General features: G+C 59.6%; 113 protein-coding genes and 1 other annotated feature (1 of these 114 only partly in view). Of the genes, 70 read left to right on the forward strand and 43 right to left on the reverse strand.

Going from position 1 to position 107,534, the window contains the following annotated elements:
• Nucleotides 1-482 carry the start of an aromatic ring-hydroxylating dioxygenase subunit alpha gene (locus Q6L55_03710; protein ID MEN9257821.1) on the reverse strand. 673 nt of this gene lie to the left of the window's left edge, so only the first 482 of its 1,155 coding nucleotides appear in the window; it begins with the start codon at nt 480-482; its stop codon lies beyond the left edge, outside the window.
• Between the two features lie 323 nt (nt 483-805).
• Between Q6L55_03710 and Q6L55_03715 the strand changes: the two genes are divergently transcribed.
• From Q6L55_03715 to dxs, 12 genes are all read left to right on the forward strand, one after another.
• Complete coding sequence (locus Q6L55_03715; protein MEN9257822.1) at nt 806-1,723, forward strand: ABC transporter substrate-binding protein; 918 nt, start codon at nt 806-808, stop codon at nt 1,721-1,723.
• Nucleotides 1,720-2,559 (forward strand): ABC transporter permease, encoded by an 840-nt coding sequence (locus Q6L55_03720; GenBank protein ID MEN9257823.1) that lies wholly within the window; start codon nt 1,720-1,722, stop codon nt 2,557-2,559. Before Q6L55_03715 ends, Q6L55_03720 begins: the two co-directional genes overlap by 4 nt.
• Nucleotides 2,560-2,591: 32 nt before the next feature.
• On the forward strand, nt 2,592-3,389 hold the full coding sequence (locus Q6L55_03725) for an ABC transporter ATP-binding protein (protein ID MEN9257824.1): 798 nt from the start codon (nt 2,592-2,594) through the stop codon (nt 3,387-3,389).
• Nucleotide 3,390: 1 nt separating this feature from the next.
• Nucleotides 3,391-4,764: an allophanate hydrolase gene (atzF, locus tag Q6L55_03730; GenBank protein ID MEN9257825.1), complete on the forward strand. Its 1,374-nt coding sequence runs from the start codon at nt 3,391-3,393 to the stop codon at nt 4,762-4,764.
• Nucleotide 4,765: 1 nt separating this feature from the next.
• Nucleotides 4,766-4,894 (forward strand): hypothetical protein, encoded by a 129-nt coding sequence (locus tag Q6L55_03735; protein MEN9257826.1) that lies wholly within the window; start codon nt 4,766-4,768, stop codon nt 4,892-4,894.
• Nucleotides 4,895-5,016: 122 nt separating this feature from the next.
• Nucleotides 5,017-5,154: a hypothetical protein gene (locus Q6L55_03740; protein ID MEN9257827.1), complete on the forward strand. Its 138-nt coding sequence runs from the start codon at nt 5,017-5,019 to the stop codon at nt 5,152-5,154.
• A gap of 39 nt (nt 5,155-5,193) precedes the next feature.
• Nucleotides 5,194-5,697, forward strand: coding sequence for a Uma2 family endonuclease (locus Q6L55_03745; protein ID MEN9257828.1), 504 nt, complete (start codon nt 5,194-5,196; stop codon nt 5,695-5,697).
• Between the two features lie 9 nt (nt 5,698-5,706).
• Nucleotides 5,707-6,198, forward strand: a complete 492-nt coding sequence (locus tag Q6L55_03750) for a metal-binding protein (protein ID MEN9257829.1) — start codon at nt 5,707-5,709, stop codon at nt 6,196-6,198.
• An 80-nt stretch (nt 6,199-6,278) separates the two neighbouring features.
• Nucleotides 6,279-6,650, forward strand: a complete 372-nt coding sequence (locus Q6L55_03755) for a hypothetical protein (protein ID MEN9257830.1) — start codon at nt 6,279-6,281, stop codon at nt 6,648-6,650.
• A 53-nt stretch (nt 6,651-6,703) separates the two neighbouring features.
• Nucleotides 6,704-7,816 carry a glycosyltransferase family 1 protein gene (locus tag Q6L55_03760; GenBank protein MEN9257831.1) on the forward strand — a complete coding sequence of 371 codons (1,113 nt, stop codon included), beginning with the start codon at nt 6,704-6,706 and terminating at the stop codon, nt 7,814-7,816.
• Complete coding sequence (locus tag Q6L55_03765; GenBank protein ID MEN9257832.1) at nt 7,810-8,409, forward strand: hypothetical protein; 600 nt, start codon at nt 7,810-7,812, stop codon at nt 8,407-8,409. The genes Q6L55_03760 and Q6L55_03765 overlap by 7 nt, the downstream gene beginning before the upstream one ends.
• Before the next feature lie 100 nt (nt 8,410-8,509).
• Complete coding sequence (gene dxs, locus Q6L55_03770) at nt 8,510-10,411, forward strand: 1-deoxy-D-xylulose-5-phosphate synthase (protein ID MEN9257833.1); 1,902 nt, start codon at nt 8,510-8,512, stop codon at nt 10,409-10,411.
• Nucleotides 10,412-10,425: 14 nt separating this feature from the next.
• Here the strand turns inward: dxs and Q6L55_03775 are convergent, their stop codons facing one another.
• A complete protein-coding gene (locus tag Q6L55_03775; protein ID MEN9257834.1) occupies nt 10,426-11,277 on the reverse strand; it encodes an alpha/beta hydrolase in 852 nt (283 codons plus the stop codon).
• 87 nt (nt 11,278-11,364) lie between these two features.
• Nucleotides 11,365-11,667 carry a 30S ribosomal protein S14 gene (rpsN, locus tag Q6L55_03780; protein ID MEN9257835.1) on the reverse strand — a complete coding sequence of 101 codons (303 nt, stop codon included), beginning with the start codon at nt 11,665-11,667 and terminating at the stop codon, nt 11,365-11,367.
• A gap of 105 nt (nt 11,668-11,772) precedes the next feature.
• Here rpsN and Q6L55_03785 point away from each other — a divergent pair, with 105 nt between their 5' ends.
• The 5 genes from Q6L55_03785 to Q6L55_03805 all read left to right on the forward strand — a co-directional run bounded on the left by Q6L55_03785 (nt 11,773) and on the right by Q6L55_03805 (nt 16,321).
• Nucleotides 11,773-11,991, forward strand: coding sequence for a DUF3148 domain-containing protein (locus tag Q6L55_03785; protein MEN9257836.1), 219 nt, complete (start codon nt 11,773-11,775; stop codon nt 11,989-11,991).
• Nucleotides 11,988-12,272, forward strand: a complete 285-nt coding sequence (locus tag Q6L55_03790; protein ID MEN9257837.1) for a DUF3288 family protein — start codon at nt 11,988-11,990, stop codon at nt 12,270-12,272. Before Q6L55_03785 ends, Q6L55_03790 begins: the two co-directional genes overlap by 4 nt.
• Before the next feature lie 7 nt (nt 12,273-12,279).
• Nucleotides 12,280-12,870 carry a precorrin-6Y C5,15-methyltransferase subunit CbiT gene (gene cbiT, locus Q6L55_03795; protein ID MEN9257838.1) on the forward strand — a complete coding sequence of 197 codons (591 nt, stop codon included), beginning with the start codon at nt 12,280-12,282 and terminating at the stop codon, nt 12,868-12,870.
• Complete coding sequence (locus Q6L55_03800) at nt 12,867-15,917, forward strand: glycoside hydrolase family 38 C-terminal domain-containing protein (protein MEN9257839.1); 3,051 nt, start codon at nt 12,867-12,869, stop codon at nt 15,915-15,917. Before cbiT ends, Q6L55_03800 begins: the two co-directional genes overlap by 4 nt.
• Before the next feature lie 110 nt (nt 15,918-16,027).
• Nucleotides 16,028-16,321, forward strand: a complete 294-nt coding sequence (locus Q6L55_03805) for a hypothetical protein (GenBank protein MEN9257840.1) — start codon at nt 16,028-16,030, stop codon at nt 16,319-16,321.
• Between the two features lie 12 nt (nt 16,322-16,333).
• Here the strand turns inward: Q6L55_03805 and Q6L55_03810 are convergent, their stop codons facing one another.
• From Q6L55_03810 to Q6L55_03825, 4 genes are read right to left on the reverse strand one after another with little or no spacing between them, the layout of a single operon-like run.
• A complete protein-coding gene (locus Q6L55_03810) occupies nt 16,334-17,665 on the reverse strand; it encodes a DUF3370 domain-containing protein (protein ID MEN9257841.1) in 1,332 nt (443 codons plus the stop codon).
• The gene (locus Q6L55_03815) at nt 17,665-18,063 is read right to left on the reverse strand and encodes a RidA family protein (GenBank protein ID MEN9257842.1); all 399 of its coding nucleotides are present in this window, start codon (nt 18,061-18,063) and stop codon (nt 17,665-17,667) included. The genes Q6L55_03810 and Q6L55_03815 overlap by 1 nt, the downstream gene beginning before the upstream one ends.
• On the reverse strand, nt 18,060-18,491 hold the full coding sequence (locus tag Q6L55_03820) for an NUDIX hydrolase (GenBank protein ID MEN9257843.1): 432 nt from the start codon (nt 18,489-18,491) through the stop codon (nt 18,060-18,062). The genes Q6L55_03815 and Q6L55_03820 overlap by 4 nt, the downstream gene beginning before the upstream one ends.
• 2 nt (nt 18,492-18,493) lie before the next feature.
• Nucleotides 18,494-18,700 (reverse strand): hypothetical protein, encoded by a 207-nt coding sequence (locus tag Q6L55_03825; GenBank protein ID MEN9257844.1) that lies wholly within the window; start codon nt 18,698-18,700, stop codon nt 18,494-18,496.
• Nucleotides 18,701-18,736: 36 nt separating this feature from the next.
• On the opposite strand from Q6L55_03825, the gene hisIE reads away from it, so the two are divergent.
• The 3 genes from hisIE to Q6L55_03840 all read left to right on the forward strand — a co-directional run bounded on the left by hisIE (nt 18,737) and on the right by Q6L55_03840 (nt 21,168).
• The gene (hisIE, locus tag Q6L55_03830) at nt 18,737-19,387 is read left to right on the forward strand and encodes a bifunctional phosphoribosyl-AMP cyclohydrolase/phosphoribosyl-ATP diphosphatase HisIE (GenBank protein ID MEN9257845.1); all 651 of its coding nucleotides are present in this window, start codon (nt 18,737-18,739) and stop codon (nt 19,385-19,387) included.
• An 84-nt stretch (nt 19,388-19,471) separates the two neighbouring features.
• Nucleotides 19,472-20,077 carry a superoxide dismutase gene (locus Q6L55_03835; protein MEN9257846.1) on the forward strand — a complete coding sequence of 202 codons (606 nt, stop codon included), beginning with the start codon at nt 19,472-19,474 and terminating at the stop codon, nt 20,075-20,077.
• 134 nt (nt 20,078-20,211) lie between these two features.
• Nucleotides 20,212-21,168 (forward strand): RNA polymerase sigma factor, RpoD/SigA family, encoded by a 957-nt coding sequence (locus tag Q6L55_03840; GenBank protein MEN9257847.1) that lies wholly within the window; start codon nt 20,212-20,214, stop codon nt 21,166-21,168.
• Here Q6L55_03840 and Q6L55_03845 read toward each other — a convergent pair.
• A complete protein-coding gene (locus Q6L55_03845; protein ID MEN9257848.1) occupies nt 21,165-22,316 on the reverse strand; it encodes an NAD-dependent epimerase/dehydratase family protein in 1,152 nt (383 codons plus the stop codon). The two genes, Q6L55_03840 and Q6L55_03845, sit on opposite strands and share 4 nt — an antisense overlap.
• 112 nt (nt 22,317-22,428) lie before the next feature.
• On the opposite strand from Q6L55_03845, the gene Q6L55_03850 reads away from it, so the two are divergent.
• Nucleotides 22,429-23,004, forward strand: a complete 576-nt coding sequence (locus Q6L55_03850; GenBank protein MEN9257849.1) for a tetratricopeptide repeat protein — start codon at nt 22,429-22,431, stop codon at nt 23,002-23,004.
• Here the strand turns inward: Q6L55_03850 and Q6L55_03855 are convergent.
• The gene (locus tag Q6L55_03855) at nt 23,001-23,444 is read right to left on the reverse strand and encodes an HAD domain-containing protein (protein ID MEN9257850.1); all 444 of its coding nucleotides are present in this window, start codon (nt 23,442-23,444) and stop codon (nt 23,001-23,003) included. The two genes, Q6L55_03850 and Q6L55_03855, sit on opposite strands and share 4 nt — an antisense overlap.
• 276 nt (nt 23,445-23,720) lie before the next feature.
• Between Q6L55_03855 and Q6L55_03860 the strand changes: the two genes are divergently transcribed.
• Nucleotides 23,721-25,895, forward strand: a complete 2,175-nt coding sequence (locus Q6L55_03860; protein ID MEN9257851.1) for a hypothetical protein — start codon at nt 23,721-23,723, stop codon at nt 25,893-25,895.
• A 12-nt stretch (nt 25,896-25,907) separates the two neighbouring features.
• Here the strand turns inward: Q6L55_03860 and argB are convergent, their stop codons facing one another.
• A complete protein-coding gene (gene argB, locus Q6L55_03865; GenBank protein MEN9257852.1) occupies nt 25,908-26,786 on the reverse strand; it encodes an acetylglutamate kinase in 879 nt (292 codons plus the stop codon).
• Nucleotides 26,787-26,867: 81 nt separating this feature from the next.
• On the opposite strand from argB, the gene Q6L55_03870 reads away from it, so the two are divergent.
• The 5 genes from Q6L55_03870 (at nt 26,868) to Q6L55_03890 (ending at nt 32,753) form a co-directional block, all read left to right on the forward strand.
• A complete protein-coding gene (locus tag Q6L55_03870; protein MEN9257853.1) occupies nt 26,868-27,212 on the forward strand; it encodes a histidine triad nucleotide-binding protein in 345 nt (114 codons plus the stop codon).
• Between the two features lie 108 nt (nt 27,213-27,320).
• Complete coding sequence (gene psbA, locus Q6L55_03875) at nt 27,321-28,391, forward strand: photosystem II q(b) protein (protein ID MEN9257854.1); 1,071 nt, start codon at nt 27,321-27,323, stop codon at nt 28,389-28,391.
• A 172-nt stretch (nt 28,392-28,563) separates the two neighbouring features.
• Nucleotides 28,564-30,207 carry a DUF87 domain-containing protein gene (locus Q6L55_03880; protein MEN9257855.1) on the forward strand — a complete coding sequence of 548 codons (1,644 nt, stop codon included), beginning with the start codon at nt 28,564-28,566 and terminating at the stop codon, nt 30,205-30,207.
• 320 nt (nt 30,208-30,527) lie between these two features.
• Complete coding sequence (locus Q6L55_03885; protein ID MEN9257856.1) at nt 30,528-31,559, forward strand: RNA polymerase sigma factor, RpoD/SigA family; 1,032 nt, start codon at nt 30,528-30,530, stop codon at nt 31,557-31,559.
• Nucleotides 31,560-32,753: a class I SAM-dependent methyltransferase gene (locus tag Q6L55_03890; protein MEN9257857.1), complete on the forward strand. Its 1,194-nt coding sequence runs from the start codon at nt 31,560-31,562 to the stop codon at nt 32,751-32,753.
• Here the strand turns inward: Q6L55_03890 and Q6L55_03895 are convergent.
• Both Q6L55_03895 and Q6L55_03900 read right to left on the reverse strand, forming a co-directional pair.
• Entirely contained in the window at nt 32,725-33,852 is a 1,128-nt protein-coding gene (locus Q6L55_03895) for a serine hydrolase (protein ID MEN9257858.1), read from the reverse strand. The genes Q6L55_03890 and Q6L55_03895 overlap by 29 nt on opposite strands.
• Nucleotides 33,853-34,010: 158 nt before the next feature.
• The gene (locus tag Q6L55_03900; protein ID MEN9257859.1) at nt 34,011-34,193 is read right to left on the reverse strand and encodes a hypothetical protein; all 183 of its coding nucleotides are present in this window, start codon (nt 34,191-34,193) and stop codon (nt 34,011-34,013) included.
• 92 nt (nt 34,194-34,285) lie between these two features.
• On the opposite strand from Q6L55_03900, the gene Q6L55_03905 reads away from it, so the two are divergent.
• Both Q6L55_03905 and Q6L55_03910 read left to right on the forward strand, forming a co-directional pair.
• Complete coding sequence (locus tag Q6L55_03905) at nt 34,286-35,326, forward strand: glycosyltransferase family 4 protein (GenBank protein MEN9257860.1); 1,041 nt, start codon at nt 34,286-34,288, stop codon at nt 35,324-35,326.
• A gap of 56 nt (nt 35,327-35,382) precedes the next feature.
• Entirely contained in the window at nt 35,383-37,548 is a 2,166-nt protein-coding gene (locus Q6L55_03910; GenBank protein MEN9257861.1) for an amylo-alpha-1,6-glucosidase, read from the forward strand.
• A 2-nt stretch (nt 37,549-37,550) separates the two neighbouring features.
• Here the strand turns inward: Q6L55_03910 and Q6L55_03915 are convergent, their stop codons facing one another.
• The gene (locus Q6L55_03915; protein MEN9257862.1) at nt 37,551-38,369 is read right to left on the reverse strand and encodes a M48 family metallopeptidase; all 819 of its coding nucleotides are present in this window, start codon (nt 38,367-38,369) and stop codon (nt 37,551-37,553) included.
• 83 nt (nt 38,370-38,452) lie between these two features.
• Here Q6L55_03915 and Q6L55_03920 point away from each other — a divergent pair, with 83 nt between their 5' ends.
• Complete coding sequence (locus Q6L55_03920) at nt 38,453-38,773, forward strand: hypothetical protein (protein ID MEN9257863.1); 321 nt, start codon at nt 38,453-38,455, stop codon at nt 38,771-38,773.
• Between the two features lie 7 nt (nt 38,774-38,780).
• Entirely contained in the window at nt 38,781-39,218 is a 438-nt protein-coding gene (locus tag Q6L55_03925; protein ID MEN9257864.1) for a hypothetical protein, read from the forward strand.
• Here Q6L55_03925 and Q6L55_03930 read toward each other — a convergent pair.
• Nucleotides 39,215-39,598, reverse strand: a complete 384-nt coding sequence (locus Q6L55_03930) for an AbrB family transcriptional regulator (protein MEN9257865.1) — start codon at nt 39,596-39,598, stop codon at nt 39,215-39,217. The genes Q6L55_03925 and Q6L55_03930 overlap by 4 nt on opposite strands.
• A gap of 148 nt (nt 39,599-39,746) precedes the next feature.
• On the opposite strand from Q6L55_03930, the gene rpsU reads away from it, so the two are divergent.
• Nucleotides 39,747-39,926, forward strand: coding sequence for a 30S ribosomal protein S21 (rpsU, locus tag Q6L55_03935; protein ID MEN9257866.1), 180 nt, complete (start codon nt 39,747-39,749; stop codon nt 39,924-39,926).
• Here the strand turns inward: rpsU and frr are convergent.
• From frr to dnaK, 5 genes are all read right to left on the reverse strand, one after another.
• Entirely contained in the window at nt 39,923-40,444 is a 522-nt protein-coding gene (gene frr / locus Q6L55_03940; GenBank protein ID MEN9257867.1) for a ribosome recycling factor, read from the reverse strand. The two genes, rpsU and frr, sit on opposite strands and share 4 nt — an antisense overlap.
• A gap of 13 nt (nt 40,445-40,457) precedes the next feature.
• Nucleotides 40,458-41,180: a UMP kinase gene (gene pyrH, locus Q6L55_03945; protein ID MEN9257868.1), complete on the reverse strand. Its 723-nt coding sequence runs from the start codon at nt 41,178-41,180 to the stop codon at nt 40,458-40,460.
• A gap of 61 nt (nt 41,181-41,241) precedes the next feature.
• On the reverse strand, nt 41,242-43,053 hold the full coding sequence (gene lepA / locus Q6L55_03950; protein ID MEN9257869.1) for a translation elongation factor 4: 1,812 nt from the start codon (nt 43,051-43,053) through the stop codon (nt 41,242-41,244).
• A 261-nt stretch (nt 43,054-43,314) separates the two neighbouring features.
• Nucleotides 43,315-44,226, reverse strand: a complete 912-nt coding sequence (locus Q6L55_03955) for a J domain-containing protein (GenBank protein MEN9257870.1) — start codon at nt 44,224-44,226, stop codon at nt 43,315-43,317.
• Nucleotides 44,213-46,126 (reverse strand): molecular chaperone DnaK, encoded by a 1,914-nt coding sequence (gene dnaK / locus Q6L55_03960; protein MEN9257871.1) that lies wholly within the window; start codon nt 46,124-46,126, stop codon nt 44,213-44,215. Before dnaK ends, Q6L55_03955 begins: the two co-directional genes overlap by 14 nt.
• A gap of 225 nt (nt 46,127-46,351) precedes the next feature.
• Here dnaK and Q6L55_03965 point away from each other — a divergent pair, with 225 nt between their 5' ends.
• Nucleotides 46,352-46,948, forward strand: a complete 597-nt coding sequence (locus tag Q6L55_03965) for a pentapeptide repeat-containing protein (protein ID MEN9257872.1) — start codon at nt 46,352-46,354, stop codon at nt 46,946-46,948.
• Nucleotide 46,949: 1 nt separating this feature from the next.
• Here the strand turns inward: Q6L55_03965 and ndhL are convergent, their stop codons facing one another.
• The gene (gene ndhL / locus Q6L55_03970; GenBank protein MEN9257873.1) at nt 46,950-47,159 is read right to left on the reverse strand and encodes an NAD(P)H-quinone oxidoreductase subunit L; all 210 of its coding nucleotides are present in this window, start codon (nt 47,157-47,159) and stop codon (nt 46,950-46,952) included.
• Nucleotides 47,160-47,172: 13 nt separating this feature from the next.
• Here ndhL and Q6L55_03975 point away from each other — a divergent pair, with 13 nt between their 5' ends.
• From Q6L55_03975 to Q6L55_03990, 4 genes are all read left to right on the forward strand, one after another.
• Nucleotides 47,173-48,534, forward strand: a complete 1,362-nt coding sequence (locus tag Q6L55_03975; GenBank protein MEN9257874.1) for a hypothetical protein — start codon at nt 47,173-47,175, stop codon at nt 48,532-48,534.
• 277 nt (nt 48,535-48,811) lie between these two features.
• A complete protein-coding gene (locus Q6L55_03980; protein ID MEN9257875.1) occupies nt 48,812-49,009 on the forward strand; it encodes a hypothetical protein in 198 nt (65 codons plus the stop codon).
• Nucleotides 49,010-49,015: 6 nt separating this feature from the next.
• Nucleotides 49,016-49,681 (forward strand): DMT family transporter, encoded by a 666-nt coding sequence (locus Q6L55_03985; protein ID MEN9257876.1) that lies wholly within the window; start codon nt 49,016-49,018, stop codon nt 49,679-49,681.
• A gap of 95 nt (nt 49,682-49,776) precedes the next feature.
• A complete protein-coding gene (locus Q6L55_03990; GenBank protein MEN9257877.1) occupies nt 49,777-50,664 on the forward strand; it encodes an EamA family transporter in 888 nt (295 codons plus the stop codon).
• Here Q6L55_03990 and Q6L55_03995 read toward each other — a convergent pair.
• From Q6L55_03995 to Q6L55_04005, 3 genes are read right to left on the reverse strand one after another with little or no spacing between them, the layout of a single operon-like run.
• Complete coding sequence (locus Q6L55_03995) at nt 50,661-52,196, reverse strand: serine/threonine-protein kinase (GenBank protein ID MEN9257878.1); 1,536 nt, start codon at nt 52,194-52,196, stop codon at nt 50,661-50,663. The genes Q6L55_03990 and Q6L55_03995 overlap by 4 nt on opposite strands.
• A gap of 57 nt (nt 52,197-52,253) precedes the next feature.
• Entirely contained in the window at nt 52,254-53,264 is a 1,011-nt protein-coding gene (locus tag Q6L55_04000; GenBank protein ID MEN9257879.1) for an FHA domain-containing protein, read from the reverse strand.
• 29 nt (nt 53,265-53,293) lie between these two features.
• Nucleotides 53,294-54,406: a hypothetical protein gene (locus Q6L55_04005; GenBank protein MEN9257880.1), complete on the reverse strand. Its 1,113-nt coding sequence runs from the start codon at nt 54,404-54,406 to the stop codon at nt 53,294-53,296.
• A gap of 120 nt (nt 54,407-54,526) precedes the next feature.
• Between Q6L55_04005 and Q6L55_04010 the strand changes: the two genes are divergently transcribed.
• Nucleotides 54,527-54,937, forward strand: a complete 411-nt coding sequence (locus tag Q6L55_04010; protein ID MEN9257881.1) for a hypothetical protein — start codon at nt 54,527-54,529, stop codon at nt 54,935-54,937.
• Nucleotides 54,937-55,635 carry an HAD-IA family hydrolase gene (locus tag Q6L55_04015; GenBank protein MEN9257882.1) on the forward strand — a complete coding sequence of 233 codons (699 nt, stop codon included), beginning with the start codon at nt 54,937-54,939 and terminating at the stop codon, nt 55,633-55,635. The genes Q6L55_04010 and Q6L55_04015 overlap by 1 nt, the downstream gene beginning before the upstream one ends.
• Nucleotides 55,636-55,658: 23 nt before the next feature.
• On the opposite strand, the gene Q6L55_04020 is transcribed toward Q6L55_04015, so the two are convergent.
• Nucleotides 55,659-56,663, reverse strand: coding sequence for a methyltransferase domain-containing protein (locus Q6L55_04020; GenBank protein ID MEN9257883.1), 1,005 nt, complete (start codon nt 56,661-56,663; stop codon nt 55,659-55,661).
• A 125-nt stretch (nt 56,664-56,788) separates the two neighbouring features.
• On the opposite strand from Q6L55_04020, the gene Q6L55_04025 reads away from it, so the two are divergent.
• Together Q6L55_04025 and Q6L55_04030 are read left to right on the forward strand one after the other, a co-directional pair.
• Nucleotides 56,789-57,817 carry a hypothetical protein gene (locus Q6L55_04025; GenBank protein MEN9257884.1) on the forward strand — a complete coding sequence of 343 codons (1,029 nt, stop codon included), beginning with the start codon at nt 56,789-56,791 and terminating at the stop codon, nt 57,815-57,817.
• Between the two features lie 92 nt (nt 57,818-57,909).
• Nucleotides 57,910-59,193 (forward strand): efflux RND transporter periplasmic adaptor subunit, encoded by a 1,284-nt coding sequence (locus Q6L55_04030; GenBank protein ID MEN9257885.1) that lies wholly within the window; start codon nt 57,910-57,912, stop codon nt 59,191-59,193.
• Nucleotides 59,194-59,248: 55 nt separating this feature from the next.
• On the opposite strand, the gene rpsD is transcribed toward Q6L55_04030, so the two are convergent.
• On the reverse strand, nt 59,249-59,860 hold the full coding sequence (rpsD, locus tag Q6L55_04035) for a 30S ribosomal protein S4 (GenBank protein ID MEN9257886.1): 612 nt from the start codon (nt 59,858-59,860) through the stop codon (nt 59,249-59,251).
• Between the two features lie 134 nt (nt 59,861-59,994).
• Here rpsD and secE point away from each other — a divergent pair, with 134 nt between their 5' ends.
• From secE to Q6L55_04070, 7 genes are all read left to right on the forward strand, one after another.
• Entirely contained in the window at nt 59,995-60,210 is a 216-nt protein-coding gene (gene secE / locus Q6L55_04040) for a preprotein translocase subunit SecE (protein MEN9257887.1), read from the forward strand.
• Nucleotides 60,207-60,833, forward strand: coding sequence for a transcription termination/antitermination protein NusG (gene nusG, locus Q6L55_04045; protein ID MEN9257888.1), 627 nt, complete (start codon nt 60,207-60,209; stop codon nt 60,831-60,833). The genes secE and nusG overlap by 4 nt, the downstream gene beginning before the upstream one ends.
• Before the next feature lie 32 nt (nt 60,834-60,865).
• A complete protein-coding gene (gene rplK / locus Q6L55_04050) occupies nt 60,866-61,291 on the forward strand; it encodes a 50S ribosomal protein L11 (protein ID MEN9257889.1) in 426 nt (141 codons plus the stop codon).
• 87 nt (nt 61,292-61,378) lie between these two features.
• Nucleotides 61,379-62,089, forward strand: coding sequence for a 50S ribosomal protein L1 (rplA, locus tag Q6L55_04055; protein ID MEN9257890.1), 711 nt, complete (start codon nt 61,379-61,381; stop codon nt 62,087-62,089).
• Between the two features lie 57 nt (nt 62,090-62,146).
• Nucleotides 62,147-62,280 (forward strand) — a sequence feature (ribosomal protein L10 leader region).
• A 4-nt stretch (nt 62,281-62,284) separates the two neighbouring features.
• Nucleotides 62,285-62,854, forward strand: coding sequence for a 50S ribosomal protein L10 (rplJ, locus tag Q6L55_04060; protein ID MEN9257891.1), 570 nt, complete (start codon nt 62,285-62,287; stop codon nt 62,852-62,854).
• A 40-nt stretch (nt 62,855-62,894) separates the two neighbouring features.
• Nucleotides 62,895-63,311: a 50S ribosomal protein L7/L12 gene (rplL, locus tag Q6L55_04065; GenBank protein MEN9257892.1), complete on the forward strand. Its 417-nt coding sequence runs from the start codon at nt 62,895-62,897 to the stop codon at nt 63,309-63,311.
• 13 nt (nt 63,312-63,324) lie between these two features.
• A complete protein-coding gene (locus Q6L55_04070; protein MEN9257893.1) occupies nt 63,325-64,605 on the forward strand; it encodes a histidine phosphatase family protein in 1,281 nt (426 codons plus the stop codon).
• Here the strand turns inward: Q6L55_04070 and Q6L55_04075 are convergent.
• Complete coding sequence (locus Q6L55_04075) at nt 64,602-65,435, reverse strand: MBL fold metallo-hydrolase (GenBank protein ID MEN9257894.1); 834 nt, start codon at nt 65,433-65,435, stop codon at nt 64,602-64,604. The genes Q6L55_04070 and Q6L55_04075 overlap by 4 nt on opposite strands.
• Nucleotides 65,436-65,505: 70 nt before the next feature.
• Nucleotides 65,506-67,110, reverse strand: coding sequence for a citramalate synthase (gene cimA / locus Q6L55_04080; protein MEN9257895.1), 1,605 nt, complete (start codon nt 67,108-67,110; stop codon nt 65,506-65,508).
• 42 nt (nt 67,111-67,152) lie between these two features.
• Here cimA and Q6L55_04085 point away from each other — a divergent pair, with 42 nt between their 5' ends.
• The 3 genes from Q6L55_04085 to Q6L55_04095 all read left to right on the forward strand — a co-directional run bounded on the left by Q6L55_04085 (nt 67,153) and on the right by Q6L55_04095 (nt 71,705).
• Nucleotides 67,153-68,556 (forward strand): MFS transporter, encoded by a 1,404-nt coding sequence (locus Q6L55_04085; GenBank protein ID MEN9257896.1) that lies wholly within the window; start codon nt 67,153-67,155, stop codon nt 68,554-68,556.
• Nucleotides 68,557-68,764: 208 nt separating this feature from the next.
• Nucleotides 68,765-69,919 carry a sulfate adenylyltransferase gene (gene sat, locus Q6L55_04090; protein MEN9257897.1) on the forward strand — a complete coding sequence of 385 codons (1,155 nt, stop codon included), beginning with the start codon at nt 68,765-68,767 and terminating at the stop codon, nt 69,917-69,919.
• 4 nt (nt 69,920-69,923) lie between these two features.
• Complete coding sequence (locus Q6L55_04095; GenBank protein ID MEN9257898.1) at nt 69,924-71,705, forward strand: caspase family protein; 1,782 nt, start codon at nt 69,924-69,926, stop codon at nt 71,703-71,705.
• On the opposite strand, the gene Q6L55_04100 is transcribed toward Q6L55_04095, so the two are convergent.
• Nucleotides 71,686-73,356 (reverse strand): transglutaminase family protein, encoded by a 1,671-nt coding sequence (locus Q6L55_04100; GenBank protein MEN9257899.1) that lies wholly within the window; start codon nt 73,354-73,356, stop codon nt 71,686-71,688. The genes Q6L55_04095 and Q6L55_04100 overlap by 20 nt on opposite strands.
• A 109-nt stretch (nt 73,357-73,465) precedes the next feature.
• Here Q6L55_04100 and Q6L55_04105 point away from each other — a divergent pair, with 109 nt between their 5' ends.
• Entirely contained in the window at nt 73,466-75,196 is a 1,731-nt protein-coding gene (locus tag Q6L55_04105; protein ID MEN9257900.1) for a diflavin flavoprotein, read from the forward strand.
• Nucleotides 75,197-75,258: 62 nt separating this feature from the next.
• On the forward strand, nt 75,259-75,447 hold the full coding sequence (locus tag Q6L55_04110; GenBank protein ID MEN9257901.1) for a hypothetical protein: 189 nt from the start codon (nt 75,259-75,261) through the stop codon (nt 75,445-75,447).
• Here the strand turns inward: Q6L55_04110 and Q6L55_04115 are convergent.
• Nucleotides 75,434-76,867, reverse strand: coding sequence for an aminotransferase class I/II-fold pyridoxal phosphate-dependent enzyme (locus Q6L55_04115; GenBank protein ID MEN9257902.1), 1,434 nt, complete (start codon nt 76,865-76,867; stop codon nt 75,434-75,436). The genes Q6L55_04110 and Q6L55_04115 overlap by 14 nt on opposite strands.
• 45 nt (nt 76,868-76,912) lie before the next feature.
• Between Q6L55_04115 and Q6L55_04120 the strand changes: the two genes are divergently transcribed.
• Genes Q6L55_04120 through ruvC form a run of 4 tightly spaced genes read left to right on the forward strand, consistent with a single transcriptional unit; the run spans nt 76,913 to nt 79,425 of the window.
• Nucleotides 76,913-78,478: an alpha/beta hydrolase gene (locus tag Q6L55_04120; GenBank protein MEN9257903.1), complete on the forward strand. Its 1,566-nt coding sequence runs from the start codon at nt 76,913-76,915 to the stop codon at nt 78,476-78,478.
• Between the two features lie 17 nt (nt 78,479-78,495).
• Nucleotides 78,496-78,780 carry a hypothetical protein gene (locus tag Q6L55_04125; GenBank protein ID MEN9257904.1) on the forward strand — a complete coding sequence of 95 codons (285 nt, stop codon included), beginning with the start codon at nt 78,496-78,498 and terminating at the stop codon, nt 78,778-78,780.
• A complete protein-coding gene (thiS, locus tag Q6L55_04130) occupies nt 78,746-78,958 on the forward strand; it encodes a sulfur carrier protein ThiS (GenBank protein ID MEN9257905.1) in 213 nt (70 codons plus the stop codon). The genes Q6L55_04125 and thiS overlap by 35 nt, the downstream gene beginning before the upstream one ends.
• A complete protein-coding gene (gene ruvC, locus Q6L55_04135) occupies nt 78,955-79,425 on the forward strand; it encodes a crossover junction endodeoxyribonuclease RuvC (GenBank protein ID MEN9257906.1) in 471 nt (156 codons plus the stop codon). The genes thiS and ruvC overlap by 4 nt, the downstream gene beginning before the upstream one ends.
• 47 nt (nt 79,426-79,472) lie before the next feature.
• Here the strand turns inward: ruvC and Q6L55_04140 are convergent, their stop codons facing one another.
• On the reverse strand, nt 79,473-80,060 hold the full coding sequence (locus Q6L55_04140) for a hypothetical protein (protein ID MEN9257907.1): 588 nt from the start codon (nt 80,058-80,060) through the stop codon (nt 79,473-79,475).
• A 394-nt stretch (nt 80,061-80,454) separates the two neighbouring features.
• On the opposite strand from Q6L55_04140, the gene Q6L55_04145 reads away from it, so the two are divergent.
• The 7 genes from Q6L55_04145 to Q6L55_04175 all read left to right on the forward strand — a co-directional run bounded on the left by Q6L55_04145 (nt 80,455) and on the right by Q6L55_04175 (nt 88,591).
• Nucleotides 80,455-82,983, forward strand: coding sequence for a glycogen/starch/alpha-glucan phosphorylase (locus tag Q6L55_04145; GenBank protein ID MEN9257908.1), 2,529 nt, complete (start codon nt 80,455-80,457; stop codon nt 82,981-82,983).
• Between the two features lie 9 nt (nt 82,984-82,992).
• The gene (locus Q6L55_04150) at nt 82,993-83,634 is read left to right on the forward strand and encodes a histidine phosphatase family protein (protein MEN9257909.1); all 642 of its coding nucleotides are present in this window, start codon (nt 82,993-82,995) and stop codon (nt 83,632-83,634) included.
• Between the two features lie 27 nt (nt 83,635-83,661).
• On the forward strand, nt 83,662-84,687 hold the full coding sequence (gene gap / locus Q6L55_04155; protein ID MEN9257910.1) for a type I glyceraldehyde-3-phosphate dehydrogenase: 1,026 nt from the start codon (nt 83,662-83,664) through the stop codon (nt 84,685-84,687).
• Complete coding sequence (locus Q6L55_04160) at nt 84,687-85,553, forward strand: alpha/beta hydrolase (GenBank protein ID MEN9257911.1); 867 nt, start codon at nt 84,687-84,689, stop codon at nt 85,551-85,553. Before gap ends, Q6L55_04160 begins: the two co-directional genes overlap by 1 nt.
• Before the next feature lie 145 nt (nt 85,554-85,698).
• Nucleotides 85,699-85,983, forward strand: coding sequence for a TMEM165/GDT1 family protein (locus Q6L55_04165; protein ID MEN9257912.1), 285 nt, complete (start codon nt 85,699-85,701; stop codon nt 85,981-85,983).
• Between the two features lie 44 nt (nt 85,984-86,027).
• Entirely contained in the window at nt 86,028-86,558 is a 531-nt protein-coding gene (locus tag Q6L55_04170) for a hypothetical protein (GenBank protein MEN9257913.1), read from the forward strand.
• 35 nt (nt 86,559-86,593) lie between these two features.
• Nucleotides 86,594-88,591, forward strand: coding sequence for a hypothetical protein (locus tag Q6L55_04175; protein MEN9257914.1), 1,998 nt, complete (start codon nt 86,594-86,596; stop codon nt 88,589-88,591).
• On the opposite strand, the gene Q6L55_04180 is transcribed toward Q6L55_04175, so the two are convergent.
• From Q6L55_04180 to Q6L55_04195, 4 genes are all read right to left on the reverse strand, one after another.
• The gene (locus Q6L55_04180; GenBank protein ID MEN9257915.1) at nt 88,574-89,314 is read right to left on the reverse strand and encodes a type 1 glutamine amidotransferase; all 741 of its coding nucleotides are present in this window, start codon (nt 89,312-89,314) and stop codon (nt 88,574-88,576) included. The genes Q6L55_04175 and Q6L55_04180 overlap by 18 nt on opposite strands.
• A 180-nt stretch (nt 89,315-89,494) precedes the next feature.
• Nucleotides 89,495-90,847 (reverse strand): anthranilate synthase component I, encoded by a 1,353-nt coding sequence (locus Q6L55_04185; protein ID MEN9257916.1) that lies wholly within the window; start codon nt 90,845-90,847, stop codon nt 89,495-89,497.
• Nucleotides 90,834-91,703, reverse strand: coding sequence for an energy-coupling factor transporter transmembrane protein EcfT (locus tag Q6L55_04190; protein MEN9257917.1), 870 nt, complete (start codon nt 91,701-91,703; stop codon nt 90,834-90,836). The genes Q6L55_04185 and Q6L55_04190 overlap by 14 nt, the downstream gene beginning before the upstream one ends.
• Complete coding sequence (locus tag Q6L55_04195; GenBank protein MEN9257918.1) at nt 91,703-92,218, reverse strand: hypothetical protein; 516 nt, start codon at nt 92,216-92,218, stop codon at nt 91,703-91,705. Before Q6L55_04195 ends, Q6L55_04190 begins: the two co-directional genes overlap by 1 nt.
• 77 nt (nt 92,219-92,295) lie before the next feature.
• On the opposite strand from Q6L55_04195, the gene Q6L55_04200 reads away from it, so the two are divergent.
• Genes Q6L55_04200 through Q6L55_04215 form a run of 4 tightly spaced genes read left to right on the forward strand, consistent with a single transcriptional unit; the run spans nt 92,296 to nt 97,984 of the window.
• Entirely contained in the window at nt 92,296-95,823 is a 3,528-nt protein-coding gene (locus Q6L55_04200; protein MEN9257919.1) for a PAS domain S-box protein, read from the forward strand.
• A complete protein-coding gene (rimM, locus tag Q6L55_04205; protein ID MEN9257920.1) occupies nt 95,799-96,347 on the forward strand; it encodes a ribosome maturation factor RimM in 549 nt (182 codons plus the stop codon). Before Q6L55_04200 ends, rimM begins: the two co-directional genes overlap by 25 nt.
• Before the next feature lie 33 nt (nt 96,348-96,380).
• Nucleotides 96,381-96,950 (forward strand): NYN domain-containing protein, encoded by a 570-nt coding sequence (locus Q6L55_04210; protein MEN9257921.1) that lies wholly within the window; start codon nt 96,381-96,383, stop codon nt 96,948-96,950.
• Nucleotides 96,947-97,984, forward strand: a complete 1,038-nt coding sequence (locus tag Q6L55_04215) for a D-alanine--D-alanine ligase family protein (protein ID MEN9257922.1) — start codon at nt 96,947-96,949, stop codon at nt 97,982-97,984. The genes Q6L55_04210 and Q6L55_04215 overlap by 4 nt, the downstream gene beginning before the upstream one ends.
• On the opposite strand, the gene Q6L55_04220 is transcribed toward Q6L55_04215, so the two are convergent.
• Nucleotides 97,899-99,053: a TIGR00303 family protein gene (locus Q6L55_04220; protein ID MEN9257923.1), complete on the reverse strand. Its 1,155-nt coding sequence runs from the start codon at nt 99,051-99,053 to the stop codon at nt 97,899-97,901. The two genes, Q6L55_04215 and Q6L55_04220, sit on opposite strands and share 86 nt — an antisense overlap.
• Nucleotides 99,047-99,691 carry a DUF2232 domain-containing protein gene (locus tag Q6L55_04225; GenBank protein ID MEN9257924.1) on the reverse strand — a complete coding sequence of 215 codons (645 nt, stop codon included), beginning with the start codon at nt 99,689-99,691 and terminating at the stop codon, nt 99,047-99,049. Before Q6L55_04225 ends, Q6L55_04220 begins: the two co-directional genes overlap by 7 nt.
• Before the next feature lie 430 nt (nt 99,692-100,121).
• On the opposite strand from Q6L55_04225, the gene Q6L55_04230 reads away from it, so the two are divergent.
• Nucleotides 100,122-101,006 carry a glycosyltransferase family 61 protein gene (locus Q6L55_04230; GenBank protein ID MEN9257925.1) on the forward strand — a complete coding sequence of 295 codons (885 nt, stop codon included), beginning with the start codon at nt 100,122-100,124 and terminating at the stop codon, nt 101,004-101,006.
• Here the strand turns inward: Q6L55_04230 and rplT are convergent.
• The 7 genes from rplT to Q6L55_04265 all read right to left on the reverse strand — a co-directional run bounded on the left by rplT (nt 101,003) and on the right by Q6L55_04265 (nt 107,226).
• Nucleotides 101,003-101,353, reverse strand: a complete 351-nt coding sequence (gene rplT / locus Q6L55_04235; GenBank protein ID MEN9257926.1) for a 50S ribosomal protein L20 — start codon at nt 101,351-101,353, stop codon at nt 101,003-101,005. The genes Q6L55_04230 and rplT overlap by 4 nt on opposite strands.
• A 10-nt stretch (nt 101,354-101,363) precedes the next feature.
• The gene (gene rpmI, locus Q6L55_04240) at nt 101,364-101,564 is read right to left on the reverse strand and encodes a 50S ribosomal protein L35 (protein MEN9257927.1); all 201 of its coding nucleotides are present in this window, start codon (nt 101,562-101,564) and stop codon (nt 101,364-101,366) included.
• Between the two features lie 61 nt (nt 101,565-101,625).
• On the reverse strand, nt 101,626-103,017 hold the full coding sequence (locus Q6L55_04245; protein MEN9257928.1) for an NAD-dependent malic enzyme: 1,392 nt from the start codon (nt 103,015-103,017) through the stop codon (nt 101,626-101,628).
• Nucleotides 103,018-103,097: 80 nt separating this feature from the next.
• On the reverse strand, nt 103,098-103,454 hold the full coding sequence (rplS, locus tag Q6L55_04250) for a 50S ribosomal protein L19 (protein ID MEN9257929.1): 357 nt from the start codon (nt 103,452-103,454) through the stop codon (nt 103,098-103,100).
• Nucleotides 103,423-104,349 carry an RNA methyltransferase gene (locus tag Q6L55_04255; protein ID MEN9257930.1) on the reverse strand — a complete coding sequence of 309 codons (927 nt, stop codon included), beginning with the start codon at nt 104,347-104,349 and terminating at the stop codon, nt 103,423-103,425. The genes rplS and Q6L55_04255 overlap by 32 nt, the downstream gene beginning before the upstream one ends.
• A complete protein-coding gene (locus Q6L55_04260; protein ID MEN9257931.1) occupies nt 104,274-105,008 on the reverse strand; it encodes a succinate dehydrogenase/fumarate reductase iron-sulfur subunit in 735 nt (244 codons plus the stop codon). The genes Q6L55_04255 and Q6L55_04260 overlap by 76 nt, the downstream gene beginning before the upstream one ends.
• Nucleotides 104,968-107,226, reverse strand: coding sequence for a hypothetical protein (locus tag Q6L55_04265; GenBank protein MEN9257932.1), 2,259 nt, complete (start codon nt 107,224-107,226; stop codon nt 104,968-104,970). The genes Q6L55_04260 and Q6L55_04265 overlap by 41 nt, the downstream gene beginning before the upstream one ends.
• Before the next feature lie 92 nt (nt 107,227-107,318).
• Here Q6L55_04265 and Q6L55_04270 point away from each other — a divergent pair.
• Nucleotides 107,319-107,534, forward strand: a 216-nt coding sequence (locus Q6L55_04270; protein ID MEN9257933.1) for a biotin/lipoyl-containing protein, incomplete at its 3' end; no start/stop codon positions are given.

Consider the following 107,534-nt stretch of genomic DNA (forward strand, 5'->3'; position numbering starts at 1 on the left):
TGCTGCCAGACCGCTACCTGCACCGGTCGCAGGGGGTAGTCTTGGGCGCAAAAATCACTGCCCCATCCCTTCTGCTGCGCCGTCGCCCGCAATTGCCCCTGCAGGTCATAGACCCAGGCGTGGTAAGGACACACCAGCCGCTTCCTCGGGAAAACCCCCGGCTCCGGACATAGTTCCATTCCCCGGTGGGGACACAGGTTGTAAAACCCCCGCAGTTGGCCCCCTTCATCCCGGATGACCAGCAGACTCCGCCCGGCCAAGGAAGTCGCCCACACCGTCCCTGGTGTTGCCACCCGTTCGGCTGGCCCCAGGTACAACCAGGTCTGATGAAAAATGCGGGCCTGCTCCAGGGGTATCCATACCGGGTCGGTGTAATGTTCCGCCTGAAGTAAAAAAAACTCTCGCTCCATACTGCTTTTGTCAAAACAACCCAACGATTTAGACTGGACCGGCGCTTCCCCGCCTGCCCACCGTCGCCCCATCCTGTCGGCTCATCTCCCCGGAAAATGGTATTCCCAATAACTTTTTTACAAAAATTTACAATTAAAAAAATTGGGGGCCTATATTAGGTATGGGGCGATGGCGACCCGGAAAAAATGTATTTTTAGATACTGTTTTTGGCGAAATGAAATTCGCTATGGTGGGAATGAGCCTGTGGCTGGGGCTGCCAGATGGACACAGGCTTTAGGACGTGCAGGTTTGTATCGCCATGGGACGAAAGTCATCTCAGCTTGCTGGGATTTTGTTTGCCTTGACCTTGGTTTTAGCGGTTAGTTGTGGCCTTGGCAATAGGCCCTCTGATGCGGTGGTGGTGCGGCTGGGATTTAGCGCCTGGCCCGGTTGGTTTCCCTGGCAGGTGGCCCAGGAAAAAGGGATTTTTCAACAGCATGATGTGCAGGTGGAGTTGCAGTGGTTTGACAGCTACACGGATTCGCTAAACGCGCTGAAAGCTGAACAGTTGGATGCCAATTCCCAAACCTTGAATGACACCATTAGTGCCGTAGCTGGTGGTGCGGATCAGGTGGTGGTGTTGGTGAACGACAATTCCACTGGCAATGACCAGATCATTGTGCGGCAAGGGATCGATACCCTGGCGGATTTAAAGGGTAAACGCTTGGCGGCGGAAGAGGGAACCGTGAGTCACTTTTTCCTATACCTGGCCCTTGAGCGAGCGGGGTTGACGCCAGCAGATATTACGTTTGTACCCCTGGAAACCGGAAAAGCGGCGGCGGCCTTTGCGGCGGGTCAAGTGGACGGAGTGGCGGTTTTTGCCCCCTTTACCACCCAAGCCCTCAAGCGACCGGGAAGTAAAGTGCTCACCAGTTCAAAGGATTTTCCGGGGGCGATTTCAGACCATTTGGTGTTCACCCGCCGCTTTGTGGAGCAACATCCTGACCAGGTGCAGAAGGTGGTGGATGCCTGGTTTGACACGATCCGCTACATCCAGGACCACCCCGACGAGGCATTGACCATCATGGCCCAACGGGCGGGGGTTTCGGTGGCGGAGTACCAACAATATGCAGCGGGGACCCGCATTTTTACGGCCCAGGAAAACGTGGCGGCGTTTCAACCAGGCCAAGATCTAACCTCCCTGCCGTTTGCCACCCAGAAAGTCAGTGCTTTTTTGGTGCAAATGGGCTTTGTGCAAACGCAACCGGATGGGAGCCGGTTATTGGACGGGCGGTTTGTACAGGCGCATGTCGCTAGGGCACAGGGGCTATGACGACTGACCCGACTCCCCCTAAGCAAACGCCGGCCTCTTCCCTGCGGCCATCGGTGTTCTGGCGTTTGGCAGAGGACATTCCCGCACCCCTGTACCGGCGGTTGATGCTGGTGTCGGTGGTGACCCCCCTGGTGCTGTGGTGGTTGTTGACGACCTTTGGGCAAGTCGACCCCAAGTTTTTGCCGGCGCCGGGGCAGGTAGTTACCGCGGCCGGGCGGCTGGGGGCATCAGGGGAGTTGTGGCAGGACACCTGGGCCAGTTTACAACGGGTGGGGATGGGGTTTGGCTTGTCGGTGCTGGTGGCGGTGCCCCTGGGGGTATTGATGGGGTGTTTCCAGAGTCTGCGGGCGCTGGGGGAACCTCTGTTTGGCTTAATGCGTTACATGCCGGCGCCGGCGTTTATTCCCCTGTTAATTCTCTACCTAGGCATTGACGAAGCACCCAAAATTGCCCTGATTTTTATCGGCACCTTTTTCTACAACGCTTTGATGGTAATGGACACGGTGAAATTTGTCCCCAAGGAACTGATTGAGGCGACCTATATGTTGGGGGGCAATCGCTTCAATACGGTGGTGCGAGTGATTTTTCCCCATGTGTTGCCGGGGATTTTGGATGCCTGTCGGATCAATTTTGCGTCGGCCTGGCAGTTGGTGATCGTGGCGGAACTGGTGGCGGCAACCGAAGGCTTGGGACGGCGGATTAGTTTGGCGGGCAGGTTTCTGCGGACGGATGAAATTTTTGTGGGCTTGATAGTGATTGGTTTGATTGGGTTGGGGTTGGATTTATTGTTTCAGTATTTGGTGCGGGTGACCTGTCGGTGGGCCCATCCCGAATGAAGGTTTTTTGTTGTTTTTGCGGAGGTCGCGGTATGTTTCTGCAGGTGCGTCAGTTGACCAAAGTGTTCTCTACTCGGCAAGGGCCGTTGTTGGTGCTGGAGGATATTAATTTTTCCGTAGCCCAGGGGGAATTTGTTTGTGCGGTGGGGGCGTCCGGTTCGGGAAAGTCCACGCTGCTGCGGCAAATTGCCGGGTTGGACCAGCCGACGCGGGGCGGGGTGTGGATTGACGGCCAGCGGGTGACGGGTCCGGGAGCCGACCGGGGGATGGTGTTTCAGCATTACACGCTCTACCCTTGGATGACGGTGCAACAAAACGTGGAGTTCGGCCTGAAGTTACAGGGGGTGCCCCAGCGGGAACGGCGGGAACGGGCGCGCTATTACCTGCAAGTGGTGGGATTGAGCGCCTTTGCCCAGGCCCTCCCCCGGCAGTTGTCCGGTGGCATGAAACAGCGGGTGGCCATTGCCCGGGCACTGGCGGCGGAACCCCGGTTGCTCCTGTTGGATGAACCGTTCGGGGCGCTGGATTTGCACACCCGGGAGATGATGCACGAGTTCCTGATGGACCTGTGGCAGCGCACGGGCTTGACGGTGTTCATGATCACCCACGATGTGGAGGAGGCGGTGTTTTTGGCGACGCGAATTTTGGCCCTGAGTGCGCGTCCTGGTCGCATCGTGCGGGAGATGACGGTGGAGTTGCCGGACCGTCGCCAGGGGGTGATGGCCATCAAACGGCATCCCCACTTCCATGACTACCGGGACGAACTAGTGATGCTCCTGCGGCAGACGGGTCAGGCGGCCCACCAGCGGTCCATGGCCCTGGCGGCCTGACATGGGGGTCCGGTTTGACCTGGGTTCCCTGCGCCGGGCCTATCTAACGGGTGAACTCACGCCGACCCAGGTGGTGGAGGAGGTATACGCCCGCATTGCCTATTACAGCGACCCGGCGGTGTGGATTTACCTGGCCCCCCAACCGGAAACCTTGGCGCGGGCGGCCCACCTAGAAACGCAAAACCCGGCGGATTTTCCCCTGTACGGGATTCCCTTTGCCATCAAGGACAACATTGATTGGGCAGGTGTACCCACAACGGCCGGTTGTCCGGGTTTTGCCTATACCCCATCCGTATCTGCTCCGGTGGTGGCCAGTTTGCTGGCAGCCGGCGCCATCCCTATAGGCAAAACTAACCTGGACCAGTTCGCTACGGGGTTGGTGGGGACCCGGTCGCCCTACGGAATTTGCCGCAATCCCTGGCATCCCGACTACATTCCCGGTGGGTCGAGTGCGGGGTCGGCGGTGGCGGTGGCGGCGGGGCTGGTGAGCTTTAGTTTGGGGACGGATACGGCAGGTTCGGGGCGGGTGCCGGCGGCGTTGAACGGGATTGTCGGTCTCAAGCCTACGCGGGGTTATGTCAGTACGCGGGGTGTGGTGCCGGCGGTGCGCAGTTTGGATTGTGTGTCCATCTTTGCCCAGAGGGTGACAGACGCCCAGCAAGTGTTGCAGGTGATAGCCGGGTTTGACCCAGCAGACCCTTTCTCCCGGCAACCATCGCCCCCACCGGCCTTGGCCACAACAACCCTGCGTCTGGGGGTTCCCCCGCCGGATCAACTGGACTTTGGGGGGGACCCAGCGGCAGCCCAAAATTACCAGGCGGCCATCCAGCGGTTTGTGACTCTTGGCGCTCAGGCGGTGACCGTAGATATTCAGCCGTTTCTCGCAGCCGGGGAATTGCTCTACGAGGGGGCCTGGTTGGCCGAACGCACGGCAGCCGTCGGCGAGTTTCTCAAACAGGACCAAGCGGGGATCGACCCCACCGTGCGCCAGATCATCCTGGCAGGGCAGGGCATCAGCGGGATGCAGGTGTTCCGGGATACATACCGTTTGCAGGCCCTGCGGCGGGAAACAGAAACCCTGTGGCGGGAGATGGATATGTTGGTGTTGCCGACCATCGGCACAGCCTATCGGGTGCAGGAGGTGCTGGCCCAGCCCGTGGAACTGAACCGTCGTCTGGGGCGCTACACCAACTTTGTGAATTTGCTGGATCTGTGCGCATTGGCCTTGCCCAGTGGTTTTCAGACCGATGGGTTGCCTACCGGCATTACGGTGATGGCCCCGGCCTGGCGGGATGAATGGTTATGTCAGTGGGGGGCCCGTTATCAGGCGTTAGGGGAGGAGACAGACCGATGGACGATGCCTGGGTGCGGCTAGCGTGGTGGTCGCCCATTTGAGGGGACAACCCTTGAATGGGGAATTACGGGCGTGGCAGACTCGGTATGGGCGCACCTGTACCACGGCTCCCCTCTACCGGCTCTATGCCCTGCTGGGGGGGGAAACCTAGCGAAACCGGGTCTCCTGCGCCAACCCCCCGGACAACCGGGCTAGGCCATTGAAGTCGAGGTGTGGGAACTGCCGGTTGCAGGTTTTAGTCGGCTGGTGGTCGGGATCCTTGAACCTCTGGGCATGGGGACGGTGGTGCTGGCGGATGGGGGACGGGTCAAGGAATTTTTGTGCGAGTCCTTTGCGGTCGTCAATGCTCCAGATATTTCTCATTGCGGGGGTTGGCGGGCTTATTTACACGCCCACTATACTGGGTCGTAGCCGTCAGGAATTGATGGCGATGGTTTTTGGGCAGCGGTTATGGGCAAGCGCTATGAGATTGTTGATGGGGAATTGTATGTGACGCGGGCGCCCCACAGCCAGCATCAAAAAATTGATGGTCGGCTTTTTGCTGCCTTGGAGCCGTGGTCTTGTCAAACCACCCTGGGTGAGGCGGAACTAGGGGCAGGGTTGATTCTGGGTGACCAGAATGATGTGATTCTTAATGTGATGTGGATGACGAAAGCTCGACACCAGACCCTGATGGATGAAGTGGGGCATTTTCGCCGAGCACCAGAGCTGGTAGTTGACGTGTTATCTCCTGGTGCGGAAAACGAAAAACGAGACCGGCAACTCAAGCGAAAACTCTACTCAACCCATGGTGTTTGGGAGTGCTGGATTGTCGAAGGGGTGAACCGGCAAGTAGAGGTGTATCAGCAGGTCGAGGGCCAACTAAAACATGGAGCAATGCTCGATCAGGATGACCTGTTAACCTCACCGTTGTTACCCGGTTTCGCCTGTCCATCAAAGGAGATTTTGGGCTAAGGATGGGACATGGCCAGTGGCCGCACCCATGATCGTCTGATTCTCTGGACGGCACCGCTAGTGGGTTTGACAACGGGGTATGTCACTGGTGGTGGCCATTGGCCTTGGCTGGTCATGGGGAGCTATGTGTTTAGTGGGTTGATGTTCAGTGGGGATTTGGATATTCCCTCGCGGCAGTGGCGGCGCTGGGGCTGGCTGCGTTTTCTATGGATTCCCTACCAAAAAATCTGCAAACATCGCTCGTTTTGGTCCCATGGATTGCTGGTAGGAACACTCGGGCGTTTGCTGTATGTGAGTGTGATTTTGGGCATTCCTCTGATCTGCGGGTGGGCTTGGCAGGGCTGGCAGGGAAAACCTTGGCCCTGGTGGCAATGGTTGTGGGATTATGGGGGGCGATATAGGGGGGAGTTGCTGGCTATTGGGGTGGGATTGGAACTGGGGGCTTGGAATCATTCCCTGGCGGATTGGATCAGTTCTCGTTGGAAAAAATGGCGCTCCTAATGCCGGGAACCTGGGACGCCTAAATCCCATCTACAATGACAGATAGAACACTGGTTGGCTCGCAGCAGGGGGGATGCGTCATGAAGCAGAAATGGTGGCTTGGGGCCATGGCGCTGGGGGCAATGGCGATGGGCGCTCCGGCGATGGCCAATCCCGGTTATAGCTCCTACTGGTACCACCAACCCGTGGTGTTTCCCTATCGGCAGGTGACGCCTTTTGCTCCTTCCCCGGTCCTGCCGCGCGGTGGGGTGGTGTATGTGGCTCCCCTGCACAGCCCGGTGGTTCTGCCGTCGGCGGTTACGGTTTATCCCTACGTGAACTACAACTCCCGCACGGGGTTTTCCTATGGGTTTACGGCGCTGCCGGCGGTGAACTATCCGGTGGTGGGGGGATACGCCACGCCTCTGTACGGCCCTGGTTTTGTCGTTTACCCCAACGTTCCCCGTTACTAGCGGTCCCTTTTTGCGCTAGGATGCCTGGCGGGAGCGGCTGGTGATGGGAAACGATGCGCATTGCCCTGTTTACGGAAACTTTCCTGCCTAAGATTGATGGGATTGTGACCCGCTTGCGCCATACGATTCGCTGGTTGGGGCGTATGGGGGATGAGGTGTTGGTGTTTGCCCCGGCGGGAGCACCCCGGGAGTACTGCGGTGCCGAGGTGGTGGGGGTAGCGGGCACGCCCTTGCCCCTGTACCCGGAACTGAAGCTGGCATGGCCCCACTGGGGAATTGGCCAGAAGCTCAAGGCGTTTCGCCCGGATGTGGTGCATGTGGTAAACCCGGCGGTGCTGGGGGTGGGGGGACTGGTGTTTAGCAAGTGGTACCGGTTGCCCCTGGTGGCGTCCTACCATACCCATTTGCCGCGCTATTTGCCGCACTACGGGCTGGGGGCGCTGGAGGGGCTGCTGTGGACGTTGCTGCGGATGGGACACAACCAGGCGCGGCTGAATTTGTGTACGTCCACGGCCATGCTGGAGGAGTTGCGGCGCAACGGCATTGAACGGCTGGCGCTGTGGCAGCGGGGGGTGGATACGGAGTTGTTTCACCCGGGGCGCTACTGTCCCCAGATGCGGGCGCGGCTGACGGGGGGACACCCGGAGGCTCCCCTGCTGCTGTATGTGGGGCGGCTGTCGGCGGAAAAGGAAATCGAACGGTTGCGGCCTTTGTTGACGGCGCTGCCTGAGGCCCATCTGGCACTGGTGGGGGATGGTCCGCACCGGGAGGCGCTGGCGCAGTATTTCGCGGGTACCAACACCCACTTCATCGGTTACCTGGAGGGGGAAGCCCTGGCCCAGGCCTTCGCCAGCGCGGATGTGTTTGTGTTTCCGTCTTGCACCGAGACTCTGGGGCTGGTGTTACTGGAGGCGATGGCAGCGGGGTGTCCGGTGGTGGCGGCCCGACGGGGAGGGATCACAGACATCGTGCAGGATGGGGTCAACGGTTATTTGTTTGAGCCGGAGGAGGAAATGGGGCTGATTGGGGCGGTCCGGCGGGTGTTGGCTGCCCCGGAACAACGGCAGCGGTTGCAGCAAGCGGCGCGTCAGGAGGCCCAACGGTGGGGCTGGGACCAGGCCACGGCCCAGTTGCGCCGGTACTACCAACAGGTGGTCCAGTGTTGACCCTGGAGAGCCGGTTTCAGGGGTGTCTTTTGGGGGCATGGCTGGCCTGGCAACGGGTGGGGGATACCACCTGGGGCGTTTGGCTAGAGCAGGGATGTCGCTACTGGACGGGACAAAGCGCCCAAGCACCGGTGGCGACGATGGCGGGGGAGGCGTTGCTGTTGCTGTTGCCGGGGTTGTTGCTAGGCTACCCGGAACCGGCCAAAGTTGCAGAAATGGTGCTGACGGCGGGGTTGCCGGAGGTGGTGAGTGCCTGGGCGCAGGTGTTGCATGGAGCGTTGCAGGGACAACGGGGCGACCCCCTGGCCGATACGCAAACCTGGCCGGAGCTGGCCCAATCGGTGGCGGATTTCCAGAGCGACCCCGATGACCCGGTAACGACTTTGACGTTGGCTCACCGGCAGGGACGTTCTGCTTTGGCGCTGGGGCTGACGGGCTGGTTGTTGGGGGCCTATGGCGGGGCAACGGTTTTTCCGGCCCACTGGGTGGTGCGGCTGCCGGATACCCAATGGCGGGAGATGGGCACGGCCCTGTTGGCGCGGTGGGCGGGGGTGCGCTTCGGCCGAGGACCTTGGGCGGTTGGTGCGCTGTGAACCTTTTTGACAGGTGGGTGGGTTTATCCTGGAGCGCAGCTTGGCCCTGAGCTACCATAGGGGAGTGGGTTGAGGCTGTCTTCGCCAAAGGAGTCCGCGCGTGCATCTTAGCGAAATTACCCATCCGAATCAGTTGCATGGTCTGTCTATCCCCCAACTGGAGGCCATCGCCCGGCAGATTCGGGAAAAGCATCTCCAGACAGTGGCCGTTAACGGGGGACACCTGGGGCCGGGGTTGGGGGTAGTGGAACTGACCCTGGCGCTGTACCAGACGCTGGACTTGGACCGGGATAAGGTGATTTGGGATGTGGGGCACCAGGCCTATCCCCACAAGTTGATTACTGGGCGCTACCACCAGTTCCATACCCTGCGGCAAAAGGGAGGGATCGCCGGATACCTGAAGCGCTCGGAAAGCCGCTTTGACCATTTTGGGGCGGGGCATGCTTCCACGAGTATTTCGGCAGCGCTGGGGATGGCCATTGCCCGGGACCTGAAGGGGGAAGATTTCAAGGTGGTGGCGATTATTGGCGATGGGGCCTTGACGGGGGGGATGGCCCTGGAGGCGATTAACCACGCGGGCCATTTGCCCAAGACCCGGCTGCTGGTGGTGCTCAACGACAACGAGATGTCCATTTCTCCCAATGTGGGGGCGATTCCCCGTTATTTGAACAAGCTGCGCCACAGTCCGCCGGTGCAGTTTTTAACCGAGAACCTGGAGCAGCAGTTCAAGCACCTGCCCTTTGTGGACGAGGCCCTGGCCCACAACGTGAAGGAGGGGATGAAACGCCTGATGGTGCCCAAGGTGGGGGCGGTGTTTGAGGAACTGGGCTTTACCTACTTTGGGCCGGTGGATGGGCATAACATTGCGGAAATGATCGAAACGTTCAATCGCGCCCACCAAATTTGCGGCCCGGTGCTGGTGCATGTGGTGACGGTCAAGGGCAAGGGCTATGAGGTGGCGGAGCGGGACCGGGTGGGGTATCATGCCCAAAACCCCTTTGACCTGACCACCGGTAAACCCAAGCCCAGCAGTAAACCCAAACCCCCCAGCTACTCCAAGGTGTTTGGGGAGACGCTCACCCGCCTAGCCAAAGACAACCCCCGGATCATCGGCATTACGGCGGCCATGGCCACAGGGACGGGCCTGGACATCCTGCAAAAACAGTGCCCCAAGCAGTGTATTGATGTGGGGATTGCCGAGCAGCACGCGGTGACTTTGGCGGCGGGGTTGGCCTGTGAGGGGATGCGGCCGGTGGTGGCTATTTACTCCACCTTTTTGCAGCGGGCCTACGACCAAATTGTGCATGATGTGTGTATCCAGAACTTGCCGGTGTTTTTCTGCATGGACCGGGCGGGGATTGTGGGGGCGGATGGGCCGACGCACCAGGGGATGTATGACATTGCCTACCTGCGCTGCCTGCCCCACATGGTGTTGATGGCCCCTAAGGATGAGGCAGAAATGCAGCGGATGATCGTCACGGGCATCCAGTACACGGAGGGTCCGATTGCCATGCGCTATCCCCGGGGCAATGGCTACGGTGTCCCCTTGATGGAAGAAGGTTGGGAACCGTTGCCTATTGGTAAGGGGGAACTGCTGCGCCACGGCCAGGATGTGTTGATCGTCGCTTACGGTTCGATGGTGGTGCCGGCGCAACAAACGGCGGAATTGCTCCAGGAACAGGGAATTGCTGCGGCGGTGATCAACGCCCGTTTTGCCAAGCCCCTGGATACGGAACTGATCCTGCCTTTGGCGCGGGAGATAGGCCGGGTGGTGACGATAGAAGAAGGGTGTCTGATGGGGGGCTTTGGCAGTGCGGTGGCGGAGGCCTTGTTGGACGCCGGTTTGACCTTGCCGGTGCTGCGCATTGGGGTACCGGACATACTGGTGGAACACGCCCAGCCGGAGGAGTCCAAAGCCGACCTAGGATTAACGCCACCCCAGATGGCGGAGCGCATCTACCGCTTTGTCCGGCCAGAACTCCGGTTGCCGGTGACCGCCTAGGGGGTTCCCTGACGTCAGGCAGCTTGGGGGGCGACGGTGGCCTGATGCACCCATGTGCGGAGTTGCTGCGCCACCAGTTCCGGGTACTCCAGCATGGCGAAGTGGCCGCAGCGGGGCAATTCCCAGACAATATCTTCGCCAGCCTGGAAGCGGGCATGAAAACTGGCCAGGTGCCGCACATAGATCACCGGCATGATGGGGTCCTCTTGACCGGCAATCAAATAAAGGGGCTGGGACAAGCGACTCACGACCTGGGGGAGCCGGTGAACTTCCGCTTCCGTTGTAGCCGCCAAAAGGGTTTCTCGAGCCGCTTGGGGACAGGCCCGCAACCAATCCTGCAGGCGTTGTTTCCCCCACTGCACCGGCAAGGGACGCACCACCCCACTGCGGGCAAAAAACCAGCCACCCCCCGGCAACCACTGCATCCAACGGGAGCGCCAGCGTACCAACTGCACCCCCAGGCGGCGAAACCGGTCAAATTCCTGCTGGAGGTAAATACCCCCCCCCGCATTCACCCCAATCACCCCGTTGACCAGGTTTGGCAACTGGGCGGCTGCCAATAGCGCCACGCTCGCTCCTAAGGAATGCCCCACCAACCAACAGGTTTGGATACCCAAGTGGGCTAACAAATCCCCCAAATCCTGGGCATAGCTATCCAGGGAGAAGGTGCAGTGGTTATAGGTCGGTTGGGAAGCCCCAAATCCCCGCAAATCGTAGGTCACACAGGCAAAGTCATCCTTGAGTAAATCCACTAGGGGCTGCCAGTAGTGCCGACTCAACAACCAACCATGAATGAAAACCAATACCGGGCCCTTGCCCACCCATTCATAAACATGAGGGACACCCCGGATAGTGATGGTCGGCATGGGATGACATCACCGTCTATGCTGCCTGTAATCCATCCTATCAGATGACCTCTACAGGGCCAAAGCTATCAAAGCCATCTATGTAACCTACCAGCTAGACTTAACTACGCCTGGCAACAAGCCTTGCAACGCCATCTCCCGTAGGGCATTGCGACAGAGACCAAAATCCCGGAAATAGCCGCGGGGACGCCCGGTCAACCAGCAGCGATTGCGCAAACGATTGGGGGCGCTGTTGCGGGGCAAGCGTTGGAGTTGCCGGTGGATCGCCAGCTTTTCTTCCCACGTCTCCGCCATGGCAAATTGTTGCTTGAGTTGTTCCCGTTTGGCGCGGTACTTGTTCACCAGACGTTGCCGGCGCTTCTCCCGCTCCACCATGCTCTTTTTGGCCATACCCCTCCCCGGTAGCAAACGCAATTTCTTATTATCCCTACAGAAAACTTTGCTCGTCAAGGGGAGCAAGATTGTACCCTAGAAGCTAAAAAAGGAGCACCAGGTATGGCCAAGTTTCGGATTGGACAGCGGGTCCGAATTGTCCGCCTGCCGGCCTATGTGAAGACGGCGGAACCGATGCCCATGTTGCGCTCACCCCAGGTGCTTGAGCTGGGGGAAGAGGGGGTTATCCTGGCCTATAGCCCCGGCGGTGAATGGAGTGTGCGGTGCCAGCGGGGGGCCTATTTACTGGCGGAACAGTATCTGGAGGCGGTGGAGCCATGAACCGGTCGCAGGAGCAACAGCACCCCCTTTACCACGTGGACCGGCAGGTGGTGGATCAGTTGCTCGGCAGTACTCCCGATGATTACACCTTAGCAGAATGGGCGCGGCTATACATCCGCTATCAGAACTTTCCCGGCGCCCGTGACATTCAGCGGGATTTGGCGCAGGTTTTGGAGCGTTGGGGCTTGGATGTGGAGGAGGTCTTTCGGCGCACCCGAGCGATTCATCAACAGGGTAAAGTTTATGGCAGTCGCGTGATCACTCAAGAGGACTGGAACTAAACCCCCTATGGATTGGCCCTACGTGACTGCCGGGATTCCGGATGAGGCCTTTGAGCGCTTGCCCGGCATCCCCATGAGCAAACGGGAATCCCGCGTGCTCATCCTGTCACAACTGTACCTGCAAAAAAATTCCGTGGTTTGGGACATTGGCGCCGGCACGGGGACGATTGCCATTGAAAGCGCGCTGCTGTGTTCGGAGGGCCAGGTCATGGCCATCGAACGGGACGAGGACGTGGTGGGCCTGCTCCAGCGCAATCGGGAGCGGTTTGGGTTACAGAACCTGACCATCGTAGCCGGACATGCCCCCGATTGTCTCCGCGACATTCATCCCCGACCGGACCGCATTTGCTTAGAAGGGGGACGTCCCATTGAGGGGGTGCTCAGGGTGGCATGGGGCTACTTGCGCCAGGGGGGGCGGGTGGTCACGGCAACCGATAGCCTGGAGGCTTTCTACAACCTGATGCAAACCTTGAGCCAATTGCAAGCTCGCAAAATCGAGGTGATTCAATCGGCCGTCAATCGTTTGGAAACGCGGGGGATGCAGCGGGTATTGGTGGCCCTGGACCCCATTTTTATCCTGAGCGCAGAAAAACCATGAATTTTGACAAAGTCATAGCCCAGTGGTTGCACCATGTCAGACAGCTGGCCTATCCAGAAGTCCTGCCTTTAGCCGACTGGCACATCACCGTAGAGGGTCAGGACGAGGCATGGCAAAGGGTGACGCTCCCGGCAAGTTGGGGGGGCGATGACCAAACGGTTTGGTGGCACAGGTGGGTGAGTTTACCCCCGGGTTGGACCAACCGCAAAATTGCCCTGCGCATGGATATTCCCGAAGGTTTGCTGTTTTTGAACCGGCGGCCCTATCAGGGGATAGATGCCCATCACCCCCTGGTGGTTCTGCCGGCGGACATCGGGTCGGAGTTCACCCTAGATATCCAGGCCTATAGCGGTCGTCGGCCCGAACCCCAGCAGTGCCGTTTCAGTGAATTGGTGGTCATTGACCCCCAGGCGGAACAACTGTTGGTGTGGCTGGAACAGCTCCGGTCGGCCTGGCGAGACCACCCCTGGGTCGAAGCCGGTTTACGCCAATGGCTGGCTGCCATGGAGACCCATGGAGCGGATTTCGGGCAAAAACTGCTTGCGGCGTTCCCGGACACAACCCCTACACCAGCGACCCCGCAGATTTATCTCATCGGTCATTCGCACCTGGATGTGGTGTGGCTGTGGACCCATCGGGAAACCCGCCGCAAGGTGGGCCGCACCTTTAGCATTGCCTTGAATCTGATACGGGAATTTCCCGAGTTTTGTTTCTGTCAGGGCCAGGCGCAACTGTATGTCTATTGCCGGGAAGACTACCCGGAACTCTATCAGCAGATTCAGCAGCAGGTGCAGGCGGGGCGGTGGCAGGTCGAGGGGGGGGTGTGGGTCGAACCGGACGGCAATTTAATTAGCGGCGAATCCTGGGTGCGGCAACTGGTGTACGGCCAGCGCTTTTTCCGCCGGGAGTTTGGGGTGCAGTGCCGGGTGCTGTGGCTGCCGGATACCTTTGGTTACCAGGGCAATCTGCCCCAGTTGCTCAAACAGGCCGGTATTGATTACTTCTTCACGACGAAACTGAACTGGAATGACACCCAGGAATTTCCCTACGACGCGTTCTGGTGGCAAGGGATTGACGGTAGCCGGGTGCTGGCCCATCAACCGCCGGTAGGTCTGGAGGGTTTGTTGCGGATTCAGGATTTAACCCGAACGGGGCAACAGTACGCCCAGAAGGCGGTGGCGCCGGTGGTGGCCCAAACCTTTGGTTACGGCGATGGCGGAGGGGGCGTGACCCGGGAGGAGTTGCATCTGTACGCCCTGTTGCAGCGGCTGCAGTTGCCCTTCCCCCCCAAAATCACCAGTCCCCTGGCTTTCTTCCAAGCGCTTGAACGATACGGCGAGAGTCTTCCCGTGTGGCCAGGGGAACTCTATCTGGAAAAACATCGGGGCACCTACACCACCCATAGCTGGATCAAGCAATGGCATCGCCAGGCGGAACGGGAGTTTTACATCACGGAATACTTGGCGACCCATGCCTGGTTACGGGGCCATCCCTATCCCCAAACTGCCCTGGAAACCACGTGGCAACTTTTACTTTTGCAACAGTTTCACGACATCCTGCCTGGGACCTTCATTGCTGCGGCCTATCCCCAAATCCAACAGGACTTTGCGCAAATCCTAACCACCCTATCTGCGCTCCGCCGGCAGGCTGTCAACCAACTACGCCGGGCAGTCGTTTCAGAACTGACCTGGACGATTGGGAACAGCATTCACGCCCGGGATCATGTCGAGCTGTTCCTGCCGGTGCCCCGGACGGTTTGGGAGCGCTACGGTGGGCAATTTCGCCTCAGGGCCAACGGTCAGGTGATTCCCCACCAGGTCTTGCCTGCCGGCAGTCCCATTCCCAGCCTGTATCCCGAACATCACCCGCCGGATGTCGTGCATGTGCTATGCCACTTGGAACACTTACCTGCCTACAGCACGGTGGAGGTGCATCTAGAACCAGCGTCAACCCCCCTGGAGTTACCTAGCGACTGGTCTCCCCCAAGTGGTCAACAACTCGAAAACAGTTGTTTGCGCCTGACCTTTGATGACCAGGGCAACCTGACCGAACTGTGGGATCAGCGTTTGCAGAGAAATCTGCTGGCGCCGGGGCAAGTCGGTGCAGAAATCAAGCTTTTTCTCGACCGGCCTAAACAATGGGAAGCCTGGGATATAGACGCCGATTACACCCAGTACGCCGCCCCACCTTTGCCGTTGCTGGATGCCCAGGTCGTGGAACGGGGGATAGGGCGACAAGGGGTGGCTTTTCGTTACCAACTGCACCAGGATAATGGCTTGCACTGTCACGTGAAAAAGTCGTTTTATCTGTATCGTGACGCCCCCTTTGTGGAGTGTTTTGTGGAGGTGGACTTAACCCAAAACCGATATGCCCCCTTTATTTTGAAACTGCTGTTTCCTTTTGACCTGGCCAGTGAGCAAGCTACCTTTGATATTCCCTTTGGTTGGATACAGCGCCCAACGGAGCACCCAGCCCAATTTGAGGTTCCGGCGCTGAGTTGGGCTGACCTGTCCCAGGGGGATTGGGGGGTTGCTTTACTCAGTCGCGATAAGTACGGCTTTTCCGTGGACCGCCACGCAATCGGCTTAACCCTGCTGCGAGTAGCCCATTATCCCCACCCCCAGGAACCCTGGCACTTAACCGATAGCGCCATCACGGATACCGGCATTCATCAATTTTGTTGCCGCTTGTATCCCCATCAGGGTTCGGCGCAGGCGGCCGCCATTCCCCACCGGGCGCAGGAATTTTTATATCCCCCCCTGCCCATACCTGGTTGTTTGGCCCAGCCCCTGACCCCCTTATTCACCCTGAACGCCCCCAACATCATCACAGCCGCCGTCAAAAAAACCATGGATGCTGAGGCGATTGTGGTGCGCCTGTACGAGGCCTATGGTCAACCGACCCAAGTGCATATTGGCCCCCAGATTGCGGTGCGGGAAATTTGGGAGTGCGACCTGCACGAACAACCCTTGCACTATCTATCTGATGGCACTCCATTCACCCTGGATTTCTCCCCTTTTGGCGTCAAAACCCTTTTGTTGACTTGACCAGTTTGTCCAAGTATGCTACCATGCCCGCGTAATTTACCTAATGAGTTTGCGCCGATTGTTGCTATTTCTCATTAGGTATTGGTTCCCTAGGCTAGGAGGGTAAAAACATGTCGGATCGATTGACTTATCAGGGGGAGATGGAAGCCAAGTTGCAAAAACTGGGCGCTCAACTTGATCAGCTCAAGGCCAAAGCGGCACAAGCTACGGAAGAGGCCAAGGCGGATATTGAAGCCAAAATTGAGGCCCTCAAGGCTAAACGAGATGAGGTTATGCAGCAACTGACGGCCCTCAAGGAGGCAAGTGATGACGCTTGGGAATCCCTCAAAACCGGGTTTCAGAATGCCTGGGATGAATTGAGTCAAGCGGTGGAGGAAGCAGTCAAGAAATTCACTGGTGAATAGCCTGAATAGCCGTTAGTCCCTCGTCAGAAGGGTGAGCACTTGCGGCGGCGAAGCGTCGGGGGGATACAGCAAACTGACCTGTACCAAACGCTTTTGGCCAGGTGCGATATTGATTTCCACCAGGGGTTCCAGCATTTGTCCCCGCCGCAATACCAGATGACTGTCCTGCACCCGGGGGAGTCCCCTATCGTCTATGTAACGCACGCGCACGGTGCCCCGGAAAAAGATTTGGGGAGCCGGTGGTTGCCAGAAGCGCAGTCCCCCTTCATCCCGGTCGGTTTTCAGGGGGGATTCCAACCCGATGGCCACCCGGCGCGTCTGCCTTTGGCGATTGACCAGGGGCAGGACCAAGCTGTAGTGGACAGTGTAGTTGCCGTGGGTCCGGTAGGCGGTGTCGGGATAACGTACCAGCATAGGTGCCGTTTGGTCTTGACCCGTCCCCATCCGCCCGCGCGGTAACAGGCTAAGGCCGTAGGAAATGGCCCCACCTGGAGGGGGAATCGCCAGGGTTGTTTGCTGGGGGTCAGTCAACACCGCCCGCCATTGGGTTCCCAGAGCTACCCCGCTGACCCGTCCGTAGCGAAACTCCCCCGCCGGTGTATCCAAAGGGGTGGGGGCCAAATCCCGCGGACCGGCCAGATGCCCCTCCCGCAACAGCCGTCGCCAGCGCTCCCAGCTAGGGGCTTCCTCCTGACCTGTGGGTCTCACGGTGGCAAATAGCCCCAAACTGGCGGCATAGACCGGTTGGTCGCTGTGTAAACGTAAAACCACCGAACGGGCATTACGGTTGATCCCAAGACGCCGGGTCGGAATGGGCTGGTTGAGCAAAAGCCGTTCTTCGCCGGGCGGGATAACTAAGGTTGACGGTCCCAGAAAAGGTTGATGCCCCCCGCGCAGAAGGAAATCGGTCAGGCGACTGCCCGGCCCACTATAGACCCAGCCCAGGGGATTAGGCACCAAGGGCGGCAGATGGATAAATGGGGCATCCGGTTGGGTGAGAAAACTGGCCCCCTGGCGTAGCGTCACCGTGGCCGGTCGGGAACCCCGATTGCCCAGCACAAACCCCAAGTAAAACGTGCGCTTGTCCTGAGCGCCAGAGGCATCAGCCAGGTGATGCAAAAAAGCGGCAAATTCCCCCCGAAAGGCGTAGTGGAGATGGGCATGGGGATGGCGCATCCCCTGGGGCGGAAAAGTGGACAACAAAATGCCTTCAGTGAACACCAGCTCCGGACTGTTGCTGTTGAACAGGGGCACAGCATTTAACCCCCCCGGCAGCGGCCGCACCACCTGGGGTCGAAAAATCTCTTGGGGCGGCGGTGTCTGCGCCAATAACAACCATCCCATCAGCCAGCCGTCGGCATCACCGCAATGGCCTCGATTTCCACCCGCACGTCTTTAGGTAAACGGGCCACCTGTACACAGGAGCGCGCCGGGGCATAACCCGCCGGGAAGTACTCGGCATAGACCTGATTCATGGCAGCAAAATCCCCCAGGTCCACCAAATAGACGGTCGTTTTCACCACATGCTGCCAGCTACAACCCGCTGCCCGTAACACCGCCCCTAGGTTCTCCATCACCTGCCGCGTTTGCGCCGTAATGTCCTTGCCAACGACTTCCCCCTGGGTATTCAAGGGAATTTGCCCCGACAAAAACACCCAGGTTCCCTGCGCCCGTATGGCTTGCTGGTAGGGACCCACTGGCCAAGGGGCATCCGTCGTTTGAATTGGCTGGGGCGTGGTCATAGCGTTGGCCGAATCCCGTAGTAACGAAACTGCAAATAGTCCTGGAGAATTTGGCTGTGGTCAAAGCACAGGGGATGGGGGACCTCCCAGGGCAAAAAAATCCCCACCCCTTCGGCGTCATCCCCGGCGCAGGGTTCCCCCGTAGCTGTGGCAATAAAGACGGTGGCAATGGTGTGCTGGCGGGGGTCCCGCTGGGGGTCCGAGTAGGTATAGAACTGGGTGACCAGCTGCACAGTCAATCCGGTTTCCTCCAGAGCTTCCCGCCGGGCCGCCTGAGCCAGGGTTTCCCCGTAGTCCACAAATCCCCCCGGAATGGCCCAGCCCAGGGGCGCATGCCGCCGCTGCACCAGCACCAAGGGCCGATGGGGACGGTCCACCAGTTCAATGAGAATGTCCACTGTGGGCGCCGGGCTGCGGGGGGCGGCCATGCCTAAGCTTCCTGCAATTCCAGATACAGCTGGCGCAGTTGCTCCACCAATTCCTGCTCCACCTGCTCGATTAACTCCCCCGCCTGCTGTTCATCCAGGGCATAGCGCTCGCTCACGTCCGGGTCCAGGAGATAATCCCGCAGGGACTCCAACATGACCTCGGCCATTTCCTCGGCAAATTGGTCGGCGACGTCGGAACGCAGTGTCATACAGTAATAAGGCGTAAACGTCATCCATATCATTTTATGGCGACCATGAACCAGGAATTCCGTCTCTTGCCGGATGTGATTAAGTTTGATGAACAAGGGCTGGTGCCGGCTATCATCCAAGACCACCGCGACGGCATGGTGCTGATGCTGGCCTGGATGAACCGGGAATCCCTGCAAAAAACCCTAGACACCGGACGCACCTGGTTTTGGAGCCGCTCCCGGCAGGCCCTGTGGCCCAAGGGGGAGACCTCCGGCCATGTGCAATGGGTGCGCTGGATTCGCTATGACTGCGACCACGACGCCCTGCTCATTGGCGTTGAACAGGTTGGGGACACAGCTTGCCACACCGGCGCCCGCAGTTGTTTCCACCTCGTCGATGACCCGAAGACCGCCCCCCAACTGCCCCCCACCTCTCTTCTGGCTCAACTCTACGACACCATTTGCCAACGCCGCGACCATCCCCAACCCGACTCCTACACCTGTCACCTTTTGGCAGGGGGCGACAACCGCATTCTCAAGAAACTGGGGGAGGAAACCGCGGAATTGATCATGGCCTGCAAGGACCGCCAACCCGAGGCCATCGCCAGTGAATGCGCCGATTTGCTCTACCACATCCTGGTGGCGCTAGCTGCTTACCACGTCTCCTGGTTCCAGGTCCTGCAGGAACTGGCCCGTCGCCAGCGCTAAAGCCGGCAATTCAGACTCGTTACGAGTACGGCTCTTTGCGCTACAGTAGAGGGGCAAGGCAACCCATCTGAGGAAGGATTGGCTATGGCTTACCAGTTACCGGAACTGCCCTACCCCCAGGACGCCCTAGCGCCCTATATCACGGGGGAACTCATGAGCTATCACTATGGCAAGCACCACGCCGCCTACGTGACCAACTACAACAACCTGGTCAAGGACACCGAGTACGACAGCATGCCCCTGGAGGAGGTAATCAAGAAAACCTACGGCGACTCCAGCAAGGTGGCCATTTTCAACAACGGCGCCCAGGCCTGGAACCACACCTTCTACTGGAACTGCATGAAACCCGGCGGTGGGGGTGAACCGACCGGCCCCCTGGCGGAAAAAATCAAGGCCGACTTCGGCAGCTTTGAAGCCTTTAAGCAGGCCTTTAAGCAGGCAGGGGTCAGCCAATTTGGCAGCGGTTGGGCCTGGTTGGTGTTAGACAACGGCACCCTCAAGGTGACCAAGACCGCCAATGCCGACAACCCCCTGTGCTTTAACCAAGTCCCCCTGCTGACGATGGACGTGTGGGAGCACGCCTACTACCTGGTCTATCAGAACCGGCGGCCCGATTACGCCCAGGACTTCATTGACCACCTGATCAACTGGGATTTCGTCAGCGCCCAGTACGCCGCTGCCACGGCCTAACCCTGGGGGTAACCTGCACCACCGAACAGGGGACCAGCCCCTGTTTTTTTGTCCCACTTTGACAACATCACCGTTGTTAAAGTACCCTAAAAAATACTTAAAGAAAGATTTAGGTTGTTTTAGTGATGGCTCTTATGGCGACCCCTGATGCTTCCCTTGACCCGGTGCGGGTGTATTTGCGTGAGATTGGCCGGATTCCCCTGTTGAGCCATGCGGAGGAAGTGGCCTTAGGTCGGCAGGTGCAGGCCCTGACCCAGTTGCAGGAAAAGCGGGCCGAGCGGGAACGGGAATTGGGGCGACCCATTACCCAGCAGGAATGGGCCGAGTATGTGGGCTGTTCGGTCGAAGAGCTAGAGCAGCGCTGTAAAGCGGGTGAGCAAGCCAAGCGCAAGATGATCGAGGCCAATTTACGCCTGGTGGTCTCCGTGGCCAAAAAATACGTCAAACGCAATGTGGACCTGCTGGATTTGATCCAAGAGGGTACGATTGGCATGCAACGGGGGGTGGAAAAATTCGACCCCAGCAAGGGGTATCGCTTTAGCACCTATGCTTACTGGTGGATTCGCCAGGCCATCACCCGCGCCATTGCCGAAAAAAGCCGCACCATCCGCCTGCCGATCCATATCACTGAAAAAATGAACAAATTTAAGCGGGTGCAGCGGGAACTGTCCCAGAAACTGGGGCGCTCCCCGACGGTCAACGAGCTGGCCCAAGCCCTGGATTTGACCCCTGAGCAGGTGCGGGAGTATTTAGAGCGGATGCGCCAGCCCCTGTCCTTGGATGTGAAAGTGGGGGATAACTTGGATACGGAGCTGGGGGATTTACTGGAGGACCAGGGCATGGGTCCCGAGGACTACGCTACCCAGGAGTCCCTACTCAGCGACATCGCCAGCGTCATCAACGACCTGACACCCCAACAGCGGCAAGTCATCCGCCTGCGCTATGGATTAAACGGCGAAACCCCCATGACCCTCTCCCGCATCGGCGAGTTGATGAATATCAGCCGAGAACGGGTGCGGCAGATTGAGCGGGAGGCCCTCACCCGGCTTAAGCGCCGTCGCAGCGATATGCGCCACTACCTGGCCGGTTAACGCCGCCAGTTCACCCTGGGTAGGATTTGGTTCATATCCACCCGGTGTTTGTAGCGGATGGCGAAATTCAACAGCGAATCCAACAGGGAATCCGACAGGTAGTGAGGTTGCAGGCCCAGGTCCAGCAACTTGGTGTTTTTGGCGTGGTAGTAGTGCTCCTCCTGCTCCACGCGGGGGTTATCTATGTGGTTAATGGTCACCTTGAGTCCCATAGCTGCCCCCGCCTGCTGCACCTTCTGGGCCAACTCCAGCACCGTAAATTGCTCGGTGAACTGGTTAAACACCCGAAATTCGCCGGGCTGGGCCGGGTGATTAATCGCCAGTTCCACACAGCGCACCGTATCCCGGATGTCCAGGAAACCCCGGGTTTGTCCCCCCTTGCCGTAGACGGTTAAAGGATGGCCAATCGCCGCCTGAATGCAAAAGCGGTTGAGGGCCGTGCCGAAGATACCGTCGTAGTCCAAGCGGTTGATCAGGGCCTCATCCATGCCACACTCTTCCGTGAGCACCCCATAAACCACCCCCTGGTTCAGATCCGTCGCCCGCAGCCCCCACACCCGGCAAGCAAAGTGGATGTTGTGGGAGTCATGCACCTTGCTCAAGTGGTACATAGAACCCGGTTGTTTCGGGTAAGGCAGGGTATCCTTGCGCCCGTTGTGCTCGATGGTGATGTAACCCTCCTCGATGTCAATGTTGGGGGTGCCGTATTCCCCCATCGTTCCCAATTTCACCAGGTGGCAGTCGGGGAATTCCTCCTTCAGGGCGTAGAGGATATTCAGGGTCCCCACCACGTTATTCACCTGGGTCAACACCGCATGTTCCCGGTCAATCATGGAAAAGGGCGCCGACCGTTGTTCCCCGAAATGGACGATGGCTTCCGGTTCAAACTGGCGTAGGGCCTTGATGAGAAACTGGTAGTCCGTAACATCCCCCAAAAACAGCTCGATTTTCCGTCCGGTCAATTCGTACCAGCGGCGTAACCGCTCCTGGATGGACGTAATGGGAGTCAGGGTTTCGACTTGCAATTGCAGGTCCCAATAGCGACGGATGAGGCTGTCTAGGATGCCGACCCGGTGGCCGCGATTGGAGAGATAAAGGGCCGTGGCCCAACCACAGTAACCGTCCCCACCAATGACCAGAACGTTCATAACCTCTTGCCCATCTTTTGCGATATTTGTTTAATGTACCAGTTTTGGGGACGCCTCCACGGCAACTCCGGGATAAATGACGTAAAATGGGCCTGACGGTTGGGGATCAGCGATGGGCTGGCGGCGGCATTTAGCACAGGGGTTGGGTATCGGTCTGGGGGTGGTGCTGGGTGTAGCCCCGATAGCCCTGGCCCAAGATGCCTTGCAAACCTACTTTGACCACCTGGAGCGGGGCCAGGAAGCCCTCACCCTGCGGGAGTACACCCAGGCCGTCGCCGCCTTCACCCAGGCCATTAAGGTGCAACCCCAGCGCTTTGAGGTCTATTACCAGCGGGGGCAGGCCTATAGTTTTCTGGGACAAGACGCGGCTGCCCTAGCCGATGCGGAAAAGGCCATTCAACTCAACCCCACCTACGCTCCCGCCTATACCCTACGGGGTTTATTGCGGTTTCGTTATCGCAGGGACCTGGAGGCGGCCCTGGCGGATTTGAACCAATCCCTGGCATTGGACCCCCAACAGGCCGCCGTCTATGGCTTGCGGGGCAGCATCAGGCGGCAGATGCAGGACCTGGCCGGCGCTATCGCTGATTTTGAGCAAGGTATCCAGGTAGCCCGTGCCCGCAAGCAGTTTTCCCTCTACAAGGCTCTAGAGCAGGAACTGGAGCGCACCCGGCAGATGCAGCCCTAGGGAACAGCCAACTGGGGCAACTGGCCCGTGTGATACCAGGCTGTTAAAATTTCCCCCTCCCGGTCAGTAAATCCCTGGCGCGGGTCCACCCAAATTAAGTGCGGGTCCCCCGGGGCAAACAATGCCGCCATGTCATCCAGGGCCACCCAGGCGTCTGCCCGTTCCTGAGCCAGAAAGTCCTCGATCTCCCGGCGTCGTCCCCCCGGCCCCAGTCCATCCGGGTGAACGGGGGTTGTTCCGACAATCCGCGGGCGCAACGCCGGTGTAAAAAACGAGCGTAACTGGTGGAGGGAATGTTCGTAGCGCCAAGAAGAACTGATCACCATCTCCAACTCCGGCAGGGCCAGCAGGTAGCGTTCCACCAGGGGTACCCGAGTAAAGGGCAACTCCCCCTCGGCGTGCAACACTCCGTCAAAATCCAGAAACAGCAACCGCCGCATAGCAGCTCCGGGAGCCAATCCGCCCGTTATTGTACCAAGCCTCAACCCCTAGAGCCGTTAGACCAACCAGGGTTCTCGCGACCGGGGAACCAAGCCAGGAAAAAAGTTCCACCCACCATCGCCGATTCTTTACGATTCATTAACTTATTGCCGACGGCCTTGGGCAAATGGATGACTTACCAATACAATCAGCTAAACGGCTCGGTACCTGTTAGGGAATAACCCTCTAGGGCATAGCTGCTAACTATCACAGTTTCCTTTCCCAGGGAGAACAACATGGCTGGCAAACCAAGTAAAGCCCAGGTTCTATCGTTGGTTGTTGTACCATTCGTGGCTTATGCATTACCGGTATGCGCCCAAGGTATATTCGACTCCAAGCCTGTCCCTAGTACCTCTTTTTCTGTCTCGCCCGAAGTACTCAGGTCTATCGAAATCAACCCACCTGCGGACTTAAAAACGCATCAGTTGGATGGCTCTGCGATTTTATCCCATCGGACCCTAAGCGATCAGTTGCCTAGACTGGGGATTCAACGCCAGTTCAACCTGAGCAGCCTGCGTCAACAGCCCATTTTAAGCTTTGGTCTTGGCCGGTTAAATTTTCAACCTTTTTTGAATGACCCAAAAGCACCGTTCAACGTGGCCCAGAAGCTACGGGCTTTACCCAACTTGGCGACCGTACAGACGGATACGACAACTGTCTGGGAAGTAAGGGATGGCATGGTCATTCACACCCTCCTGCGTTACGAATTGAAACCGGGGGCCTGCACCAATCCGGCTAGCCGTCGTCAAGTGGAACAGGCGGGGGTTGCTTGTGCAAGTCGGCTGTCCGAAAGCGCCTTAGAAGCCCGTAATCAGCAACTATTTAGGGAGGGAACCGGCCGACCCGGACCTGTCCATGACTGGTCACTGCGGCAGCGGGAATGGCGAGCCAAACAACTGTCGGCCCTGAGGGGATACATGGCCCAGTTGCGGGCTTACTTCCAGGACCCCACCCAGCGGGCCAGGATGGTTCAAAACTGGGGTCAGGCTGAGGTCCAACGCCTAGCCGCCTTGGATGACGAAGCATTGATGACCGAGATGGCCAATTCTAGCGAAACCGTCATTGAGCAGGTTATGTTCATCCCGGTCAAAGACCAATTAGACTGGTATATTCCCGGTCTCAAACTGATTCTTAAAACACCGGATTTTCTGGTCCTGCAAAACATTAAATTACCCCAAAAGGACGGGGTTTCAGCCACGAGCACCGCCCACAAACCTACAACCCAAGCCCTACCGGAGCGTTATTTTTTAACCGGCTTTACTTTAGGTCGAGAGTACGAATGGCGCCGGCGCATCGAGAAAACCATTAAATGGTGTTGGTTAGGGTGTGCCGAAACTTACTTTGCAGAAGCCTACGCTCAATTTAGGTACGGCTTAGGACTGCGTTTCCCGATCAAAACCTGGGGGACTTACAGCTATTTGGGTCAGGACCAAGCAGAAGTGACGGTTAACTTTAGTCCCGTCAATGGCCATGAAGGTCACTATCTGGAGGCGGGATTACCCAAGGAAAAATTATTTCAGGGCAAGGAAATCGTCGCCGAAGCATCCGCTAAAGCCGGTTTAGCCGTAAAATTCCCTATTATTGGTACAACGGGTGTCCATCCATCCCTAGAAGCCGACTTCACCCAGTACCTACCGGGCATTTTTAGTGGTGGACAATTGACGCCGCCAGCCCCTGGGAATCAGACCCTCTCCCAAACGACGGTCATCGAACAAATAGATTTTTTAGGCAATTCCGCTAACTTTGGTGTCATTGGTGCCAAGGTGCATCCGGTGCTGGCTCTGGCTATGCAATCGGGTTCATTGACCCTCAAACTGGTGGACAACTTAGCTGGTGGTTCCTCAAGGCTGCTAACCGCTTCAGGCCTCAGGATACCCCTAAAAACCAGTCCTGCCGATCAAAGTAGTAGTTTTTCCCTGGGCGACCCTGTTTATGAAGTATCGTTCATCATTACGCCGGGGATTAATGCTAAGCTCTTTTTGGACCTGGCTGTTTGGTCAACCAGTTGGGATCAGACGATCCTGTTTCCCCAATTAGAGATTCGGCTACCACCTGACGGTCTGCAATTTGCCTGCCATGCACAAACCAAATGTAGTCGCATCTACACCGTTGGTCCCCAGGTGGTTAAAGTCCAGGAATTTACCCCGTCAGAAAAGGCGGTTGCCGACGTGATGGCCTACTACAAAGGTTACGGTCAGTCGTGGCTGAAAAAATGTTATGACGGTCCATGTGTAGTGGAAGTGGCCAACTTGGTTATACAGATGATGAAATGGGTCAAAACCTATGCCGAAAATAAGCCTGACGCCGATTGGAAAGCCTTTAATGCTCAAGTCGAAGCTGGTTACATGCCGTTGCTCCAGAAGGTGGTTAAGGATTCTCAAGCTCGCACCGGTGGGGTTAAGAAAATATAACGGATTGGGGTATCAATTGGGGGCATGACCTACGCCCGAGGCCACGATCATGGAGCCAATCCCCGTATCGGTAAAGATTTCCAAAAGCAACGCATGGGGCAATCGGCCGTCGAGGATGTGGGCGGCTTTCACCCCCTGGGCCAGGGACCGCACGCAGCAGTTTACTTTGGGAATCATGCCCCCCCGGATCACCCCCTGTTCGATGAGCGCCCGCGCCTGCTGAATGTTGAGAAAGTGATAGAGGGTGCTGGGGTCCTGGGGGTCGTGCAGGATGCCGGGGGTGTCTGTCAGCAGGATGAGCTTTTCGGCTCCGAGGGCAGCGGCAATTTCTCCGGCAACCGTATCGGCGTTGATGTTGTAGGCTTGGCCGGTTTCATCGGCGGCTACGCTGGAGACCACCGGAATATAGCCCGACTGGATCAAAGTTTCTAAAAGGTGGGTCTCTACGCTTTTGACTTCCCCCACAAAGCCGATGTCGTCAGAACCCTCAGGACGGGCCTGAATCAGATGGCCATCCACGCCAGCGATGCCCACCGCCTTGCCCCCCGCCTGGTTGATCAAGCGCACGATTTCTTTATTGACCCGACCCACCAGCACCATCTCCACCACCTCCATCGTGGCCGCATCGGTCACCCGCAGGCCGTTTTTGAACTGGGGGGCGATACCCAGCTTGTCCAACCAGGTATTGATCTCCGGCCCGCCGCCATGGACCAGGATGGGGCGAATCCCGACGCAGGACATGAACACCACGTCGCTGATGACCTGTTGTTTTAAGGATTCATCCTTCATGGCTGCCCCGCCGTATTTGATCACGATGGTGCGCCCGGCGAATTTCTGGATGTAAGGCAAGGCTTCGCTGAGAACCTGCACCCGGTCGCGGTTGCTGAGCATAGGGCCTTTTGGGGAAAATTTCCCCATTTAGCTTAACGGATTCTGCGAAACTGGGAGACGGTTGACGTTTTCGTTATATCCATGAGCAGCGATACCGTCTTTGGCCGCATTATCCGTAGGGAACTCCCCGCCACCATCCTCCATGAGGACGACCTGTGCCTGGTGATCCAGGACATCAACCCCCAGGCGCCGGTGCATTTGCTGGTCATTCCCAAGGAACCGCTCCCTCGCCTGTCGGCAGCCCGGCCCGAACACCAGGCTCTGCTGGGGCATTTGCTCCTGATTGCCCAACGGGTGGCCCAGGCGCAAAACCTGACCCAGGGCTATCGGCTGGTGATCAACGACGGTCCCCAGGCCGGTCAAACCGTCTATCACCTGCACATTCACATCCTGGGCGGCAGGGACCTGGGTTGGCCCCCCGGCTGACCAAAAACATAAAAACCCTGTAACAGTCCTTCACAAAACCCGACCTATGCGTTAAGATAGGCCCAGGGAGTTTTCCCTGCTGTTGTCGTTTACTGGACTGATAGAACCATGACTGTAACCCTGGAACGTCGTTCGAGCGTGAGCCTGTGGGAGCAGTTCTGCCAGTGGGTGACCAGCACCGACAACCGGCTGTATGTGGGCTGGTTTGGCGTGTTGATGATCCCCACCCTGCTGACTGCCACGGCTTGCTTCATCATTGCGTTCATTGCGGCTCCCCCGGTGGATATTGACGGGATTCGTGAGCCGGTGTCCGGTTCGCTGCTGTATGGCAACAACATCATCACGGCGGCGGTGGTGCCTTCCTCCAATGCCATTGGGATGCACCTGTACCCGATTTGGGAAGCGGCTTCCTTGGATGAGTGGCTGTACAATGGCGGCCCTTACCAGTTGATCGTGCTGCACTTCCTGATCGGTGTGTTCTGCTACATGGGTCGGGAGTGGGAGTTGTCCTACCGGCTGGGGATGCGTCCCTGGATTTGTGTGGCCTACTCGGCGCCGGTGGCGGCTGCGACTGCTGTGTTTTTGATCTATCCCATTGGCCAGGGGTCCTTCTCGGATGGGATGCCTCTGGGGATTTCCGGTACCTTCAACTTCATGCTGGTGTTCCAGGCGGAGCACAACATCCTGATGCACCCCTTCCATATGTTGGGGGTGGCGGGGGTGTTTGGCGGTGCCCTGTTCTGCGCCATGCATGGTTCCCTGGTGACCTCCTCCTTGATCCGGGAAACCTCTGAGGATGAGTCCCAGAACTACGGCTACAAGTTCGGCCAAGAGGAAGAAACCTACAACATTGTGGCAGCCCACGGCTACTTCGGCCGGCTGATCTTCCAATACGCCAGCTTTAACAACAGCCGTTCGCTGCACTTCTTCCTGGCGGCCTGGCCGGTGGTGGGCATCTGGTTCACCTCCCTGGGCATCAGCACGATGGCCTTCAACCTGAACGGCTTTAACTTCAACCAGTCCATCGTGGACAGCCAAGGTCGGGTGATTAACACCTGGGCGGATGTGATCAACCGGGCCAACCTGGGGATCGAAGTGATGCATGAGCGCAACGCCCACAACTTCCCCCTGGATCTGGCCTCCGCTGAACCGGTGGTGGCCCCGGCGATCAACGGCTAATTCCTGTAGGATTGCAGCCAAGATTTCACTCTGAGGAATGTCTACCCCCCAAACGGGGGTATTTTTTTATGGTTGATCTGCCCAGTCTGCAGGGCTAAGGGCTGGCCCGCGCCATCGGTGGGCTATTCAGATTAGGATAGAACCAAATTTAGGGTAATACGGACGGGAATTTATGACCCACACAGGCCCCCTTGGTGTTGTGATTCAAGGCTCCCTGACCCAGGGTTTGGAGGTGCGTCTGCATCCCGATGTCTCGGTGGAGGATTTGCGGGTGGGCAAATTTTTAGTGGTACAGGGGCGGCGTGCCCGGTTTTTTTGCATGTTGACGGATGTGGTCTTGGGAACGGCCAGCCCCCGCATCCTTGCCGATCCCCCCGCGCCCCACAATCAATTCCTCACCCAGGTACTGGCTGGGACGGGCACCTACTCCACGATTAATCTCAGTCCCATGCTGGTATTGGTGACGGGGGATGGCGACCAACCCATGGAGCTACTGCCGGTGAAAACGGTGCCCAGCCATTTCAGCCAGGTGTATGAGGCTTCGGAGCAGGATTTCCGGTCGGTCTTTGGTTGGGAGGATGATCCCCACCGGCGCAACTTTGCTATTGGGCGGCCTCTGGATATGGATGTCCCCATTTGCCTGGACCTGGACCGGTTTGTAGAACGGAGTAACGGCATTTTCGGCAAATCCGGCACCGGCAAATCCTTCCTGACCCGGTTGCTCCTATGCGGCATTATTCACAAACAAGCGGCGGTGAATCTGGTGTTCGACATGCACTCGGAGTACGGCTGGGAGGCGATGAAAGAGGGCAAAGAGGCCTCCACCGTCAAGGGGTTAAAGCAGCTCTTCCCCGACCAGGTGCAGATTTATACCCTAGACCCGGATTCGACCAAACGGCGGGGGGTGCCCCAGGCGCAGGAACTGCGGATTAGCCTCGACCAAATTGAGGTGGAGGATTTGGAGTTATTGCGGGAGGTGTTGAACCTTTCGGAGGCCAGTATCGAAAACGCCAACATCTTGCGGGCGGAATACGGCAACCAATGGATTGGTCAACTTCTGCAATTGTCCAACGAAGAAATCCAGGAGTTTTGCCAGACGCGGCGGGGTAGTCCGGCGGCCATCATGGCTTTGCAGCGCAAACTCCAACGCCTGGAAAATCTGTCCTACATTTGCTCCGCCTCAGCCAATAACTACGTGCAACAGATTCTGCGGGACCTGGATGCGGGCAAGCATGTGGTGATTGAATTTGGGTCCCAATCGAATCTCTTGGCCTACATGCTGGCCACCAATATCATTACCCGCCGGATTCACGGTTCCTATGTGAAGAAAGCGGAGAAGTTTTTACAATCCAAGGACCCCAAGGACCGGCCCCGGCAACTGGTTATCACCATTGAGGAGGCCCACCGGTTTCTCAATCCCGCCGTGGCCCACCAGACTATCTTTGGGACGATCGCCCGGGAGATGCGCAAGTACTTTGTGACGCTTTTGGTGGTGGACCAACGGCCCTCGGGGATTGATAACGAGGTGATGTCCCAAATTGGCACCCGGATTACGGCCCTGCTGAATGATGAAAGAGATATTGAGGCTATTTTCACGGGGGTGGCGGGTAGTCAAGGGCTGCGGTCGGTGCTGGCTAAGCTGGATTCGAAGCAACAGGCGCTGGTGCTGGGCCATGCGGTGCCGATGCCGGTGGTGATGCAAACCCGTCCCTACGACCAGGCTTTCTATCAGTCCCTTGGCTACCTAGACAGTACCCAGGACCGGGAAAAGATTCTGGCGCGGGCGCAGGCGGCACGACGGGATTTGGGGGTCTAGGGGAACCTCAACGCTACGGATGAGGTCAAAAGGGGGGGAAATCCGCTCCGGTGGGGAGCTGCGTATGAATTTACACAAGGATACATTTGGTTTATCATGTTAATAGGAAGCTTGATGGCCGTAATGTTGAGTTGTAGTATTTACCAGTGGATTGGCGAGTCAGGCGGGCGCAAGGGATAGGTGACTCAAGGTTTGACGCGGAACATGGAAGTCGTTAGGACGGCTACGGCATTTACATAATCCAGCGTTCAACCGATATTCTTACCCTTTACTGACTCCACTATAGCAGATTCTTGTCTCCCCCATTGTAGGAACGACCCATGATGAACGACTACACCGACTTCCCCACCGATGAACTAGGAAATGGTTGGACCAGCCCGGGTGAGTTGGACACCGGCCGGCGTGGTTCGGTCACCCCGGACATGGTGCGCACCTATTTGCAGGAAATTGGCCGGGTGCCCCTGCTGACCCACGAGGAGGAAATTGTTTACGGTAAACAGGTGCAGCAGATGATGCGCTTGCTGGAGTTGCGGGACCAGATGGCGGCAGAAACTGGGCAACCTCCCGACGAAGAAGCCTGGGCTAAGCGGGCGGGTCTGTCGGTGACCGAATTGCGAAACATTCTCCGGCGGGGCCAGCGGGCCAAGCAACGGATGATTGAGGCGAACCTGCGGCTGGTGGTCTCGATTGCCAAAAAGTACCAGAAGCGCAATTTGGAGCTGTTGGACCTCATCCAGGAGGGTACGCTAGGCCTGGAGCGGGGGGTAGAAAAGTTTGACCCCACCCGGGGCTATAAGTTTTCCACCTATGCCTACTGGTGGATTCGGCAGGCTATTACCCGGGCGATTGCCCAGCAGGCCCGCACCATCCGCTTGCCGATTCACATCACGGAGAAGCTGAACAAGATTAAAAAGACCCAGCGGGAGTTGTCCCAGCAATTGGGCCGTTCCCCGACGCCCTCGGAAATTGCCCAAGCTCTGGAGTTAGACCCGGCCCAGATTCGCGAGTACCTGACGATGGCGCGGCAGCCGATTTCCATGGACCTGCGCATCGGTGATAACCAGGATACGGAGCTGGGGGAACTGCTGGAGGACAAGGGCATGTCGCCGGAGGATTTCACCACCCGTGAAGCCCTGCGGGGGGACCTGGAGCGTCTGATGGCGGAACTGACGCCCCAGCAACGGGAGGTGATTAGTCTGCGTTTTGGGCTACAGGACGGCAAGGAGCTGTCCCTGTCCAAGGTGGGCAAGCGGTTGAACCTATCGCGGGAGCGGGTGCGGCAGCTGGAGCAGCAGGCTCTGGAACACCTGCGCCGCCGGCGGGTGAATATCCGCGAGTACTTGGCCAGCTAGGTGGATACCCCTAGGGTCATCCTCAAACCGGGCCGCGACAAGTCCCTCCGGCGCTACCACCCTTGGGTATTTTCGGGAGCCATTGATCGCCTGGTTGGCAGGCCTCTGCCCGGTAGTACGGTAGGGGTCTATAGCCACGACGGGGAATGGTTGGCCTGGGGGGCCTGGTCGCCCGAGTCACAAATCCGGGTGCGGGTGTGGAGTTTCCAAGCGGCGGACCGGATTGACCCCTGTTGGTGGCGTGCCCGTATAGACCAAGCTCGGCAACGGCGGCAAGTCTTTAGCGCCCGTCCTGACCTGGATAGTTATCGTTTGATTTACGGGGAAGCGGATGGGTTACCGGGGGTGATCCTGGACCGCTATGGGGATGTCCTGGTCCTACAGTCCCTGACCTGGGGGGCGGATTTTTGGTGGGAAACCCTGGTGGATATTCTGACGGAGTTCTATCCCGGCGCCACCGTTTATGAACGGTCGGATACGGATAGCCGAAGCAAGGAGGGGCTGCCTTGGCGCACGGGGTTAATCACCGGTCCCGAACCACCAGAACTGGTGCTGATTCGCGAGTACCAAAACCGCTTTTGGGTGGATATTCGACGGGGTCACAAAACGGGCTTTTACCTGGACCAGCGGGAAAATCGGCAGGTGGTGCAGGCCTATTGCCGGGGAGGAGAAGCCCTCAATTGCTTTGCCTATACGGGTGGGTTTACGGTGAGTTTGTTGCGAGCCGGTTGCGAGCACGTAACCCAAATTGACAGCTCGGCCAGTGCCTTGACCTTGGCGACCCAAAATGTGGCGCTGAATGGTTGCGACGGGCGCCGGGTGACCAGCGTGGTGGGGGATGTGTTCCAGGTGTTGCGTCAGTATCGGGATGCGGGGCGGACCTTTGACCACATCATCCTCGACCCACCCAAATTTGCCGATAGCCAAGCCCAGGTGCCCAAGGCCGCCCGTGGTTATAAAGACATCAATTTGCTGGCGATGAAACTGCTGCGACCGGGCGGTTTCTTGGTGACCTTTTCCTGTTCGGGCCTGGTGAGTGCTGATTTATTTCAAAAAATCCTGGCCGCAGCAGCTATAGATAGCGGGCGCACTGTGCATCTACTACAACCTTTGGGGCAACCTTGGGACCATGGGGTTAATCTCTGGGTGCCGGAGGGGGCCTATCTCAAGGGTTGGGTGTGTCAGGTGATTTGACGCGATTCAGGTAGCGATAAACCTGGCGGGACAGTTCCTGAACTAACTGCACGGCTTGGGGGTCGTTGTAGGCGCTTTGGACGAAGATGGCAACCAGGTAGCGTTGGCCGGTGGCCGTATCCACCAAACCCGCATCACCGATGATGAAGCCAATGTCGCCGGTTTTATGACCAATCACCGCCCCCGGCCCCAGCCCCGCCGGCAACAGGCTCCGGTTTTCCGTTCGGCGCAGAATGTGCAACACCCAATCCCGGCTGCGGCGCGATAGGACCTCTCCTCGTTCGATGAGCGCCAGGGTGTGGACCAAATCGGCGGCGCTGGTGGTGTTGGTACCCTTGAGGTCGGGCAAAAGATTGCGAATGACCGTGTTTTGCAATCCCCATTCTGCAAACTGGCGGTTGACCAGGTCTTTGCCCCCCAGCCGTTCCAGGATCATATTGGTTGCCGTATTATCGCTGATGACGATCATGCGGGTGGCGGTGTCCAGCAGGGTAAACGTCGTCCCCACCGGCTGAAACTGCATGTTACCCGAACCACCGGCCACCAGGTTTTTCGTCATGGTTAACCGTTCCTCCAGCCGCACCTTCCCCTGGTCCCAGGCTTGAAACAGGGCAAGCAACAGGGGCAACTTGATGGTGCTGGCCGCTGAGACCGCCTGGGTGCCGTTGATGTCTAGGTACTCGCCGCTATCTAAGTCCACCGCGTACAGGGTGACCGTCATCTTGGCATGGCGCTGGATCAGGGGCAAGAGTTGCTGGCGCAGGGGTTGCATCTCGCCGCGGCGGGGAATCAGTTCCTCCAGCGTTGTGGGACGAACCGGTTGGGGGATAAGGGGGGGGTGGTCGGCTGTCGGGGGCCAGAAAAACTGTTGCCAGGTGGGGGGACGGTCCTGGGGACGCAAAGGCAGCGAGCCAAGGCGGTCGTGACCCTGGCTGGACCAAATCCGCAAGCCGGTGCCGGTCAACACGCCCAAGCCCACCCCCAAAATTCCCAGGCGCACAGTCCCCAAGCACACCTGCTGCCACCAGGGGCGGAGACGGGATGGTCGGATGGGGGTGGTTGGGGAGGCAAATTCCGTGGGGCGATAGGGTTTGCTCATCGGCCTATCCCCAAGGGATTTGGTGGTCATTTTATCCCGTGGGTAGCCCATCTAGCACCTGGCGCTGGGGCCAATCAGACCCATTAGCCGGCAGGGCGGTCATAGCCCCCACCAGTCTAGTAGCGTTACATCCCTGCTTTTGTCTGAACCGGTCTGTTTTACTCCGCGTTCTCCAGCAGCGAGCCACAGATGGGGCAGCTTAAACCGCTGTAGCAATCAAAGCAAATGAGATGGCTGCGTCCATAGGGGTTCTGACAGCGCTTGGCCCATTGAAAATCGCTGTAGGACAGGTACTTGCCACAGCGGTCACAGCGCACATCTGACATCAGCAACTCCTCCACCGCCTATCTAAAGTTAACTAGCGGACTTCTCTGCCCTTGTCAAGAGCGGCCCCTTTGTGCTAAATCCAAAGCTATTCCGTCAGACAGTTGCGATGCGGATTGCCCAGATTGCCCCTTTACACGAAAGCGTTCCCCCTAAACTCTACGGCGGCACGGAACGGGTGGTCTATTGGTTAACGGAAGAACTGGTGCGCCGGGGTCATGAGGTGACATTGTTTGCCAGCGGTGATTCTCAAACTCAGGCGCGGTTGGTGCCCTTTTGCCCCCGGGCCCTACGCCTCGACCCCAACGCCATTGACGCCGTCGCTCCCCACATCCTGATGGTGGAAAAGGTTTTTCAAATGGCCCAGGAGTTCGACGTGATTCACGGCCATGTGGACTATTTCCCGTACCCATTGGCGCGGCGGCATCCCCAGGTGGCGTTTTTGAGTACGTTGCACGGGCGGTTGGACATTCCCGAGCTGCAACCCCTGTATGACGAATTCGGTGATATACCGGTGGTGTCCATTTCCCACGCCCAACGGACGCCCTTGCCCCAGGCCCGCTGGATCGGCACGGTCTATCACGGATTGCCCCTGGATTTGCACCCCTTTTACCCGGAACCGGGGGATTACCTGGCCTTTTTGGGGCGGGTGTCGCCGGAAAAGGGATTGGACACGGCCATTGAAATTGCCACCCGCTTGGGCATGCCCCTGAAGGCGTCGATTAAGATTGACCGGGTGGACCGCTTTTATTACGAATCCCAGATCGAACCCCTGGTGCGGGGCAACCCCCTGGTGGAACTCATTGGCGAAATTACGGAGAAGGATAAAAGCGAGTTTCTGGGCCGGGCCTACGCGGTGCTGTTTCCCATCCGTTGGCCGGAACCCTTTGGCCTGGTGATGATTGAAGCTATGGCCTGTGGAACGCCGGTGATTGCCATGCGTTGTGGCTCGGTGCCGGAGGTGATGGCGGATGGGGAAACGGGGTTTGTGGTAGATTCGGTGGCGGCGGCGGTGGAAGCCGTGGGCAAGGTGGGGGAACTCAGCCGCCAGCGAGTGCGACAAATCTTTGAAAAGCGCTTTAGTGTGGAACGGATGACGGATGACTACGAGGCTCTCTACCGGCAACTGCTGGCGGAACGGGCCACGTAGCCACCCCCTAACCCCGCTTGCTAACCTAGGGACGTTGTACGGTAACCGGGTACCCCATGGCGGACGACATTATCCAGTACCAGGACCAGTACTACATCCGGGCGCAAGCGTCCCTGGTGGAAAGCCGGCCCCACGTCCTCAAGCACGACAATTGCTTTGCCATTTTTGACCGGCTGGGACATATGCGTCCCCTGGGCATCGGTGACCACGGCCTGTTTCGGGATGACACGCGGTTTTTGTCCCGCTTGGTGCTGGACCTGGAGGGCAAACAGTTTTTGCTGCTCAGTTCCGAAGTGCGCGAGGACAAGGACATCCTGGCGGTGGATTTGACCAACCCGGAGTTCACCACCTCCCAGGGCCAGTTCATCGGCCAGGACACCATCCACGTGTTTCGCACCACCTTTTTGTGGCAAAACGCGGCCTACCAGCGGATCCGGGTGCATAACTACGGTTCCCAAACGTTTCGCATTCCCCTGACCTTGCGCTATGAGGCAGACTTTGCCGATATTTTTGAGCTGCGGGGCATCCGGCGCAACCGCCAGGGCAATAGTCTGCCATCCCAGGTGCAATCGGAGCGGGTGGTGCTGCGCTACTGGGGGCTGGACAATGTGGAGCGCCAAACCCATCTCTTGTTCGACCCCGCGCCTACGGTGGTGTCGGCGGATACGGCCCAGTGGTGGGTGACGTTGGCGCCCCAGCAGGAACAGGACCTGTGGCTGACGGTGGTGTGCGCCTATGGGGGGGAGACGCTGACGGTATTGACCTACGACCAGGCCCTACAGGCGGAACGGACCCATCGCCAACGGTTGCGCAGCCAGGCAGCTCACCTGGATACGGGCAACGCCCAGTTCAACGATTGGCTGAACGCCTCCCGGGATGACCTGCTGATGATGCTCACGGAAACCCCCTATGGCCTGTATCCCTACGCGGGCGTGCCCTGGTTCAGTACGGTGTTTGGGCGGGATGGGTTGATCACGGCCCTGGCAACCCTGTGGTGGTATCCCGACATTGCCCGGGGGGTGCTATTGTACCTGGCAGCCCAGCAGGCCACGGAGGAGGACCCCAGCCGGGATGCGGAACCGGGGAAAATCCTGCACGAGCAGCGCCAGGGGGAAATGGCTAAGACCCGGGAGGTGCCCTTCGGTCAGTATTACGGCAGCATTGACGCCACACCCCTATTTGTCGTGCTGGCGGGGCGTTATTTCCGGCGCACGGGGGACCGGGCATTGTTAGCCCAGTTGTGGCCCCACGTGGAGGCGGCGTTGCGCTGGATGGATACCTACGGCGACCGGGATGGGGATGGATTCGTAGAGTACGCCCGCAAGGTGCACACGGGCCTGCGCAACCAGGGTTGGAAGGACTCCGACGATGCCATTTTTTATCCCAATGGGACGATTGCGGAACCGCCTTTGGCCCTGTGCGAGGTGCAGGGATATGTCTATGAGGCGAAACTCCAGGCCGCCCAAATGGCCGAGGCCCTAGAGCAGTGGGAACGGGCAGCTACCCTACGGCAACAGGCATTAGATTTACAACGGCGGTTCTGGCGAGCCTTCTGGTGCGAAGAAATCGGCGGTTATGCCCTGGCGCTGGATGGGGATAAACAACCCTGCCGGGTGCGCAGTTCCAACATGGGACACTGTTTGTTTGCGGGGATCGCCCACCCAGAACACGCTGCCCGCATTGCCGCCCAGATCCTCGAACCCCATTTTTTCAGCGGCTGGGGGATTCGCACGGTGCCCCAGGGGGAAGGCCGCTACAACCCTATGTCCTACCACAACGGCTCGATTTGGCCCCACGATAACGCCCTGATTGCTGCTGGGCTGGCTCGGTATGGGTACAAGGAAGAGGCGGTGCGGGTGTTGACGGCCCTGTTTGACGCCAGCCAGTTTCTGGATTTAAAACGCCTACCGGAACTCTTTTGCGGGTTTGCCCGGCGCCAGCGGGAAGGTCCGACCCTGTATCCGGTGGCCTGCTTGCCCCAAGCTTGGGCGTCAGCGAGTGTGTTTTTGCTCCTCCAGGCTTGTCTGGGTCTAGAGATCGAAGGGGCGACCCAACGGGTGTACTTGCAACAACCGACCTTGCCCCTGTGGTTGCCCCATGTCACCCTGCAAAACCTCACTGTGGGGACAGGTGCTATTGACATCGGTCTGTACTTACACCACGGGGGCGTCAGCATCAATGTGCTGGGGCGGCGGGGCCGGGTAGATCTAATTGTCCAGTGACGTTATAGGCGGCTGAGCACCCGCTGGCGATAGGGGTTGGGGTCGGTTCCCTCTCCCTGACTATTGGGGGGCAAAGCCCGCTCAAGAGCAGCAATGCGGGTCGCCGGGGCCGGATGGGTACTCAAAAACGCCAACGCCGGCGGATACCCCTGTAATTTGGCCAGGAACTCCGGTAAACCCCGCCCGTCATACCCGGCCCGCAACAGGTACTGCAAAGCGCTGGCGTCGGCCTCCAACTCGTGCTGGCGACTGCGGGGCCGGCGCAGGGTCAGTTCCATCAGCACAGGGGTCAACTGGCTGCCATCGACGCCTAGCAAGGTGCTCACCCCCTGGGCAATGGCCAACTCCCGCAACTGCTGCACCAGGTGGCGGTGGACAATGTGACCAATTTCGTGGGCCAGGACGCCCGCCAATTGGGCTTCGTTATCCGCGGCCCGCAACAACCCCGTGGTCACATACACAAATCCCCCCAGGGTGGCGAAGGCGTTTACCTGGGGACTGCGCACCACCGTGAACTCGTAGGGGAGATTGGGGCGGTCGCTCACCTGCGCCAGGCGTTGGCCAACGGCGGCCACATAGCGTTGCAATTCCGGGTCGGGATGCACCTGGAACTCCCGGGTGAGCAATTGTTGGTGGATTTGCCGGCCCAACTGCACCTCCTGTCGGTCGGACAGGTTGCTCCATTGGAAAATCTGGATACCCCGTTGTAGCAACACCGGCCAAGGCAAACTCCGGCGCTGCGCCCATACCGGTCCCATGCTGGCCCAAAAGAAACAACTCACCAGCACCAGGACCCAAAACTGTCGCCACCGTCTGGTCATCACGCCCCCGCCCCTATCGGTCACCCCATGGACTACAATGAAACACAGTAAATCACTCAACCGAATTGTCGCCGGCCAGATTGATGCCTACTCCTACAGTCGTTCGTGCCCCCAGGACGGTTCCCACCCTGACCGAACTTGCCTGGGGATGGTTGCTCCAAGCCCTGATCGCCGGGGGGATGCTGGTGGCCTTAACTCGCCTGTGGCCCTATTACTGCGCCCAACGCCAGCGCCAACAGCTATTGCAAACGGAAGTGAGCCGCACGGAAACCCAGGTGCAAGCCCTCCAGCATCAATTCCAACGCATCTTTGACCCCCGCCAGCAATCCCGTTTGCGCCAAGCCGCCACCCAGCAACTCCAACCGAATCAACGCCTAGTTATTTGGGTTACGCCCCAGCGTTGAATCGCCTATGACGCCACCGTTGCCCGCCGATTTGAGTGATGCCTCCTATTTGGTCCTGGGGCTGGCCCATTGTTTCTGGAAAGAGGACACCGGTTTACGGGAGGTGCGCCTGGTGGAACCCATCCCCAGTGCCAGCCTGACCACCCTTTTGCAGGGCGTACCCACCTCCTACACCCGGCTGGTCGCCACAACCCTTGGTCAAGTCGGGACCCTGATGCCCCAAGCCTTTCCCGAGGCTCAACCCTGTGCCGATTTCTGGGAACGGGCCATCGCCGCCGCCCGCACCTATTGCCGTCACCCGCAGATAAGGCAGCAGCTACCCCCGGGAACCGAGCGTTGTGACTTGAATTTCAACCTGGAGCGCAAGCGCATTTTGAACAGTCGGCGCACCGTGCGCGATAGCGACAACATCCGCCAACATCCCCACACCCATCGACAGCTTTAACCCTGGTTGGCTGGTGTCACTTGCGTCAGACGGATTTGCTTACGGCCCAAGACGATGGCAAACTCATCCCCCGGCTTGAGGTTCATCTGCTTGGTATAGGCCGCACCGATTAGCAGATTGCCATTGGCTTGCACCCGCACCCGGTAGCTGGCCTCCCGACCGCCACGGGTTCGCTTCGGCTTACGGCCCTGACTGTCGAGGTCAATCCCGTAGGCTTCAATCAAGGCGTTGCGAAATTTTTGAACATTCACCCGTTCCACGCCTTTTTTGGTCACCGTGTAATAGCCGCAAGCTTTGGCCTTTTCTTTGTAGCTTAAATGACCTAATTCTTGCAACTTGGCTAGCAGGGCTGGGCCGGTTAATGGCTGGGGTTTGTCCATAACTACCTGACCTATATCGCTGGAGCAATGGCCTTGCTTTTATCATACGATCGGACTTGCCCTTTGGCCCGTATCCTAGCCAAGTTGTCCGGGTGCCGGGTAAAATAGTTAGGACAGTTAGGTCATTACACAGGAGGTTGCATCGTTCATGACGCAGGTGGTACTGGGCGAAAACGAAAGCATCGAATCGGCGCTGCGCCGCTTCAAACGGCAAGTCTCTAAAGCGGGGATCCTGGCCACGATCAAACACAAGCAGTACTTTGAGACGCCCCAGGAAAAGCGCAAGCGCAAGGCCAAAAACGCCCGCCGCAAGCGTCGGATGCGCTAGACCGTCATAATCTCTTTTTCCTTAGCCTGGGTCAGCTCGTCAATTTTGGCAATGTATTTATCCGTCAGCTTCTGGATGGCTTCCTGGAGGCTGAAGGATTCGTCTTTGGAGATGTCCGCCGCTTTCTCCTGCTTGCGCACCTGGTCAATGGCCTCCCGGCGGATGTTGCGCAGGGCTACCTTTCCTTCCTCGGCGAGCTTGTGCACGGTTTTCACCAGTTCTTTGCGCCGCTCCGCCGTCAAAGGGGGAATGTTCAGCCGGATTTGACTGCCGTCGTTGTTGGGGGTCAGCCCCACATCAGAGGTGCTAATCGCTTTTTCGATGGCCCCCAAGGTCGAGCGGTCATAGGGCTGGATGAGAATCGTGGTGGCATCGGGGGTGCTGATGTTGGCCAGGGAACGCAAGGGGGTAGGCACATTGTAATAGTCCACCATCACCCGATCCAAGATGGCGGCATTGGCCCGGCCGGTGCGAATGGTATTAAACGACCGCTGGGTGGCCTCCAGGGTCTGCTGCATCTTGGTTTCTATCTCACTTAAGTTCACAGTAACCTCCCACAATCGTACCAATGGGTTCCCCTGCCACCGCCCGACGGATATTGCCCGGTACGGATAGGTCAAACACCACGATGGGAATGTTGTTTTCTTGACATAGGGTAATGGCGGTGCCGTCCATCACCTGTAACCCCTGGGTCAACACGTGGCTGTAGGTCAGGCTTTGGTAACGGCGGGCGTGGGGGTTGACCTTGGGGTCGTCGTCGTACACCCCATCCACCTTGGTGGCCTTGAACACCACTTCGGCGTCAATTTCCGCCGCCCGCAGCGCCGCCGTGGTGTCGGTGGTGAAAAAGGGGTTCCCGGAACCGGCGGCAAAAATGACCACGCGCCCCTTTTCCAGATGGCGGATGGCCCGGCGACGAATGTAGGGTTCGGCCACCTCCTGCATGGAAATCGCCGTTTGCACCCGCGTTTGCACCCCAATCTGCTCCAGAGCGTCCTGCAGGGTCAGGGCATTCATCACCGTCGCCAACATGCCAATATAATCGGCGGTGGCCCGGTCCATCCCCGCTGCTGCCCCCTTGACCCCCCGGAAGATGTTGCCGCCCCCAACCACAATGGCCGTCTGGACGCCACTGTTGACCACTTCGGCAATTTCCCGGGCAATCCCCTGCACCACCTCCGGGTCAATCCCATAACTCAGTTGCCCCATCAGGGCCTCGCCGCTGAGCTTGAGGAGAATCCGTCGGTAGCGCATAGGGACGGGTGCAGTGGCAATCAGGATTAGAATAGCGGCCCGGGGACACCGGCGACAAGGGTTAATCCGTTTTTAATTTTAATACGGCCATAAAGGCTTCCTGGGGCACATCCACGCTGCCGAGAGCCTTCATGCGTTTTTTCCCCTCCTTTTGTTTCTCCAGCAACTTGCGCTTGCGGGTGACGTCTCCACCGTAACACTTGGCCAGCACGTTCTTGCGCAGGGGCGGGATGGACTCGCTGGCGATCACCCGACTGCCGATGGCCGCTTGGATGGGCACCCGGAACTGGTGGCGGGGGATGAGTTCCTTGAGTTTCTGCACCAGCGCTTTGCCCACCTGATAGGCCTTGTCCCGGTGCACGATGGTGGCCAGGGCATCCGCCGGTTCGTCGTTAATGAGGATGTCCAGCTTGACCAGGTCGCTAGGCCGGTAGCCCACCCACTGGTATTCCATGCTGGCGTAGCCCCGGGACCGGGACTTCATCTGGTCAAAAAAGTCGGTCACCACCTCCGCCAGGGGGAGGTCGTACACCAGCACCGCCCGCTCCGGCGTCAGGTAGCGCATGTCCTTGAATTCCCCCCGGCGGGACTGGGCCAGTTCCATCAGGGCGCCCACGTAGGCTTCTGGGGTGATGATCTCCACCTGTACGTAGGGTTCCTCGATCTGGCGGCGCTCGTGGGGGGCGGGCAAGTCGCCGGGATTGTCTATCTCGACCACCGTGCCGTTATTCAAGGTCACCCGATAGACCACCGAGGGAGCCGTCACCACCAGGTCCAGGTTGTACTCCCGCTCCAGCCGCTCCTGGACGATTTCCATGTGCAACAGCCCCAAAAACCCACAGCGAAAGCCCATCCCCATGGCCGAGGAATTCTCCGGCTCGTAGTGCAAGGCCGCATCGTTGAGCTTGAGTTTGGCCAGGGCGTCCCGCAAATCGGCATAGTCGTCGGCATTGACGGGAAACAACCCACAAAACACCATGGGCTTGGCCTCCTTGTAACCCGGCAGGGGTGCGCTGGCCGGTTGGGTCGCCAGGGTAATTGTATCCCCCACCCGCGCATCCTCCACCGTCTTAATAGCCGCCGTCAGATAGCCCACTTCCCCCGCCTGCAGGTCCTCTACCGGCACCTGATGGGGCGACATGACCCCCAGTTCGTCCACCTCGTATTCCTTACCGGAGGCCATCAGGCGGATGCGGTCCCCTTTGCGGCAACAGCCATCCACGACCCGCAGATACACCACCACCCCGCGATAGGGGTCGTAGTAACTGTCAAAAATCAGGGCGCGCAGGGGCTGGTCCCGCCGGTCCTGGGGGGGAGGGATGCGCTGCACCACCGCCTCCAGGATGTCCTCAATGCCGACGCCCTCTTTGGCCGACGCTAGGATCGCCTGAGAACAGTCCAGCCCAATAATCTCTTCGATTTCCCGCTTCACCCGTTCCGGGTTGGCCGCTGGTAGGTCAATTTTGTTGATCACCGGGATAATTTCCAGGTCGTGCTCCAGGGCCATGTACACGTTCGCCAGGGTTTGGGCTTCCACCCCCTGGGAGGCATCCACCACCAGCAACGCCCCCTCACAGGCCGCCAGGGACCGGGACACCTCATAGGAAAAGTCTACATGACCCGGTGTGTCGATCAAATTCAGGACATAGGTCTCCCCATTGCGGGCACGATAGTTCATCCGGGCTGCCTGCAATTTGATCGTGATGCCCCGCTCCCGCTCCAGGTCCATGTTGTCCAGGAATTGGTCCCGCATCTCCCGCTCGGCTACCGTACCCGTCACCTGCAACAGCCGGTCCGCCAGGGTTGACTTGCCGTGGTCAATGTGGGCAATGATGCAAAAATTGCGCAAGTGACTGACGGGCGTCGCGGTCATAACCAAGGCCACAGAACAATCCTGTTCTATTGTGCCATGGCCCATCCCCCTGTTTTGCCCCCTAAAGTTTAAGGGGAACCGGTTACCCAGCCCCCCTTTCCGTGTTTAACAAGCAGAACCTTTATGGCGCTGGTTCTGATTGATACCCCTATTGAAGGTAGGAACCTTTATAGCGCTGGTTCCTTTCTCAACCCTGTTTTTTAGTATGGCCTACCCAACAACCGTTCCCCGGGATTTTTAATCATCTCTTTAGGTTGGAGGTTACGGTTGGGGTTTCTGGTCCCGGCGGGGGTTAAAGCGCTCCATCTGGCGGATTTTTTCGTAGAGTTGTAGTTCTTCTGGGGACAGTTCGGTGGGGATTTGGATCACCACCTCCACAATCTGGTCGCCGCGGGTGCCGTCTTCCCGGGGATAACCGCGACCTGGCAGGCGCAGCCGCTGGTGGTTCTGGACGCGGGGGGGAATCGTCAGTTTAACCGTGCCGTCCAAGGTGGGGACGGGTATTTGGGCGCCCAGGATGGCCTCGCTGGGGGTCACGGGCACTGTGCAGTAAATGTCGTCGCCCTCTAGACGCAGGTGTTCGTCGGGGGTGACGTAAATCTTGAGGTACAGATCGCCGCCGTTTTCCCCCTGGTGGCGCAGGCGGATGCGTTGTCCGGTGACCATGCCGGGGGGCAAATTCACCTCCAGGGTACGTCCCCCAATACTCAGGCGCTGGCGCCCACCCCGATAGGCCTGGTGCAGGGACAGGTGCAAGCGAGCCTCGATGTCCGCCGGGCCGTTGTCGTCCCAGTCGGGTGGAGGGGGCGAGCCGTTGCGACGGGTAAAGCGGGTCAACAACTGGTCCAAAAAGTCCTGGAAGTCGGCAAAACGCCCGTAGTCAAAGGCGCTGCTGCCCCGGGGCGGCGGTTCCCCCTGGAAGCCCTTTTGCTGCCAGTACTGGCCATAGCGGTTGTACTCGGCCCGCTTTTCGCTGTCGGAGAGCACCTGGTAGGCCTCGCCGATGATTTTGAACATTTCCTCGGCCTGCTTGTCCCCCGGGTTCAAGTCGGGATGGTACTTCCGGGCCAGTTGCCGGTAGGCGCGCTTGATCTCGGCCAAGCTGGCGTTGCGGTCCACCCCGAGGATTTGGTAGTAGTTGCGGAAGTTGCGCATGGCACTACCAGTTCTCATCGTCCCACTCACGGCGACGGCGGTAACTGGGGCTGTCCTCTAACCGGCTCCAGGGGGGCGTAAACCAGGGCAGGTCATCCTCCTGCTGTTGTTGGCGGACGATGGCCATGAGTTCGTTGAGCTGATCCTGCAACCGGGTGGTGAGCCGGTCCACTTTGACCAAATCCTTGGCCGCCAGGCTGCGCCGCAGGGCTTGGATCAATTGCTCCATCTTCTGCCGCCGCTCCCGCAAAAACAGAAACCCATAATCTAGGGTTACCTGGCGCAGTTGCCGCTCCGCCTTTTGGATCAGGGCTTCCGCTTTTTGACAGCGCTCAATTTTTTGCTTCTGGGCCTGGTCGCTGGGGGCAGCCCGCTCCGCATCGGCCAGCATTTTTTCGATTTCGCTGGGGGTGAGGCTGGCTGCATCTTGGATGGTAATGGTGTGTTGTCGCCCGGTTTGCCGGTCCTGGGCTGAGACCTGGAGGATGCCGTTGGCGTCAATGTCAAAGGCGACTTGCACCTGGGGCAACCCCTTGGGCGCCGGGGGAATGCCCGTCAAACGAAACCGTCCAAGGGATTTGTTGCCGCTGGCCAGGGGCCGTTCCCCCTGGAGGATGTGGATTTCGACGGCACTCTGGTTGTCTTCGGCAGTGGAGAAAATGTCAGAGCGGCGCACGGGGATGGGGGTGTTGCGGGGGATCAGGGTTTTCATCATCCCGTTAGCGGTTTCCAACCCCAACGACAGGGGCGTGACATCCAACAGCAGCACATCCCGCAGGTCTCCCGCTAGGACTGCCCCTTGAATGGCCGCCCCCATGGCCACCACCTCCTCTGGGTTGAGGCCCTGGTAGGGTTCCTGGCCCAGCATGTCCCGCACCAATTGCCGCACCATGGGCATCCGGGTTGACCCCCCCACCAGCAACACCGCATCAATATCCGCCGGGTCCAACCCGCTGTCGTCTAGGGCCTGGTCCACCGGTCCCCGCAGGCGATCCAGCAAATCGGCGCACAGGGATTCCAGCGTACTGCGGCTGAGTTCGGCCTCCAGGTGTAACGGCCCCTCCTCCGTCGCCGTGATAAAGGGGAGGTTAATCAGGGTGCTGGGCACGCTGGATAGCTCAATCTTGGCCTTTTCCGCCGCCTCTAGCAGTCGTTGAAACGCTTGTCGCTCCCGGCGCAGGTCAATGCCGTGCTCCTTCTGGAACTGCTCTGCCAACCAATTGACGATGCGCTGGTCAAAATCCACGCCCCCCAATTGGGTATCGCCCGCTGTGGCCCGCACCTCGAACACCCCCTGGCTGATTTCCAGGATGGACACATCGAAGGTTCCCCCGCCCAGGTCAAACACCAGCACCGTTTGGTCCTCTTTTTTATCCAGCCCGTAGGCCAGGGCCGCTGCCGTGGGTTCGTTGAGGATCCGTTTGACCTCCAATCCCGCTATACGCCCCGCATCTCGGGTGGCCTGGCGTTGGGCGTCGTTGAAGTAGGCGGGCACAGTAATGACCACCTCCGTCACTGGATACCCCAGCACCTGCTCCGCATCGTCGGCCAGTTTGCGCAAAATCATGGCTGAGAGTTCTTCCGGGGCAAAGGTCTGGTCCAGGCGGGGACAGTAGACCTCCACCCGGTTGCGGGGTCCCCGGCGAATGGTATAGGGCACGCGACGGGCCACCGGCGGCAATTCATCATAGGTCATTCCCATTAACCGTTTCACCCCATAGAACGTGTTTTTGGGGTCGAGGACGGCCTGCCGCCGGGCCAGTTGACCCACCAATCGTTCTCCCTCCCGCGAAAAGCCCACTACGCTGGGGGTTGTGCGGCTACCTTCACTGTTGGGGAGCACCACCGGCCTCCCCCCTTCCATGACGGCGACGACTGAATTGGTTGTCCCTAGATCGATACCCACCACCCTGGTCATGGACTGCCCAATGCCTGATCGCAAGATTCTCTGTATCCTATCTTAATGTGCACCCATGGATAGACCGTTTCCCCTGCCCTGCAACCCGCTGGATAGGCGGCAGTCCCTACCGGGCCGACCTCTGGGGTATCTGACGGCGTGAATCCCTCCAACATTACCCCCTAGCGGAACTCACCTTTAGCTGAGCACAACTACAATAGAACAAGGTGTTGCCAACCCTCTACCATGGCGCTCATCGAAGAAGGCCTGACCGCCGAGGCCAACCTGAATGGATTGCTACGGGCCTATCAAGCGGGTGAACGAAATTTCAGCGGTATTGATTTGCAAGGGTTGAATCTCAGCCGCATCAATCTCATGGGGGCCAATTTGAGTGGGGCCAACCTGAGCTACACCAATCTCAGCGGCGCCAATATGTACGAAGTCAATTTGACGGAGGCCAATCTCAAAGGTGCTTACCTGGGCACGGTCATTTTACCCGATCAGGAAGGGGGGCGCCTGGTGTACGGTTCGGTTTTGGTCCGCACCAACCTCAGCCGGGCCATTTTAGAACGGGCCAGCTTGGTGGAAGCCAATCTCAGTCGTACCACCTTCTTCCAGGCCAATCTGCGGGGGGCGGATTTGCGCTTGGCCAACCTATACCGCACCAATTTCGACGGGGCCGACTTAACCGGTGCCCAACTGCGGCAGGCCAAGTTCTGCGGGGTGAACCTGAAAAACGCCATTATTGACATCCTGGAGTTAAGCAAGGCCCAATTGGACCCCGAAACCCGTCAGCTGGTAGCCGAACGGATCAGCAGCGGCCAGTGGCACGGCCAAATCTAGTTCAGGGCAAAGAGCGAGGCTGGTTGCGGAAGTTCAAAAACGGTCCCCACAATAACAGGCCGGGGAAAAAGAAAAAGACCAAAAAATACATAAACACCCGCTCCCAGGAACTGGCGACATACCAGCGGCTTTTCAGGTAAAAATAAATCGCCAGGGGCAACACCGATAGGTATGCACCCACAAGGGTCAGGTACAACAGGACAACCGGCATGGTTTTTCCCCGAATGATATGTTTCTATGGTACTGCCTTGGCCGGGGCTTGGCTACTGGGGACGAGCTGGGCAGGGCAGCCCCAACCCCTGGCGACCGCCTCGGCCCGCCGCGAACAACTCCAGCGGGAACAGCAGCGGTTGCAACCGGCCCATTACGACCTGGACCGTTACCCCCTGACCGACGCCCAGGCCACCCACTGGCGCCGCCTGCTCTGGGCCACGGCTCTCCGGCAACCCCAACAGCCCTATGTCTGGCAGGCCCTGCAACGGTTGCTCGTCCGCGCCCAGACCAATCCCCCGACCCCCACCGAGCAGGCCATCCTCACCCAGGCCCTGCAAGTTAGTCATCTATACTTCCAGCAACACCCCGCCAGCCGGCCTTACCTGCAACCGGGTCTGGAACAGGTGGTGCGCACCAGCCCCCATCCCCCCTGGGTGGCCCTGGCCGTAAATACCCTGGCCCGCCCGCTCCCCCTGCCCCAACGGCGAGGGCTGATTGACCAGGTCCGCCGGCGATTCCCTACGCCCCCTGATTTGCTGGCCCGGGTCCTTGAGGATTTGGAACAAGCGCCGCCGCCTTTGCCTCCTGTGGCCGACCTGCTGGCCTGGCAAGCCCATCCCCAGGAAATGCAGTTGTACGTTTTCTGCCATACCAACCGCTGGCGCCCCTGCCGGTTGTGGGTCAAAGACCAGCGGGGCGAGTTTTACCGGGAAAACGGGCAAATATGGTCGCGACCCCTGCTGCTGCAATCGGTGTATGCCCTGGACTGGCCATTTACCTATGGACAAACGCCCCAGGGGTTGCAGCGGGTCGAGGGCATCACGCCGGGGCGCGACGGGGAATTGTTCCGGGCCTATGGGCAATTTCCCTTGGTAAAGCTGTTTTTGCCCTGGGAAACGGGGGTGCAGGCGTTTTTCCCAGAACAACCGGGGCCGTTTCGGGGTTCCCTGGCGGACTACCAAGCCCTTTTGCCCCCTAGCTGGCGGGACTATCACCCCCTGCACCAGAGTTACCACGCTGGGCGCTTGGGCCGGAATTTATTGCGCCTTCACGGCACGGGCGACGACCCGGCCCTGTTTGTGCGACCACCGGCAGGACAACACCCATGGAATCCCGCCCTGGGATGCCTAACGGCCTTGGAACGCTACGGGCCGCAGGGGGAGTTGCTCCAGGCGGATATGCCGGCCATTCTGGAGGTGTTGAGCCAAGCCAGTGGCGGACGGATGACGGGTTACCTGCTGGTGGTGGACCTGCCGGAGGACCAGCCCTTAACGGGGGCGGCGGGAACAAGCTCGGTAAGGGGTTTCTGGGGTGTTGGGGAGCGCTGGCAGTTCACAAACTGGCTGCCCCAGGGGCCATCAATGCTAAAATGACACCAGAATGGACTGGGAATCGAAGAGTCACGATGGCGTGGTTGTTTTGGACGCAGTCCCAATCAGTGTTAGGGGGTGGAAATTGATGCGATAGATGGGCTTGCCATAGCAGCCTGAGCTATACATCCTTTAAATTTTTTGAGAAATTATCAACTGCGATGGCTTGAGCTGCAGGGTATTTGGGGGTTCGGATTTGCCTTTTCGGCTGTCCATCACCGGACACCAAGGATACCCAAGCAGCTGAGAAATGTTTAGGTTTATCGGGGAGGAATAGTTTATGGTGTGGCAGGGCGCCTGGGCGGCGTTGTTAGATGCGTCGTTGGTGGCTTTTGTGTCGCAAATCTACGCGATGCTGACGAAGGTTTTGGGGCCGCTGACTTTGAATTGGTTAGAGGGTGTGATGGCCCTGGGGATGTTGCTCCTGACGTTAGGGCTGCAACGGGAACCCTGGCCGGCGGTAGCCCCGGATACGTGACTGGCTTTGGCCTTAAGCGGCATCCTGGGGATTGGTATCGGTGATACGGCTTTTTTGCAGGCGCTGCCTACCCTGGGGGTGTCCCAAACCCTGGTGATGGATAAACTGTCGCCGGTGGTAGTGACGCTGCTGGCCTGGTGGACGCTGGGGGAACGGTTGCAGCCGATGCAACTGCTGGGGATGGCCTTGACGGTGCTCGGGGTCATCCTGGCGGTGACAGAACCCCTGACGATGGGGGGGAAACGGCGGCGTTTCTGGCAGGGGTTGGCCTGGGGTAGCCTGTATGCTCTGGCCCAGGGGGCAAGTGTGGTGTTGGCGCGGGCGGCTCTGGCAGGGTCGGACATCAGTCCTCGGTGGAGCGCCACCATCAGCTTGACAGCGGGGTTGCTGGTCCTAAGCTGGGGGTTGCGCCGGAACGCCTGGGACATCCGACGCCTGCCGCTGAAATGGTTACCGGTGATTGCGATGACCGCTTTTTTGAGTACTTATCTGGGGTTATGGCTCCAACAGTTGGCCTTGAAATGGATGCCGGCGGGGATTGCCCAGACCCTCAGCAGCACCAGTCCCCTGTTTGGCCTGTTGTGGGCTTGGGCTGGTGGGGAACCGGTCAGCCGCCGGTCTTGGCTGGGGGTGGCTTTGGCCCTGGTGGGCTGTAGCTTGGTTTTGCCGTAATCCCTTGCCTTGCTAACCCAGACCTGGGAGAGGCCTGATTTCCTGTTGTTTACAATCGTTTACAGTTGGGGTGAATTGGGTTCGGGGGGTTGGTGGTGCTCTGGCGGGGTGAGTGGGCAGCGCTGGCGGCGGCATTTTTATGGGCGGCTATGTCCCGAGTGTACGCCGGCTGGGGAAAGGTCTTTGCGCCCCTGTTGCTGAATTGGCTCAAGGGGGTGATGGCCCTGGGGATGTTTGTCCTCACCCTGGCGCTGCGGGGAGAATCCTGGCCGGTGTTGTCCTGGGAAACCTGGTTGGGGTTGGCCCTGAGTGGCGTTTTGGGGATTGGCATCGGGGATACGGCCTTTTTCGCCGCCTTGAACTCCCTGGGGGTGCAGCGGACGTTGCTGATGGATACTTTGTCGCCGGTGCTGGTGACGCTGGTGGCCTGGTTGGTGCTGGGGGAAGGGGTGCGACCGCTCCAGTTGGGGGGGATCGGCTTGACGGTGACGGGGGTGGCCCTGGTGGTGACGGAGCGGCCCGTAACGGTGCGGGAGCGGTTTCACCTGTGGCCGGGGTTGGCTTGGGGGCTGTTGTTTTCCTTGTCCCAGGCGCTGGGGGTGGTGCTGTCCCGCTGGGCGTTGGCGGCTTCCCCGGTGACCCCCCTGTGGAGTACGACGGTCCGCCTGGCGGCCGGGGTGGCGGTGCTGAGCCTGGGGGTACGGCGACCGGTGTGCGCCCGGGGCTGGTGGGCCATTCGCAAACGACCGGCCTGGTTACTCAGCATCGGGGGCACGGCTTTTTTGAGTACCTATGCGGGCATCTGGCTGCAACAGACGGCTCTGAAGTGGGCGCCGGCGGGGATTGTCCAGACCCTGAGTAGTACCAGTCCCCTATTTGCCCTGTTGCTGGCCTGGGTCTGGGGGGAACGGGTTAGCTACCGCTCCTGGCTGGGGGTGGCCTTGGCGATTAGCGGTTGCGCGTGGTTGTTTCAGGGGGCCTAGGACAATTGCACCTGCTGGGACAGCCGCGCCAGGATTTGGGGTTTGAGGCGCTCGTACTCCCGCCGCAGCAGTTCCTTGCTCAGGTCAGGGGCCGGGGCCAAGCGGGACAGTTGCCCTTGGTCGGCCCAGTCTTGCAATAAGGGGCGTTGGGCCGGAGCAATGGCCACCTCCAGGCGATGGCGAAACTTACTCGGATCCTCCAGGCTGAACAGCAGCAGGTAATAATGCCCGATTTCCGCCAGACAGCGACAGATTTCTTGACCCTCTGGCCGGTGCAAATCCAGGTAGCAGGGCAGCCAGCGGGGGTCTTGATTCACCTGGTACAGGGCCGTAATCCACAACACCATCGGGTGGGGCGCTGGCGTAAAGATGAACTGGTTATAGCAGCGATTCAACACCCGTTGGTTGATTTCCGCCTCTGGCAGCATCGCCCAAAGACTGGGAATGTAGGACGACCCCACCGGAATGCGCCTGGGAAAAACGATTTTTTGGATGGGTTTGTCCTTGGGCCAACTCAGGAGTTCCCAGGCCTCGGCAGACCGCTCTAGACTGGGGCCAGTGGCCACCTGGGGATGGTAGGTGTGGTCGTGGGCTAGGCCACCGGTAGGTATGACCGGCGTTGGCGGTCGCAGGCTTTGTTCCACCCGCTCCAGGGCCTGGATCACCTCCCCCATATGGGTGGGACGGTCGCGGGGGTCCTTGGCCAGGCAATGGTAGATCAGGCGTTCCAGTTCCGGGTTCTTGGGCAATTTGGGGTTGATGGCCTGTAGCGACGGCGGCGCTTGCAGGTGGTGGGCGCGGTACCAGGCGCCAATGGATTCAACGGGGGCTTGGATCGGCACTTGCCCCGTGAGCATTTCAAACATCATCACCCCAAAGCTGTAAATATCCGAGCGCTGGTCCAGACTGCGGCCTTCGAGTTGCTCTGGGGAACAGTAGGCCAGGGTGCCGGTAAAGTGGGAGGTTTGATTGCTCTCCGGGTTCTCGTTGATAAATTTGGCAATCCCGAAATCCAGGATTTTGGCCAGCATCCCCAGCCCCGGGTCCCGCACCACAAAGATATTGCTGGGTTTGATGTCCCGGTGAATCACACTCCAGACCTGGCCGTCCACCTCGATCCCCTGGTGCGCCGCCTGCAACCCCCGGGCGATCTGCTGGGCCAAAGGCAGGAACTGCTCCAGGGGCAAGGGCTGCACGTCAATCATTTCCCGCAGGCTTTCCCCCTGGAGGTACTCCATCACGTAAAAGGGCAATTCGCTCTCCTCGTCCACCCCGTAGTCCGTCACCCGCACAATGTGAATGCTTTTGTTGCCGAGCAGGGCGCAGGCCCGGGCTTCGCTGGCAAAGCGTTGTTGACTTTTTTCATCCAGCAACGTGTGGGACAGGAATTTCACCGCCACCGGCACGCCCCCCAACACCGTATCGGCCGCCTGGTACACCTTGCCCATACTGCCCCGGCCCACGATGGCTTGTAACTTGTAACGTTTTGCCAAGAGACGACCAATCCAGGGGTCTTGCCCCTTAGTACTCATCCCCCCATCCCCTCCACCGATGCCCCATGCTTTCCTCCCCCGGCTATCATTCCTATCCTACACAAACCCCTGTTCCGGCATCGAGGTTTGCTGACAGGTGGGCGTCTCCGCCAAACCGTAATTGTAGAGAAACGTGCGCAAGCGGTCATAGCGGCTCCCCCACACCTGAACCGGCGGCGCCTGCGGTTGGAGCTGTACCGGAACCGGCTCGAGCCAATCTGCTAAATCCACCCGCTGTAGATGTTGATAGGTCATTTCCCCTACCAGCACGTCGTAGCCCGCCGTTTTGGTCGCCGCTTCCAGGGCAAAGGCAGCGCTGACCGTCTGGCCGAGGGCCACATACTCCGTTTGCTGGGGCGATCCACCGGGCGCTACCAGAGCATAACCCGTATTGACCCCCGTCCCCAATTGCAGGGGAAACGGTAGCAAGTACTGCAAATGCAAGTTACTGGTCCCGCGGTAGAGACTCCAGAAGGCCCGCAGGATGCGCAACCAATCGGCAGCTGCTGGTTCCTTGGGGGAGTGGAACCAAGCTACCATCACCCCCCTTTCCGTGTACTGGCTGACTTGGGCGCCATAGCGCTGGGTGATTTCCCCCACCTGCCGGAACCAGGTCCCCATCACCTGGGCCACCTGTTGGTCGGGTGCCTGTTTCTCCAGCATAGCCCCGTTCCGCAGATGCAGGACCACCGCCGTCATCAAACAGCGGGTTTTGATAGCCGACGTGGTGGGGGCATCACCGCCAGCCAGTCCGCCAGAGGCCAAGAGCAACTGCATCCGCACCTGGCCAAAGACCATTTCGTCCCGCTCCCGTAGCCGCACCGGCAGAGTCACCCGCCGCCCGTTGACAAACGTACCATTGCGACTGCCCAGGTCCACGACATAGAACGCCTCGTTGTTCCGCCGTTGGATCAGGGCATGCAGGCGGGATACCCAAGGACTGTCGAGGATAATGGCCGCCTGATTGCTCCGCCCCACCAGCCAGGTGCCGTTGCCAATCAGGACATAGCGTTCTTCCGGTTGCCCCGACGACCCCAACCGCACCAGGTAAGCCGTTGCTGGTAACACCTAACCCCCAGGGAAACGCTAGCTCTATCTTAGTCCCGGTGATACTTGACCAACACATAGGCCGTGGCGTACTCCGGCAGGCGGCGGTTGTAGGCCCAAAATTCCTGGCGACTGGCAAAAATCCCGGCCAAATAGTCCAACTGGGCCAAATTGGCAGAAAACGCTCCCCCCGTGTCGGCGATCACCCCCAGCAACCACTGGCCCGGCCCCCGTTCCAACAGCACCACCCGGCCCAGCCCCACATTCCACACATCCCCGGCCAAGGTTACCCCCGGTTGAATTTCGATCTTGTTCTCGATGGTTTGGCCGTAGCCGCGCATGGCCGTCACCTCCTGGAAATACCAATAGCGCTGCTGCTTCTCAGGGGAAACACCGGGGACAAAAGGAAGGCCATTGTGGCGGTCCACGTTGAAATAGGCCGTTGTGCCGTCGGGAAACTCCACCAGGATGGTTCCCTGGAGCAAGGCTTCCTCCAGCCCCGCCCGCGTCAGATACACCAGGGGCGTCACCTTGTGGGCATCGGGACGACCCGGGGCCAAAGCACCCGCCAGGACCTCCTGTTTGGTGTACTGCTGATGGAAGTCATCCGTGCGCCACTCCGGGCGAATCTGGTACAGGGCGTAGCGATAATCCCCCTCCGGTTGCCGGCGACCCCGATGGCGAAACACCCCATACTTGGTCAACCGCAATTGCGACCCCAACCCCTCCGCTGGACGATAGGCCCGCCAATGCCAGGCTCGGAAATGCCGACGCAAAAAATCGGGATTTTGTAAACGCAGGGGTCGCGCCTGGGTGAGGTCCTCCAGCAGCACATCAATTAAAAAATTCAGGGTTTGCGTCACCTCCTCGACTTGCACCCCCAAGGCCCCCAACAGACCCGGCCGTTGGACAACTGTATCCTGCGCCCCGTATTTCCGGAAATAGCGGCGGGTGTTGATCAACACGATCAGCAGGGCATGGGGGTCAAAACTCACCGTTCCCTTCGGCAGGGGTCGCTCCTGAAAGACCTGGTGCGGTTGTACGGGATAACGGGCCTGCCCAAACTCATCCACCACCATATACAGACCGGTCGCCGCCCCCGGTTGATGCACCATCAACGTCAGCGCCAGCGCCGTCCATCCTCCCCACCCACAACGCCCCATGCGTTTGACCGACCCCCTGCCCTAGAATCGAAATGGATTTTATTGTACGCCATCCCCACGAATCATAGACATTTGGGGTTGCGCCTGCTAAACTGCCAGCACTGGGCTATGTCAGAAACGATGGCGTCTCCTCCGCTCCCCACCATCCCGCGAGCCGTGGCCGAGGTGGTGCCGCTGCTGGTGCGTTACCGCTACGAAGCCGACGAGGCGCAAGCCACAGCGCGGGTGCAGGCCTGGGCCAAAACCTATCCAGTCGAATGGCTCCGACCGGCGGTGGTGGAAACCCTCTACCAGGCCCGTTACAAAAGCATTTCCGTCGAGCAGGTGTTGAACCTCTGGCAGCGGCAGGGACGACCCCATCTCCACTACTCCGGTGATTTTGAACGACTGGTCAGTCGCCCGAGTCCCCCTTCCCCCTACCCATCTCCGCCGCGTCTGGGACAACGTCCCTGGCTTCCCCCGGCGGTCACTGAACCCCAATATCAAAAGCTGCGGACCCTGGCGACAGCCCAACCCCTGTTGGAATCCTGATGGAACGACCGGGCGCGATTTTTCTGGATGCGGTGGGGACCCTATTCGGCGTGCGGGGGTCGGTGGGCCAGGTTTACAGCGCCTGCGCCGCCCAAATTGGTGTACAGGTGTCCCCAGAACGACTCCAGCGGGCCTTTGTGCAGGTGTTTACCCAGGCTCCCCCCCTGGCCTTCCCCACCCTACCGGCGACGGCCATTCCCCAGGCAGAGTATGACTACTGGTACCGGATTACGGAGCAGACCTTTGCCTTAGCGGGGGGCTTGGCGCAAATTCCCGACTTTGCCGCCTTTTTTCCCCGGGTGTACGCCACCTTTGCCACCGCCGACCCCTGGGAGCTCTACCCCGATGTTGTGCCGGCGTTGCAGGCTTGGCAGGCCCAGGGTATTCCGGTGGGAGTGATCTCTAACTTTGATAGCCGCCTGTACCGGGTGTTAGAGGCCTTGGGTTTGGCATCTTGGGTGCAAACGGTGACCATCTCCAGCCAGGTGGGGGCAGCCAAGCCGGCGGCACAGATTTTCCAAGCTGCCTGGCAGGCCCAGGGTCAACCGCAACCTCCCCTATGGCATATCGGCGACAGTTGGGAGGCAGACGTACTTGGAGCCCGCTCGGTGGGCTGGCGGGGGATTCATCTTTGCCGCCAGGGTCCCTCCCCCGGGGCGGATGCCATACGGTGCTTGACGGATTTAATCGAGCAGTAGGCCACAACCCCCAGCGGGACGCCTCAGCTTGCCGACATTTCTACCGAGAGGTTAGTCTGGGAGGTGAGCCGGTCCCCAACCGGTCGGGCCGCCCGCACCGCCTTGAACATGCCAAACCGGCACAGCCCGGCCCCAAACGCCCAGCGCATCAGCAAAAACGTCGGCACTTCCCGCAGGGATTTCACCAGCCCCACCAGGCCAAAGCGCAGGATGCCCTCCGGTCGCGCTACCCCCTGCCAAACGCTATCCAGCCAAGATGGCAAGGTCGCCCGCGTCCAATCCGCCGTAACCACTTCCCCGGCCACCAGCCCCGTCGCCGTCAGCGCCTCCGCGAAACCCTCGATGCTGGCAAAGGCCGGATGGGACCATTGGTCCAGCAACTGCCGCATCACCCATCGCTCCAGGAAATTCAGGGGTTTTTGCCGGTCATCCCGCTGGTTCCAGTCCGCCACCACCAAAATGCCCCCCGGTTTCAACACCCGCATCAGTTCGTTGGCGAAGCGTTGCTTATCCGGGATGTGCGGCCCCGCTTCGATACACCAAACCACATCAAAACTTTCATCGGCAAAAGGCAAAGCCAGCGCATCCGCCACCAAAAACTGCACCGGCAAATCCGGAGGCGTCAGTTCCTGCGCCCGGCGCACCTGCTGGGGACTCAGGGTGATGCCGGTGACCACAAAACCATAATCCCGCGCCAGGATACGACTGCTGCCCCCGATACCACAGCCCACATCCAGCACCGTCGTCCCCGGAGGCAACCGGTCTAACCCCGCCCAGCGCACCATCTCGTGCACAAAATCCACCTTAGCCTGGCGGAAATCCTTGCGCCGGGGCGGGTCGCCGTAGTGTCCCAGGTGAATGTGCTCGCCCCAGTAAAACTCCAAAATACCGTCCCGCGTCCAGTTGTCGTAGGATTGGGCCACCGACGCTGGTGATTTATACTTGCGGGGAAAGAGCAAATATAAAACCAGACCAATGATTAAAAGGGCAATCAGAATGCTGATGCTCAGCAGAAAAAACCGGAACATAGAGCCAGACGGGATGCAAAGCCTTAGTTAGTGTAGCATTCTGGGGAAATTAACGGCGGGGATCATCCTCAATGGCCAAACCGGGGCATCTATACGTTGTTATTACAGATCACGGGTTAGGGCATGTGACACGCACCCTGGCTATCCTGGCGGAGCTGCGGCGCCATCGGCCAGACCTCCACCTCACCCTAGTGACAACCGTCCCCCAGACGGATTTGGCCGCTTACCTGCCCTTGCCCTTTACCCATCGTCCCGTGGCCTTGGATGTGGGGGTGATCCAAACCGACAGCCTGAGCCAGGATATAGCGGCGACCCAGCGGGCGTTAATCGCGCTCCAGACCCGGGCCGTGGACCTGGTTGCCCAGGAGGTGGCCCACATCCAGCGTACCGGCGTTGATCTCATCTTTGCCGACATTCCGGCCCTGGCGGGGGTGATTGCCCACCAAGCTGGGGTTCCCTGTGTCATGTCGGGCAATTTCGGCTGGGATTTTATTTACCGGCAGTGGGGGGGCGAGTTTGTGGCCCTGGCGGAGCAGTATGCCCAGGGGTATCGCTACTGTGACCATCTGTTCCGGGTGCCCTTTTGCGAGGCGATGGCCAGTTTTCCCCGCCTGACGGATGTGGGGTTGACTGGCCAATGGCCCCGCTTTGCCCCCGAGGTGGTGCGGGAAACCCTAGACATCCCTACGCCGCCGGAGCGCACGGTGTTATTGGCCTTCGGGGGATTCGGGTTGCGGCACGTTCCCTATGAGGCCCTCAGCCGTTTTGCCGACTGGTGTTTCCTGACGTTTGACCCCCAGGCGCCCCCCCTGCCCAATCTGCGGCCTTGCCACCAGACCCCCTACCGGCCCGTGGATGTGATGCCCCTGTGTGGCCAGGTGGTTACCAAGCCGGGCTACAGCACCTACTCCGAAGCCTACCGCCTGGGGTTGCCCATTTATTCCTTGGAGCGCCAAGGGTTTGCCGAAGCCGATCTGCTGTTGCAGGGTCTCCAGAAGTACTGCCACCATCGGATTATTTCCCTGGCGGATTTCCACGCCCATCCCTGGGAATTCCTAACCCTTGATCCCTGTCCGCCCCAAACCGACGACCGGCTGGCCACCGACGGCAACCAAACCATCGCCCAGGCGCTACTGCAGTACCTGAACGGTTGAAACGGGTGCGACTCGGTGGTCCGACGGAAATCAGAACCTGCTATTTACAATCTTTAATATCGGCAAAAACCAAGGCGGCAGTCACCCCGGTCATGGCAGTCAGGGGTTGGTTGGAAAAACAGGGCAGGGAGGTTACCCGCTGGCTGGGGGTGGGAGCGGCAGTGGTGGCCCTGGCGGCCATGGGGTTCTGGTTCTACGGCCGGCGTCGTCCCCAGATGCTCGACCTGGATGCCCTGACCGTTCCGGTTACCCGCCGCGATCTCATGGTGCGCATCCCCGCCAGCGGCCGTATCGAACCCCGGCAGCGGGTCAATCTCAGTCCCAAAACGCCGGGGCAACTGGTGGCGTTGTATGTGCAACAGGGGGACCGGGTGGCCGCCGGACAAGTCATCGCCCGGATGGATGACGCCGAATTACAAGCCCGTAGACAACAGGCCCTGGCTAATTTGGCCCAAGCCCAAGCCCGCTTAGCCGAGTTAAAGCGGGGCAATCGTCCCGAAGAAATCGCCCAGGCCCAAGCCCAGGTGCAAGCCGCCCAAGCCCGTTACGAACTGGCCCGCCAGCGCCGCCAACGCAACGAAGACCTGTTTCGCCAGGGGGCCATTGCCCTCGATACCCTGGAAGCTGCCCGCGCCGAAGAAAGCACTGCCCTAGCCACTCTCCAGGAAGCCCAGCGCCGGTGGGAACTGTTCCAAGCCGGCAACCGACCCGAGGTGATTGCCCAAGCCCAGGCCCAGGTAGCCGCCGCCCAGGCCCAACTGCGCACGATCGAAGTCCAAATTGCCGACACCCTCATCCGCGCCCCCTTTGCCGGCATCATCACCCAGCGCTACGCCTCGGTGGGGTCCTTCGTCACCCCCAGTAGCTTTGCCTCCAGCACCGCCTCCGCCACCTCCAGTTCCATCGTCGCCCTGGCCAGTGACCTGGAAATGGTCGCCCGGGTAGCCGAAACCGACATCAGCCGCATCCAACCTGGCCAGCAGGTGGACATCACCGCCGATGCCTATCCCGGCGAAAGCTTCCGTGGTCAGGTGGCCCTCATTGCCCCCGAAGCCATCGTGGAACAAAACGTAACCTTTTTTGAAGTGCGGGTACGCCTGCTGACGGGTCAGGAGCGGTTGCGGGCCGGGATGAATGTGGATGCGGTTTTCCTCGGCGAACGCCTGCCCCAGGCCCTGACCATCCCCACGGTGGCTGTGGTAACGGAGCGAGGGCAAACCGGCGTTTTGGTCCCCGATGCCCAGGGTCAACCCCGTTTTCAACCCGTGGTCCTGGGGGTCACCCTCAACGAATACACCCAAGTCCTCCAGGGTCTGCAACCCGGCGATCGGGTCTTTGTGGACCTACCCAGAGGCACCCTCCCAAACCGTTCCTAAAAAATTACGCCCCCCTTTACGCCCGCCGATTGCAGGAACCCTAACGACCGTTTCCCTAAGCCTTGCGGGAATAGAACTCCACCACCAGCAGTTCGTTGACCTGTAAAGCCACGCACTGGCGCTCCACCACCCCCGTCACCCGGCCCTCCAACCTGTTTTTATCGAACTCCAGATGGGTCGGCAGCGTGGCCAAGCCGGGGTACTCTGCGTAGGCCGCTACCAGCTTACGGGACGATTCCCGCGGGCGCACGGTAATGACATCGCCAGGTTTACATTCGTAACTGGGGGTGTAAACCGTCTGGCCATTGACCTGGATGTGCCCGTGGCTGACCAACTGCCGGGCTGCCGGAATCGTCGGCGCCATCCCCAACCGAAACACCGTATTATCCAGGCGCATCTCCAGTAGTTGCAACAGCGCCAAACCCGTTGACCCCTTCACCCGTCGCGCCTTGCGCACATACCGCAACAACTGCCGCTCGGAAACGCCGTAGTTGTAACGCAGCTTTTGTTTCTCCTCCAGCCGCTTGGCGTACTCCGACAACTTGCGGGGCGCCTGGCCGTGTTGGCCCGGGGGATTTACCCGCTTGCGGGCCGTCTTGCGGGTCAAACCCGGCAACTCCCCCAACCGACGAATGATGCGCACCCGTGGGCCACGATAACGAGACATAGTCTGCAAAGAAGGCAACAGCCCTTTATCATATCACGGCTATCTCCCCGGGGGCAATGGGCGCAACGGGGTAGGATTGTGCTAAGATAAACAATGCTCTAAACTAAGCCGGGTCGTCCGGGCGAGGAAGCGGCATGGAGAAAAAAGAAACGGTGGCACCGTCGGCCAAGGCCGGCCTGCTGACGTTTTTACAGGATGTGCGCGCTGAGTTGAAGAAAGTGATTTGGCCGACTCGGCAGCAGCTCATCAGCGAATCGTTGGCGGTTATCCTGATGGTGGTCGCGGCGACGCTGATGATTTATCTGGTGGACAGTTTATTTGCGTGGTTAGCGCGGCGGGTGTTTCCATGACCTATACAGCGGAACCAAGGGAGGGGGAAGAACGGGCGGGACGGCCCTGTTGGTATGTAGTGCAGGTGGCCTCCGGCTGTGAGCAAAAGGTCAAAAGCAGCCTGGAGCAGCGCAGCCGTACCCTGGACATGACGGACCGGATTTTGCAGGTGGCGATTCCCCAGGCACCGGTGGTGCGCATCCGTAAAGACGGCAGCCGCCAGAACACGGAGGAAAAGATCTACCCAGGCTATGTGTATGTGCAGATGCTGGCGGTGCAAAACGACAAGGGCCAGTGGGAGATTGATGATGAGGCCTGGCAGGTGGTGCGCAGTACGCCCCATGTGATCAACTTCGTCGGGTCGCCCCAGGTGCGGGGGGGGCGGGTGCAGGTCAAGCCGGTGCCCCTGTCGGATGCGGAGGTGGATCGGGTCTTCCGGTCGGTGGCGGTTGAGGAACCCAAGGTGAAGGTGGACATGGCCCCCGGCGACCGGATTCTGGTGATTTCTGGGCCGTTTAAGGACTTCCGGGGTGAGGTCATCGAGGTCAGTCCTGAGCGCAGTAAACTCAAGGCGCTGTTGTCGATTTTTGGCCGGGAAACGCCGGTGGAGTTAGAGTTCACCCAGATTCAAAAAGAAAGCTAAGGGTTTAATTGATGGTTTGAGGGAGACTGTTCATGGCCAAAAAAGTGACTGCGGTGGTGAAATTGGCGTTACCGGCTGGGAAGGCAAACCCGGCGCCTCCGGTAGGTCCGGCCCTGGGGCAACATGGGGTCAATATCATGATGTTCTGTAAGGAGTACAACGCCAAAACCGCTGACAAGGTGGGGATGATCATCCCGGCGGAGATCACGATTTACGAAGACCGCAGCTTTACCTTTGTCCTGAAAACGCCCCCGGCATCGGTGTTACTGGCCAAGGCGGCGGGGATTGAGAAGGGTTCGGGCGACCCCAAGGGCAAAAAGGTGGGGAAAATTACTCGGGCGCAACTGCGGGAAATTGCCCAGACCAAACTGCCGGACCTGAACACGGATGACATCGAAGCGGCTATGCGCACGGTCGCCGGGACGGCCCGCCAGATGGGAATCACTATTGTGGATTGACAAGGGGAAGGTTTTGGGGAGAAAATAAAAGACTGTGCTTATTGAGGGGGAGAGGGTGACTCGTACGTACCCCGAAGGTGACCAGCGATGAAAAAACACTCTAAGCGGTTTCAAGCGCTTTTGGCGAAGGTCGAGCCGCGACCCTATGAGCCAAGGGAAGCGATTGCCCTGTTGAAGGAAACAGCGACGGCGAAGTTTCCCGAGAGTGCGGAGGCCCATATTCGCTTGGGGATCGACCCGAAGTTCAACGACCAGCAGTTGCGGGCGACGGTGACGCTGCCCAAGGGGACCGGGCAAACGGTGCGGGTGGCGGTGATCGCCCGGGGTGAGAAGGTGGTGGAGGCCCAGGCGGCGGGGGCGGATGTTTGGGGCTCGGAGGAGTTGATTGAGGAGATCGCCGCTGGTCGGCTGGATTTCGACAAGTTGATTGCCACGCCGGACATCATGCCCAAGGTGGCCAAGTTGGGGAAATTGCTGGGTCCCAAGGGGCTGATGCCCTCGCCGAAGGGGGGGACGGTGACGTTTGACCTGGCCTCGGCAATTAAAGAGTTCAAGGCGGGCAAGCTGGAGTATCGGGCGGACCGGTCGGGGATTGTCCATGTGCTGTTTGGCAAGGCGTCGTTTGCCCTGGAGGACTTGTTGGTGAATCTCAAGGCGGTGCAGGAGTCCATCGACCGCAACCGACCCCCAGGGGCCAAGGGGCGCTACTGGCGGAGTCTTTTCATCTCGGCGACGATGGGACCGGGGATCGAGGTGGACTTCAATCTCCTGCGGGACATGAAGTTGGCCGAGGCGTAAGGGTTTGGTCGGTCGTGCGTGGAGGAGGAGGCAGGCCTAGCGAGTAAATCACCCCCAAAAATTTTTGATCGTTGACCGCAGACTGCAGGTGGCTGATGCGTAAATCCTGCCGAGGTCAGTCCAAAGTGCCCCGCTGGGGGTGGCGTTGGATATGGCCCGGCGTATCTTGACCGGGTTTTTTATTTGGGAGGGCCTATGGGACGTACCTTAGCGAGCAAAAAGGCGATTGTGGAGGAACTGAAACAGACCCTGGACCAGACCCAGTTGACGCTGGTGATTGACTACCAGGGGTTGACGGTGGCGGAGATGACGGACTTGCGCCGGCGGTTGCGCGCGACCGGTGCCCGCTGCAAGGTGACCAAGAACACGCTGATGCGCCTGGCCGTGCGGGACAATCCCACCTGGCAGCCGATGGAGCGCTTCCTCAAGGGGGCGAATGCCTTTCTCCTCATTCGGGATGATTTACCAGGGGCGGTCAAGGCTTACCAGGAGTTTCAGAAAGCCACCAAGAAAACCGAATTGCGGGGCGCGGTGATGGAGGGGCAAGCCCTGGACGAACAGGCTCTCAAGGCGGTGCTAGAGCTGCCCCCCAAAGAGGTGTTGATGGCCAAAGTGGCGGGGATGCTCAAGACCTTGCCCACCCAATTGGCCACCGCGCTCCAGGCGGTCCCCACCCAACTGGCGACGGGGATCAACGAAGTACCGGCCTCCTTGGGGCGGGTGCTGCAGGCGGTTGTCCAACAAAAGGAAGCCGCCGGTTCCTAACATGTCCACTGTTGATTGACGTCAAAAAGGAGAAACGACCATGTCTGCGAAAACCGATGCCATTTTAGAAGAGCTGAAGAGCTTGACCCTGCTGGAAGCAGCCGAGCTGGTCAAGAAGATTGAGGAAACCTTTGGGGTGAGTGCCGCCGCCCCGGTTGGGGGGATGGTCATGGCCGCCGCCCCTGTGGCCGCTGCGGGTGCCCCTGCTGCTCCTGCTCCGGCAGCTGAACCGGTGGAGGAACAAACTGAGTTCAGCGTGATCCTAGAGGCGGTACCGGCGGATAAGAAGATCGCCATCTTGAAGGTGGTGCGGGAGTTGACCGGCCTGGGGTTGAAGGAGGCCAAGGACCTGGTGGAGGCAGCCCCCAAACCGGTCAAGGAAGGCATCCCCAAGGAGGAAGCCGAGAAGATCAAGGCCAAACTGGTGGAGGCCGGTGCTACAGTAGCGGTGAAGTAATAGCCGTTGCGCTATGGCCGCTACCCGTCTCCTGCTGCTGCGTCACGGTGAGAGTACCTACAATGCCCAGTCGCTGATTCAGGGTCGTTCGGATGCGGCCTTGCTCACGGAGCGAGGACGGGCCATGGCGGGGCAGACAGGGCAATTGCTCCAGGGGGTGGCGATTGACCAGATGTACGTCAGCCCCCTGCGACGTGCCCTGGAGACGGCCCAGTTGCTCAACCTGGCGGGGGTGCCCATCACGGTTACGCCTGACTTGCTAGAGATTGATTTGCCGGCGTGGGAGGGACTGCCCCAGGAGACGGTTAAGCAGCAATTTCCCGAGGATTACCGGCGCTGGCGCACGGCCCCCAAGGAATTTGTCATGCAGGGTCGTTATCCCCTACTGGAGCTGCTTTCCCAGGCGGAGCGCTTGACCCAGCGCTTGCACAGTCAGCACCAGGGGCAAACGGTATTGGGGGTGGGGCACGCCACCATGAACCGCCTGTGGTTGGTGCAGCTGTTGCGGTTGGCGCCGGAGCATTACTTCCGGTTGCAGCAGAGCAACTGTGGGGTGAGTGTTGTCAATCTCCAGGGCGAGCAGGTGCAACTGGAGGCCCTCAACCTGGTATTCCACACGGGCAATCTCTTTCCCAAGTATAAGGGGGGGACGCGTATCTACCTGGTGCGGCACGGGGAGACGGACTGGAACCGCCAGGGCCAGTTTCAGGGGCTGAAGGATATTCCGCTCAACGCCCAGGGCCGTCGCCAGGCGGAACAGACGCGGCGGTGGCTGGCCCAAGTGCCCTTGACGTTTGCCATCAGCAGTCCCTTGAGTCGGGCGCGCCAGACAGCGGAAATTCTCCTGGCGGACCATCCGGGGGTGACGCTGGAATTGCTGCCGGAACTGCAAGAGATCAGCCACGGTCTGTGGGAGGGCAAGTTCCACCACCAGGTGGAGGCGGAATTTCCAGGGATGCTGGCGGCCTGGCATACCCGCCCAGAGACGGTGCAGATGCCCGAGGGGGAGAATCTGCAACAAGTGTGGGAGCGGGCGGCACGGGCTTGGCAGTCCATCATCACCCGCTACGAGGGGCAGCAGGGGCTGGTGGTGGCCCACGACGCCATCAATAAGGCCATCCTGTGCCAGTTGTTTCACCTGGGGCCGGAGCGGTTCTGGTTGTTTAAGCAGGGCAACGGGGCCGTCAGCGTCATTGACTATCCCGAGGGCGCCCAGGGTCCTCCCGTTTTACAGATGCTCAACCTCACCCGTACGGATGGGTTTTTCGACCAGACGGCTGCCGGCGCCCTCTAAATCACCTGTAGTACCATGCCTTCGCGGGCAAGGAGACTGTTGGCAAACACCTGGCGCACTTGGGTCTCCACCTGGTCCAAAAAGTCGTCGTCGTGGTTGGGGTCGTGGTGGAACAGAACTAGCTGGCGCACTTGGGCGGCCTGGGCCACTTGTACCCCCGCCTGCCAGGTGGAATGGCCCCATCCACACCGAGGTTGTTCGGGGTCGTGGTATTCCCCGTCGGTGTAGTTGGCGTCGTAAATCAATACATCGGCGTGGCGAGCTAGATGCACCACACTGCGATCGAGCCGGTCGGGGTAATGTTCCGTGTCGCTGGCGTACACCACGGTTTTGCCCCGCCAGGTCACCCGATACCCCAGGGCGTAATTAGGGTGGTTGAGGCTGCCGGTTTCCACCGTCACGTCCCCTATCGTCAGCACATCCCCCGCCAGCAGGTCATGGAAATGCAAATCCGCTTGCATCCGCTGCAGGGGTACGGGGAAATTGGGGTCGAGCATTTGGTTGCTCAGGCTCTGTTTGATGGAATAGCCGGTGTGGGTGGCGGGTCCGTAGATGTGCAGGCAATTGCCCGCTTGGTAGGCGGGGGCAAAAAAGGGAAACCCCTGGATGTGGTCCCAGTGGGAATGGCTAAAAAACAAATGCAGCTCCAGGGGCGCCTGTAGCTTCAGGGTTTGGCCCAATACCCGTAGCCCCGTGCCCCCGTCAAAGACCAACCGCCGGTCCCCCGCCTGCACCTCCACACAAGGGGTGTTACCCCCATAGCGCACCGTCGCCGGCCCTGGCACCGGAATACTACCCCGTACGCCCCAAAACTGCACTGTCAATCCCATTGCTGTAATGATGGTGGACCCCAGGCCTTTGCTTCACCATAACCCGAGTTCCCTGAGGCCGTCAGTGATCTCACGGTGAAGCTGTCATTGCCTGGGACCGCAACCGGCTCAGACCGTATTCCAACCCCTCCGCCACCGCCTGGTAAGAGGCTTCAATAATATTGGTGGACACCCCCACTGTGGTCCAGCGGTCTGTTCCGTGGGTAAATTCGACGAGTACCCGGGTGGTGGCCGCCGACCCCGCCTGCCCGTCCAGCACCCGCACCTTGTAGTCGCTCAACTGGAACTCGCCGATTTGGGGATAGAAATTCACCAGCGCCCGCCGCAGGGCATTGTCCAAAGCTGACACTGGGCCGTTGCCCTCGGCTGCTGTGATTAACTCCTGGCCGTTGACTTCCACCTTCACCGTCGCCACCGACGAACTCCAGTGACCGTTGCCCTGGGCCTGGGTCTGACAGTGGACCTGAAACCCATGCAGGACGAAAGCCGGTTGCCGCTGCCCCAGCACCTCCCGCACCAGCAACTCAAAACTGGCCTCCGCCGCCTCGAATTGATAGCCCCGTCCTTCCAGCTCCTTGAGACGACGCAGCACCTCCTTGGCCGCTGGATGGGACCGGTCCAAAGGCAACCCCAACTCCTGCGCTTTGGCTAGGATGTTGCTCAGCCCGGATTGCTCGGAAATCACCACCCGCCGCTGGTTGCCCACCACCTCCGGGGGAATGTGCTCGTAGGTGGCCGGGTTTTTCCCCACCGCGCTGACGTGAACGCCCCCCTTGTGGGCAAAGGCCGATGCCCCCACATACGGCGCATGGTCATTGGGGGCCAGATTCACCCGTTCGCTCACCGCCCGGCTCACCGCCACCAAATGCCTCAGTTGCTCTGGGGTAATGCAGTCGTACTTCAGCTTTAGTTGCAGGTTGGGAATCAGGGTGCACAGGTCGGCGTTGCCACAGCGCTCCCCGTAGCCGTTAATCGTGCCCTGGACCATGCGCGCCCCGCTTTGCACCGCGGCAATGGCGTTGGCCACGGCGGTCCCGCTGTCGTTGTGGGTGTGGATGCCGATGGGGGCATCGGGAAACCTGGCGCGCACCTGCTGGACAATTTCGCTGATCTGGTGGGGAAGCATGCCGCCGTTGGTATCGCACAGCACCAACCATTCCGCCCCCGCTTGGTAGGCCGTCTCCAGGGTCGCCAGGGCGTACTCCGGGTTGGCTAGATACCCGTCAAACCAGTGCTCGGCGTCGTAAAGTACATGGCGCTGGTGCTGGCGCAGGTAGGTAATCGTGTCGGCAATCATGTCCAGGTTGTGGGTCAGGGTGGTGCCTAGCCCTTCGATGACATGTAAATCCCAGGACTTGCCAAAGACCGTGACCCAGGGGGTGCCTGCCGCCAAAATACCTTGCAGTAGGGGGTCTGCCGCGGCGGTGGTGCGGGGCCGCCGGGTGGAACAAAAAGCTACCAGCCGGGCGTGGGTCAGGGGTTCCTGTTGCATTTGCCAAAAAAATTGCATGTCCTTGGGATTGGCACCCGGCCAGCCCCCCTCGATGTAATGCACCCCCAACTGGTCCAGCAGGTGGGCAATTTGCAACTTGTCCTCCAGACTCAAGGACAACCCTTCCCGTTGGGCACCGTCTCGCAAGGTGGTATCGTAAAGCCAAATCCGTTCGCCGCTCATGGCTGGATGCACTTGCTGGTGTTTTTATTGTAGAGCGCGGGCATGAACCCCCAATTGTCCCTCTGGGAAAAAGTTTGCTACGGGCTGGGGGATTTTGGCCCCGCGGTATTGGCCAATTTAATGCTGGTGTTTCAGTTGATTTTTTTGACCAACGTAGCCGGACTGCCACCGGGTCTCGCCGGAACGGTACTCCTGATTGGCAAAGCCTGGGATGCCATTAATGACCCGCTGATTGGTTTTCTCAGTGACCAGACCCGCAGTCGTTGGGGCCGCCGGTTGCCCTGGATGATGTGGGGAGCGGTGCCCTTGGGGGTGAGTTTCCTGGGGCTGTGGTGGGTGCCCCCCTGGACAGACCCCTGGCCCAAGTTCCTGTACTACGTGGTGGTAGGAATTGCCATCCATACGTTTTATACGGCGGTGAATTTGCCCTATACGGCCCTGACGGCGGAGTTGACCCAGGACTACGACGAGCGCACCAGCCTGAATAGTTTCCGGTTTGGGTTGTCCATCGCCGGCAGCTTGTGTGCGTTGACCCTGGCGCTGGTGATTTTTCAAGCCCTGGTGGAGCTGCCGAGTCAAGGGCGCTATCAGGTGTTGGGGACCCTAGGGGCCGTGGTGGCGGTGCTGGCTATCTACGGTTGTGTGGCGGGGATTCGCCGGCGGGTGATGGATATAGAACGGCAGCGGCGACCGGTCCCTGTTCAAGAATCCCTCTGGGCGCAATGGCGGGCCGTCCTGCACAACCGACCGTTTTTATTCGTGATCGGCATTTACCTGTGCTCCTGGCTGGCCCTGCAAAACACCGTGGCGGTGATTCCCTACTTCGTCAAGTACTGGATGGGCTTGACCGAGGCGGCCTTTACCCAGGTGGTGCTGGCGGTACAAGTAACAGCCCTGGGGATGGTGTTTTTCTGGGAACGGGTCAGCCGCCGCCTGGGCAAAAAGGCAGTGTATTTTCTGGGGATGGCGGCTTGGATTGGGGCGCAGGCGGGCTTGTTTGGGCTGCAACCAGGGCAGGTGAGGCTGATGTTCGCCTTGGCGGTGATCGCCGGTGTGGGGGTGGCCACTGCTTACCTGATTCCCTGGTCCCTGCTGCCGGATGTGATCGAGTGGGAGGAACTGCGCACGGGACAGCGGCGGGAAGGGATTTTCTACAGCTTGATGGTGTTTTTGCAAAAGGTGGGTCTAGCGCTGGGGCTATTCCTGGTGGGTCAGGCGCTGGAATGGTCCGGGTTTGTCAAAACGGTAGCGGGGCAACCGGAACCGGTGCAGCCCGTCAGTGCCTTGCTGGCTATTCGTTGGCTGATCGGCCCGCTACCGACGCTGGTGCTGCTGTTGAGCCTGGTCTTTGCCTATTACTACCCCATCACCCGGGAAAAACACGCCGAGATCGTCCTGCGCTTGGCAGAACGTACCCATCCAGGCTCTGATAGCTTGGGCGACTAGCCAGGACCGACCAATGGTCAAACAGAAATATCAGCCAAGGTGTCTAGATGCGGCTTAGGCTCCAGACGGACCAAGAGCCAACAAGGGATGCTAGAATCAACAACTGGTCGGTCAGCACCGTCATAGCCCTGATTCCCCTGTCCCCAAAACTGCAACTGCTGTAGCAGAATCCGATAGGATACAAGCAGTAGCGTTGCACCGATGGTCTGTGGACATTAAGCCTGATCCCCATGGGGGGGTATTGATTCATCGCCTGGTATCCGGGGATGATCGAGCGCATTGGGAAGAACAAACCCGTCACTCCCTCTGCCTGCCCCTGAATGAACGCGCCCTGTCGGATGTGGAAATGATAGCCACGGGCGGGTTTAGCCCCTTGACTGGGTTTATGAACCGAGTTGATTACCAGGCGGTGGTGGAGACCATGCATCTGGCCAACGGCCTGCCCTGGACGATTCCCATCACCCTGGGGGTGCCGGAGGACCTGGCGGCCTCTTTACAGGAAGGGATGCTGGTGCGGTTGCAAAGCCCCCAGGGGACGGACATCGGCGTGCTGGAAATTCAGGACATCTATCGTCCTGACCGGGAGCGGGAAGCGCTGCAGGTTTACCGCACAACGGAAACGGCCCACCCCGGTGTCCAGGCCCTCTACCAGCAGGGACCGGTGTATGTGGGGGGACCGATCTGGGTGTGGGAATTGCCGGCGCCGCCCTTTCCCCGGTACCATTTGCCCCCGGCCAAAAGTCGGCAGGTGTTTCAGGAGCGGGGCTGGCAGACGGTGGTGGGGTTCCAAACCCGCAATCCCATTCACCGCGCCCACGAATACATCCAAAAATGCGCCCTGGAAATTGTGGATGGTTTGTTTCTTCACCCGTTGGTGGGGGCGACCAAAAGCGACGACATCCCGGCGGACGTGCGCATGCGCTGCTATGAGGTGGTGATTGAGCATTACTTTCCTAAAGAGCGGGTGGTGCTGGGGGTCAATCCGGCGGCGATGCGTTATGCAGGACCCCGGGAGGCGGTCTTCCACGCTCTGGTGCGCAAAAACTATGGCTGCACCCACTTCATCGTCGGGCGGGACCATGCGGGGGTGGGCAATTACTACGGCCCCTACGACGCCCAACATATCTTCCGGGAGTTTGACCCCCAGGCGTTGGGGATTACGCCCCTGTTTTTTGAACACGCCTTTTATTGCCCCCGCACCCAGGGCATGGCCACCAGCAAGACCAGCCCCAGTCCCCCGGAGGAGCGCATCCATCTATCGGGTACCAAGGTGCGGGAGTTATTGCGCCGGGGTGAACCGTTGCCCCCGGAATTTAGCCGACCGGAAGTCGCGGCGATTTTGATGGCGGCGATGCGGGAGTAAACCGATGGGCTACACCCGGCGGTCCCTGATCCAGAGCACCTTGGCGGGGATCGGTCTTGCCCTGCTGGGAGCGCAACGGGTGTTAGCCGCGCCTACGTCCCGAAAGTTGGCTTTGCTGGTGGGCATCAACCAGTACCCCAACACCAGCAAAACCCCATCCCTATCCGGTTGCGTGACGGATGTGGAGTTGCAGCGGGAGTTGCTGTGTGGGCGGTTTGGGTTTGCCCCGGCGGATGTGGTGACCCTAACAGATACCCAGGCGACCTACGCCCAAATCGAACAGGCGTTTCGGGAGCATTTGCTGCACCAGGCGCGACCGGGGGATGTGGTGGTGGTGCATTTCAGCGGCTATGGCAGCCGGGATGGTCAACCGGCCCTGCTCCCCCACGACGGTCTGCAAACCCCCACCTGGATTACGGAAGCCCAATGGCTGGCCTGGCTACGGCAATTGGCCACCGACCAGGTGATGGCGGTGCTGGATACGGGCTACGACTACCCGGGAAGTTTTGCCTGCGGCAATGTGCGGGTGCGGGCCTGTCCCCCCTTGGTCGTGCCTGAGGTCATGTCTCCGGTTCGGGGGGAGGTCCCACCGCCAGGGGTGTTGATCCGGGCAGCCCGCGCCGGTACGGTGGCCACGGAGACCTTATGGTCGGGGTTCAGCGCCGGGACCTTGACCTACGCCCTGACCCAGGCCCTGTGGGAAAGCCGCTCCGGGGCGGTGCTGGTGGATGTGGCGGCGCAAATTGCCCAGACGGTAGGTTCCCAGCAGATGCCGGAGGTGGTAGGGTCGCCCCAGTGGTTGCCAACCGCACCGGCAGCAGCAGGCCGAGTCGTGGAGACTAACAACCATGAGGTGGCCTGTATCTTGGCGGGGATGCCCCCCTGGGTGCTGGCTCACCTGGCGCCCGAATCCCAACTGGCAACCCTACAGGGAACCCCTTTGACGGTGCGGGCGCGCCAGGGTCTGTGGGTGAAGGGGACAGCCCAGGGTCCGGTGCAGGTGGGGGAATGGGTGCAGGAACGGCTGCGCGTGTTGCCAAACCATATCCAACTCACCGTAGCGCTAGATGGCCAACTGGAGCGCATCGAGCGGGTGGATGCCACCAGCGCCCTGGACAATTTGGGTTGGGTGCGCACGGTGAAGGCCGGGGAGCAGAGCGCCGATTGCCTGTTTGGTCGGGTGACCCCCACCACCTACGGACTATTTTCGCCGGGCCATGACCTGTATCCGGGGACGGAAGGGAGCGCCGATGAAACCGTTAAAGCGGCCATCAAACGCCTGACTCCCCATTTCTACACCCTGTTGGCCGCCAGGTTACTGCTGTTGACCGACAATCCGGCCCATCCCTTTGAGGCAACCGTGCATCTGCGCCAGGATCAGCACCTGCTGCTTGACCAGAAAACCAATGCCCTGACGGTACCCACTTTAGGCTGCGGCCAGCCCTTGACCTGCCAGATCACCCACCGTGCCCCCCAACCCCTGGCGGTTTTGCCCCTAACCATTCGCCCCAGTCACTTGATTCAGCCCCAGCCGGTGCAGGTGGTGCCGCCCCATACCCCCACGGCTTTGACGCTCCAGGCCCCGGCCCATCCCGGTTTAACCGAACTACGCCTGTTGTTGAGTCCTACCCCCTGGCCTGACACCCTGCCGACGGAACCCCTGGCGCTGGCCCAGGCCATTTTGACCCATCTCCACACCGCCGGCGGCCATCCCCCCAGCAAGGACACCTACCTGCTGGATACGCAAACCTGGGCGGGCCTGGCCTTTATTTATCGGGTGGTGTAGGCGGGGCGATTTCTTCGTAGATCACGCAGCGGATGTGGTTAATGGCCAAATCCCCTAGCCCCAGCTCCGGGCGGGAGCCATCGGCCAGGCGCAGACGTTCAAAGCGAATCCCCCGCCCCAACTCCAGGTGAAACCAACCCAGCCCCAGGAAAAACCGTTGCAATTGCAGCCAGGGCCGGTCCTGCAGGTGGTCCGTGTTCGATTCCAAAGGCAGCCATCCCCGCCCCGGCCAATACACCTCCAGCCAAACGTGGTTGAACTGGGGCAGTAGGGGCACCTGTTTGAGCTCGGGCGTGCGGGGGCATTTGTAGCGTCCCATGGTGCGACAGGCGATGCCATTGAGCCGCAGCAAGGCCAGTAACAGGCCCACATATTCCCCGCAGGAGCCGGTGCCCCGTTGCAGGACGATGTGGGGCGGGTCAATGGTCCCCCGCATCTGGTAGCGCAGCCGGTCATAGACGTAGTTGCGAATGGCCCGCAGTTTTTCCGGGAAGGTCTGGGCGTCCCCCACCGCCTCCTTGGCTGCCGCCTGCACCAGGGGATGGTCCATGCTCAAGTCGTCGTCGTCCATCAAGTAGCGCTGTTGCATGGCCGGTTCTAAAGGCGGCACGGACGCTCCGGCGCCGGGGGGAATTTGGTACTTGATGCTAAACACCTCCAGTACGGCCTTCCAGCCGAACACCAGAGCCTGGCGGTCATCCAGACGCTCAAAGCGAAATACTGCCACCGGTTGCCCTTCCTCCCACTCCAGCGCAAAAGGGATGCCCACCGGTTCGACCGACCGCACCCGTTGCCTATCGGTGGTGGCCGGCAGGGCAATTCGCCATTCCAGGCGCTCTAGGGTTACCTCCTGCACCGGCGCCCACTCCTCCAGGTAACTCAGCTCCAGCACAAACCCGTTGCTCAGGGTGTAGTCCCCGGCGGGGTAGTAGCGAAACACCAGGGGATGAATAAACACCCGGTCCCGGAAGCCCAACTGCAAGGGCGGACTGGCATTGGGTTCGTCCCGGATATAGGGTTCTTCGCCGCTGTAGGCCACGTAGTATTGCCCCCGCCAGCGGGTTAGGCCCACCGGGTGCTCATAGGGGGTAATCACCGTCAATTCCACCTGACCTGTCCGGCGATTGAGCTGAAAGACGCTCTGCTCCGTATCGTCACAGGCCCACAGGGTTTCCCCGATCAAGGTCAATTGGAGGGTGCCTACCCCCGGTGCCGGCCAGGTTTGCCTTGTTTTATCCACCAGGTTCAGCGCCCACAAACAGCCCCGCCCGCGACTGCTGAGGTACAGCCAATCCCCCGCCTTGGCAATCCCCTCAACCCGGTCGGGCAAGGTCCACACCCGTTCCGGTTCTGCCAGGTGCCAAAGGCCATCACCGATGCGGCACACACTGCGATACACCTGGTCCCCGTCGGTGAACCACAGAGTTCGTCCCTCCAGCCACCAGCCGCCGATGGCCCGCAGGTAATGGGTGGTGTCCCGGTTCAAGATGCACAGGTTTTCCGTGCGGGGGTCAATCGCCGCCAAGTAGCCGGTCCGGGGGTCCACCGTCAGCAGCCGACCCTGCCATACCGCTAAACCTCGCAAACTCCGTAAAACCGGGGGGTGCAGGGTGCGAAACAGGGTTTGTACCCCACTGGCATAACCTCTCATTATCCCTCAGTTCACCAAAAACAAAGGCAATTCCGTGCCGAGACAGGCCCTGTCCATTACCATAAAAGCAGACATAGTAAAAAAATGTAAACAAAGGGGGGGAGTTGCGATGGTAGCGACGTTCACACTGGCCCAGCAAAAACGGCTATCCCTGCAGGTAGCAACTATTGGTGCCCATACGATTGCCATTCGCTCCTTGGACTGGGACCGGGACCGGTTTGATATTGAATTTGGCTTGCAAAACGGCACGACCTACAACTCCTTTCTGATCCAAGCCGATCGTACAGCCCTGGTGGATACTTCCCATGCCAAGTTTCGGGACTTGTATCTCCCCCGCCTGCAAGAACTCACGGACCTGCGGCAACTGGACTATTTGATCATCAGTCACACGGAGCCAGACCACAGCGGCCTGGTGCGGGACCTTCTGGAGTTGGCGCCCCAGGTGACGGTGGTGGGGTCCAAGGTGGCCTTGCAATTTTTGGATGACTTGGTGCATCGGCCCTATCGGCGGTTGCAGGTGAAGCAGGGGGACCGGCTTGATTTGGGGCAGGGGCATGTGCTGGAGTTTATCAGCGCCCCCAATCTGCACTGGCCGGACACCATCTTGACCTGGGACCAGGGCACCCGCATTTTGTTTACCTGCGATGTCTTTGGCCTGCACTATTGCCGGGAAACCCTCTATGACGAATCCCTACCGGAGATCGAAGCCGACTTTCGCTACTACTACGACTGTTTGATGGGGCCGAATGCCCGGTCGGTGTTGGCGGCCCTGAAACGCTTGGCGCCCTTGGGGCAACCAGCTTTGATTGCCACCGGTCACGGCCCCCTGCTGCGCTATCACATCCCGGATTGGATGGACCGTTACCGGGACTGGAGCGAAAACCAGGAAAAAAGCGGCACCACCATCGCTGTGTTTTACGTGGCGGATTACGGCTACAGCGACCGGCTTTGCCAGGCGGTGGCTCACGGGGTGACCAAGACCGGCACGGCGGTGGAAATGGTGGATATGAAATCGGCGGACCTGCAGGAGGTGCGGGAGCTGGTTGAACGCAGCCAGGGGGTAGTCATGGCCATGCCGCCGGTCCGTGGCGAGTGGGCGGAGCACCTGCGGGCCGTGGTGGGGACGATTCTGGGGTCGGTGCAGAACAAGCAGGGCTTTGGCCTGGTGGAATCCGGCGGGGGTGACGATGACAACATCCACCTGTTGGCGGCCAAGTTGCGGGATTTGGGATTAACGATGACGTTTCCGCCCTTGCGTTTGGATGGCCCCCCGACCCCGGCGACTTACCAGCGGGCCGAAGAGGCGGGAACGGACCTAGGGCAGTGGGTCAACCGGGACCGCACCATCCAGCAGATGAAATCCCTTGACAGCGACCTCGACCGGGCTTTGGGGCGTCTGAGCGGGGGGTTATACATCATCACAGCGCGCCAAGGAGAACGCAGCGGTGCGATGTTGGCCAGTTGGGTTAGCCAGGCCAGTTTTCAGCCCCTGGGGTTGACCGTTGCCGTGGCCAAGGACCGGGCCATCGAAGCCTTGATGCAGGTGGGGGATACCTTTGTGCTGAACGTCCTGGAGGCGGGGAACTATCAGCACCTGATGAAGCACTTTTTGAAGCGGTTTGGCCCTGGGGAGGACCGGTTTGCGGGGGTGAAGACCCAGCCGGCTAAAAATGGTTCTCCTATCTTGGCGGACGCTCTGGCTTACCTGGAGTGCACCGTGGTCAGCCGCATGGAGTGTTCTGACCACTGGATTATCTACGCCACGGTCCAGGACGGGCGCGTCGCTAAACCCGATGGCCTCACGGCGGTCCACCATCGCAAAGTGGGGAATCACTACTAAAATCACCACCGGCAGGGACATTTGCGGTTTAATCAGAGGGTGATCCTAATGGAGAGGCACCCATGAAACCCCTGTCCTTTGCTGGTTGTTTTGCCCTGGGAAGTCTGCTTGTCCTGGCCCAGCAGTCCAGCCCGGACATCCTGGCGGACCTGAACAACGCCTGGAATAACTTTATTGAGTCGGGGCAATGGGTGGCCCTGTTGGTGGGGCTGGTGCTGGGGTATTTGCTCCGCATGTTCACCAGTTACTGACCACCGCCAACTGCGGCCCAGCCACGCCAACCAGCTGACCCCCGAGCTGCTGCACCAGCGTCAGATATTCAACGATTTCCGCCGTGATCATTTCCCCCGGCAGCAGGACCGGGATACCAGGCGGATAGGGGCTGACCACCTGGGCGCTGACCTGACCCACGGCCTCGGTCCAAGGCACCAGCGTTTGAGGGGCAAAAAAGGCCTCCCGGGGCGAGATAACGGCCGATGCCGGCGGGGGTAGGGGCACAGGGGGCAAGGGCGTCGGCCCGGGGGGAACCTGCGCCAGAGCAGCCAGGGCATTCAACAGGGCTTGCCCATCCCCATCGTCATGCCAGGGGGTCAAGAGAAACGTCACATCGCCGTAGTCGGGGTACTCGGCAATGATCTGGTATTGCTGATACAACCGCTCATCGAGGGCAAAGCCGGTCCAGCCCAAGCGCCGCGTTTGGATGACTAAACGGGTGGGGTCCTGGGCGGCAAAACCGGGACGGTGGGGATCAATGGCCAGCACCCCATAGCCGGGTAAGCGGTGTATTTGTTGGGTTAAACGCTCCAGGCGTTCCAGAAGTGCGCCGTAGAGTTGCTCCCCCTGGGCGGCCATCTGCTCGGCAGTTGCCACCAAAGACGCCAACAGCAGGTAACTGGGGCTGGTGGTCTGGATCAGGTTTAAGCACTGCTGCACGCGCCGGAGAGACACTCGCCCACCCTGGAGATGCAACAGGGCCGATTGGGTCAACGATGTCAGCACCTTGTGGGTGGAATGGATGACCATATCTGCGCCCAGTTGCAATGCCGAGGCTGGCAGTTGGGGATGAAAGGGAAAATGGGCACCGTGGGCCTCATCCACGATCACCGGAATCCCGTAGTGATGGGCCATGGCCACACATTCCCCTACCGGGCCACATACCCCCTTATAACTCGGGGAACTCAACACCACCGCCGTCACCTGCTCCGGTCCTACCTGCTGTAAAGTGGCTGCCAATTGCGCCGGTGTAATACCCCCCCAGACCTGGCGGTTCTCATCCCAAGTCGGCAGCAGCCAGACCGGCTCTGCACCCGTCAGGATCAATCCATGGATCACCGACTGATGCACCTGGCGGGGCAGAATCACTTTTCCCCCCGGACGATAGACGGCCAGCAGTGCCGCCAACACCCCCGCTGTGGCCCCATTCACCAGAAACCAGCTGTACTCCGCCCCAAAGATAGATGCCACCTGGGCTTGCGCCTCCCGTAGGAGACCTTCCGGTTGCGCCAGGTTGTCCAAACCGGGAATTTCGCTCAAATCTGCCTGGAATAGGGCGTCGCCCCACCACCGGCGTAGAACTTCTGGCGCCCCCCGGCCCCGGTGATGCCCTGGTGTGTGAAAACCCCGGTATCCTTGAGCCAGCCGTTGCAGGTGTTGCACCAGTGTGGGAACCATGGCCCCCAAACCGCTATCTTGACATTCAGTAGGTATTTTCCATTTATGAGGCGATTCTGGGGCTGGTCGGTACTAGGGGCTGTGCTTTTGACCTGCAGCGGGGGACAGGTGCGCGCCGCTGAAACCCTGGTGCTGACCTATGGCTCTCTAGAATTTGCCGTTCCAGTAGCCGACCTGGAAACCTATATCCAAACGGGACAGGTACCGGCCCAGTTTCAACCCCTGGTCACCCAAATCTCTGCCGACGAGCTGGCCCGCCTGAGCCACACCCTGCAACAACCAGTGCCCGTGCCCCCGGAGACCATCGAGCGGGTGTTTGGGACGTCCACTGGGCGCGTGTTACTCCACCGGCTGGGTCTGTTTATCCAGACGGAACGGGGGGAAAACGGCGCCCATGCCCTGAAAACGGCCCTGCTGCGGGCAGCCCAACAACCCGGCGGGGTCACCTTTCTCCAGGTCATTCGAGCGTTTCCCAGCAGGACCATTCGGCTCAACCTGGTGCGGGGGTTGACGGTCATAGCTGCGGTCAATCGCTATATTGATCAGGTCAACAACGCCCTGGCCGTCCTCAACCGGGAATTTCTCCAGCAGGCTCGCCGCCAGACCCTGCCGCCTTCTCTGCCAGCGGTCACCCAGCGGGGTCCCGTGCCCTGGCAGGTGCAGGAACTGACCCTGACCGACCCCCAACGCCAACGCTCCTTGCCCGTGACCCTCTATCAACCAACCTCGCCCAACGCGCCCACCGTTGTTATCTCCCATGGCCTGGGGGACAGTCGCCAGAGTTTTGCCTATTTGGCCGAACATCTGGCGTCCCACGGTTTTGCCGTCGTTTTGCCGGAGCACCCAGGGAGTGATGCCCGCCGCTTGCAACAGGTATTAGCCGGGGAAGCGGACGAATACATCCTGCCCCAGGAGCTGGTGGACCGGCCCCTGGATATTCGCTTGGTGCTGGACGCCCTCAAGCGCGATCGGGCACTGGTGGTTGGCCATTCCTACGGCGGTTACACAGCCCTGGCGGTGGGGGGCGCCCGGCTGAATTTGGCCCATCTATCCCAGGTGTGCGCCCAGGTGGAACAGGGGGTGGCGCTGAATCTTTCTTTGCTGTTGCAATGTCCCGGTCGGCAGTTGACCCATCCCCCGGTGCAGTTTCGGGATGAACGGGTGGTGGCGGTGGTGGCCCTGAATCCAGTAGGGAGCGCCCTATTTGGTCCAACGGGGTTGGCCCAGGTGAGAGTCCCCACGTTGTTTATGGGTTCCACCCAGGATGTGGCCGCGCCGGTGCTGGATGAACAAATCCTGCCGCTGACCTGGCTGGGGAGTCCGCAGCGGTATTTGGCGCTCATCGAGGGGGCCAGTCATTTTTCCGTGCTGGCGCCGGGAGCCACTGGGATTCCCCTACCGCCGGAGGTGGTGGGTCCAGCGCCGGAGGTGGCCCAGTTGTACGTCAAGGCCCTGACCCTGGCGTTTGCCCAGGTGCATCTGGCCCAACGACGGGAATACGCCCCCCTACTGACGGCTGCCTATGCCCGCCGCTTGAGTCGCGGCCCGCTGCCGTTGCTGCTGGTGAGTAACCCACCCCTAGCCCCCCTCCAACAGGCCCTGACCCCCTGAAAAAGTACACTGGAGTTATGCAAGCAGAGTTGACGTCCCAAGACTTTCAGCAGCAGATGCTGGCGGAACTGCGCGGCATCAACGGGCGGCTGGACCGGTTGGAAAACCGCATGGATAAGCTGGAGATTGAACCCAACGCCTGCCTAGACGGCATGGTGCCCATGGCCACCACAATCGTCATTACAGCGGGTGCGGCTGTTTTGTTTGCCCCCTCATCAAGGAATTGGCGCCGGCCATTGCCAGTTTCCTCAAGAGCACCTAAGGCCTATGGACAACCCGACAACGTTCTGGCTCAACGGTGAAGCCTATCCCTGTCGTCCCCAACTTTCCCTGGCGCAGGTCCTCCAGGAGCGGGGCTGGCACCACAAACCCGTGGTGATCGAGTACAACGGTGAGATTCTGCACCGGCCTTTTTGGACAGAGACCCTGATCCAGCCCGGGGACCGCATTGAGGTGGTGACCATCGTGGGCGGGGGATGACCCGGATTCTCGGGTTTGACCCGGGGCTGGCAACCCTGGGCTACGGGGTCATCGACATCGAACAGCGGCGGCCTGTGGTGCGGGATTTCGGCGTTATCGTCACCGCGCCGGATTTGTCCTTGGGCCAACGGCTATGCGTGCTGTATCAGGACCTGCACACCCTACTGGACCAATGGCAACCGGACCAGGCAGCAGCAGAAAAATTGTTTTTCTACCGCATGGCCAATACGATTGCCGTGGCCCAGGCGCGGGGGGTGTTGGTGCTGGTGCTAGCCCAACGGGGATTGACCCTACAGGAATTTGCCCCGCCCCAGGTGAAACAGGCCCTCACCGGTTACGGCAAGGCGGCCAAACACCTGGTGCAGCAGGCTGTACAACAGGAACTACAACTGCCCACCCTCCCCCAACCCGACGACGCCGCCGATGCCCTGGCTGTGGCCCTGACCGCCAGCCGTTACCTGGGCTAAAATGGGGGGCAAGTCCCTAGAACTCACCCCCTTGGCCGCTCTAGGCTCTACTTCGTCCACACCGTGCCGTTGGACCAGCGGATGCAGGTGGGACTCACCAAGGTGCCTGTGAAGGTGGCGTCATCCGGGAAGGTCACCTGGGCTTGGCTGGGGCTTATCAACCGGCCCGTGGCCGTGGGACGCCTGTAGGCCGCCATATTGACCCTGAGACTGCGTCCGGTTTGTTCCACGATGGGTCCTGGCACCCCCTCATACTTCCACTTGCCGGCAAAGTTCAGGGCCTGCCAGACGGTGCCGTTGTTCCAGCGGATATTGCCCTGGCCGTCCAAGGTGCCAATGAACGTGCCGTCATCCGGAAAGGTCACTTGAATTTGATTGGGGCCAATGAACTTGCCGGTGGCCGGGGGGCGACGATAGGCGGACATATCCACCCGCAACTCGCCACCATGTTCAGTGACAACCGGCCCTGGCCGCCCAGCAAAATGCCATTGGCCATTGACTGGGGAACAATAACTGGCCGAGGGTTTTGCCTGGACAGCCGGTGCCAACCCAACCGCAGCGGTCAAAGCCGTCGTTGCCGTAACCAACATGAGATGGGCGAAGCCCTTTTGGACCTGAACGAGATGCCGTTTCATGGCGCTACTCCCAAGAAATGAGTCTGTTAACATGGCTGCCCACCAATGAATGAGAAACCGACTCAATCGCCGCCGCAGCCGAAACTGAATAAGCATTCTGAGTTGACTTCCCCATCACCAATAGCAGCTTAATTTCACTTTAGGCCGCCCCTTGCTTGTTGAGGGTGATCGGGGTCAGGAAACACCGGTGATCGGCATCAACTTAGGGAACGGGGTCATCAAAGCCCACATTCACCCCGGAAATGGCTCATTTTTTACCGACTAGAGAGTCCCTAATTCAATGCTCTAGTGGGTCTGGCTGCCCCCTCCAGTGTTAAACAAATGCTGAAGAAATGCCTAGTCCCCCAACAGCCCCTGGATAATGGGATTGTCCGCTCACGCCGAGGTGTGTTGTATGACGACGGCGACGCCGACTGCGACCCAGCCCCTGTACGAGGACGACCGCACCGGGTTGAGTGTCGAGAGCCTCAAGCGCGCCTTCATTGACAATCTCTTTTACGTTCAGGGCAAGTTTCCCCAGATTGCCACCCAAAACGACTACTACATGGCCCTGGCCTACACGGTACGCGACCGTATGTTGCAGCGGTGGATCAGCACGGCGGAAACCTACACCAAGCAGCGCTCCCGCACGGTGTGCTACCTCTCGGCGGAATTTTTAACCGGGCCGCACCTGGGCAACAACCTGATCAACCTGGGGATTTATGACCAGGTAAAGCAGGCGATTACGGAACTGGGTTTGGATTTTGAGGCGCTGCTGTACCGGGAGGAGGAACCGGGTTTGGGCAATGGGGGCTTGGGGCGGTTGGCGGCCTGTTTTTTGGACTCCCTGGCGACGCTGCAAATTCCCGCCATTGGCTATGGCATTCGTTACGAATTCGGCATTTTTGACCAGGAGATTCGCGACGGCTGGCAGGTGGAAATTACAGACAAATGGCTGCGCTTTGGCAATCCCTGGGAAATTGCTCGACCGGAATGGGCGGTGGAGGTAAAATTGGGGGGCTACACGGAACCCTACACCGATGAACAGGGCCGCTACCGGGTGCGTTGGCATCCCCATCAAGTCATTAAGGGTGTGCCCTACGATACCCCCATTCCCGGCTATTTGGTCAATACAGCCAACACCCTACGTTTGTGGAAAGCCGAGGCCCCCGAGTCCTTTGATTTTGCTGCCTTTAACCGGGGGGATTACTACGGGGCGGTGGAGGAAAAAATCATTTCCGAAAACGTCACCAAGGTCCTGTATCCCAATGACGAACCTATCCAGGGGAAACGCCTACGCCTGGTGCAGCAAATTTTCTTCGTTTCCTGCTCACTCCAGGACATGTTCCGTATCTTGAAGGGGCAGGGGATTCCGGTCACCGATTTCCACAAAAAATTTGCCCTCCAGCTCAACGACACCCACCCGGCGATTGCCGTCGCGGAACTGATGCGCCTGCTGGTGGATGAGCATCACCTGGACTGGGACAGGGCCTGGGAGATCACCACCCAAAGTTGCGCCTACACCAACCACACCCTGCTGCCGGAAGCCCTAGAGCGCTGGCCGGTGGATATGTTTGCGTCTCTTTTGCCGCGCCATTTGGAAATCATCTACGAGATCAACCGGCGGTTTTTGGACCTGGTGCGGGAGCGCTTCCCGGGGGATGTGGGCAAGGTGCAGCGCCTGTCGTTGATTGACGAAAGCGGCGAACGCTACGTGCGCATGGCTCATCTGGCCACCGTGGGCAGCAAAACGGTTAACGGCGTCGCGCAATTGCACACGGAATTACTCAAACAAACGGTGCTCAAGGACTTTTACGACCTGTGGCCCGAGAAGTTCCAAAACAAGACCAACGGGGTGACCCTGCGGCGCTGGTTGTTGCTGAGCAATTTGCGTCTGAGCCGGTTAATTGCCAGCCGCATTGGCAAGGATTGGGTGACTGATTACGAGCAACTGCGGCGGTTAGAAGACCACGTGGAAGACCCTCAATTCCGGCAGGCCTGGCGCGACTGTAAACGGGCGATTAAAGCCGAACTGGCGGACTTTATCCGGGAGCGCACCGGTGTGGTGGTGGACCCGGATTCCCTGTTTGATGTGCAGGTCAAACGCATCCACGAGTACAAGCGGCAACACCTGCAGGCGCTGCACATCATTGCCTTGTATAACCGGCTCAAGCGCCACCCCGAGCTGGTAATTCCCCCCCGCACCTTTATCTTCGGTGGCAAGGCGGCCCCCGGCTACTTCATGGCCAAACTCATCATCAAGTTGATTAACTCCCTGGCGGAGGTGGTCAACACCGACCCAGACCTGCAAGGGCGGCTCAAGGTGGTGTTTTTACCCGACTACAACGTGAAGTTGGCCCAGCGGGTGTTTCCGGCAGCCGATTTGTCGGAGCAGATTTCCACGGCGGGCAAGGAGGCCTCCGGCACCGGGAACATGAAATTTGCCCTCAACGGCGCGGTGACCATCGGGACGCTGGATGGGGCCAACATCGAAATTCGGGAGCGGGTCGGGGCGGAAAATTTCTTCCTGTTTGGGTTGACGGCCCCGGAGGTCATGGCCCTGCGTGCCCAAGGCTACCGCCCCTGGGAGTACTACAACGGCAACCCGGTGCTCAAGGAGGCCATTGACCAGATCGCCGGCGGTGTCTTTTCCCGGGGGGATACGTCCCTGTTTCGACCCCTGGTGGACTCCCTGCTCAACCACGACCCCTATGTCCTGCTGGCAGATTTTCAGTCCTTTTTGGACTGCCAAGACCGGGTGAGCCAGGCCTACCAAGACCCCGATCGCTGGACCCGCATGTCCATCCTCAATACGGCCCGCACGGGGTACTTTTCCTCGGACCGGACCATCCAGGAATACTGCCGGGACATTTGGCAGGTGTCGCCCGTGCCCATCGAACTCAAGTCCTACGACCACAATCAGGCCGGCCAGCGGTTGGTGTAGGGGGGAAGTATGGGGTTACATCTCTACCTGCTGCGTCACGGGGAAACCACCTTTAGCCAGACGGGGAGCTACTGCGGCCAACTGGACCCGGACCTGACCCCTGCGGGGCAACAGATGGCGGTGGAATTTGCCCAGGCCTATCGGCAGGTGCCCTGGAGGGCCATCTTCAGCAGCCCCCTGCGGCGGACGGTGGCAACGGCCAAACCCCTGGCGGAGGCGGTAGGACTGGGGATAGAACTGCGGGACGGGCTGCGGGAGGCCCACTACGGCGCTTGGGAAGGCCAAACCCCCGACTGGGTGAAGGCCCACTACCTGGAAGACTACATCCGCTGGATGACGGACCCGGCCTGGAATGCTCCCACTGGCGGGGGAGAAACAGCAGTCCAGGTGGCCAACCGCGCCCTGCCCGTGATTGCTGAAATTGAGGCGACGTATCCCGAGGGCCATGTGCTGGTGGTTTCCCACAAGGCCACCCTGCGGATCATCCTATGCAGCCTGTTGGGGATTGACCTGGGACGTTACCGGGATCGGATCAATGTGCTGGTGGCGTCTGTGAGTGTCATCCGCTTTACCCAGTACGGCCCGCTACTGGAGCGCATGGGGGACCGCAGCCATCTTAACCCCGAACTGCGGGCGCTACCGGGAACATAGATACTTAACCAATATGGAGGACGAACCATGACGTTGAAAATTGGCATCAATGGCTTTGGTCGGATTGGCCGACTGGTGTTTCGGGCCGGGATTGACGACCCCAATTTGGAATTTGTGGGCATCAACGACCTGGTGCCGCCGGATAACCTGGCCTATTTGCTCAAGTACGACTCGACTCACGGGCGTTTCCGGGGTACGGTGGAGGCCAAGGCGGACGGTATCCTGGTCAACGGCCGGTTCATTCCCTGTTTTTCCTGCAAAGACCCGGCGGAATTGCCCTGGACCAAGGTGGGGGTGGATTACGTGGTGGAGTCCACGGGCCTATTCACCAGCTACGACGGGGCCAGCAAGCACCTGGCGGCAGGAGCCAAACGGGTGGTGATTTCTGCCCCCACGAAAGACCCAGACAAGGTGGCTACGTTTGTGGTGGGAGTTAACGACCAGCAGTTCAACCCGGCCCAGCACACGATTGTGTCCAACGCCAGTTGCACCACCAACTGCTTGGCCCCCGTTGCCAAGGTGATCCACGAGCACTTTGGGTTGGCGGAGGGCTTGATGACCACTGTGCATGCCTTCACGGCGACCCAACCGACGGTGGATGGTCCCAGCAGAAAGGACTGGCGCGGCGGTCGAGGGGCCACCCAAAACATCATTCCCTCTTCGACGGGGGCGGCCAAGGCGGTGGCGCTGGTGCTGCCGGAACTGAAAGGGCGCTTGACGGGGATGGCCTTCCGGGTGCCCACGCCCAATGTTTCGGTGGTGGACTTAACGTTTCGCACGGAAAAAAGCACCAGCTACAAGGAGATTTGCGCGGCGATGAAGGCAGCCAGCGAAGGACCCCTGCAGGGCATTCTGGCCTACACGGAGGACGAGGTGGTTTCCAGCGACTGCAACGGCGACCCCCACTCCAGCATTTTTGACGCCGGTGCCGGGATGGAACTCAACCCCCACTTTTTCAAGGTGGTGGCCTGGTATGACAATGAGTGGGGCTATTCCCTGCGGGTGCTGGACCTGATGCGCCGCATGGCCCAGAAAGAAGGGCTGCTGGTTTGATGGTTTGGTCCTGGCTGGGGCGGGGTTTACGGATCATCGCCGGCGTCTATGGGGGATTATTGTTAGTACTGTGGTTGGGCCAAGGACGGTTGATGTATTTCCCCAGTCGCCAGATCGTGGCCACGCCCCAGGATATCGGCCTGGCTTATCAGGACCTGCGCCTGCAAACCGCTGATGGGGTGACGATTGCGGCCTGGTGGATTCCGGCAGCCGACCCCAACGCCCCAGTGATCCTGTTTGCCCATGGCAACGGCGGCAATATCAGCTACCGACTGCCCTACATGCGCATTTTTCACGGGCTGGGCCTGGCCAGCTTGTTTTTTGACTACCGGGGCTACGGCCAGAGCGAAGGCCAACCTAGCGAAGGGGGCACGTATCTAGATGGGGAGGCGGCCTGGCGCTATTTAACCCAGGATCGCCACATTCCTCCGGAGCGCATCGTCCTGTACGGAGAGTCCCTGGGGGGAGGCATTGCCACCTATCTGGCGGTCCATTTTCCCGTCGCCGGCGTCATTTTGGGTTCGACCTTCACCAGCATCCCCGATGTGGCCAGGGAACTTTTTCCCTTCTTACCCGTGGACCTGCTGGCCCAATTCCAGTACAACAACCTGGAGCGCATCCGCCAGATTCGCGTGCCGGTGCTGGTAATTCACAGCCCCCAGGACGAAGTCATCCCCTTTGCCCACGGCCAACGGCTCTACGCCGCCGCCAACGAACCCAAAGACTTCCTGGAAATCCAGGGCAGCCACAACGAGGGCTTTTTGGATTCCTTGCCCGTTTACGAAGCAGGTATTCGTCGGTTTATTGAGAAAATTTTTTATCAAAACTACTGGAATATGAACTCGGATGGTGATACTGCCCGCTAAAGGGACTCCCCTGTTGTGCTGGTAAGGGCTTAGGCAAAAATATGAAAACAATCTGACTTTAATATGAAGAGAATATGATTTTCCGTGGATTGCCTTGGGAATTTTATCCCCCTAAAATGGGGTTAGGTTAAGGAAAGGGTGACACATGGCAAACTTCATGGATTGGCGAGTATTTCTGGTGGTATTTAGCACAGTGTTTTTGGCGGAATTGGGGGACAAGACCCAGTTGGCGACGGTGTTGTTTGCCGCAGAACGCACGGCCAGTAAATGGTTAGTTTTTAGCGGGGCGGCGTTGGCGTTGGTGGCCACATCGGCGCTGGGGGTTTTAGTCGGGGAAGGGTTGGGTCATTTACTCCATCCCAAGTGGCTGCATACCATTGCCGGTGTGGGTTTTGTGGTAATTGGCGTGCTGACGATGATCAAAGCCTAGGGAAGTTGCCTTACTATAGTGGGGGTAACGATGGGGGCTTAAACATGCGTCCCTGGTGGTGGGGTGTGGGGGTTGTTGTCCTGGCGACAGGTTGTCAACTGGGACCGCGCTGGCAATGGGTGCAGGGGGAGGGGTTCCAGGTGCAACTGCCTGGTAGGCCCCGGTATGAGGAACGGCAACTGGAGACCCCCGTAGGGACAGTCAAGGCTCAGGCGTGGGGGGTCAACCGGCCTCGGGGGTCTTATGCCCTGGTGCTGACGGATTACCAGCAGCCGGTGGCCCGTTTGGCGGACTCGCCCTGGATGTGGGCGCAACTGAAGGCCCAGGCCCAGCAGCGGGTGCAAGGCCAAGTCATACAGGACCAAGCGCTGACCTTTGGGGGTTATCCGGGGCGGGAAATTGTCCTGCGCATTCCCCCAGAACGGCTCCAGGGGGGTGGCATCGCCCAGATGCGCTTTTATTTTGTGGGGCAGCGGGTGTACGGACTCTATGCCATCGTGCCCCAGACCCTTCAGGAAGAAACGGTACAGTTTTTCGATTCGTTTCAAGTGAACGCCGGAACCCCTAGCCCTTGAATTAGAGTAGTGAGGGAGTGGCGCGTGAGGCCGTTGTGACCCGTCGCACTTGGCTGGAGACTGCGGAGTACGCCCTAGTGTTGGGGTCATTGGTGGGCACGGTAACGGCGGTGGTTTCCCAGCAAGTGTTGGCGGCGGTGGTGCCCTTGTCTTTAGCCTTGGCAGTCAACCTCATCCAGCGCAGCCAATTGGCGGCCAGCCAACAGCAGTTGTTGTTTCAGGTCCTGGAAAACCTCAACCAGCGCTACAGTACCGACTTCAAATTTCTCCGGCGACGGTTACAGGAGTTGGCGTCCCTGCCGGAATCGGTGAATCTTCGACCCGTGGAACAGGCACTTCAGGAGTTACAGCAGGCCCTGGGGCGGTTGCAGGGGGAGATGAACCAGCGCCTGGCCCCGGTGGAGGGTTTGACCCTCGACCCCCTTTATCGGCAATTGCAGCAGTTACAGGAGCAGTACCGGCTGCTGTGTCAGGGATTGACAGACCTTACCTGCCAGATAGATCAATTACCCCCGGCGCAACGGGTGAACCGCCTGGAACAGGGGTTGGAGCACCTACAACGCCAGACCGCCCAACTGCAGGCCCACGTGCAGCAATTGCGCCAAATGCCAACGGTGGATGTGGGTGCGCTGGAGGCCCAAATTCAGTCCCTCAGCCAACAGCTTGTCGCCCCCCAAAGCCTGCAGGCCCAGCTCACAGCGCTAGAGACGGCCACCCAACAGCTACAAAGTGCGGTGCAACACCTGGGTGAGGAAGTGACTAACGCCAAGCAGGTCCAGCAACAGGTGGGTCGTTTGGAGCGGGAACTGCAACGCCAACACCAGCTAGCCTCCTTGGTGCAGCGACTGCGTCAGGAACTGGAGCAACTGACCACCCAGACTCAAAAGCAGCAGCATGTCACCCAAACCCTAGCCCAGGAATTGGGGGTGTGGCAAAACCGGTTGCGGGAATGGGAGCAGCAGCAGGACCTGGTGGCGCAACTCCAGCAGAAAGTCCAAACCCTACAACAACAGGCTGAGGGCTATCTGCACCGCACCGCTCTTTTGCCTTTGGTGACGGCTGTGGAGCGTTTGCACCGGCGACAAACCCAGCACCAGCAGCAACTTGAACCCCTGGCGGCTGCCCTGGCTAGGCTGCAAAGTCAACTGGAACACATGCCGGACCCAGCCGCTCTGGCCACCCTGGAGCAACTGCAACGGCACATAGCCCAGTTACGGCAGGAGCAGGCTGCTGCCTTGGACCAGGTGAAAACGGAACTGGCGCAAACCCAAGCCCAATTGCAGGCGGTTCCCCAACTCCAGCAACAATTGGCGGATGTGACGCAACTGGTGGCGCAGATGGACCACGGTCAGGGGGATTTGCGGGAGTACACTCAGACCCTGGCCAGCCGGCAACAGCACATGGAGCAGCAGTGGCAGGCCACCCAGACCCAACTCCAGCAGGTGCCCCAGCAGGTGGCCGCAGCCGTACAAAGCTGGGCGGAAATCATCAACCAGCACCTGCGCCAGATTCCCCACTACCGCTATGAACTGGTGACGGACCGGTTTGGGGCGCAGCAGGTCCTCCAGGACGCCTTGGCCCAAACAACCCGAGAACTGGTCATCGTCTCCCCCTGGTTAAGCCAGCAGGTGATTGACCGCGCCTTTCTCCAGGGCCTGCGTCGCCTGTTGCAGCAGGGGGTGCAGGTGTACATCGGTTGGGGGGACGCCCAAGACCTGAAAAACCGGGAACTCCAGCGGGATGGCCGCAATCGCTGGCGCAGTGGTCCCGGTCGCTTTTCCTGGAAATACAACGCCCTGCCGGACCTGGAACAACTGGAGCAAGAATTTCCTGAGCAGTTTCATCTCAAGTTCTTGGGCACCCAGGAGCACTACCTAGTGAGTGACGACCGATTGGCGTTACTGGGAAGTCAGGCGCTCTTGGGAAACCCTAACCCCAGCCGGGAAATCAGCCTCAAAACCGACGACCCCCACCTATGCCAGGACCTGCGCCGGCGTTTTCAGCGGGCCACCGACCTAGACACCCTGCCCTAGCCCCCAGCGCCGCCGCACCTGGTCACAAATGTTGGCGAACAACCGGCGGGCCACCTGGGTCAGGCGGGGGGATTCCTCATCCATTTTGGTCACCAGGGCCTGCGCCCCCGTCGCGCCCATGGCTTGGATAAAGTCATCGGCGTACTCCGGCAAGCGGCACCAATCCCGCACCGTGGTGGCATCGGCCTCCAGGTGAAATTGCAGCCCCAGCGCCCAGTCCCCCACCTGAAACGCCTGCACCCGGCACTGGTCCGACGACGCCAGCAACTGGGCCTGGGGGGGTAATATCTGCACCTCCTGCCCGTGCCAATGCAAGGCCACCAAGGGGGAAGGCACGCCCTGTAGCCAAGGAGAGTCTGTTGCTGGGGGCGTTAGATACACCGGCGTGAGACCAACTTCCGGCCTCGGCATGGCTCCCACCCGACCCCCCAGGGCCTCCGCCAGCAACTGCGCCCCCAAACACACCCCCACGTAGGGCACTTGATAGTCCTGCACCGCCTGGCGAATCCATTGTTTTTCGGCAACCAACCAGGGATATTCCTGTTCCTGGTCCACATTCATCGGGCCGCCCATCACCCAAATTGCATGGTAATCCGTCGGTGGCGGCAGCGGCTCCCCCTGGCTGAGTTCCACCACATCCACAGCAATACCCGCTGCAGTACACCAGGGGGCAATCATGCCCAGGCCCTCCTCCGGCACGTGCTTGACCACCAAAAACCTCATGGCATCACCTGTTACGGCCACCCATAGTCCATCGTGCCAGGAGAACCAGCCGGACGTCTGTCATTTCCGGTACGGATTTATCACCCAGTTGGCGTCTCCGGGGCCAACCAGTAAAAAGCCCTAGTCTCCACGACTAGAGCCAACATTCCACAGGGAGTAACTAACATGGCGTATCGTAACTTATTTTAGGCCCTCTTGCCAAGGTTCATGACCCTCAACTCCCAATGCCAGCAATTGCGCCTGGGCCTTGTGCAAACACTCGCGCCACTCCCGTTCGGGGTCACTATCGCTGACGATACCTGCGCCTACCTGTCCCCAGGCCATCCCCGTCCCCGCCGGAAACAGGAGCGTGCGGATCAGGATATTCCAGTCCCCCCGTCCCCGCCGATCCCAGTACCCACAGGAACCGTAGAACAAATTGCGCGGCTGGGGTTCCAAGGCCTGGAGAATTTCCATGCAGCGCACCTTCGGACAGCCGGTGATCGTCCCCCCTGGGAACACCGCCTGGAACACATCCGCCATCGTCCAATCGGGGCGCAACCGGCCGGTAATCCGGCTCACCAGATGCATCACGTGGCTATAGCGCTCGACGGTCAACAGTTCCGCCACCCGCACCGAACCGGCCTGACACACCCGGCCCAAATCGTTTCGTTCCAGGTCCACCAGCATGATGTGTTCCGCCCGCTCCTTGGGATGCTGCTGCAACTCCTGGGCCAGGGCCGCATCTTGGGCCGGCGTACGCCCCCGGGGACGGGTACCCGCAATGGGACGGGTTTCGATGGTCTCCCCTTGCACCTGCACCAGACGCTCCGGCGAACAACTCACCACCTGACCCCAGGGCGTCTGCCAGTAACTGGCAAAAGGGGATGGGTTCAACCGGGTCAACCGCTGATAGACGCGCCAGGGATGCATAGCCGTGGGCACCCCAAACCGCACTGACAAATTCGCCTGGAAAATGTCCCCTGCCCGGATATGGGCCTGCACCTTGTGCACCCGCTGCTGGTATTCCCAGGGGGTCAACTGCCACTGCACCGGACCGGTCGGCGCCAGGTCGGGAAATACCGGTTCTGACAGGGTATGCAGGCGTTGCCTCAAGCCGGCTAGTTGGTCCCTGTCGGGCGCCCCCAGGTACAGCCGGTCCTGCTGGTGGTCTAAAACGGCGCACCAGTCCGGTTGCCACCAAAACCCCACCGGAAAAGGCAAGGGGTCGGTTGCCAAAGGGGGTAAACGCTCCCAGGCCCACACCGCCTCGTAGGCCAGCCAGCCCCACCATCCCCCCGCAAAGGGCACCTCCGCCGGTGCAGTGACGGCAGGGTCAGTGCGCAAATGCTGGCGCAACCAGGGCAACAGATGCGGTATAGCCAGGGCCACCCACCGTCGTCCGGCGGCACACAGGGAATAGCGTCCCCCACTGCCGGGCGGGCTTTCCAACAAAGCGGCCACCGGCTCCGTCAACCCCAGTCGGGCAAACACCTGGCTCCCTGTGCGTCCGTTCAGGGGTTGAGATTGCCACAGCCACTTAGTCCCCGCCATAGACCAGCCGCGCCCCGCACAACCCCAGCAAAGCCACCAAGGCCAATGTATCCCTCCAACCCCAGACCACCGGGCGCCAGTGCAAAGGGGGTTCCTGTCCCGGTTGGTAGCCGCGCGCCACCATCGCCGTCGCCACCTGTTCCGCCCGCAAAAACAAATTCACCAGCAACCGCTCCGCCACCAACAACCACACCTGCGCCAGCTGCCGCAGTTTTAACTTCGACCAGCGAATGCCCCGCATTTGCACCGACCGCACCAGGTTTTGCACCTCCTCCAACACCAGGGGGATAAACCGCAGAGACAGGGTCAGGCTCAAGCTGATGTCCCCCACCGGCCAGCCCCAGCGCCGCAACGGTTGCAAACACCAGGCTATGGCCGCCGCGATCGCTTCACTGGGGGTCGTCAGCAAGTAGAGATGGGTGGCATAGACCAGGGTAAAAAACAAACTGCTCAAGCGCCAGGCCAACTGCCAGGACCGCCGGGTCACCGTCAACCATTGCCAGCGAAACAGGACATAGTCATAGGATGTGGGGGGTGTACCGACATCCGGGGGTAAACGGGGTTGGGTATGCACTGCCAGGCCATCCGGCGACAGGGCAACGATCACCAACAAAACCAGGCAGAACCCCCCCAGACCCAACAAATGTTTCCACCACACCCGCCGGGGCAACCCCGCCAGCAGCGTCAAACCCACCAGGATGGCCACCAGTACCCCCCGCCAAACTCCATTGGCCAGGATGGGCGTCAGCAACAGGGCCATCAACCAGCCCAACTTCACCCGGGCGTCCAGCCGGTGCAGCCAGGTTTGGGGCGCTTCCAGGTACAGACCCAGAGGTAACGAGCGCAGCAGGTCCATCAACGGCGGGTCAGAATGGTCATTGGTTGCTCCAGGCTCCGCAGGGTATCGCTCAGGGTACGGACTTCCGCCACCTGGCGCTGGTTGTCCAGGTCAATCGCCCGCAGATGATTGTGCAGTTGTTGGAGCATGGCGGCAGTTGCCTGAACCAGGGTGGCCAGGGCTGCCAACTGCTTGAATTGCACTGCCGCCGGGGGACTGGCCTGCTGTTGTTGGCGTCGCACCTGGGCCAGTTGCTGTTCCACCGCCTGGGGGAGAGTTTGCACCTGGTCGCACACCTCAGCCGGGGTCTCGGCCAGTAACCGCGCCGCCTCTGCCCGGACCCTTGCAACCCCTGGGACTAACGCCTGTACTTGCTGCCGCAACTGCTGCACCTGTTGCTGTAACCACCAACTGGCCGTTAGGGTTACCAATACGCCTGCCGGTAGCGCTACCAACCGGGGCCAGAACCAGACCCACACCACCACGCCCAGGAAAACTGCCAGGGGATAGTGCAGGGGATTGACCAGGGTCATGCGCGCTCCCTCAACCGCCTGCTTACCAGGTTAACCGGTTGGCGGACTAGACTGGTACCAAGGATTCCTTGGTTGCCATGCCGCCTGTGCGCAAGCGCCCCAAAACCACCTTACCTTTGATCAACCGCGTACTTTTGGGCTTTAGCGCGGCCACGGTGGTATTAGTTGCAGGCGGGGGAGCGCTGTATCGCCGTTGGCAGGCCCAATGGACCTGGGAGGAGTGGGTGCGCCATACCGAACAGGTGCTGCGCCGTCTGACCCAGGTCGAAGCCCAACTAGGGAGCCTCAAAAGCCATCACCGGGGCTATCTGCTGACCGGTCAGGCCGAAGAACTGCGGAATTACCAGTTGACCCGCAGCGATATTCAACTGACCCTGCAAACCCTGCGGCATCTGTTACAAGACAACCCCGAGCAATCCCAACGTTGGGCGCGCCTACATACCCTAACCACCAACACCCTGCTGCATCTGGACCAGAGCATTCGAATTTACCAACAGCAGGGGCAACCGGCCAGTATCCGCACCCTAAGCGCCGAGGCCCATCGCCATCTTTTCCAGGAGGTGCGCCAGCTAGTGGAGGCCATGCGCCAGACCGAGGAGCAGCTGCTACAGCAACGCTTAGACCGACTGGAGGCGGTGAACCGGCAAGCCCAGCACCTGTTTACCGGCGGTCTGGTGCTCAACTTTATCATCTTGCTGGCGACGGCCATCTTTGTAGCCCAGCAAATCGAGGCACGGCAGGCGGCGCAACAGGCAGCCGAGCAGGAGACCAACTTAACCGAGGCCATTTTTCAGACCACGCCGGCGCTGATCCTGGCCCTGGATGGGAATGGACAGATTGTGCGCTGGAACCGGTTTTGTGAAGAACTCAGCGGCTACACCCTGGAGGAACTTCAGCAGCAACCGGTCTGGGAGCTTTTAGTACCCCCAGAAGAACAAGCCCAGGTGCAGGCTGTCTTTCTGCGGCTACTGCAAGGGGAGACCATCACAGGCTACGAGAACCACTGGCAGACCCGCAGTGGCAAACGACGGCTCATTCGCTGGACGGCAACCCTCCTGACCGACCGCCAACAGGACGCGGAATACATCATTGCTGCGGGGATCGACGTCACCCAAGAGGAGCAGGCCCGCCAGGCTCTGGCCGCCAGCGAAGCCCGTTACCGGGATTTGTTTGAAAATGCCTACGACTTAATCCAGAGCGTGGACATGCAGGGGCGGTTTCTCTACGTCAATCGTGCCTGGAAAGAAACCCTAGGCTACAGCGACGCCGAAATTGCCCAGTTGACCCTGTGGGACATTATCCATCCTGATTTCCGGGAAGCCTGCCGGCAGAAATTCCAGCAGCTACCGACCACCGGCAGCCTGCCCTTTGTGGAAGTCCGCGTCCGCACCCGCAGCGGCGAAACCCGCCTACTCGAAGGCAGCACCAGTTGTTCCTACAACGAGCGGGGATGCCCGATTGCCACCCGAGGCATTTTCCGGGATGTGACCGACCGCAAGCGCGCCGAAGCGGAACTGGCCCGCCAAAACCGCCGACTGCAAATTTTCAACGACATCACCCTGAAAATTCGCCAGAGTCTGGACCTGCCGGTGATCCTGCAAACCACTGTCGAGGAGGTGCAAAAGATCATCCAGGCCGACCGCACCTTTATCTATCAGCTCGATAACCAGGCGGTGGTAGCGCAAGCCTGTCGGGGTGACTGTCCCCTTCAGGACAACTGGGCCAGCCAGTGGTCCCAACTGATGCAAGGTGAGTTGGCCTGGCTCCAGCAGGGGCAAGTACTGGTGGTGGACCAGGAGGGGCAACCGCAATACCAGGTCCTTACAACCACGTTGGGCATTCACGCCCAGTTGGTGGTGCCCCTGATGCGCAAGGCGGAACTGTGGGGGATGCTAGTGTGCCAGCAATACAGCCAGCGCATGTGGAATGCCTTTGAACAGGATTTACTGACCCAGTTGGCCGACCAGGTGGGGGTGGCCCTGACCCAAGCCTATTTATTACAAGAGTTGGAACAGGCGCGGCGGGCCGCCGAGGAATCCTCCCGTCTTAAGAGCGCCTTTTTGGCCAATATGAGCCACGAAATTCGCACCCCGATGAATGCGGTATTGGGAATGACGGGGTTGCTGCTAGAGACCCCTCTGACGCCGGAGCAGCAGGACTTTGTCAATACGATTCGCGTCAGTGGGGATGCCCTGTTGAACCTGATCAACGAAATCCTGGACCTGTCCAAGTTGGAGGCGGGGCAAGTCGAACTGGAGGAACTGGATTTTGAAATCCTGACGGTGGTGGAGGAGGTGATGGACCTACTGGCGCCCCAAGCCCACATCAAGGGGTTAGAAATTGCGGCGCTGGTGGACCCCCAAGTGCCCCCCTGGGTACGGGGTGACATGGCCCGTCTGCGGCAAGTTCTGATGAACCTGGTGGGCAACGCCATCAAATTCACCGAGCGGGGGGAGGTGGTGATCCGGGTGCAACCGGGGGACCAACCGCCGCAGGTGCTGTTTAGTGTGACGGATACCGGGATTGGCATTCCCCCCGAGGTGCAAAGTCGTTTGTTCCGTCCCTTTACCCAGGCGGATGTCTCGACGACCCGCAAATTCGGGGGAACGGGGCTGGGCCTGGCCATTTGTAAACAACTGGTGAACCTGATGGGTGGGGAGATTGGTTTAGAGAGCACGCCGGGGCAGGGGTCCCGCTTTTTCTTCTGGTTGCCCTTGCCACCGGTCGCGCCACCGGCAAACGCTGCCCCCTCCTTGCCTGCCCAACCACTCCAGGGCAAGGCACTCCTGGTAGTGGACGACCACCCCATCAACCGCAAGGTGGTGCGCTACCAGGCCGGTCGCTGGGGGTTGGAGGTGGACGAGGCCGCTTCGGCAGCAGAGGCCCTCGCCAAAATGCGCCAGCGGCCCTATGCGGTAGTGCTGGTGGATATGAACATGCCGGAGATGGACGGGTTGACCCTGGGGCAGCAGATCAAGCAGGATACCCAACTGGCCCAAACCCCCCTGATCATGCTCACCTCCAGCCACCTGCGGGAGGAGGCCCAACAGGCTGCCGCCATTGGTTTTGCCGCCCATTTGGTCAAGCCGGTCAAGGCCTCCCGCCTGCTGGATACGCTCATGAATGTGCTGGAGGGGAGTTTGACGCCGGCGATAACCCCTGTGCCTCAGCCTTCCCCTGCTTTGCCGCCTTCGCCCCTGCGCATTCTCTTGGCGGAGGACAATCCGGTCAACCAGAAGGTGGCCCTCAAACAACTGGAGAGTCTCGGTTACCAAGCCGATGTGGCAGCCAACGGCCAAGAAGCGCTAGAAATGATTTTGCGATTCCCCTACGACCTGGTGTTGATGGACTGCCAAATGCCAGTGCTGGATGGCTACGCCGCCACCCGCCGCCTGCACGAGCTATACCGGGAGGGTCGGTTAGCCCAGCGGCCCATCGTCGTAGCCCTGACGGCCAACGCCATGAAAGAAGACCGGGACAAATGCCTGGCCGCCGGGATGGACGACTACTTGAGTAAACCGGTCCACAAAGAAGACTTGCGTCAGCTCCTGCAACGTTGGCAAGGGATGCTGCACGGGCCATGCGGGAAATCGGGCGCATCCTAGCTCCCCACGCGCTCCGGGGGGAAGTCAAGGTGCTGTCGTTGACGGATTTCCCGGAACGGTTTACTGAACCGGGGGTGCGTTGGTATTCCCTGCCGCGCCAGCCCCAGCCCCAACCTTTAACCCTGGTGCGTTCCCGGCCGGTACCGGGCAAAAACCTGTACATTGTCCAATTTGCCGAAATTCACACCTGCGACCAGGCTGAACTACTGCGTGGAGCAACCCTGTGGGTTTCGGAGCAAGACCGCCCCCAGTTAGCCCCCGGTGAGTACTATGTACCGGATTTGATCGGGCTGGAGGCCTGGCATGGCGGCGCGGTGTTAGGGCAAGTGACGGCGGTGATTCCTGCCGGCAATGATTTGTTAGAGATCACCACGCCGGCGGGACAGGTGCACTGGGTGCCTTTTGTGCCGGAGTTGGTGCCGGCGGTGAACCTAGAGCAGCGCTGCCTGGAACTGCGGTTGCCCCCCGGTCTCTTGGAGTTGAACCAAGGGCCATCCCGCAAATCTCCGGTAAAACCCTGCTAAGATGGATCAAGTCTATATTTGTTCCCGCAAGATATGACCTATCCCCCTGTGTATCTTTCCATCTTTATTGATGGAAATAATATGTTTTATGCCCAGCAAAAGAACGGTTGGTTTTTCGACCCCAAACGCGTTCTGGATTACTTTACCCGGGAACCCCATGTCCATTTAGTCAACGCCTTTTGGTACACCGGCATCAAGGACCAGAACGACCAGCGGGCTTTTCGGGATGCCTTAATTAATCTGGGTTACACGGTGCGCACCAAATTGCTCAAAGAGTTTTACGATGAGCAGTCCCACCGCTATTTCCAGAAAGCCAACCTGGACATCGAAATTGTCATTGACATGTTCAACACCGTAGAGCAATACAACCGGGTGGTGCTTTTTAGTGGTGATGGGGATTTCGACCGGGCGGTGGAACTGTTGCGTTCCAAAAACACTTACATCATTGTGGTGTCTACCGAGGGGATGATTGCTCGGGAGTTGCGCAACGCCGCAGACCGCTATATCGATCTCAATGACCTGCGCCCCTACATCGAGAAGCTGGAACCGAGTCCGGCGCGGGCTGAACCCCCCTTGACCCCCACATCGGTGCTGACGGAATGATCCGGGTGGGGCTGTTGTTCGGGGGGCAGTCGGCGGAGCACGAAATCTCGGTGCAGTCGGCGCGCAATATCTTGACGGCCTTGACCGCTGGCGGCTACGAGGTGATACCGATTGGCCTCAACCGGCAGGGACAGTGGTGGCTGGCGGACCCGGAATGGCTACAGCAGGCGGACTCCCAGCGTTTACCCAGCTTTGAGCAGGGTCTGGCACCGGTGGGGGTGCTGCCGGGTCAGGGGTTCCTAGTGTTGCGGGGACCCCAGTGGGAACCTTTGCCGGTGGAGGTGGTGTTTCCTGTGTTGCACGGGCCTTGGGGGGAGGACGGGACGGTACAGGGCCTGTTGACCCTGGCGGGGCTGCCCTTTGTGGGGGCCGGGGTCCTGGGGTCGGCCCTGGGGATGGACAAGGAGGTGATGAAGCGACTGTTGACCCAAGCGGGCTTGGCGGTGGCCCCCTACCGCTGTTACCGACGCGGAGAAACGGTGGAACCGACAGCGGTGGTGGCGGAATTGGGGTTGCCCCTGTTTGTGAAGCCAGCCAATATGGGGTCGTCGGTGGGGATTACCAAGGTGCATCGAGCCGAGGAACTGTTACCAGCGGTGGAAACGGCCTGGAAATATGACGCCAAGGCGCTGGTGGAGCAGGGGATTGTGGGGCGGGAAATCGAATGCGCCATTTTGGATGGGTCTCCCCCCCAGGCGTCGCTCCCCGGTGAAATCATCCCCCGGCACGAGTTCTATTCCTACGCCGCCAAATATCTGGACGAACAGGGGGCTATCCTGCAAGCGCCGGCGGATTTAACCCCAGAACAGGTTGCCCAGGTGCAGCAATTGTCGGTGCGGGTATTTCAGGTGCTGGAGGGGCGGGGCCTGGCGCGGGTGGATTGGTTTCTCACCCCGGATGGACGCTGGATGGTCAATGAAATCAACACCATCCCCGGCTTTACCCGCATCAGCATGTATCCTCGCCTGTGGGAGTTAAGCGGGATTCCCTACCCGGAGCTGGTGAGCCGGCTGGTGCAGCAAGCTCTTGTGTGAGCAAGGCTTCGACCGCCGTAAGTATCTGGGCGTTATCCCACCCCCGGTACCAATGGGCGGCAAGGGCACAACCCCCGGCGGCCACCCCCTCTTTGACAAAGCCCTGCTCGTAGGCCCGCAACGCCCCATAGCGGGAGTGACGGAAATCCAGGTGGGCGGTGACCAGGGGAGCTTGTAGGTCTGCTGCCAGGGCCACCACCTGGGCGCTGGGGTCCTTCACCACCCAACCAGTGGTACCCACAGCTACTTGTTCCGGTCGCCAGGACAACCCTTCATGGCGAGCAATCGCCTGGATCAAGGCCCACACGGCCAGCATTTGCGTCCCCCCGGCTAATAAAACCGGTACTTCCTGATGCAGCGCCAGCGTCATTGCCGCCACCACCACCTGCATGGGGTCCCCTAAGGCCGCCACCACCGCCCAGGGGTCCCGCAACCGCTCCCGGCATTGGGCTAAACCCGCTTGCACCACCCGCCATTTCTGGGTGTGGTTACACTGGGGATGGCTACTGCTGACTCGCCCCTGGGCAGCCCACCCCAATCCCGTCAACACCCCCAGCGCTGTCGTCGTGCCCCCCACCACACACTCCCCAATAACGAAGTAGTGCTTGGGGAAGGCCTCCGCCAACCGTTTTCCCGTATCCCAGCCCTGCTGCCAGAGATGATGCACAACTGGCAAATCCATCGCCTGCCCCGTACTCACGCAGCGGGCAATGACTGGGCCAAGGGGAATGGCCGGTACCGACAGGGGCACAGGCAGTCCCGTATTCACCAGCACCACCGGCAGGTTCAGGGTCTGGACCAGTGCCCGGGAGATATACACCGGCGATACCCCGGCAGTCAGGGGCGGCAAAGGGTATAGGGGGTTCCTCTGGGGGCCGCGCAGCAAAAATTCCCCATCCGCTGCTGCTGTCAATCGTCGGGCGCTAGGTGTAACCCCTGCCGCCGAAATCCCTGGAATCAGGGCTGTTTCCGTAAATCCCAGCACGCAAATGAGTGCGGGGGGGTGCCCTTGCACTCGAGCGCACCACTGGTCCAGATGAGGGATTTGCGTGTGCTTGCGGATCACCACTCTTCCAGTCCCAGCCAGGACCGCAACCAGGTCGGTGGGGGTGGGACCGGCGCATCCAGTCGTTCCAACAACGCCCAAGCCACCAACTGCACCACAAAGGTGTAAACCGCCGCGTTGATCATCACCAGCATCACCGTTGCGATTTGAATGGCCAACACCGTTGGCTGCCACAGGATACCCAGCCGGTCAAAAAGCCACTCTAGGGCGCCGGTGGCCTGATTGGAGATATACAGCCACAGGTCCTCCCCTACCAGTACCGACAGCACGCCGATCTGGGCAAAAAAGCCCACCGTGCCTACCCCAATTGCCTGGAGAATCGTCATCCCCCAACCGGTGCCCCGGCGCCAGTGATACCCTAGCATCACCGCTAAAAATCCGTAGCGCAGCACATAGGCCAACCCGCGGGGTGGTCCCATCAACACCGACAGCAGCAAGAAGGTTGTGATCAATCCTAACCAACCCCAGCGATGGCCCCAACGGCGGGTCGCCAGCGCCAGAGGAATCGGTAAGAACAAGCGCAGCACCGGCGTCAGCCCCAGGTAAAAACTGGCTAACCAGGCTAAGCTGGCGGTGCTAGCCAAAAAGGACGTTTCCACCAGAGCCAGCGGCAAGGCGGGACGGGCCTGCGGCGGACTCATCGCCTAGACTCCCCCATGTCTAGCATCAAAAAAGCTATCGGCCAAGCCCATCAAGATATAAGATAGAGCAGTTATAGCATTTCCACAGAAATGGTGGACCGGGCCACTGCTTCTGGCAACAACTGCAATCTATCGTTGTAGGAACCAGGTGCGTCCTAATTCATCCCTTCTGTCTATGAAGTTCACTGATAAAATCCGGCATCATTGGAGTAAATTGGTCGCCCCTTTGACGGGTCAGGTTCTGGCCCAGGGTTACTGGTTATCCGGTTGGGATTATTACCAGCACTATTGCCACCACAACCTCCCAGGTCTTGCCTATTATGTTTGTTGGTCCAGCCATCAAGAAATTTACACACCACCGCGGTCAATCTATCCCCAGCCACACCAGGGCTTCCAACGGACAACGGTTACCATACCTGAGACTTACTGGTTGGCTGTTCCCCAGGCCATCGTTTTAAGCGCCCGGCAGTCTGTCGGCAGTGTGATTGCCCATGATGGACGGGTCATTCATGATTCCTCGCGCCAGTGGAGTCGTCCCCCCACAGATAACCAGGCCTGTCACTACAAATTTCCCCGCCCTAGGACTGTGGAAAAAACCATTGCAGCGGTGGGTATTGGGGGCGGTGGGATGAATTACTATCATTGGCTGGTGGATGTTTTGCTCCGTATTCATTTACTTCAATATGGGGATATCTGGGATAGGATTGACTACTTTTTGCTTGATGAACCTAGCCCTAAATTAGCCATTACGTTGGATATACTAGGCATCCATCCATCCCAGCGTCTATATGCCCGTTTTGACCGCACACTGGCCAGCCCTTTGATTGTCTCTCCCAAATTTCCCACCTCGACCAGTCCCGCTTGGCATGTGGAGTTTCTCCGGCGTACTTTTTTACCCTACTGCGATACCACCCGCTGTGGGATGCCCAAAAAAATCTACATTAGCCGTGCCAAGGCCAGCCGGCGGCGCATTGTCAACGAAGAAGAATTGCTTGGTTATTTGGCTCCTTTGGGCTACAGGCCCGTCTGGTTAGAAGACCTCAGCTTTATGGAGCAGATCAGTTTATTTGCCCAGGCCCAAAGGGTAATAGGTATGCATGGAGCCGGGCTAACCAATATCCTCTGGTGTCCACCTGGCAGCCGGGTATTGGAGATATTCCCCAGTGCATCGATCGCCAGCTACTACTGGGTTTTAGCCAACCATGTGGGGATGGACTATCACTACTTTGTATCTAATGCTCCACCCCTACCCCAACAGGATACAGTCATCAACCTCCGGACCTTCCGCCAGGCCGTGGAACTGTTCGAGTCCTAACCGGCGTTTTTGGCCGCCTGGACCACTTGGGCAAAGGTATCCGGGTCAAAAATGCTCATCTGGGCCAGCATTTTGCGGTTAAGAGCGATGTTGGCCTTATGGAGCTGCCCGATGAACTGGCTGTAGGACAGGCCGGCAGGGCGAGTTGCGGCATTAATGCGGGCGATCCACAGTTGGCGAAAATCCCGTTTTTTCTCGCGCCGGTGCCGGTAGGCGTGCCGCAGGGCCTTCATAACCCGCTGGTTGGCCGTGCGAAACAGCAACGACGCTGCCCCCCGATACCCCTTCGCCAATTTCAGGATTTTTTTCCGCCGCTTGCGGGCCACATTCCCCCGTTTGACACGCATGACCGCCTCCCTAGCGCACCAACATCAGCCGCACATTGGCCACATCCTGGGCACTCACCGACACCATCTGGGCCAGCCGCCGTTTCCGCTTACTGGTTTTCTTCTGCAATAGGTGATTCCGCATACTCTGACGCCGCACAATTTTGCCGCTGCCGGTCACCTGAAACCGCTTAGCCGCCGCCTTCCGGGTCTTGAGCTTCTGCTTGGACATGGCCCTTACCAAAGTCACGATCCTTTATCTTACAAGCGGGGGTATCCCTCTGGCAAGTCCCCTACTCCGGCGTCAGACCCGCCTCCCGGGCTGCTTGGGCCACGGCTTGGGCCACCGTCGGTACCACCCGCCCATCGAACACCGACGGGATGATGTAATCCCGTTGCAATTCCTGGGGAGAGACCAAGCTGGCAATCGCCCGCGCCGCCGCCAGGTACAAATCAGGGGTCAAATGCCGCACCCGACTATCGAGCGCCCCCCGGAAAATGCCCGGAAACGCCAGGACGTTGTTGATCTGGTTGGGGTAATCGCTCCGCCCCGTGGCCATCACCGCCACCTTGTCTTCGATGGCTTCCGGTTGAATTTCCGGCACCGGGTTGGCCATGGCAAACACGATGGGGTCCGGAGCCATGGCGTGGATCATGGCGGGGGTCACGGCGCCCGGCACGCTCAAACCCAAAAAGACATCCGCCTCCACCAGGGCATCGGCCAAGGTACCCGTTTGGGGAACGGCAAAGGCCCGTTTCATGGAGTGCAAGTCAGGGCGTTGGGTACTGACAATGCCCTGGGAATCGCACAGGACTAACCCCTGCGCGCCCGCCCGCTTCAGGAGGGCTGCCACCGCCAGACCCGCCGCCCCCGCCCCGTTGATAACAATCCGCACCCGCTCCAGGGACTTCCCCACCCAACGCAGGGCATTGAGCAGAGCCGCCAGGGTCACGATCGCCGTGCCGTGCTGGTCGTCGTGAAACACAGGAATAGCCAACTCCCGTTGCAGGCGCTGCTCGATGGCAAAACAGCGGGGCGCGCTGATGTCCTCCAAATTGATCCCCCCAAACACCGGCGCCAGATACTTGACCGTCGCCACGATGGCCTCCGGGTCCTGGGTATCCAAACAGATGGGAAAAGCATCAATACCGGCAAATTCCTTAAACAACATGGCCTTGCCCTCCATGACCGGTAGGGCCGCGTAGGGTCCCAAATTCCCCAACCCCAAAACGGCGCTCCCATCCGTGACAATAGCTACGCAATTTTGCTTGATGGTGAAGCGATAGACCTGCTCCGGATGCTGGGCGATTTCCGCGCACACCCGTCCCACCCCCGGCGTATAGGCCATGGCCAGGTCCGCTTGGTTTTTCAGGGGAATTTTGCTTTGCAGGTGAATTTTTCCCCCCTGGTGCAACTGAAACGTCCGGTCGTCCACACTCAGCAACCGCACCTGGGGGAGTGCCCTGATAGCCGCAATAATCTGCTCCTCGTGCTCCGGGCCAGTGGCATCAATGGTGATTTCCCGGATGGCCCTTTGGCGGGTTTGTTCAATCAAGTCAATCGGTCCCAGGTTCCCCCCCGCCTCCCCGATGGCCTGCAAAACCGCCGCCAACTGCCCAACTCGATTAGGAATTTCGATGCGCACCGTCAAACGAAAACTGGGGCTAGGGGTCAGGGAAGTCATGTAAAAATCCCCTGTCTTTTGCCGTCCTCTACTTTATCAAACATCAAACCGGGCGCTGGTCAACCGTTCCACCGGAACCGTTAGGTTTCAAAGCGCTGTTTGAGGCGCGTCGCTTTCCCCACCCGTTTCCGCAGGTAGTACAGTTTAGCCCGACGCACCACCGACTTGCGCAGCACCTGAATACTGGCAATCCGGGGCGAATGCACCAAAAACACCCGTTCCACCCCCACACCTTGGAACGTCTTGCGCACCGTAATACTCAAATTGACCCCTGTACCGCGCCGCGCGATCACCACCCCCTCGTAGGGCTGCACCCGTTCCTTGCCCCCCTCTTGAATCAGCACCCCAACGCGCACAACGTCGCCCACCTCAATAAGGGGCACATCCGGTTTCAGGTACTCGGCTTCAATGGACCGAATAATTGCCTGGGCGTTCATGGCCATTGCTGAATTGATGACAATCCCCCATCATAAGCGAATTTCCTTCCCTTGTCCAGCGCTGGCGCCAGGCTTCGTACAGGCATAGGGCGGCCACAATGGCCACGTTCAAGGACTCCACCCCCGGCTGCTGGGGAATCCGCGCCACCCAATCAGCCATTGGCAGCCAGGCCTCCGGCAATCCCTGGCCCTCATTACCCAGCAAAAGCAGCGTTGGCCGAGTCCAATCCACCTGCCAGTAGAGCCGTTCCCCTGGAGCTGCGGTGGCAATTATTTGCACTTGCTGTTGTTGGTAGGCCTGCAGGACAGCCAGAGGGTCCCCACACACCTGGGGCCGACACCGGAACCATTGTCCCGCCGCTGCCCGCAACACCTTGGGGTGGTAGGGGTCCACGCTATCGTCCGTCAACCAAAGCTGGGTTACGCCGACCGCAGCCGCCGTGCGAATCAAGGTCCCCACGTTGCCCGGGTCCTGCAAGCAATAGCCCAGCAACTGGAGCCAGCCGATGACGAGTTGAGTGCTGGGGGGAGGAATGGATGCCACGGCCACCACCCCATCGGGATGCACCGTCGTTGCCAGGGCCTCCAGCACCTGGGGATGCACCAACTGGCCCAGGCCCGCCGGCAATTGCCCTAGGACCTCCGGGTGGCGTTCCGCCCAAGCAGACGTATAGCAAATCACTTTCAGCGGGATACCCTGGCGCAGCGCCTCCACCAGCAGATGCGTCCCCTCCAGCAGAAATTCTCCCGTTTCCCGGCGTCCTTTGGCCCTATGGAGGGAGCGGATATGGTGCACCAGGGGATGCCGCCGGCTGGTGATCACCCCGACCCCCAGGAGCGCCAATACTGCCGCCGCATCCGGGCAATCACCGTCAGCGGAATACCCTGGGGGCAAACGGCGGCGCACTCCCCGTGGTTGGAGCAGTGCCCAAAGCCCTCCGCCTCCATCTGCGCCACCATTTGTTGTACCCGCCGGGCCGCCTCCGGTTGTCCCTGGGGCAGGAGACTCAGATGGGTAATTTTCGCCCCCACAAACAACGCAGCCGAGTGGTTAGGACAGGCCGCCACACAGGCCCCGCAACCAATACATGCTGCCGCCTGAAAAGCCTGCTCCGCCGTATGCCTGGGGACCGGGATGCTGTTGGCTTCCGGCGCACTCCCCACATTCACGCTGATGTACCCCCCTCGGACCATGATTCGGTCCAGTGCACTCCGGTCCACCACCAAATCCCGCACCACGGGAAATCCCGGCAACGGCTCTAGCGTCAAGGTCTCTCCGGTGCGAAAGCGACGCATGTACACCTGACAGGTGGTCACTCCCCCTTGCCCGTGGGGGACCCCATTGACCAGCACCCCGCAACTGCCACAGATACCCTCCCGGCAATCACTCTCAAAGGCCACCGGCATTTGTCCAGTTCCTATAAGCTGCTCATTCAACTGGTCCAGGGTTTCCAGCAGCGACCACCGGGGGGATACGTTTTCCAAGGTGTAACTGGCCCAGCGTCCCGTTTGCTCAGGATGTTCTTGTCGCCAGATTTTCAGACGTATGTCCATCCGTCATCGGCGAGGAATGTGTCCCCTTCATGCTAGCACCTCCCGTCTCCATACCCGCCAAATAACGCTCCCACATCTGCCAGAGCATCTGGTCAAAGGCTTGGGCAAATTGACGACCATCCCACAAGGGCGAGGTCCGACGCGACAGGAACAACTGCTGGCGTACCCGACGGCGCAACTGGGCATCCGTTCCCAGGCGAATCCCCCACTCAATGTAGTCCTCCCCACTCCAGGCAATCCCTTCACAAACACCACAATTGACCAAAAAGCTATAGCTATTGCGGGCCGCGTATTGTTGTCCCACCCGAGTCACCAGGGGAACCCCCACCCAGAGCGCCTCCAGCGTCGTCGTCGCCCCATTGTAGGGATAGGTATCCAAAACCACATCGGCAATCCCCATATTGGCGCGGTGGATATATTCGTTGGGGTCCCTCGCGAGGAACTTCAAACGGTCCGGGTTCACCCCCTGTTCCTGGGCCAAGTCGCAGAAAAACTCCTGAATCCCCTGCTGGTCACCTATCCCCTTAATCAACAGATAACTATTCGGGACCGCCTTGAGGATTTCCAGTTGTAACCCCACAGTTTCATAATGGCGTTTGTAGCTGACCTGAGCGCTGTAGAAAACAGGGGCATCGGCGGGAATACCCAGGTGATCCCGACGCAGAGTAGGCACCCCCACTTCAAAACCATCCACAGCAATATAGCAGTGGGGTAAGCGCCACAGGGTTTCGCTGTAGTGGGCCTGGGCATTTTCGGGGAGCACATAGGGATCAACGACGAAATAATCAACCGCCGGCGACCCCGAAGCATCCCAGCCCAACCAAGTGACGATTACCGGCGCCGGTTTGTGGGCCAAAACCACACCAATAGCATTCAGTGTGACGCTATCTAGATCAATCAAAATATCAATTTCATCTTGATAAATCTGTTCAGCCATCCGGTTCACATCCCGATAGAAAACAAAAGTTTTACTATAGGGGACTAAAAACTGATGGGCAAACGGATCGGGCCTGCTGGCCAGGGCATACATATAAAAATCAATCCTCTCCCGATTTGCATAGCGAAGATACCAGCGCATCAGCCAGCCCACCGAATGTCGGCGCAGGGTATGGGATAGGAAACCCACCCGCAGTTTTTCCCTCTGTCTAGGCCCATGGGTAAACACCTTAATATCCCGCTGAACGCAGGCCGTTAACTTACCAATAAACTCCCGCTTTAGGTGTTGATTTTGTTCTAAATTATCCCTTAGGTACGGCAATAAAAAAGGCACGTTAAAAGGGGCGCGAACCGTTTGCTTAAGCATGGCTTCCATGGTGGGTATATCCCATCGCACAACCTCTTCCAAGGCGGCAATATACCTTTGACCAATCTCGTGAATCTCTCCCTTATTTTTGCTCCGAATATACAATAGGCCCTGGAGAATTTTTTCAATGGCATCCAGCTGCTGTAGATAAGTACCGTGGTGCTGGGCAACTTCATAGAACTGGTAGGCTTTTTCCAGGCCCTTACGATATTCTTTCAAGTGGTAAAGAACGCCCACTAGGAAATGGTGATAGTCGCAGTTATGGGGTTCCTTGGTAAGACACCACTCCAGCAGGATGCGGGCCAGCTCACTATTACCCTTTTCGTGGTGTTGGATAACGGCACTGAAAAAGATGGTCTTGGTAAATTGCCGAAGATATTCTAATCCCAAATCCAATAAATCTTGCTGCCAGGGCTGGAGCGTCTTATCCTCGATTTCCATGAAGATAACATGTAAAGTATCCCGCAGGATTTGGCTGTTGACCTGGTCCGGGGATAGGCGCCGGAGATATTTAGGTAGGTCCAGTTCCCGGAGACGATCAAAGCGATGGTGGCGGGCCAAAGCTTCGGCATAGAGCAGGAGATTGTCGTGATCGTCGGGCGTTACTTCCCAAATCCATTGCCGCAACCAGCAGGCCAGGGGAGAATCGTCTCGCTCTTGGTACCAGTCGGCCGTCTGCTTCAGGAGGTCGAGAATGGTAGCCGTTCTGGCCTCGTCGAGATGGAGCAGGGCATGGAACCACAGGGTCTGGGCGGCATCCACATCTTCCTGGGCCAGAGCCGCGATGATGGCATAGGCGTAGGCATAGGCATCCTGGGGGTCCTGGGCCAGTAGGGCGCGGGCGTAGTCCGCCAGCTCCTCATAGGCCTGGTCGTGCAGATACTTTTGGACTTGGGATTCCCATGCTGGCTGCATCAGTCGGCCTGGCACTGGACTGTTCCTATGATAATGGCTCGCCGGGCGCGCTAAACGGTATGATCAAGCAGGGTTCTTTGTCGGATAGGGCTATGATTCATGTATTTGAAATGCCGGTGATGAGTTCCACCATGACCGAGGGCAAAATCGTCGCCTGGTTGAAGCAGGTGGGGGACTATGTCAAGGCGCACGAAAACATCGTTGTGGTGGAATCGGACAAATCCGACATGGAGGCCGAAAGTTTCTACGACGGTTACCTAGCAGCCATTTTATTGCCGGCGGGGGGGCAAGCACCCACAGGCACTCCC

The sequence above is a fragment of the Gloeomargarita sp. SRBZ-1_bins_9 genome, assembly GCA_039794565.1.
GTDB lineage: Bacteria > Cyanobacteriota > Cyanobacteriia > Gloeomargaritales > Gloeomargaritaceae > Gloeomargarita.

Excerpts from the sequence above, each read along its gene's own strand:
- Q6L55_04265 (MEN9257932.1), bottom strand. The coding sequence starts at position 107,226 with ATGCAGCCAGCATGGGAATCCCAAGTCCAAAAGTATCTGCACGACCAG.
- rplK (MEN9257889.1), top strand. The coding sequence starts at position 60,866 with ATGGCCAAAAAAGTGACTGCGGTGGTGAAATTGGCGTTACCGGCTGGG.
- Q6L55_04145 (MEN9257908.1), top strand. The coding sequence starts at position 80,455 with ATGACGACGGCGACGCCGACTGCGACCCAGCCCCTGTACGAGGACGAC.
- Q6L55_03840 (MEN9257847.1), top strand. The coding sequence starts at position 20,212 with ATGGCGACCCCTGATGCTTCCCTTGACCCGGTGCGGGTGTATTTGCGT.
- Q6L55_03910 (MEN9257861.1), top strand. The coding sequence starts at position 35,383 with ATGGCGGACGACATTATCCAGTACCAGGACCAGTACTACATCCGGGCG.
- Q6L55_04085 (MEN9257896.1), top strand. The coding sequence starts at position 67,153 with ATGAACCCCCAATTGTCCCTCTGGGAAAAAGTTTGCTACGGGCTGGGG.
- Q6L55_04030 (MEN9257885.1), top strand. The coding sequence starts at position 57,910 with ATGGCAGTCAGGGGTTGGTTGGAAAAACAGGGCAGGGAGGTTACCCGC.
- Q6L55_04215 (MEN9257922.1), top strand. The coding sequence starts at position 96,947 with ATGATCCGGGTGGGGCTGTTGTTCGGGGGGCAGTCGGCGGAGCACGAA.
- Q6L55_04225 (MEN9257924.1), bottom strand. The coding sequence starts at position 99,691 with ATGAGTCCGCCGCAGGCCCGTCCCGCCTTGCCGCTGGCTCTGGTGGAA.
- Q6L55_03920 (MEN9257863.1), top strand. The coding sequence starts at position 38,453 with ATGCCTACTCCTACAGTCGTTCGTGCCCCCAGGACGGTTCCCACCCTG.
- Q6L55_04095 (MEN9257898.1), top strand. The coding sequence starts at position 69,924 with ATGGGCTACACCCGGCGGTCCCTGATCCAGAGCACCTTGGCGGGGATC.
- dnaK (MEN9257871.1), bottom strand. The coding sequence starts at position 46,126 with ATGACCAGGGTGGTGGGTATCGATCTAGGGACAACCAATTCAGTCGTC.
- Q6L55_04120 (MEN9257903.1), top strand. The coding sequence starts at position 76,913 with ATGAGGCGATTCTGGGGCTGGTCGGTACTAGGGGCTGTGCTTTTGACC.
- Q6L55_03925 (MEN9257864.1), top strand. The coding sequence starts at position 38,781 with ATGACGCCACCGTTGCCCGCCGATTTGAGTGATGCCTCCTATTTGGTC.
- rplT (MEN9257926.1), bottom strand. The coding sequence starts at position 101,353 with ATGCGTGTCAAACGGGGGAATGTGGCCCGCAAGCGGCGGAAAAAAATC.
- Q6L55_03915 (MEN9257862.1), bottom strand. The coding sequence starts at position 38,369 with ATGACCAGACGGTGGCGACAGTTTTGGGTCCTGGTGCTGGTGAGTTGT.
- Q6L55_03870 (MEN9257853.1), top strand. The coding sequence starts at position 26,868 with ATGAGCAGCGATACCGTCTTTGGCCGCATTATCCGTAGGGAACTCCCC.
- nusG (MEN9257888.1), top strand. The coding sequence starts at position 60,207 with ATGACCTATACAGCGGAACCAAGGGAGGGGGAAGAACGGGCGGGACGG.
- Q6L55_04245 (MEN9257928.1), bottom strand. The coding sequence starts at position 103,017 with ATGACTTCCCTGACCCCTAGCCCCAGTTTTCGTTTGACGGTGCGCATC.
- Q6L55_03790 (MEN9257837.1), top strand. The coding sequence starts at position 11,988 with ATGAACCGGTCGCAGGAGCAACAGCACCCCCTTTACCACGTGGACCGG.
- Q6L55_04125 (MEN9257904.1), top strand. The coding sequence starts at position 78,496 with ATGCAAGCAGAGTTGACGTCCCAAGACTTTCAGCAGCAGATGCTGGCG.
- rpsD (MEN9257886.1), bottom strand. The coding sequence starts at position 59,860 with ATGTCTCGTTATCGTGGCCCACGGGTGCGCATCATTCGTCGGTTGGGG.
- ndhL (MEN9257873.1), bottom strand. The coding sequence starts at position 47,159 with ATGCCGGTTGTCCTGTTGTACCTGACCCTTGTGGGTGCATACCTATCG.
- psbA (MEN9257854.1), top strand. The coding sequence starts at position 27,321 with ATGACTGTAACCCTGGAACGTCGTTCGAGCGTGAGCCTGTGGGAGCAG.
- frr (MEN9257867.1), bottom strand. The coding sequence starts at position 40,444 with ATGCAGCAGACCCTGGAGGCCACCCAGCGGTCGTTTAATACCATTCGC.
- Q6L55_04180 (MEN9257915.1), bottom strand. The coding sequence starts at position 89,314 with ATGAGGTTTTTGGTGGTCAAGCACGTGCCGGAGGAGGGCCTGGGCATG.
- Q6L55_03745 (MEN9257828.1), top strand. The coding sequence starts at position 5,194 with ATGGGCAAGCGCTATGAGATTGTTGATGGGGAATTGTATGTGACGCGG.
- pyrH (MEN9257868.1), bottom strand. The coding sequence starts at position 41,180 with ATGCGCTACCGACGGATTCTCCTCAAGCTCAGCGGCGAGGCCCTGATG.
- Q6L55_04195 (MEN9257918.1), bottom strand. The coding sequence starts at position 92,218 with ATGACCCTGGTCAATCCCCTGCACTATCCCCTGGCAGTTTTCCTGGGC.
- lepA (MEN9257869.1), bottom strand. The coding sequence starts at position 43,053 with ATGACCGCGACGCCCGTCAGTCACTTGCGCAATTTTTGCATCATTGCC.
- cbiT (MEN9257838.1), top strand. The coding sequence starts at position 12,280 with ATGGATTGGCCCTACGTGACTGCCGGGATTCCGGATGAGGCCTTTGAG.
- Q6L55_03845 (MEN9257848.1), bottom strand. The coding sequence starts at position 22,316 with ATGAACGTTCTGGTCATTGGTGGGGACGGTTACTGTGGTTGGGCCACG.
- Q6L55_04100 (MEN9257899.1), bottom strand. The coding sequence starts at position 73,356 with ATGAGAGGTTATGCCAGTGGGGTACAAACCCTGTTTCGCACCCTGCAC.
- Q6L55_04020 (MEN9257883.1), bottom strand. The coding sequence starts at position 56,663 with ATGTTCCGGTTTTTTCTGCTGAGCATCAGCATTCTGATTGCCCTTTTA.
- rplL (MEN9257892.1), top strand. The coding sequence starts at position 62,895 with ATGTCTGCGAAAACCGATGCCATTTTAGAAGAGCTGAAGAGCTTGACC.
- Q6L55_03975 (MEN9257874.1), top strand. The coding sequence starts at position 47,173 with ATGATATGTTTCTATGGTACTGCCTTGGCCGGGGCTTGGCTACTGGGG.
- Q6L55_03835 (MEN9257846.1), top strand. The coding sequence starts at position 19,472 with ATGGCTTACCAGTTACCGGAACTGCCCTACCCCCAGGACGCCCTAGCG.
- Q6L55_03810 (MEN9257841.1), bottom strand. The coding sequence starts at position 17,665 with ATGGGATGGTTGTTATTGGCGCAGACACCGCCGCCCCAAGAGATTTTT.
- Q6L55_03820 (MEN9257843.1), bottom strand. The coding sequence starts at position 18,491 with ATGGCCGCCCCCCGCAGCCCGGCGCCCACAGTGGACATTCTCATTGAA.
- Q6L55_03895 (MEN9257858.1), bottom strand. The coding sequence starts at position 33,852 with ATGAGCAAACCCTATCGCCCCACGGAATTTGCCTCCCCAACCACCCCC.
- Q6L55_03785 (MEN9257836.1), top strand. The coding sequence starts at position 11,773 with ATGGCCAAGTTTCGGATTGGACAGCGGGTCCGAATTGTCCGCCTGCCG.
- Q6L55_04190 (MEN9257917.1), bottom strand. The coding sequence starts at position 91,703 with ATGGACCTGCTGCGCTCGTTACCTCTGGGTCTGTACCTGGAAGCGCCC.
- rplS (MEN9257929.1), bottom strand. The coding sequence starts at position 103,454 with ATGAACGCCCAGGCAATTATTCGGTCCATTGAAGCCGAGTACCTGAAA.
- rpsN (MEN9257835.1), bottom strand. The coding sequence starts at position 11,667 with ATGGCCAAAAAGAGCATGGTGGAGCGGGAGAAGCGCCGGCAACGTCTG.
- Q6L55_04010 (MEN9257881.1), top strand. The coding sequence starts at position 54,527 with ATGGCGTCTCCTCCGCTCCCCACCATCCCGCGAGCCGTGGCCGAGGTG.
- atzF (MEN9257825.1), top strand. The coding sequence starts at position 3,391 with ATGGGGGTCCGGTTTGACCTGGGTTCCCTGCGCCGGGCCTATCTAACG.
- rimM (MEN9257920.1), top strand. The coding sequence starts at position 95,799 with ATGCGGGAAATCGGGCGCATCCTAGCTCCCCACGCGCTCCGGGGGGAA.
- Q6L55_03775 (MEN9257834.1), bottom strand. The coding sequence starts at position 11,277 with ATGCCGACCATCACTATCCGGGGTGTCCCTCATGTTTATGAATGGGTG.
- cimA (MEN9257895.1), bottom strand. The coding sequence starts at position 67,110 with ATGAGCGGCGAACGGATTTGGCTTTACGATACCACCTTGCGAGACGGT.
- Q6L55_04015 (MEN9257882.1), top strand. The coding sequence starts at position 54,937 with ATGGAACGACCGGGCGCGATTTTTCTGGATGCGGTGGGGACCCTATTC.
- rplJ (MEN9257891.1), top strand. The coding sequence starts at position 62,285 with ATGGGACGTACCTTAGCGAGCAAAAAGGCGATTGTGGAGGAACTGAAA.
- Q6L55_04185 (MEN9257916.1), bottom strand. The coding sequence starts at position 90,847 with ATGGCGGGGACTAAGTGGCTGTGGCAATCTCAACCCCTGAACGGACGC.
- Q6L55_04075 (MEN9257894.1), bottom strand. The coding sequence starts at position 65,435 with ATGGGATTGACAGTGCAGTTTTGGGGCGTACGGGGTAGTATTCCGGTG.
- argB (MEN9257852.1), bottom strand. The coding sequence starts at position 26,786 with ATGCTCAGCAACCGCGACCGGGTGCAGGTTCTCAGCGAAGCCTTGCCT.
- Q6L55_04105 (MEN9257900.1), top strand. The coding sequence starts at position 73,466 with ATGGTAGCGACGTTCACACTGGCCCAGCAAAAACGGCTATCCCTGCAG.
- rpsU (MEN9257866.1), top strand. The coding sequence starts at position 39,747 with ATGACGCAGGTGGTACTGGGCGAAAACGAAAGCATCGAATCGGCGCTG.
- Q6L55_04170 (MEN9257913.1), top strand. The coding sequence starts at position 86,028 with ATGCGTCCCTGGTGGTGGGGTGTGGGGGTTGTTGTCCTGGCGACAGGT.
- Q6L55_03805 (MEN9257840.1), top strand. The coding sequence starts at position 16,028 with ATGTCGGATCGATTGACTTATCAGGGGGAGATGGAAGCCAAGTTGCAA.
- Q6L55_04210 (MEN9257921.1), top strand. The coding sequence starts at position 96,381 with ATGACCTATCCCCCTGTGTATCTTTCCATCTTTATTGATGGAAATAAT.
- secE (MEN9257887.1), top strand. The coding sequence starts at position 59,995 with ATGGAGAAAAAAGAAACGGTGGCACCGTCGGCCAAGGCCGGCCTGCTG.
- Q6L55_03980 (MEN9257875.1), top strand. The coding sequence starts at position 48,812 with ATGGTGTGGCAGGGCGCCTGGGCGGCGTTGTTAGATGCGTCGTTGGTG.
- Q6L55_04115 (MEN9257902.1), bottom strand. The coding sequence starts at position 76,867 with ATGGTTCCCACACTGGTGCAACACCTGCAACGGCTGGCTCAAGGATAC.
- Q6L55_03955 (MEN9257870.1), bottom strand. The coding sequence starts at position 44,226 with ATGAGAACTGGTAGTGCCATGCGCAACTTCCGCAACTACTACCAAATC.
- Q6L55_04140 (MEN9257907.1), bottom strand. The coding sequence starts at position 80,060 with ATGAAACGGCATCTCGTTCAGGTCCAAAAGGGCTTCGCCCATCTCATG.
- Q6L55_04005 (MEN9257880.1), bottom strand. The coding sequence starts at position 54,406 with ATGGGGCGTTGTGGGTGGGGAGGATGGACGGCGCTGGCGCTGACGTTG.
- Q6L55_03850 (MEN9257849.1), top strand. The coding sequence starts at position 22,429 with ATGGGCTGGCGGCGGCATTTAGCACAGGGGTTGGGTATCGGTCTGGGG.
- Q6L55_03965 (MEN9257872.1), top strand. The coding sequence starts at position 46,352 with ATGGCGCTCATCGAAGAAGGCCTGACCGCCGAGGCCAACCTGAATGGA.
- Q6L55_03905 (MEN9257860.1), top strand. The coding sequence starts at position 34,286 with ATGCGGATTGCCCAGATTGCCCCTTTACACGAAAGCGTTCCCCCTAAA.
- Q6L55_03725 (MEN9257824.1), top strand. The coding sequence starts at position 2,592 with ATGTTTCTGCAGGTGCGTCAGTTGACCAAAGTGTTCTCTACTCGGCAA.
- Q6L55_04160 (MEN9257911.1), top strand. The coding sequence starts at position 84,687 with ATGGTTTGGTCCTGGCTGGGGCGGGGTTTACGGATCATCGCCGGCGTC.
- Q6L55_03800 (MEN9257839.1), top strand. The coding sequence starts at position 12,867 with ATGAATTTTGACAAAGTCATAGCCCAGTGGTTGCACCATGTCAGACAG.
- Q6L55_04110 (MEN9257901.1), top strand. The coding sequence starts at position 75,259 with ATGAAACCCCTGTCCTTTGCTGGTTGTTTTGCCCTGGGAAGTCTGCTT.
- ruvC (MEN9257906.1), top strand. The coding sequence starts at position 78,955 with ATGACCCGGATTCTCGGGTTTGACCCGGGGCTGGCAACCCTGGGCTAC.
- Q6L55_03860 (MEN9257851.1), top strand. The coding sequence starts at position 23,721 with ATGGCTGGCAAACCAAGTAAAGCCCAGGTTCTATCGTTGGTTGTTGTA.
- Q6L55_04165 (MEN9257912.1), top strand. The coding sequence starts at position 85,699 with ATGGCAAACTTCATGGATTGGCGAGTATTTCTGGTGGTATTTAGCACA.
- Q6L55_03885 (MEN9257856.1), top strand. The coding sequence starts at position 30,528 with ATGATGAACGACTACACCGACTTCCCCACCGATGAACTAGGAAATGGT.
- thiS (MEN9257905.1), top strand. The coding sequence starts at position 78,746 with ATGGACAACCCGACAACGTTCTGGCTCAACGGTGAAGCCTATCCCTGT.
- gap (MEN9257910.1), top strand. The coding sequence starts at position 83,662 with ATGACGTTGAAAATTGGCATCAATGGCTTTGGTCGGATTGGCCGACTG.
- Q6L55_03750 (MEN9257829.1), top strand. The coding sequence starts at position 5,707 with ATGGCCAGTGGCCGCACCCATGATCGTCTGATTCTCTGGACGGCACCG.
- Q6L55_04070 (MEN9257893.1), top strand. The coding sequence starts at position 63,325 with ATGGCCGCTACCCGTCTCCTGCTGCTGCGTCACGGTGAGAGTACCTAC.
- Q6L55_03760 (MEN9257831.1), top strand. The coding sequence starts at position 6,704 with ATGCGCATTGCCCTGTTTACGGAAACTTTCCTGCCTAAGATTGATGGG.
- rpmI (MEN9257927.1), bottom strand. The coding sequence starts at position 101,564 with ATGTCCAAGCAGAAGCTCAAGACCCGGAAGGCGGCGGCTAAGCGGTTT.
- Q6L55_03825 (MEN9257844.1), bottom strand. The coding sequence starts at position 18,700 with ATGACACTGCGTTCCGACGTCGCCGACCAATTTGCCGAGGAAATGGCC.
- Q6L55_03930 (MEN9257865.1), bottom strand. The coding sequence starts at position 39,598 with ATGGACAAACCCCAGCCATTAACCGGCCCAGCCCTGCTAGCCAAGTTG.
- Q6L55_03720 (MEN9257823.1), top strand. The coding sequence starts at position 1,720 with ATGACGACTGACCCGACTCCCCCTAAGCAAACGCCGGCCTCTTCCCTG.
- Q6L55_03995 (MEN9257878.1), bottom strand. The coding sequence starts at position 52,196 with ATGAGTACTAAGGGGCAAGACCCCTGGATTGGTCGTCTCTTGGCAAAA.
- rplA (MEN9257890.1), top strand. The coding sequence starts at position 61,379 with ATGAAAAAACACTCTAAGCGGTTTCAAGCGCTTTTGGCGAAGGTCGAG.
- hisIE (MEN9257845.1), top strand. The coding sequence starts at position 18,737 with ATGGCGACCATGAACCAGGAATTCCGTCTCTTGCCGGATGTGATTAAG.
- Q6L55_03880 (MEN9257855.1), top strand. The coding sequence starts at position 28,564 with ATGACCCACACAGGCCCCCTTGGTGTTGTGATTCAAGGCTCCCTGACC.
- Q6L55_04200 (MEN9257919.1), top strand. The coding sequence starts at position 92,296 with ATGCCGCCTGTGCGCAAGCGCCCCAAAACCACCTTACCTTTGATCAAC.
- Q6L55_03815 (MEN9257842.1), bottom strand. The coding sequence starts at position 18,063 with ATGACCACGCCCCAGCCAATTCAAACGACGGATGCCCCTTGGCCAGTG.
- Q6L55_03740 (MEN9257827.1), top strand. The coding sequence starts at position 5,017 with ATGGGGACGGTGGTGCTGGCGGATGGGGGACGGGTCAAGGAATTTTTG.
- Q6L55_04260 (MEN9257931.1), bottom strand. The coding sequence starts at position 105,008 with ATGGACATACGTCTGAAAATCTGGCGACAAGAACATCCTGAGCAAACG.
- Q6L55_04150 (MEN9257909.1), top strand. The coding sequence starts at position 82,993 with ATGGGGTTACATCTCTACCTGCTGCGTCACGGGGAAACCACCTTTAGC.
- Q6L55_03755 (MEN9257830.1), top strand. The coding sequence starts at position 6,279 with ATGAAGCAGAAATGGTGGCTTGGGGCCATGGCGCTGGGGGCAATGGCG.
- Q6L55_03855 (MEN9257850.1), bottom strand. The coding sequence starts at position 23,444 with ATGCGGCGGTTGCTGTTTCTGGATTTTGACGGAGTGTTGCACGCCGAG.